This is a genomic window from Microbacterium sp. LMI13-1-1.1, from assembly GCF_040815625.1.
Classification (GTDB): Bacteria; Actinomycetota; Actinomycetes; order Actinomycetales; family Microbacteriaceae; genus Microbacterium; species Microbacterium forte.
This window is the reverse complement of sequence record NZ_JBFPNL010000001.1, coordinates 903,634-1,016,710: the sequence shown is the minus strand read 5'-3', so window position 1 is coordinate 1,016,710 and position 113,077 is coordinate 903,634. Positions and strand designations below refer to the sequence as shown.

General features: G+C 67.7%; 104 protein-coding genes and 4 tRNA genes (2 of these 108 running past the window's edge). 64 read left to right on the top strand and 44 right to left on the bottom strand.

Annotated elements, in window-relative coordinates; all coding sequences use genetic code 11:
• Both MRBLMI13_RS04895 and ppgK read right to left on the bottom strand, forming a co-directional pair.
• On the bottom strand, positions 1-922 hold the 5' portion of the coding sequence (locus MRBLMI13_RS04895; RefSeq protein ID WP_367820045.1) for an amino acid permease. 458 nt of this gene lie to the left of the window's left edge; only the first 922 of its 1,380 coding nucleotides appear in the window; the start codon lies at positions 920-922; its stop codon lies beyond the left edge, outside the window.
• 333 nt (positions 923-1,255) lie between these two features.
• Positions 1,256-2,002, bottom strand: a complete 747-nt coding sequence (ppgK, locus tag MRBLMI13_RS04890; protein ID WP_309688888.1) for a polyphosphate--glucose phosphotransferase — start codon at positions 2,000-2,002, stop codon at positions 1,256-1,258.
• Positions 2,003-2,072: 70 nt separating this feature from the next.
• On the opposite strand from ppgK, the gene MRBLMI13_RS04885 reads away from it, so the two are divergent.
• The 4 genes from MRBLMI13_RS04885 (at position 2,073) to MRBLMI13_RS04870 (ending at position 7,613) form a co-directional block, all read left to right on the top strand.
• On the top strand, positions 2,073-2,288 hold the full coding sequence (locus MRBLMI13_RS04885; protein ID WP_042541153.1) for a hypothetical protein: 216 nt from the start codon (positions 2,073-2,075) through the stop codon (positions 2,286-2,288).
• A 2-nt stretch (positions 2,289-2,290) separates the two neighbouring features.
• Entirely contained in the window at positions 2,291-3,628 is a 1,338-nt protein-coding gene (gene glnA, locus MRBLMI13_RS04880) for a type I glutamate--ammonia ligase (RefSeq protein WP_042541155.1), read from the top strand.
• Between the two features lie 9 nt (positions 3,629-3,637).
• Positions 3,638-6,613: a bifunctional [glutamine synthetase] adenylyltransferase/[glutamine synthetase]-adenylyl-L-tyrosine phosphorylase gene (locus MRBLMI13_RS04875; protein ID WP_042541157.1), complete on the top strand. Its 2,976-nt coding sequence runs from the start codon at positions 3,638-3,640 to the stop codon at positions 6,611-6,613.
• A 70-nt stretch (positions 6,614-6,683) separates the two neighbouring features.
• Complete coding sequence (locus MRBLMI13_RS04870; RefSeq protein WP_079112886.1) at positions 6,684-7,613, top strand: diacylglycerol/lipid kinase family protein; 930 nt, start codon at positions 6,684-6,686, stop codon at positions 7,611-7,613.
• On the opposite strand, the gene MRBLMI13_RS04865 is transcribed toward MRBLMI13_RS04870, so the two are convergent.
• Positions 7,600-8,754, bottom strand: a complete 1,155-nt coding sequence (locus tag MRBLMI13_RS04865; protein ID WP_367820049.1) for an AI-2E family transporter — start codon at positions 8,752-8,754, stop codon at positions 7,600-7,602. The two genes, MRBLMI13_RS04870 and MRBLMI13_RS04865, sit on opposite strands and share 14 nt — an antisense overlap.
• Before the next feature lie 133 nt (positions 8,755-8,887).
• Between MRBLMI13_RS04865 and MRBLMI13_RS04860 the strand changes: the two genes are divergently transcribed.
• A complete protein-coding gene (locus MRBLMI13_RS04860; RefSeq protein WP_367820051.1) occupies positions 8,888-9,388 on the top strand; it encodes a GNAT family N-acetyltransferase in 501 nt (166 codons plus the stop codon).
• Positions 9,389-9,395: 7 nt separating this feature from the next.
• Here MRBLMI13_RS04860 and MRBLMI13_RS04855 read toward each other — a convergent pair whose 3' ends face one another.
• Positions 9,396-9,632 (bottom strand): hypothetical protein, encoded by a 237-nt coding sequence (locus MRBLMI13_RS04855; protein WP_367820053.1) that lies wholly within the window; start codon positions 9,630-9,632, stop codon positions 9,396-9,398.
• 132 nt (positions 9,633-9,764) lie between these two features.
• A complete protein-coding gene (gene glnA / locus MRBLMI13_RS04850) occupies positions 9,765-11,189 on the bottom strand; it encodes a type I glutamate--ammonia ligase (RefSeq protein ID WP_079112884.1) in 1,425 nt (474 codons plus the stop codon).
• A 160-nt stretch (positions 11,190-11,349) separates the two neighbouring features.
• Here glnA (MRBLMI13_RS04850) and MRBLMI13_RS04845 point away from each other — a divergent pair, with 160 nt between their 5' ends.
• Entirely contained in the window at positions 11,350-11,736 is a 387-nt protein-coding gene (locus MRBLMI13_RS04845) for an RDD family protein (protein WP_153302300.1), read from the top strand.
• Positions 11,737-11,742: 6 nt separating this feature from the next.
• On the opposite strand, the gene MRBLMI13_RS04840 is transcribed toward MRBLMI13_RS04845, so the two are convergent.
• Positions 11,743-12,222: an ATP-dependent zinc protease gene (locus MRBLMI13_RS04840; protein ID WP_053096276.1), complete on the bottom strand. Its 480-nt coding sequence runs from the start codon at positions 12,220-12,222 to the stop codon at positions 11,743-11,745.
• 26 nt (positions 12,223-12,248) lie between these two features.
• Here MRBLMI13_RS04840 and MRBLMI13_RS04835 point away from each other — a divergent pair, with 26 nt between their 5' ends.
• On the top strand, positions 12,249-13,436 hold the full coding sequence (locus MRBLMI13_RS04835; protein ID WP_367820056.1) for a RimK family alpha-L-glutamate ligase: 1,188 nt from the start codon (positions 12,249-12,251) through the stop codon (positions 13,434-13,436).
• Between the two features lie 64 nt (positions 13,437-13,500).
• On the opposite strand, the gene MRBLMI13_RS04830 is transcribed toward MRBLMI13_RS04835, so the two are convergent.
• Positions 13,501-14,211 carry a DUF4191 family protein gene (locus MRBLMI13_RS04830; protein ID WP_042541187.1) on the bottom strand — a complete coding sequence of 237 codons (711 nt, stop codon included), beginning with the start codon at positions 14,209-14,211 and terminating at the stop codon, positions 13,501-13,503.
• A 161-nt stretch (positions 14,212-14,372) separates the two neighbouring features.
• Here MRBLMI13_RS04830 and MRBLMI13_RS04825 point away from each other — a divergent pair, with 161 nt between their 5' ends.
• On the top strand, positions 14,373-15,872 hold the full coding sequence (locus tag MRBLMI13_RS04825; RefSeq protein ID WP_367820058.1) for a hypothetical protein: 1,500 nt from the start codon (positions 14,373-14,375) through the stop codon (positions 15,870-15,872).
• 8 nt (positions 15,873-15,880) lie between these two features.
• Here the strand turns inward: MRBLMI13_RS04825 and sucB are convergent, their stop codons facing one another.
• The 3 genes from sucB to MRBLMI13_RS04810 all read right to left on the bottom strand — a co-directional run bounded on the left by sucB (position 15,881) and on the right by MRBLMI13_RS04810 (position 20,593).
• A complete protein-coding gene (gene sucB, locus MRBLMI13_RS04820) occupies positions 15,881-17,674 on the bottom strand; it encodes a 2-oxoglutarate dehydrogenase, E2 component, dihydrolipoamide succinyltransferase (protein WP_367820060.1) in 1,794 nt (597 codons plus the stop codon).
• A gap of 67 nt (positions 17,675-17,741) precedes the next feature.
• A complete protein-coding gene (lpdA, locus tag MRBLMI13_RS04815; RefSeq protein ID WP_367820062.1) occupies positions 17,742-19,115 on the bottom strand; it encodes a dihydrolipoyl dehydrogenase in 1,374 nt (457 codons plus the stop codon).
• Between the two features lie 2 nt (positions 19,116-19,117).
• Positions 19,118-20,593: a leucyl aminopeptidase gene (locus MRBLMI13_RS04810; RefSeq protein ID WP_367820064.1), complete on the bottom strand. Its 1,476-nt coding sequence runs from the start codon at positions 20,591-20,593 to the stop codon at positions 19,118-19,120.
• 103 nt (positions 20,594-20,696) lie between these two features.
• Between MRBLMI13_RS04810 and MRBLMI13_RS04805 the strand changes: the two genes are divergently transcribed.
• The 3 genes from MRBLMI13_RS04805 to MRBLMI13_RS04795 all read left to right on the top strand — a co-directional run bounded on the left by MRBLMI13_RS04805 (position 20,697) and on the right by MRBLMI13_RS04795 (position 23,730).
• Positions 20,697-21,638, top strand: coding sequence for a proteasome assembly chaperone family protein (locus MRBLMI13_RS04805; protein WP_042540192.1), 942 nt, complete (start codon positions 20,697-20,699; stop codon positions 21,636-21,638).
• Between the two features lie 167 nt (positions 21,639-21,805).
• The gene (locus MRBLMI13_RS04800) at positions 21,806-23,038 is read left to right on the top strand and encodes an RNA polymerase sigma factor (protein ID WP_042540194.1); all 1,233 of its coding nucleotides are present in this window, start codon (positions 21,806-21,808) and stop codon (positions 23,036-23,038) included.
• Positions 23,038-23,730 (top strand): coenzyme F420-0:L-glutamate ligase, encoded by a 693-nt coding sequence (locus MRBLMI13_RS04795; RefSeq protein ID WP_194285925.1) that lies wholly within the window; start codon positions 23,038-23,040, stop codon positions 23,728-23,730. Before MRBLMI13_RS04800 ends, MRBLMI13_RS04795 begins: the two co-directional genes overlap by 1 nt.
• Positions 23,731-23,805: 75 nt before the next feature.
• Here the strand turns inward: MRBLMI13_RS04795 and MRBLMI13_RS04790 are convergent, their stop codons facing one another.
• Positions 23,806-24,822, bottom strand: coding sequence for a sugar-transfer associated ATP-grasp domain-containing protein (locus tag MRBLMI13_RS04790; RefSeq protein ID WP_367820066.1), 1,017 nt, complete (start codon positions 24,820-24,822; stop codon positions 23,806-23,808).
• A 79-nt stretch (positions 24,823-24,901) separates the two neighbouring features.
• On the opposite strand from MRBLMI13_RS04790, the gene MRBLMI13_RS04785 reads away from it, so the two are divergent.
• The gene (locus MRBLMI13_RS04785; protein ID WP_367820068.1) at positions 24,902-25,609 is read left to right on the top strand and encodes an alanine racemase; all 708 of its coding nucleotides are present in this window, start codon (positions 24,902-24,904) and stop codon (positions 25,607-25,609) included.
• On the top strand, positions 25,606-26,646 hold the full coding sequence (locus MRBLMI13_RS04780; protein ID WP_367820070.1) for an alanine racemase: 1,041 nt from the start codon (positions 25,606-25,608) through the stop codon (positions 26,644-26,646). Before MRBLMI13_RS04785 ends, MRBLMI13_RS04780 begins: the two co-directional genes overlap by 4 nt.
• Before the next feature lie 54 nt (positions 26,647-26,700).
• Here the strand turns inward: MRBLMI13_RS04780 and MRBLMI13_RS04775 are convergent, their stop codons facing one another.
• Entirely contained in the window at positions 26,701-26,913 is a 213-nt protein-coding gene (locus MRBLMI13_RS04775; protein ID WP_042540282.1) for a DUF7455 domain-containing protein, read from the bottom strand.
• 182 nt (positions 26,914-27,095) lie between these two features.
• Between MRBLMI13_RS04775 and MRBLMI13_RS04770 the strand changes: the two genes are divergently transcribed.
• Entirely contained in the window at positions 27,096-29,198 is a 2,103-nt protein-coding gene (locus MRBLMI13_RS04770) for a DNA gyrase/topoisomerase IV subunit B (protein WP_082041087.1), read from the top strand.
• A gap of 3 nt (positions 29,199-29,201) precedes the next feature.
• Here the strand turns inward: MRBLMI13_RS04770 and MRBLMI13_RS04765 are convergent, their stop codons facing one another.
• Positions 29,202-30,419 carry a glycosyltransferase gene (locus MRBLMI13_RS04765; protein ID WP_367820072.1) on the bottom strand — a complete coding sequence of 406 codons (1,218 nt, stop codon included), beginning with the start codon at positions 30,417-30,419 and terminating at the stop codon, positions 29,202-29,204.
• 32 nt (positions 30,420-30,451) lie between these two features.
• On the opposite strand from MRBLMI13_RS04765, the gene MRBLMI13_RS04760 reads away from it, so the two are divergent.
• The 5 genes from MRBLMI13_RS04760 to MRBLMI13_RS04740 are packed head-to-tail and all read left to right on the top strand — an operon-like array spanning position 30,452 to position 35,392.
• Positions 30,452-31,441, top strand: coding sequence for an NAD-dependent epimerase/dehydratase family protein (locus MRBLMI13_RS04760; protein WP_367820074.1), 990 nt, complete (start codon positions 30,452-30,454; stop codon positions 31,439-31,441).
• Positions 31,438-32,235, top strand: coding sequence for an MBL fold metallo-hydrolase (locus MRBLMI13_RS04755; protein WP_367820076.1), 798 nt, complete (start codon positions 31,438-31,440; stop codon positions 32,233-32,235). The genes MRBLMI13_RS04760 and MRBLMI13_RS04755 overlap by 4 nt, the downstream gene beginning before the upstream one ends.
• Complete coding sequence (locus tag MRBLMI13_RS04750) at positions 32,235-33,527, top strand: F390 synthetase-related protein (protein WP_367820078.1); 1,293 nt, start codon at positions 32,235-32,237, stop codon at positions 33,525-33,527. The genes MRBLMI13_RS04755 and MRBLMI13_RS04750 overlap by 1 nt, the downstream gene beginning before the upstream one ends.
• Before the next feature lie 14 nt (positions 33,528-33,541).
• Complete coding sequence (locus MRBLMI13_RS04745) at positions 33,542-34,456, top strand: 3-oxoacyl-ACP synthase III family protein (protein WP_367820080.1); 915 nt, start codon at positions 33,542-33,544, stop codon at positions 34,454-34,456.
• A gap of 27 nt (positions 34,457-34,483) precedes the next feature.
• Positions 34,484-35,392, top strand: a complete 909-nt coding sequence (locus tag MRBLMI13_RS04740; protein WP_367820082.1) for an arginase family protein — start codon at positions 34,484-34,486, stop codon at positions 35,390-35,392.
• A gap of 16 nt (positions 35,393-35,408) precedes the next feature.
• Here MRBLMI13_RS04740 and MRBLMI13_RS04735 read toward each other — a convergent pair whose 3' ends face one another.
• Positions 35,409-37,850, bottom strand: a complete 2,442-nt coding sequence (locus tag MRBLMI13_RS04735; protein WP_079112872.1) for a DNA gyrase/topoisomerase IV subunit A — start codon at positions 37,848-37,850, stop codon at positions 35,409-35,411.
• Positions 37,851-37,910: 60 nt separating this feature from the next.
• On the opposite strand from MRBLMI13_RS04735, the gene MRBLMI13_RS04730 reads away from it, so the two are divergent.
• Positions 37,911-39,032 (top strand): alkaline phosphatase family protein, encoded by a 1,122-nt coding sequence (locus MRBLMI13_RS04730; protein ID WP_367820084.1) that lies wholly within the window; start codon positions 37,911-37,913, stop codon positions 39,030-39,032.
• 29 nt (positions 39,033-39,061) lie between these two features.
• Here MRBLMI13_RS04730 and sepH read toward each other — a convergent pair whose 3' ends face one another.
• Positions 39,062-40,096, bottom strand: a complete 1,035-nt coding sequence (gene sepH / locus MRBLMI13_RS04725) for a septation protein SepH (RefSeq protein ID WP_367820086.1) — start codon at positions 40,094-40,096, stop codon at positions 39,062-39,064.
• A 196-nt stretch (positions 40,097-40,292) separates the two neighbouring features.
• Here sepH and MRBLMI13_RS04720 point away from each other — a divergent pair, with 196 nt between their 5' ends.
• Positions 40,293-40,586 (top strand): DUF4193 domain-containing protein, encoded by a 294-nt coding sequence (locus MRBLMI13_RS04720; protein WP_042540214.1) that lies wholly within the window; start codon positions 40,293-40,295, stop codon positions 40,584-40,586.
• A 110-nt stretch (positions 40,587-40,696) separates the two neighbouring features.
• Here the strand turns inward: MRBLMI13_RS04720 and MRBLMI13_RS04715 are convergent, their stop codons facing one another.
• Positions 40,697-41,161, bottom strand: a complete 465-nt coding sequence (locus MRBLMI13_RS04715) for a DUF3093 family protein (protein WP_056377643.1) — start codon at positions 41,159-41,161, stop codon at positions 40,697-40,699.
• A 12-nt stretch (positions 41,162-41,173) separates the two neighbouring features.
• On the opposite strand from MRBLMI13_RS04715, the gene dut reads away from it, so the two are divergent.
• The 5 genes from dut to dxs all read left to right on the top strand — a co-directional run bounded on the left by dut (position 41,174) and on the right by dxs (position 48,059).
• Positions 41,174-41,647: a dUTP diphosphatase gene (dut, locus tag MRBLMI13_RS04710; RefSeq protein ID WP_042540218.1), complete on the top strand. Its 474-nt coding sequence runs from the start codon at positions 41,174-41,176 to the stop codon at positions 41,645-41,647.
• Positions 41,640-42,227 carry a DUF3710 domain-containing protein gene (locus tag MRBLMI13_RS04705; protein WP_042540219.1) on the top strand — a complete coding sequence of 196 codons (588 nt, stop codon included), beginning with the start codon at positions 41,640-41,642 and terminating at the stop codon, positions 42,225-42,227. Before dut ends, MRBLMI13_RS04705 begins: the two co-directional genes overlap by 8 nt.
• Positions 42,224-42,958, top strand: a complete 735-nt coding sequence (locus MRBLMI13_RS04700) for a DUF3159 domain-containing protein (RefSeq protein ID WP_367820089.1) — start codon at positions 42,224-42,226, stop codon at positions 42,956-42,958. The genes MRBLMI13_RS04705 and MRBLMI13_RS04700 overlap by 4 nt, the downstream gene beginning before the upstream one ends.
• Positions 42,959-43,111: 153 nt before the next feature.
• Positions 43,112-45,949: an aconitate hydratase gene (locus MRBLMI13_RS04695; protein ID WP_042540223.1), complete on the top strand. Its 2,838-nt coding sequence runs from the start codon at positions 43,112-43,114 to the stop codon at positions 45,947-45,949.
• Positions 45,950-46,118: 169 nt separating this feature from the next.
• On the top strand, positions 46,119-48,059 hold the full coding sequence (dxs, locus tag MRBLMI13_RS04690; protein ID WP_042540225.1) for a 1-deoxy-D-xylulose-5-phosphate synthase: 1,941 nt from the start codon (positions 46,119-46,121) through the stop codon (positions 48,057-48,059).
• 57 nt (positions 48,060-48,116) lie between these two features.
• Here the strand turns inward: dxs and MRBLMI13_RS04685 are convergent, their stop codons facing one another.
• From MRBLMI13_RS04685 to MRBLMI13_RS04675, 3 genes are all read right to left on the bottom strand, one after another.
• Complete coding sequence (locus MRBLMI13_RS04685) at positions 48,117-48,812, bottom strand: SPFH domain-containing protein (RefSeq protein ID WP_042540289.1); 696 nt, start codon at positions 48,810-48,812, stop codon at positions 48,117-48,119.
• A gap of 141 nt (positions 48,813-48,953) precedes the next feature.
• Positions 48,954-50,405, bottom strand: coding sequence for a glycerol-3-phosphate dehydrogenase/oxidase (locus MRBLMI13_RS04680; RefSeq protein ID WP_367820092.1), 1,452 nt, complete (start codon positions 50,403-50,405; stop codon positions 48,954-48,956).
• Positions 50,402-51,007 (bottom strand): TetR/AcrR family transcriptional regulator, encoded by a 606-nt coding sequence (locus tag MRBLMI13_RS04675; protein ID WP_367820094.1) that lies wholly within the window; start codon positions 51,005-51,007, stop codon positions 50,402-50,404. Before MRBLMI13_RS04675 ends, MRBLMI13_RS04680 begins: the two co-directional genes overlap by 4 nt.
• A 20-nt stretch (positions 51,008-51,027) precedes the next feature.
• Here MRBLMI13_RS04675 and MRBLMI13_RS04670 point away from each other — a divergent pair, with 20 nt between their 5' ends.
• From MRBLMI13_RS04670 to MRBLMI13_RS04660, 3 genes are read left to right on the top strand one after another with little or no spacing between them, the layout of a single operon-like run.
• The gene (locus MRBLMI13_RS04670; protein ID WP_367820096.1) at positions 51,028-52,650 is read left to right on the top strand and encodes an FAD-binding oxidoreductase; all 1,623 of its coding nucleotides are present in this window, start codon (positions 51,028-51,030) and stop codon (positions 52,648-52,650) included.
• A gap of 1 nt (position 52,651) precedes the next feature.
• The gene (locus tag MRBLMI13_RS04665) at positions 52,652-53,563 is read left to right on the top strand and encodes a YegS/Rv2252/BmrU family lipid kinase (protein ID WP_367820098.1); all 912 of its coding nucleotides are present in this window, start codon (positions 52,652-52,654) and stop codon (positions 53,561-53,563) included.
• Positions 53,560-55,212: a GMC oxidoreductase gene (locus MRBLMI13_RS04660; protein ID WP_367820100.1), complete on the top strand. Its 1,653-nt coding sequence runs from the start codon at positions 53,560-53,562 to the stop codon at positions 55,210-55,212. The genes MRBLMI13_RS04665 and MRBLMI13_RS04660 overlap by 4 nt, the downstream gene beginning before the upstream one ends.
• Positions 55,213-55,259: 47 nt before the next feature.
• On the opposite strand, the gene MRBLMI13_RS04655 is transcribed toward MRBLMI13_RS04660, so the two are convergent.
• The 4 genes from MRBLMI13_RS04655 to MRBLMI13_RS04640 form a co-directional block, all read right to left on the bottom strand.
• Entirely contained in the window at positions 55,260-57,419 is a 2,160-nt protein-coding gene (locus MRBLMI13_RS04655; RefSeq protein WP_367820102.1) for a 3-hydroxyacyl-CoA dehydrogenase NAD-binding domain-containing protein, read from the bottom strand.
• 5 nt (positions 57,420-57,424) lie between these two features.
• The gene (locus MRBLMI13_RS04650; protein ID WP_056377658.1) at positions 57,425-58,630 is read right to left on the bottom strand and encodes a thiolase family protein; all 1,206 of its coding nucleotides are present in this window, start codon (positions 58,628-58,630) and stop codon (positions 57,425-57,427) included.
• Positions 58,631-58,703: 73 nt separating this feature from the next.
• Entirely contained in the window at positions 58,704-59,897 is a 1,194-nt protein-coding gene (locus MRBLMI13_RS04645; protein WP_367820104.1) for a ribonuclease D, read from the bottom strand.
• Positions 59,890-60,471: a DUF3000 domain-containing protein gene (locus tag MRBLMI13_RS04640; protein ID WP_367820106.1), complete on the bottom strand. Its 582-nt coding sequence runs from the start codon at positions 60,469-60,471 to the stop codon at positions 59,890-59,892. Before MRBLMI13_RS04640 ends, MRBLMI13_RS04645 begins: the two co-directional genes overlap by 8 nt.
• A 25-nt stretch (positions 60,472-60,496) precedes the next feature.
• On the opposite strand from MRBLMI13_RS04640, the gene MRBLMI13_RS04635 reads away from it, so the two are divergent.
• The gene (locus MRBLMI13_RS04635; protein ID WP_367820108.1) at positions 60,497-61,651 is read left to right on the top strand and encodes an alpha/beta hydrolase family protein; all 1,155 of its coding nucleotides are present in this window, start codon (positions 60,497-60,499) and stop codon (positions 61,649-61,651) included.
• Here the strand turns inward: MRBLMI13_RS04635 and MRBLMI13_RS04630 are convergent.
• Positions 61,635-62,066, bottom strand: coding sequence for a SufE family protein (locus MRBLMI13_RS04630; protein WP_056377665.1), 432 nt, complete (start codon positions 62,064-62,066; stop codon positions 61,635-61,637). The genes MRBLMI13_RS04635 and MRBLMI13_RS04630 overlap by 17 nt on opposite strands.
• Positions 62,067-62,085: 19 nt before the next feature.
• Complete coding sequence (locus MRBLMI13_RS04625; protein WP_367820110.1) at positions 62,086-62,979, bottom strand: sulfurtransferase; 894 nt, start codon at positions 62,977-62,979, stop codon at positions 62,086-62,088.
• 144 nt (positions 62,980-63,123) lie between these two features.
• Between MRBLMI13_RS04625 and zapE the strand changes: the two genes are divergently transcribed.
• The 3 genes from zapE to MRBLMI13_RS04610 all read left to right on the top strand — a co-directional run bounded on the left by zapE (position 63,124) and on the right by MRBLMI13_RS04610 (position 66,126).
• Positions 63,124-64,173, top strand: a complete 1,050-nt coding sequence (zapE, locus tag MRBLMI13_RS04620) for a cell division protein ZapE (protein WP_079112861.1) — start codon at positions 63,124-63,126, stop codon at positions 64,171-64,173.
• A gap of 115 nt (positions 64,174-64,288) precedes the next feature.
• The gene (locus MRBLMI13_RS04615) at positions 64,289-65,527 is read left to right on the top strand and encodes an ammonium transporter (RefSeq protein ID WP_042540252.1); all 1,239 of its coding nucleotides are present in this window, start codon (positions 64,289-64,291) and stop codon (positions 65,525-65,527) included.
• A gap of 20 nt (positions 65,528-65,547) precedes the next feature.
• Positions 65,548-66,126 (top strand): type II toxin-antitoxin system PemK/MazF family toxin, encoded by a 579-nt coding sequence (locus MRBLMI13_RS04610; RefSeq protein WP_367820113.1) that lies wholly within the window; start codon positions 65,548-65,550, stop codon positions 66,124-66,126.
• Here the strand turns inward: MRBLMI13_RS04610 and MRBLMI13_RS04605 are convergent.
• Positions 66,072-66,770 (bottom strand): Pr6Pr family membrane protein, encoded by a 699-nt coding sequence (locus MRBLMI13_RS04605; RefSeq protein WP_367820115.1) that lies wholly within the window; start codon positions 66,768-66,770, stop codon positions 66,072-66,074. The two genes, MRBLMI13_RS04610 and MRBLMI13_RS04605, sit on opposite strands and share 55 nt — an antisense overlap.
• A 96-nt stretch (positions 66,771-66,866) precedes the next feature.
• Here MRBLMI13_RS04605 and MRBLMI13_RS04600 point away from each other — a divergent pair, with 96 nt between their 5' ends.
• A complete protein-coding gene (locus MRBLMI13_RS04600) occupies positions 66,867-67,250 on the top strand; it encodes an SPW repeat domain-containing protein (RefSeq protein WP_042540254.1) in 384 nt (127 codons plus the stop codon).
• A 50-nt stretch (positions 67,251-67,300) separates the two neighbouring features.
• Here MRBLMI13_RS04600 and MRBLMI13_RS04595 read toward each other — a convergent pair whose 3' ends face one another.
• From MRBLMI13_RS04595 to MRBLMI13_RS04555, 9 genes are all read right to left on the bottom strand, one after another.
• Entirely contained in the window at positions 67,301-67,663 is a 363-nt protein-coding gene (locus MRBLMI13_RS04595; RefSeq protein ID WP_367820117.1) for a GIY-YIG nuclease family protein, read from the bottom strand.
• Positions 67,664-67,752: 89 nt separating this feature from the next.
• Complete coding sequence (locus MRBLMI13_RS04590; RefSeq protein ID WP_367820119.1) at positions 67,753-68,205, bottom strand: hypothetical protein; 453 nt, start codon at positions 68,203-68,205, stop codon at positions 67,753-67,755.
• 34 nt (positions 68,206-68,239) lie between these two features.
• Positions 68,240-69,037, bottom strand: a complete 798-nt coding sequence (locus MRBLMI13_RS04585) for an ABC transporter ATP-binding protein (RefSeq protein WP_367820121.1) — start codon at positions 69,035-69,037, stop codon at positions 68,240-68,242.
• Positions 69,034-70,101: a FecCD family ABC transporter permease gene (locus tag MRBLMI13_RS04580; protein WP_367820123.1), complete on the bottom strand. Its 1,068-nt coding sequence runs from the start codon at positions 70,099-70,101 to the stop codon at positions 69,034-69,036. The genes MRBLMI13_RS04585 and MRBLMI13_RS04580 overlap by 4 nt, the downstream gene beginning before the upstream one ends.
• Positions 70,098-71,126 carry an iron chelate uptake ABC transporter family permease subunit gene (locus MRBLMI13_RS04575; RefSeq protein WP_367820125.1) on the bottom strand — a complete coding sequence of 343 codons (1,029 nt, stop codon included), beginning with the start codon at positions 71,124-71,126 and terminating at the stop codon, positions 70,098-70,100. Before MRBLMI13_RS04575 ends, MRBLMI13_RS04580 begins: the two co-directional genes overlap by 4 nt.
• A gap of 10 nt (positions 71,127-71,136) precedes the next feature.
• Positions 71,137-72,027 carry a siderophore-interacting protein gene (locus tag MRBLMI13_RS04570; RefSeq protein ID WP_367820127.1) on the bottom strand — a complete coding sequence of 297 codons (891 nt, stop codon included), beginning with the start codon at positions 72,025-72,027 and terminating at the stop codon, positions 71,137-71,139.
• A complete protein-coding gene (locus MRBLMI13_RS04565) occupies positions 72,024-72,989 on the bottom strand; it encodes an ABC transporter substrate-binding protein (RefSeq protein WP_367820129.1) in 966 nt (321 codons plus the stop codon). The genes MRBLMI13_RS04570 and MRBLMI13_RS04565 overlap by 4 nt, the downstream gene beginning before the upstream one ends.
• 107 nt (positions 72,990-73,096) lie before the next feature.
• Positions 73,097-73,885: a helix-turn-helix domain-containing protein gene (locus MRBLMI13_RS04560; RefSeq protein WP_367824962.1), complete on the bottom strand. Its 789-nt coding sequence runs from the start codon at positions 73,883-73,885 to the stop codon at positions 73,097-73,099.
• Positions 73,886-74,017: 132 nt separating this feature from the next.
• A tRNA-Val gene (locus MRBLMI13_RS04555) sits at positions 74,018-74,093 on the bottom strand.
• Positions 74,094-74,245: 152 nt separating this feature from the next.
• Between MRBLMI13_RS04555 and MRBLMI13_RS04550 the strand changes: the two genes are divergently transcribed.
• From MRBLMI13_RS04550 to MRBLMI13_RS04540, 3 genes are all read left to right on the top strand, one after another.
• Positions 74,246-74,318 (top strand) — tRNA-Gly (locus MRBLMI13_RS04550).
• A gap of 53 nt (positions 74,319-74,371) precedes the next feature.
• Positions 74,372-74,442 (top strand) — tRNA-Cys (locus MRBLMI13_RS04545).
• A gap of 23 nt (positions 74,443-74,465) precedes the next feature.
• Positions 74,466-74,537 (top strand) — tRNA-Val (locus MRBLMI13_RS04540).
• A 182-nt stretch (positions 74,538-74,719) separates the two neighbouring features.
• Here the strand turns inward: MRBLMI13_RS04540 and MRBLMI13_RS04535 are convergent.
• The 3 genes from MRBLMI13_RS04535 to MRBLMI13_RS04525 all read right to left on the bottom strand — a co-directional run bounded on the left by MRBLMI13_RS04535 (position 74,720) and on the right by MRBLMI13_RS04525 (position 77,556).
• Positions 74,720-76,066, bottom strand: a complete 1,347-nt coding sequence (locus tag MRBLMI13_RS04535) for a cryptochrome/photolyase family protein (RefSeq protein ID WP_367820131.1) — start codon at positions 76,064-76,066, stop codon at positions 74,720-74,722.
• A 56-nt stretch (positions 76,067-76,122) separates the two neighbouring features.
• Complete coding sequence (locus MRBLMI13_RS04530; protein WP_052492931.1) at positions 76,123-76,542, bottom strand: DoxX family protein; 420 nt, start codon at positions 76,540-76,542, stop codon at positions 76,123-76,125.
• 63 nt (positions 76,543-76,605) lie between these two features.
• Positions 76,606-77,556, bottom strand: coding sequence for an alpha/beta hydrolase (locus tag MRBLMI13_RS04525; RefSeq protein ID WP_367820134.1), 951 nt, complete (start codon positions 77,554-77,556; stop codon positions 76,606-76,608).
• Between the two features lie 177 nt (positions 77,557-77,733).
• Between MRBLMI13_RS04525 and MRBLMI13_RS04520 the strand changes: the two genes are divergently transcribed.
• The 5 genes from MRBLMI13_RS04520 to MRBLMI13_RS04500 all read left to right on the top strand — a co-directional run bounded on the left by MRBLMI13_RS04520 (position 77,734) and on the right by MRBLMI13_RS04500 (position 82,572).
• Complete coding sequence (locus MRBLMI13_RS04520) at positions 77,734-78,891, top strand: sensor histidine kinase (RefSeq protein WP_367820136.1); 1,158 nt, start codon at positions 77,734-77,736, stop codon at positions 78,889-78,891.
• Positions 78,888-79,577, top strand: coding sequence for a response regulator transcription factor (locus MRBLMI13_RS04515; RefSeq protein ID WP_367820138.1), 690 nt, complete (start codon positions 78,888-78,890; stop codon positions 79,575-79,577). Before MRBLMI13_RS04520 ends, MRBLMI13_RS04515 begins: the two co-directional genes overlap by 4 nt.
• A 43-nt stretch (positions 79,578-79,620) precedes the next feature.
• Positions 79,621-79,980, top strand: coding sequence for a YnfA family protein (locus MRBLMI13_RS04510; protein WP_042540263.1), 360 nt, complete (start codon positions 79,621-79,623; stop codon positions 79,978-79,980).
• A 121-nt stretch (positions 79,981-80,101) separates the two neighbouring features.
• Positions 80,102-82,027, top strand: a complete 1,926-nt coding sequence (gene thrS, locus MRBLMI13_RS04505; RefSeq protein WP_309694298.1) for a threonine--tRNA ligase — start codon at positions 80,102-80,104, stop codon at positions 82,025-82,027.
• On the top strand, positions 82,024-82,572 hold the full coding sequence (locus tag MRBLMI13_RS04500; RefSeq protein ID WP_056376973.1) for an HIT family protein: 549 nt from the start codon (positions 82,024-82,026) through the stop codon (positions 82,570-82,572). Before thrS ends, MRBLMI13_RS04500 begins: the two co-directional genes overlap by 4 nt.
• 6 nt (positions 82,573-82,578) lie before the next feature.
• Here the strand turns inward: MRBLMI13_RS04500 and pdxY are convergent, their stop codons facing one another.
• Complete coding sequence (gene pdxY / locus MRBLMI13_RS04495; protein WP_042540269.1) at positions 82,579-83,430, bottom strand: pyridoxal kinase PdxY; 852 nt, start codon at positions 83,428-83,430, stop codon at positions 82,579-82,581.
• 46 nt (positions 83,431-83,476) lie between these two features.
• The gene (locus MRBLMI13_RS04490) at positions 83,477-84,784 is read right to left on the bottom strand and encodes an aminotransferase class I/II-fold pyridoxal phosphate-dependent enzyme (protein WP_367820143.1); all 1,308 of its coding nucleotides are present in this window, start codon (positions 84,782-84,784) and stop codon (positions 83,477-83,479) included.
• 112 nt (positions 84,785-84,896) lie between these two features.
• On the opposite strand from MRBLMI13_RS04490, the gene pdxS reads away from it, so the two are divergent.
• The 6 genes from pdxS (at position 84,897) to MRBLMI13_RS04460 (ending at position 91,926) form a co-directional block, all read left to right on the top strand.
• Complete coding sequence (gene pdxS, locus MRBLMI13_RS04485) at positions 84,897-85,790, top strand: pyridoxal 5'-phosphate synthase lyase subunit PdxS (protein ID WP_367820145.1); 894 nt, start codon at positions 84,897-84,899, stop codon at positions 85,788-85,790.
• On the top strand, positions 85,780-86,382 hold the full coding sequence (gene pdxT / locus MRBLMI13_RS04480) for a pyridoxal 5'-phosphate synthase glutaminase subunit PdxT (RefSeq protein WP_367820147.1): 603 nt from the start codon (positions 85,780-85,782) through the stop codon (positions 86,380-86,382). The genes pdxS and pdxT overlap by 11 nt, the downstream gene beginning before the upstream one ends.
• 74 nt (positions 86,383-86,456) lie before the next feature.
• Positions 86,457-87,266 (top strand): DUF3375 family protein, encoded by an 810-nt coding sequence (locus MRBLMI13_RS04475; protein WP_367820149.1) that lies wholly within the window; start codon positions 86,457-86,459, stop codon positions 87,264-87,266.
• A complete protein-coding gene (locus MRBLMI13_RS04470; protein WP_367820151.1) occupies positions 87,184-87,918 on the top strand; it encodes a DUF3375 family protein in 735 nt (244 codons plus the stop codon). Before MRBLMI13_RS04475 ends, MRBLMI13_RS04470 begins: the two co-directional genes overlap by 83 nt.
• Entirely contained in the window at positions 87,911-88,570 is a 660-nt protein-coding gene (locus MRBLMI13_RS04465; protein WP_079113980.1) for a DUF4194 domain-containing protein, read from the top strand. Before MRBLMI13_RS04470 ends, MRBLMI13_RS04465 begins: the two co-directional genes overlap by 8 nt.
• A complete protein-coding gene (locus tag MRBLMI13_RS04460; protein WP_367821329.1) occupies positions 88,567-91,926 on the top strand; it encodes an ATP-binding protein in 3,360 nt (1,119 codons plus the stop codon). Before MRBLMI13_RS04465 ends, MRBLMI13_RS04460 begins: the two co-directional genes overlap by 4 nt.
• A 28-nt stretch (positions 91,927-91,954) precedes the next feature.
• Here MRBLMI13_RS04460 and MRBLMI13_RS04455 read toward each other — a convergent pair whose 3' ends face one another.
• Positions 91,955-93,214, bottom strand: a complete 1,260-nt coding sequence (locus tag MRBLMI13_RS04455) for a pyridoxal phosphate-dependent decarboxylase family protein (RefSeq protein WP_367824960.1) — start codon at positions 93,212-93,214, stop codon at positions 91,955-91,957.
• Between the two features lie 277 nt (positions 93,215-93,491).
• On the opposite strand from MRBLMI13_RS04455, the gene MRBLMI13_RS04450 reads away from it, so the two are divergent.
• The 8 genes from MRBLMI13_RS04450 to MRBLMI13_RS04415 all read left to right on the top strand — a co-directional run bounded on the left by MRBLMI13_RS04450 (position 93,492) and on the right by MRBLMI13_RS04415 (position 102,088).
• On the top strand, positions 93,492-94,253 hold the full coding sequence (locus MRBLMI13_RS04450; RefSeq protein ID WP_042540590.1) for a YebC/PmpR family DNA-binding transcriptional regulator: 762 nt from the start codon (positions 93,492-93,494) through the stop codon (positions 94,251-94,253).
• Positions 94,254-94,298: 45 nt separating this feature from the next.
• A complete protein-coding gene (gene ruvC / locus MRBLMI13_RS04445) occupies positions 94,299-94,883 on the top strand; it encodes a crossover junction endodeoxyribonuclease RuvC (RefSeq protein ID WP_367820155.1) in 585 nt (194 codons plus the stop codon).
• A 9-nt stretch (positions 94,884-94,892) separates the two neighbouring features.
• Complete coding sequence (gene ruvA, locus MRBLMI13_RS04440) at positions 94,893-95,498, top strand: Holliday junction branch migration protein RuvA (RefSeq protein WP_042540586.1); 606 nt, start codon at positions 94,893-94,895, stop codon at positions 95,496-95,498.
• A complete protein-coding gene (gene ruvB, locus MRBLMI13_RS04435) occupies positions 95,491-96,516 on the top strand; it encodes a Holliday junction branch migration DNA helicase RuvB (protein ID WP_042540584.1) in 1,026 nt (341 codons plus the stop codon). Before ruvA ends, ruvB begins: the two co-directional genes overlap by 8 nt.
• A gap of 80 nt (positions 96,517-96,596) precedes the next feature.
• Positions 96,597-96,998: a preprotein translocase subunit YajC gene (locus MRBLMI13_RS04430; protein ID WP_042540582.1), complete on the top strand. Its 402-nt coding sequence runs from the start codon at positions 96,597-96,599 to the stop codon at positions 96,996-96,998.
• A 52-nt stretch (positions 96,999-97,050) separates the two neighbouring features.
• Positions 97,051-98,781, top strand: coding sequence for a protein translocase subunit SecD (gene secD, locus MRBLMI13_RS04425; RefSeq protein ID WP_309688701.1), 1,731 nt, complete (start codon positions 97,051-97,053; stop codon positions 98,779-98,781).
• Complete coding sequence (gene secF / locus MRBLMI13_RS04420; RefSeq protein WP_042540578.1) at positions 98,781-99,770, top strand: protein translocase subunit SecF; 990 nt, start codon at positions 98,781-98,783, stop codon at positions 99,768-99,770. Before secD ends, secF begins: the two co-directional genes overlap by 1 nt.
• Before the next feature lie 68 nt (positions 99,771-99,838).
• Positions 99,839-102,088 (top strand): RelA/SpoT family protein, encoded by a 2,250-nt coding sequence (locus tag MRBLMI13_RS04415; RefSeq protein ID WP_042540575.1) that lies wholly within the window; start codon positions 99,839-99,841, stop codon positions 102,086-102,088.
• Here MRBLMI13_RS04415 and MRBLMI13_RS04410 read toward each other — a convergent pair.
• Positions 102,075-102,626 (bottom strand): hypothetical protein, encoded by a 552-nt coding sequence (locus MRBLMI13_RS04410; RefSeq protein WP_367820161.1) that lies wholly within the window; start codon positions 102,624-102,626, stop codon positions 102,075-102,077. The genes MRBLMI13_RS04415 and MRBLMI13_RS04410 overlap by 14 nt on opposite strands.
• A 61-nt stretch (positions 102,627-102,687) precedes the next feature.
• The gene (locus MRBLMI13_RS04405; RefSeq protein ID WP_079112825.1) at positions 102,688-104,046 is read right to left on the bottom strand and encodes a DUF349 domain-containing protein; all 1,359 of its coding nucleotides are present in this window, start codon (positions 104,044-104,046) and stop codon (positions 102,688-102,690) included.
• 215 nt (positions 104,047-104,261) lie between these two features.
• Here MRBLMI13_RS04405 and nirB point away from each other — a divergent pair, with 215 nt between their 5' ends.
• From nirB to MRBLMI13_RS04385, 4 genes are read left to right on the top strand one after another with little or no spacing between them, the layout of a single operon-like run.
• Positions 104,262-106,841, top strand: a complete 2,580-nt coding sequence (gene nirB, locus MRBLMI13_RS04400) for a nitrite reductase large subunit NirB (protein WP_367820164.1) — start codon at positions 104,262-104,264, stop codon at positions 106,839-106,841.
• Positions 106,838-107,206 carry a nitrite reductase small subunit NirD gene (nirD, locus tag MRBLMI13_RS04395; RefSeq protein WP_367820166.1) on the top strand — a complete coding sequence of 123 codons (369 nt, stop codon included), beginning with the start codon at positions 106,838-106,840 and terminating at the stop codon, positions 107,204-107,206. The genes nirB and nirD overlap by 4 nt, the downstream gene beginning before the upstream one ends.
• Positions 107,203-107,970, top strand: coding sequence for a uroporphyrinogen-III C-methyltransferase (cobA, locus tag MRBLMI13_RS04390; RefSeq protein ID WP_367820168.1), 768 nt, complete (start codon positions 107,203-107,205; stop codon positions 107,968-107,970). Before nirD ends, cobA begins: the two co-directional genes overlap by 4 nt.
• On the top strand, positions 107,967-109,094 hold the full coding sequence (locus tag MRBLMI13_RS04385; protein WP_367820170.1) for a uroporphyrinogen-III synthase: 1,128 nt from the start codon (positions 107,967-107,969) through the stop codon (positions 109,092-109,094). Before cobA ends, MRBLMI13_RS04385 begins: the two co-directional genes overlap by 4 nt.
• 83 nt (positions 109,095-109,177) lie before the next feature.
• Here MRBLMI13_RS04385 and MRBLMI13_RS04380 read toward each other — a convergent pair whose 3' ends face one another.
• Entirely contained in the window at positions 109,178-109,474 is a 297-nt protein-coding gene (locus MRBLMI13_RS04380; protein WP_309688681.1) for a hypothetical protein, read from the bottom strand.
• 111 nt (positions 109,475-109,585) lie between these two features.
• Here MRBLMI13_RS04380 and MRBLMI13_RS04375 point away from each other — a divergent pair, with 111 nt between their 5' ends.
• From MRBLMI13_RS04375 to alaS, 4 genes are all read left to right on the top strand, one after another.
• Positions 109,586-110,917 carry a replication-associated recombination protein A gene (locus MRBLMI13_RS04375; RefSeq protein ID WP_367820172.1) on the top strand — a complete coding sequence of 444 codons (1,332 nt, stop codon included), beginning with the start codon at positions 109,586-109,588 and terminating at the stop codon, positions 110,915-110,917.
• Between the two features lie 161 nt (positions 110,918-111,078).
• The gene (gene rpsD / locus MRBLMI13_RS04370; protein ID WP_052492801.1) at positions 111,079-111,708 is read left to right on the top strand and encodes a 30S ribosomal protein S4; all 630 of its coding nucleotides are present in this window, start codon (positions 111,079-111,081) and stop codon (positions 111,706-111,708) included.
• Between the two features lie 105 nt (positions 111,709-111,813).
• The gene (locus tag MRBLMI13_RS04365; protein ID WP_056376937.1) at positions 111,814-112,002 is read left to right on the top strand and encodes a hypothetical protein; all 189 of its coding nucleotides are present in this window, start codon (positions 111,814-111,816) and stop codon (positions 112,000-112,002) included.
• Positions 112,003-112,083: 81 nt separating this feature from the next.
• Positions 112,084-113,077, top strand: the 5' end (the start) of a protein-coding gene (gene alaS, locus MRBLMI13_RS04360; RefSeq protein ID WP_056376934.1) for an alanine--tRNA ligase. It continues 1,667 nt past the right edge of the window; only the first 994 of its 2,661 coding nucleotides appear in the window; its start codon is at positions 112,084-112,086; the stop codon falls past the right edge of the window.

Genomic DNA, 113,077 nt, shown 5'->3' with positions numbered 1-113,077 from the left:
CCACGATCTTCGGCGCGAAGCCCTGCTCGGCGAGGGCCGCGAACATGCGCGATGCCGAGTAGAGACCCGAGTTCAGCACCGAGATGACCGCGGTGAAGATCACGAGCTGCATGATGATGCTCGCGCCGGGAATGCCGAACTGCTCGAGAGCGTAGGTGAACGGCGCATTGGCCACATCGGTCGGAACCGGCAGCTCGTTCCAGGGAACGACGGTGACGATGATGAGCACGGAGCCGACGAAGAACAGCAGGATGCGCCAGATGATCGTGCTCGTCGCCTGACGGATGCCCTTGGCAGGGTCCTCCGACTCGGCGGAGGCCATCACGGCGATCTCCGTGCCGAAGTACGAGAAGATCACCAGCGCCACCCCTGTGAAGGCGACGCCGAAGCCGTTCGGCGCGAAGCCGCCGTGCTCCCACAGGTTCGAGATCGAGACCTCGGAGTTCGGCCACAGTCCGAAGGCGAACAGCAGACCGGCGCCGAGGAAGACGACGATCGCGAGCACCTTGACGCTGGCGAGCCAGAACTCGACCTCGCCGAAGGCGCGGACGGAGATGATGTTCGTGCCGACGAAGATGCCGATCAGGATCAGCGACCAGGCCCACGACGGGACCGCGGGGAACCAGCTCGCCATGGTCTCGCCGCCCAGCACCGCCTCGTAGGCGAGCACGCCGACCCAGAAGTACCAGTACAGCCATCCGACGAGATACGCGGCCCAGTTGCCGAGGCCCACTCGTGCGTACTCCATGAACGAGCCGATGGCCGGACGGGACGCCGCCATCTCGCCGAGCATGCGCATGGCGAGGAACACGAGCAGCCCGCCGATGAGGTACGACAGCACCGCGGCCGGCCCGACGGCGCGGATGACGTTGCCCGATCCGACGAACAGACTCGCCCCGATGATTCCGCCCAGGGTGATCATGGTGACATGGCGCGACCGCAGCTTCTTCGCCTGAGGTCTCTCGACCGGTACGAGACCGGCTGACGTCGCCGGCGAAACCGGCTTCCTCCAGGACGATTCTGAGGGTTCGTTCATCTCGAAGCTGCCTTTCTTCACGGCGCGGCCCTCACAGCCAGGCCGGCCATCCGGGTCGTCTCGCCGACCGAGAAGCACACGGAGAGGCTATGTTGTCACGGCTCTGCGACCCCGCGCAGTATTTTCTGCGGCGTGCATCCGGCGTTCGGCTGGACATGCAGAAAGGCCCCGCCGGATCGGCGAGGCCTTCTGCGCTCGGTACGTGTGTGTGTATGCGTGTCAGTCGCCGGCGAGGGATGCAGCGCCGATGATGCCCGAGTTGTTGCGGTGGATCGCCGGCACGATCGGGGTCTTGAGGTCGAGCAGCGGCAGGAAGTCTCCGGCGTTCTTCGACACCCCGCCGCCGACCACGAACAGGTCAGGGCTGAAGAGGAACTCGATGTGCGAGTAGAACTTCTGCAGACGCTCGGCCCACTCCGACCAGCTCAAGCCCTCGCGCTCGCGCGCGGACGTCGCCGCATAGGTCTCGACCGACTCGTACTCGCCGAAGTTCAGGTGTCCGAGCTCGGTGTTCGGCAGCAGCACGCCGTCGTAGAGGAACGCCGACCCGATTCCCGTGCCGAGGGTGGTGAGCAGCGTGAAGCCGCGCACGTCGCGGGCCGCACCGTGGCGCGCCTCTGCGACACCGGCGGCATCCGCGTCGTTCACGAAGACGATGTTGCGTCCGAGGCCGTCACGGAAGAAGCGCTCGGCGTCGAAGTCGACCCACTCCTTCGAGACGTTGGCGGCGGAAAGCGTCTTGCCGCGCTTGACGATGGCGGGGAAGGCCACGCCGAGGGGGAGGGTCGAGTCCTTCACGTCGAGGGTCTTCAGCACCGTCTGCACCGCCTCGAGGACATCCTGCGGAGATGCGCCCTTGGGAGTGGGCACGCGCACCCTGTCCGAGGCCATGATGCCGTGCTCCAGGTCGACGAGACCTGCCTTGATACCCGTGCCGCCGATGTCGACGCCGATCGCTTTTGCCATGGTCGATAGCTTAGCGACCGACGTCAGCGCCGATAGGATCGATGACACCACGTGAAGAAGGGGATCGGCCATGTCGAACGGCGATGAGAAGTACTGGTACAACCTGGAGACCGGTCAGGTGGAGTTCGGGATGATCTCCGCGTCGGCCGATCGCGTCGGGCCCTTCGACACCGAGGCCGAGGCGTCTCGGGCTCCCGAGAAGCTCAAAGAGCGCTCGCGCGCCTGGGCCGAGGAGGAAGCGGCCGAGAGCGGCTGGGACGCCGGCACCGGCAAGGGCGCTGAGTGACCGTGGACAAGCAGAGAGATTTCGTCCTCCGGACGATCGAAGAGCGCGGCGTCAAGTTCGTCCGCCTGTGGTTCACCGATGTCATCGGCACTCTCAAGTCCGTGGCGATCGCGCCGGCCGAGGTGGAGGGCGCGTTCGCCGAGGGGATCGGGTTCGACGGCTCTGCCATCGAGGGTCTGACCCGCAGCTACGAGTCCGACCTGCTCGCGCAGCCCGACCCCACCACGTTCCAGACCCTGCCGTGGCGTGGCGAGATCGATCCGACTGCGCGCATGTTCTGCGACATCACCACGCCCGACGGGCGTCCGGCTGTGTCCGACCCGCGCCACGTGCTCAAGCGCACCCTCGCGAAGGCCGCCGATGCCGGGTTCACCTTCTACACGCATCCCGAGATCGAGTTCTACCTGCTCAAGTCGTCGTCGTTCGGTCCTGAGGGTCCGGTGCCGGTGGACTCGGCAGGCTACTTCGACAACGTGCCCGGCGGCACCGCGCACGACTTCCGGCGCCGTTCGGTGCGGATGCTCGAAGACCTCGGCATCTCGGTGGAGTTCAGCCATCACGAGGGCGGGCCCGGACAGAACGAGATCGACCTCCGCTATGCGGATGCGCTCACCATGGCCGACAACGTGATGACTTTCCGCACGGTCATCAAGGAGGTCGCGATCGAACAGGGCGTCTACGCGACGTTCATGCCGAAGCCTCTCAGCGGTCACCCGGGAAGCGGCATGCACACGCACATGTCGCTGTTCGAAGGGGAGCGCAACGCGTTCTACGAAGAGGGCGCCAAGTACCAGCTGTCCAAGACCGGACGCCACTTCATCGCCGGGCTCCTGCGGCACGCGAACGAGATGGCCGCGGTGACCAACCAGTTCGTCAATTCGTACAAGCGGCTCTGGGGCGGCGACGAGGCTCCGAGCTTCGTCACGTGGGGTCACAACAATCGCTCCGCGCTCGTCCGGGTGCCGATGTACAAGCCCAACAAGGGCGGATCGTCGCGCGTCGAATACCGTGCGCTCGACTCCGCAGCGAACCCCTATCTCGCCTATGCGCTCATGCTCGCGGCGGGGCTCAAGGGCATCGAGGAGGAGTACGAGCTGCCGCCGGAGGCCGAGGACAACGTGTGGTCGCTCAGCGACGCCGAGCGTCGTGCGCTCGGCTACTCCGCGTTGCCCGCGAGCCTCGACCACGCGCTCGAGTACATGGAGAGCTCCGAGCTGGTCGCCGAGACCCTCGGCGAGTCGGTCTTCAACTACGTGCTTCTGAACAAGCGCAAGGAGTGGGAGGCCTACCGTGGCCAGGTCACACCGCTCGAGCTGAAGAACAACCTCGAGCTGCTCTGAGCGTCGTCCATGGCCCGTTCGGACGACTCTGTCTCGCTCTCCGCGCTGGCCAGGCTGGGGTTCGCCGAGCTCAGCGAGGCGGCGGCGAACCTCACCGAGCTCGCGACGCTGATCGGTGTCGACCGGTCGCTTCTGCTCGCTGAGGCGGATGCTGCTGATCCCGACGCGGCGGTCGAGGGGATGCTGCGCGTGGCGCGGCGCGATGCGGCACCGATCGCAGCTGTGTTCGCAGACCAGCGGGCGCGCAGACGCGCATGGCGGGTGTTCGGGTCGTCACAGGGCTTCGCCGACTTCTTCCTCAGGCATCCGACAGAAGTGTCGGTGCTGGCCGACCGATCGACGGGGCTGCCGTCGGCAGACGAGCTGCGCGAGCGCATGCTCGACGCGGTCGGCGCGCGCGACGGCTTCGCCGATTCGGGCGACGACAGTGCAGTGGTCACGCTGCGCGTGGCCTACCGGCGCAACCTCGCACTGATCGCCGCGATCGATCTGACGGCGTACAACCCGGTGCGGATCGTCGCCGATGTCGCAGCGGCGCTGGCCGATATCGCCGGCGCTGCGTTGGAGGCGTCGCTGGCCATCGCCCGTCGACGGCTCGTCGACACGATGAGTCGCGACCAGGTCGCTGCCACGCAGCTCGCCATCATCGGCATGGGCAAGGCGGGCGCACGCGAGCTGAACTACGTCAGCGACGTCGACGTGATCTTCGTCGGGGGAACCGCAGACGAGGATGTCGTCTCGGAATCGCGAGCGATCGACATCGCGACGCGCCTTGCGAGGGAGACGATGCGCGGTCTGAGCGGCATCGAGGTCGAACCGCCGCTCTGGGAGGTCGACGCGGCGCTCCGTCCAGAAGGCAAGCAGGGGGCGCTGGTGCGATCACTCGGCTCGCACCTGGCCTATTACGACCGTTGGGCCAAGAGCTGGGAGTTCCAGGCGCTGCTGAAGGCGCGGCCTCTCGCAGGCGATCCCGAGCTCGGCGCCGAGTACATCGCCGCGGTGCAGCCCAAGGTGTTCTCCAGCGCCGCGCGGGAGAACTTCGTCGACAGCGTCCAGCGCATGCGCGAGCGGGTCATGGAGCACATCGACCCCGAGGATGCGCCGTACCAGCTCAAACTGGGCTCCGGTGGACTGAGGGACATCGAGTTCACCGTGCAGCTCCTGCAGCTCGTGCATGGCCTCACCGACCCGAGCCTGCGCACCCGCGGCACGTTGGAGAGCCTCGACGCGCTGGTCGAAGGCGGCTACATCGGTCGGGCGGAGGCTGCGTCGTTCGCGGACGACTACTGCGTGCTGCGGCTGATGGAGCATAGGCTGCAGCTCAAAGAGCTCAGCCGCACCCACCTGATGCCTCGCACGCCGGCCGGCTTGCGCGTTCTGGCTCGCAGCACGGGGCTCGGAGAGTCCGGCGAGGCGATCTGGGCTCGTTGGGAGAGCGTCCGGCGTGAGGTGCGCGACATCCACACCCGGCTGTTCTACCGTCCTCTGCTGAGCGCCGTGGCCTCCCTGCCCGAAGAGGAGCGCACCCTCTCGACCGCCCAGGCGCACGATCGCCTCATGGCCATCGGCTTCCGCGACCCGGCGGGCGCTCTGCGACATATCGGCGCGCTCACGACGGGGTTGAGTCGTAAGGCGACCATCCAGCGGCATCTCATGCCGGTGATGGTCCGCTGGTTCGCCGACGGGAGTGACCCGGACTATGCGCTGATCGCGTTCCGCCGCATCAGCGAGCGTCTCGGCGACACCCCCTGGTTCCTCCGGATGCTGCGGGATTCGTCCGGCGCCGCTGAGAGCCTGACGAGGCTGCTGTCGTCGTCACGTTACGTCGGCGAGCTCATGGAATGGATCCCCGAGTCCGTGGCCTGGCTCGACAGCAGCGAGCTCCTGCGTCCGCGCAGCGGCGCGGCGCTCGACGAGGAGGCCAGGGCCATCCAGACGCGTCACAGGAACGTGGGTGACGCACTGCAGGCCGTTCGAGCGCTGCGACGTCGCGAACTGCTGCGCACGGCGATGGGCGGCGTCCTCGATGTGCTCTCGATCGAGCAGATCGCGACCTCGCTCACCGAGATCACCGACGCCACGATCCAGGCGGCGCTGCGCGCGGTCCGGCGTGAGATCGTCACCGCCGATGACGAGGCGTTCGATTTCGCGGTCATCGGCATGGGCCGATTCGGGGGAGCGGAGCTGGGGTTCGGCTCCGATGCCGACATCCTCTATGTGTACGACGCGAACGGCGTCGACCCTCAGCGGGCGCAGTCGCTCGCAACGCGGATCGTCGCAGGACTCCGGGAGCATCTGACCGATCATCGGGTGCCGCTCGATCTGGATGCGGACCTCCGGCCGGAGGGGCGCAACGGCCCGGTGGTGCGGTCGATCGAGGCGTATGCCGAGTACTACCGACGCTGGTCGCTGTCGTGGGAGGCCCAGGCTCTGCTCCGAGCACGAGGGGTCGCAGGCAGCGCCACTCTCATCGCGAAGTTCACTGCCCTCGCCGACAGCATCCGTTACCCCGCGGAGGTCGATCTGCAGGGCACCCGCGAGATCAAGCGGATCAAGGCTCGGGTCGAGGGAGAGCGGCTGCCCCAGGGGGTGGATCCGCGTCGTCATCTGAAACTCGGCCCAGGCACGCTCAGCGATGTCGAGTGGCTGGTGCAGCTTCTGCAGTTGCAGCACGCCCACGACGTGCCTGCACTGCAGACCACGTCGACCCTCACCGCCCTCGGGGCTGCCGTCGACGCGGGATTCGTCCCGGCCGATGCCGCCGATCTGCTCCGCGCCGCGTGGTTGCTGTCCAGTCGCCTGCGCTCGGCGATCACCCTGTACACGGGCAAGACGAGCGACGTGCTGCCGACGGATCCGCGCGACCTCGATGCGATCGGTCGACTGCTCGGTTATCCCGATCGTTCAGCGAGCGTGCTCGACGATGACTACCTGGGGGTGACCCGGCGTGCGCGCCGGGCGTTCGAGCAGCTCTTCTACGGGTAGGCGGTCTCGCGTCGCGTCAAGGGCTGGCGCGCCATTTGCCTTTTCTGCGCCGGTCGCACAGGCTGAGCGCATGACGATCTCGAAGCTCGGTGTGATCTGGAACCCCTCCAAGGTTGACGGGGATTCGCTGCGCGAATCCGTCGCCGCGACGTTCGTCTCCGACGGAGTCGAAACGCCCGTCGAGTGGTGGGAGACCAGCATCGAGGACCCGGGGCGCGGTATGGCCGCCGATGCGGTGGCCGCAGGCTGCGACGTGGTGATCGCCGTCGGCGGAGACGGGACGGTCCGGGCGGTCGCGGAATCGTTGGCGGGCACCGACTCCGCGCTCGGCATCGTGCCGCAGGGCACCGGCAACCTGCTCGCTCGCAACCTCGAGATCCCGTTGAACGACATCCCCGCCGCACTGGAGCGGGTCCGCGACGGCGAGCCGCAGCGGATCGACATGGGCTGGGTCGACCACGACGGCACCGAGCACGCGTTCGTGGTGATGGTCGGCTTCGGCATCGACGCTCAGATGCTGGTGGAGACCGACGAGGACCTGAAGAACCGTGCCGGATGGATCGCTTACGTGGAGGCGATGGGGCGTGCCCTGGCCGGCACCGAGATGACCGACATCACCCTCACGCTCGACGATCAGGAGCCGCAGTCCCTCCGCGGTCACACGATGCTGATCGGCAACTGCGGCATGGTGCAGGGCGGCATCCGTCTCCTGCCGGACGCCGTGCTCGATGACGGGCTGCTCGACATGCTGCTCGTGAGCGCCGATGGGCCGCTGCAGTGGCTCGACACCGTCCGCGCCTTCGTCTGGGAGAACGGCATCCGCCGCATGATGGGCAATGTCGATACTGCGGTGAGCACCGACTCGACGACCCACATCTCAGCCGAACGCATCCGGGTCGAGCTCGCATCACCGCAGACGTTCGAGATCGACGGCGAAGAGGTCGGAGCGGTCTCCGACTTCACTGTGCGGGTCCAGCCCGCGGCGCTCACCGTTCGCTGAGCGTTCCCGGCGGGACGACCTTGCTGTCCTGCGTCGGGAACACGACTTTCTGCACGATGATGATGATGCTGGCGGCGACCGGGATCGCGACGAGCGCACCCAGGATCCCGCCGAGCGCGCCGCCGGCGACGGCCGCGATCACGACGAGGGCGCCGGGAACCGCAACCGCCTTGTTCATGATCCGCGGAGACAGGACGTATGCCTCGATCTGCATGTAGACGAGGTAGTAGCCGATGGCGATCAGCGCTGTGACCGGACCATCGATGAGGCAGACGAGTGAGATGATGATCGACGCGCTGAGCGTTCCCACGAGCGGGATCATCGATCCGATGAATGCGATGAGGGCGAGCAGAGCGGGAACCGGCGCTCCGATGATCGTCAGCACGATCAGGCTCAGGATGCCGTTGATCACGGCGAGGCTCGCCTGGCCCATCACGTAGCGGCCCACGGCGCCCGATACGTCTTCGAGGAGTTCGCTGAACGTGTCGCGCTGATAGAAGGGGACGAACCGCGCGGCCACACGCTTGATGCTGCGCAGCGAGGCCATGAAGTACAGGGTGAGGATCAGGACGATGGTCACGCCCGTGAACCCGCCCGCTATGCCGGCGCCCACCGCGAAGACGCCGCCGCCGATGTCGGCGAGGTTGCCTGGATCCTGCAGGAAGGAGAGGACACCGTTCGCGGCATCCTCGAACGTAGAGCCGAACTGGTCGTTGAGATCCTGGAACCAGGCAGAAGCCATGATGTCCTTGACCATCTGCGGTCCGTCTTCGATGAGGTTCGAGATCTGCTCGACGAGGATCGGCACGATGGCGAGGATGATGCCTGCGAAGGCCAGGACCACGGCTGAGACGACGATCGCGACCGCCGCGGGGCGGGGCAGCTTGCGCTCGATGAAGGAGACGATCGGGTCGAGCCCGAGCGCCAGGAAGAGCGCCACGCCGATGTAGACCAGAACCGTCGCGAGCTGATCGACGATGCCGCCCAACATCAGAGCGACGAGCACTCCCAAGGCGCCGAGCAGGCCGAAGGTGAAGGGGTTGATCCGGGCGATCGCCGCCGCCGCGGTCTTGGGCTGAGCCGGGGGAGTCTCGGTCGTGTGGACCTTCTTCGACTGCAGCCTGTCGTTCTTGCGGCGCATGATGGCCCCTCGCTATTGTTCGTTCGGACCCCTCAGTTGACCAGTCGGTGCGGGGGAAAGCAAGCGCGACACGGCCACGCTCTTTGTGGTGTATGACGTGGTGGATGTCGGATGCCTGTGCGATCGTTCACGCATGGATGCCCTGACACTCAGACCCTGGTCCGCGGGTGATCTCGAGCTGCTGCGTGTGGCGAACACTCCGGAGATGACGGCCCATCTGAACGGCGTCGAGAGCGAGCAGCAGCTGCTCGACCGCAACGCCCGCTACCTCCGCCTGTGGGAGGCGGGAGAGGCCAGAATGTTCGTCATCGAGGACGAGGATCGTCGTTCGCTGGGTTCGATAGGGTTCTGGAACTCCGAGTGGCGTGACGAGCCGGCGTTCGAGACGGGGTGGTTCGTGATCCCTGACGCGCAGGGGAGAGGCGTGGCTTCCCGGGCTCTCGGTCTGCTGATCGATGACGCGAGAGCGCACCGTGGTGACCGCAGGTTCCTGACGGCATTCCCCTCGGTGGAGAACGCGGGGTCGAACGGCGTCTGCCGTCGCAGCGGGTTCGAGATGGTGGGCACCTTCACCGACACATTCCGCGGTGCAGAGCTGACGATGAACGAATGGGTGCTGGATCTCGTCGACTGAGCGCGCGCTACTCGGCCGTCTCGGGCTTGTCGCCCTTCTCGCCCTTCGGCGACGATTCGAACGCTGCGCCGAACGCGACGCCCAACGCCAGGCCGAACGCAACCCCGACGCCCACGTTGTCGAACAGCAGCATCCCTGCCCCCGCACCGATCGGAAGCCCGATCGCCATCCCGAGAGCGATGCCGACACCCGGCTTCTTCGTCGAGTTCTCGGTTGCTTCGGAGTTCTCGTCTGATTCGGTCATACGCAGCACGATACGTAGTCGGACGAGCACACACATCCCCCGCAAGACGGACACGGCGCGGTCTGCGGCGGGCAGGAAGACGAGAACGCCCCCGGGCCACAGCTCGGGGGCGTTCTCGGAGAATTCTGCGGATCAGACGCCGAAGTACAGCTCGTACTCGAACGGGTGCGGACGCTGAGCCATCGGCAGGATCTCGTTCTCGTGCTTGTACGAGATCCAGGTCTCGATGAGCTCCTCGGTGAACACGCCGCCCTCGAGGAGGAACTGGTGGTCCGCCTTCAGGGCGTCGAGCGAGTCCAGCAGGGAGTTCGGGACCTGGGGGATGTTCTTGGCCTCCTCGGGAGGAAGCTCGTAGAGGTCCTTGTCCACGGGCTCGTGCGGCTCGATGCGGTTCTTGATGCCGTCGAGACCTGCCATGAGCTGTGCAGCGAACGCCAGGTACGGGTTGCCCGAGGCGTCGGGAGCGCGGAACTCGATGCGCTTGGCCTTCGGGTTGGAGCCCGTGATCGGGATGCGGATGGCAGCCGAGCGGTTTCCCGCGGAGTAGACCAGGTTGACCGGCGCCTCGAAGCCCTTGACCAGACGGTGGTAGCTGTTCAGGGTCGGGTTCGTGAACGCGAGCACGGCCGGGGCGTGTGCCAGGAGTCCGCCGATGTACCAGCGGGCGACATCGCTGAGCTGGCCGTAGCCGGCCTCGTCGTAGAACAGCGGCTTGCCGTCGTTCCAGAGCGACTGGTGCGTGTGCATGCCCGAGCCGTTGTCGCCGTAGAGCGGCTTCGGCATGAAGGTGGCGACCTTGCCCCACTCCTCGGCGGTGTTCTTTACGATGTACTTGAACTTCAGGATGTCGTCCGCGGAGTGCACCATGGTGTCGAAGCGGTAGTTGATCTCCTGCTGGCCCGCGGTGCCGACCTCGTGGTGCGAGCGCTCGAGGATGAATCCGGCCTCGATCAGCTTCAGGGTGATGTCATCGCGCAGGTCAGCGGTCTTGTCGACCGGGCTGACGGGGAAGTAGCCGCCCTTGTACGGGGTCTTGTTGGCGAGGTTTCCGCCTTCTTCCTCGCGACCGGTGTTCCACGCGGCCTCTTCGGAGTCGACCTTGTAGAAGCTCTCGCCGGCGGTGACCGAGTAGCGCACGTCGTCGAAGATGTAGAACTCGGCCTCGGGGGCGAAGAACGCGGTGTCGGCGATGCCGGTCGATGCGAGGTACTTCTCGGCCTTCTTGGCGACCTGGCGCGGGTCCTTCGAGTAGATCTCTCCGGTGCGGGGGTTGTAGATGTCGAAGATCATCACGAGGGTGCTCGCCTCGCGGAAGGGGTCCATGTAAGCCGTGGTGACATCAGGGATGAGCTGCATGTCGGACTCGTGGATGCTGGCGAAGCCGCGGATCGAGGAGCCGTCGAACAGCTGCCCGTCCACGAAGAAGTCCTCGTCGACAGTGGCCGCAGGGATGTTGAAGTGCTGCTGCACACCCGGGAGATCAGTGAATCGGATGTCAAGGAACTTGACGTCGTTCTCCTTGATGAAGGTCAGCACCTCGGACGAATCTTTGAACATGTACGACTCCTGGATTGCGGATCGATGGCTTCACGGCCATTGTGCACAGTACGTGCGGGGCGTTACTCCACGGTATCCGCTTTGTTTCCAGCATGTTACGCGCCGGTAGGCTGAAGACGTGACGGATGCTGTGAACACGTACCCCGGAGAACGACTCGGAATGCCGCAGACGGGGACGGGCAGTATCGCCCGCCCTGGGCGGCGGATCGGGGCTCTCCTCATCGACTACATCGCCGCGACGATCATCGCCACCGGCTTCCTCGGATACGACCAGTTCGCACTGCCCGCAGAGGCGGGCCTGACGATGTTCGCGCCGATGGGCGTGTTCGCCCTGCTGCAGATCCTGTTCATCCCGACGGCGGGTGGCAGCCCCGGACACCGCATCCTCGGCATGCGCGTCGTACGCCTCGGCGGTGGCTGGGTGGGAGTGTGGCGGCCGATCGTGCGCACGCTGCTCATCGTCATCGTGATCCCGGCGGTCATCTGGGACGCCGACCAGCGAGGTGTCCACGACAAGGTGACGGGACTCGTTCTCATCCGCGCCTGACGCGGCTCACTCCTTGCCGCGGTTGCGGCGTCGTGCCTCGCGCGGTGCGCGACCTCCGAGGAACGAGCGCGCGGGGTCGACGATATAACCCTGTCGCAGCGCCTCGCGACCGATGAGCATGCGGAAACCCATCTCATCTCGGTTGCTCAATGTCACCTCGGCGAGCACCTCTCGGTCATGCAGACGAATGAGCATCTCGACGACGAGTCGCTCCTGCGCATGGCCGGAAGAGCTGCGCACCGCGCGGCGATCGTGCACCGGGGATTCGACGATCACAGCATCCTCCTGGCTGTCCTGCCAGGGCTTCACCCGGAACCGAACCCACGACACGCCGTCGCGCTCGAACTCCTGGATCTGGAATGCGTGCAGCGAAGAGGTGCGGGCGCCCGTGTCGATCTTGGCTTTGAGCCAGTCCACACCGAGATCGGGCAGGCTCACCCATTCTCGCCACCCGATAAGGGTGTTTGAATGGGATGACTTACTCACCCGACCATCCTGGCAGGAAATCCCCCGTGAAGATCGCAGTGCTCTCCCGCGCGCCGCAGGCGTACTCCACCCAACGGCTGCGCGCCGCCGCGCTCCAGCGAGGTCACAACGTCAAAGTGCTGAACACTCTGCGCTTCGCGATCGATCTCACGGCCGACGAACCCGACCTGCACTACCGCGGACGTCAGCTCAGCGACTACGACGCGATCCTGCCCCGAATCGGCAACTCGATCACCTACTTCGGCACAGCAGTGGTGCGCCAGTTCGAGCAGATGGACGTGTACACGCCGAACACGGCGAACGGGATCTCGAGTGCCCGCGACAAGCTCCGCGCGAACCAGATCCTCTCGCGCCACAACATCGCGATGCCGCCCACGGCGTTCGTGCGCAACCGCGCCGATGTGCGGCCCGCCATCGAGCGCGTCGGCGGCGCGCCTGTCGTCATCAAGCTCCTCGAGGGCACGCAGGGGATCGGCGTCATCCTCGCGCCGCAGGTGAAGGTCGCTGAGGCGATCATCGAGACGCTGCACTCGACCAAGCAGAACGTGCTCATCCAGAAGTTCATCTCCGAGAGCCGCGGTCGGGACATCCGCGCGCTCGTGGTGGGAGACCGGGTGGTTGCGGCGATGCGACGGTCCGCAGCCGGAGACGAGTTCCGCTCGAACGTGCATCGTGGAGGCTCCGTCGAAGCCGTCGAGCTCGACCCCGTATACGAACGCGCGGCTGTTCGCTCGGCCCAGATCATGGGCCTGCGCGTCGCCGGAGTCGACATGCTCGAAGGCGATGAGGGCCCGCTGGTCATGGAGGTCAACTCCTCGCCGGGGCTCCAGGGCATCGAGACGGCCACCAAGCTCGACGTCGCCGGGGCGATCATCGACTACATCGCTGGGCAGGTGGCGTTCCCTGAGATCGATGTGCGCCAGCGCCTGACGGTGTCGACCGGCTACGGCGTCGCCGAGCTGATGGTGCACGGCGCGGTCGATCTCGTCGGCAAGACGCTCGGCGAGGCCGGACTCTGGGAGCGCGACATCACGGTGCTCACGCTGCACCGCGGCGTCTCCGTCATCCCTAACCCGCGAAAGCACGTCGTCCTCGAGGCCGAGGATCGACTCTTCTGCTTCGGCAAGCTCGACGAGATGCGATCCATGGTGCCGGAGCGCCGGCGTCGCCGCGCCAAGGTCCGCCGCCTCCCGCGTCAGCCGCTCTCCGAGTGAAACGACGAAGCGCGGCCGCCTCTCGAAGGAGGACGGCCGCGCTTCGTCGTATGCAGGCGTCAGATCAACGAGGGCGCTGCGCTCGGACCTTCGTGGGGTCGATGCCCTTCGGGATCGGCAGCGAGGAGATCGACTGCGACACCGACTCGATGCGTCGTATGACGGCGCCCATGGTGGCCTTGTCGATGACCTTCGGAAGCTTCTTGATCGTCTTGGCGAGGTCGGCGATGGCGACGTCGTCATCGCCGTGGCCGACGTAGAGCACGGTGACAGGCACGCCGTGGGCGACACGGGCGGCCTTGCTGCGCTCGTCGTTCACGAGGCGGGTCAGGCGTCCGCGTGAGCCCTCTCCGACGACGACGACCCCGCCGCGTCCGACCGTGCGGTAGACGGCGTCCTGCGTCTTGGGGTTGATCCCCACCGGCGTCTCGGAGCCCTGCCAGTGGCGACCGAGGCTGGTGCTGAGCACGTGGCCCGTGGCACCGGGCATTCCGTCGATCTTCTGGTACATCGCCGAGGTGGACAGGCGCGTCATCAGGAACATCGCGCCGAGCAGACCGAGCATCAGGCCCGAGATGCCCCAGAGGATGAGGGTCCACACCTGGAACGGCGGGATCAGGTAACCGACGATGAGGCCGACGAGCACACCGAGGACCAGCAGCGCGATCTGAGCCCAGGGCAGCCAGGGGTAGATCTCTCTCGTGAACTTGAAGAGGGACTTGATCTGGGAGAAGAATCCCGGACGCTTCTCGGGCGCGGACGTGCGGTTTGCCATGTGCATAAGAATACCGACTCCGGGAGGCGCTCATGGCGTCGTTCGCGTCAGGCGGATTCCAGGTCGCCATCCTCCTCTGCACAGGTCGTCGATCCCCGCGGAAGCGTCCACATCGCGCCTCCTTCCCACACAGACTCCGTGCGATGCACTGACATGGGGTGATGGCAGATACAGAGGCGCGGTCACGAGGGGCGGTGCTCGTGCCGGGTGCGCATCGCGCGATCAGGAGGATCGACGCGGGCGAAGGACCGTACGCGGGATCGCTGGTCACCCGGGGCGGGTCGGTGGCCGTGCAGGTCGACTCGGAGTCGATCAGCGGGTGGGCGGGGTGGGAGCACGCCGGAGACGATCACGTCGCGGGTCCGCTCGACATCGTGCGTCGATCCGACGGGCATGACGTTCTTCTGCCGTGGTGCACGGAGCGGGTCTCCTCGTTCGTCGGACGCCGTGCCGCAGCCGATGCCTCGCTCGCCTCCGGAGAAATGACCACTCTCGTGGCGAGCATCCTGCGCGGTCTGGGCGAACTCGCGAGAGCCGAGGGGCACGATGAGACCGGCGAGTGGTGGCTCACGGACGACGGACGACCGACGTTCGTGATCGGTGCCGGCGAGACTGCTCGAGCCGCGGCGGCTGCCCTCGTGGCGCGGTTGCGGGAGGATTGTGCCGATCGCACGCTCGCTCGTCTGCTCGTCGTGATCGAGGAAGGGCTCGGCGCCCGGACCGCGAGACCGGGGATGGCGGCTCGTCAGCTCGAGAGGTGGGAGGCCGAGCTGTTCGACACGGCGGCTCCGAAACCGCTGAAGCGAGATGTGCATGCGCCAGCGCTGGCAAGGCATACCGATGCGGCGAGGCATGCGGTCGTGGCACGGCCCGTCGCGCGGCGCCATCTGAGAACCCGCGCGGCGATGCCGCGGGACCGCAGCAGAACCGGGGCAGTGTCGTCTCGCCTCGTCGGTGGGATCGTGCATAGCCTCGTCGGGTATCGAGACGCCCTCGCCCTCCCGCTCGGGCGCAGACCTGGGCGCGGCGTCGTCGAACCATCCGTCCGTCGAACCGAGTCGGCAGACGTGAGCACCGCAGATGGTGGACGTGCTCCCGTTAGACGCGGTCGACGAACCATCGTCGCCGCTGCGGCGGCGGCAGTGGTGCTCGCCGGCGGGCTGCTCTGGCCCGGCGGGGCGACGGGGGAGCCTGACGGGGAAGGCGCCCCCGCCGTGCCGAAGAGCACTCCCCTCGCGAAGGAGGTGCACCGCGTCTCCACCGATTCATCGCCGACGCCCGTGTCACCCGCACCGGATCCGCCGACGCCGGGGGAGGGATCGCCGAGCGACGGATCCGACCCGACGGACCCCGTGGAGGCGGCGCGGATGCTGATCAGTGCGATCGGCATCTGCGGCGAGAACGAGGACAAGGTCTGCGACGGTGCTGTCGCTCAAGGCTCTGTCGGTGTCGTCGATGAGTTGGGCGGCGACAAGGAGGGAGCGCTGCAGCTCCAATCGGTGGATGAGTACGGAGACGTCGCAGTGATCCGGGTGTCCCCGTCTCAGGGCGTCAGCCATGGTGCGGCGTCGGAAGGTGGGGAACGGATGGTCGTGCTCGTGCGGATCGCAGAGAAATGGCTGGTCCGCGACGTGTATGACGTCGCGGACCAGCCAGGGTGATGCTGTGGTCAGGCTCCGAGCTGAGCGGCGAACTGCGCCGACTCGAGGCGGGCCTTCACCGCGCCGAGGAAGCGGGCGGCGTCGGCTCCGTCGATGATGCGGTGGTCGTACGAGAGCGCGAGGTACACGTACGAGCGCACGGCGATCGCGTCCGCTCCACCGACCTTGACGAGACCGGGACGCTTGACGACCGTTCCGGTGCCGAGGATCGCGGACTGCGGCAGGAACACGACGGGGGTGTCGAACAGCGCGCCACGCGAACCGGTGTTGGTCAGCGTGAACGTTCCGCCGGCGAGCTCGTCGGGCTTCAGCTTGTTGTCACGCGTGCGCGCGGCGAGGTCGGCGATCTCGTGGGCGATCTCCGCGATGTTCTTCGACGCGGCATCGCGCAGGACCGGCGTGAGCAGACCGCGCTCGGTGTCGACGGCGATCGACACGTTCTCGGACTCCGGGTAGACGATGTTCTCTCCGTCGACCGTGGCGTTCACGATCGGGAAGGCGCGCAGTGCCTCGGCGGCAGCCAGAGCGAAGAACGGCAGGAACGACAGCTTGTCGCCGGTCTTCTCGAGGAACGATCCCTTGACGCTGTCGCGGTACTCCGCGAGAGCGGTCACATCGACCTCGACCACCGTGGTGAGCTGAGCCGTCTGCTGCATCGACTCGACGGCGCGCTTTGCGAGCACCTTGCGCAGACGCGACATCGGCTGCGTGGTGCCACGCAGCGGCGACACCTCGAGCGGAGCCGGTGCGGCAGGAGCGGCGGCTGCAGCGGGTGCAGACGAGGCGCTCTCCGCGGCCTTGAGGACGTCCTCCTTCCGGATCCGTCCTCCGACACCGGTGCCGGTGACGCTGGCGAGGTCGACGCCCTGCTGCGAGGCCAAGCGGCGCACGAGCGGGGTCACGTACAGGTTGTCGCTCTCGGTCGGGAGTGACAGCTTCTGCTCGGCCTGAGCCGGAGCCGCGGCGGCGCCGCCGGTCGCCTGCTCCGGAGCCGCCTGTGCGGGAGCCGCCACGGGCGCCTCGGCGGCAGGCCGCTCTGCGGGCTTGTCGACGGGGGCCTCCGAGACCGATTCCTTGGCCTCGGGCGCCTCGGCAGCAGACGGCTGCGCGGCAGGAGCCGGAGCTTCTGCGGCGGGCGCGGGTGCCTGTGCCGGTGCGGCCGCGGGGGCCGCTCCGGAGCCGACACGAGCGAGCACAGCGCCCACCTCGACGGTCTCGTCTTCGGCTGCGACGATCTCCTGCAGCACACCGGCGACGGGCGACGGGATCTCGGTGTCGACCTTGTCGGTGGAGATCTCGAGCAGAGCCTCGTCGACCTCGACCGTGTCGCCGATCTGCTTGAGCCAGCGCGTGACGGTGCCCTCGGTGACGCTCTCGCCGAGTTCCGGAAGGACGATGTCAGTGGCGTCGCCGGCGGGTGCGGCCGCGGGAGCCGCCTCGGCGGCAGCGGGCGCGGCGGCTTCGGGCTCTGCGGGAGCCTCGGCCTGCGGTGCGGCCGGCTCGGGGACCTCCTCAGCGGCGGGGGCAGCGGCCGCGGGGGCGTCATCTGCCGGAGCGGAGGCGCTGCCGTCGCCGATGCGCGCGAGCAGCGCGCCGACCTCGATGGTCTCGTCCTCGGCGACGAGGATCTCCTCGATCACACCGGTGACAGGAGAGGGGATCTCGGTGTCGACCTTGTCGGTCGAGATCTCGAGCAGGCCCTCATCCGCCTGAACGGTGTCTCCCACCTGCTTGAGCCAGCGGGTGACGGTGCCCTCTGTGACGCTCTCGCCGAGAGGGGGGAGGACGACGGATGTGCTCATGACTGAGTCTCCTTCAGGAAGTTAAATGACGCGTGTCTAGCTTAGTGAACTGTTCACCGGTTGGTGTTCAGAGGGCGTGCAGCGGCTTTCCCGCGAGGGCGAGGAAGGCTTCTCCGAGTGCCTCGCTCTGCGTGGGATGCGCGTGGATCAGGGGGGCGATGTCCTCGGGGTGGGCTTCCCACGCGACGGCCAGCTGGCCCTCGGTGATGAGCTCGCCCACACGGTCGCCGAGCAGGTGGACGCCGATGACCGGGCCGTCTTTGCGTCGGACGACCTTCACGAGCCCGCCGGTGCCGATGATCTCGCTCTTGCCGTTCCCGGCGAGGTTGTACTCGTACGCCACCACGGCATCCGCGCCGTGCTCGGCGACGGCCGCTTCTTCCGTGACGCCGACGGAGGCGACCTCGGGGCTCGAATAGGTGACCTTCGGGATCTGGATGTCGGGAACGTGTGCGGGGGAGAGCCCGGCGATGCGTTCTGCGACCGCGATGCCCTGCTGGAACCCGCGGTGCGCGAGCTGCAGCCCGGGTGTGATGTCCCCGACGGCCCACACTCCGGGGACACCGGTCCGGAGATCCTCGTCGACGGTGACGAAGCCGCGGTCGAGGGTCACCCCCGCCTCCTCGAAGCCGAGGTCGGCCGTGACGGGCCCGCGCCCCACAGCGACGAGCAGGTAGTCGGCGGTGAACTCCTTGCCGTCCTCGAGTGTGACGGTGACAGAGCTGTCGTCCTGAGTCGCATTCTGGAAGCGGACGCCGAGCGAATACTGGATTCCGCGGCGCCGGAAGGCCCGCTCGAGTCCCTTGCTCATCGCGATGTCCTCGTTAGGGACGAGGTGGGGCAGTGCCTCGATGATGGTGACCTCGGTGCCGAACGAGCGCCACACGCTGGCGAACTCGACGCCGATGACGCCTCCGCCGAGCACCAGCACCCGCTCGGGGATGACATCGAGCGACAGCGCCTGCTCGCTGGTGAGGATCCGGCCGCCGATCTCGAGCCCGGGAAGAGTCCGGCTGTAGGAGCCGGTGGCGAGGACCACGTCTGCGCCGACGTACACGTCATCGCCCACGCTCACCGAGCGGTCGGCGTTCAGGCGGCCGAAGCCCGCGACGGTCGTGATGCCCCGAGCCTTCACCAGACCCTCGAGACCCTTGTACTTCTTCGCGACGATTCCCTCGCGGTAGGCGCGGACACCTGCGGGATCGATTCCCTCCAGAGTCGCCGAAATGCCGACATGCGCGGCATCTCGCACATGCTCGGCGACCTCTGCCGCGTGCAGCAGCGCTTTCGTCGGGATGCAGCCGCGGTGCAGGCACGTGCCGCCGACCTTGTCCTTCTCGATGAGCGCGACGGACTTGCCGAGTTCGCTCGCACGCAAGGCGGCGGCGTATCCGCCGCTGCCTCCGCCCAGGACGACGATGTCGAAGGTGTGCGTGGTCATGGTCATGCCTCCTTGTGGGATGCTTCGGCGAACGCGATGATCGATCGGACCATCGCTCCTGTGGGGCCCTTGTCGGTGAACCCGTACGGCGCCCCGTTGTGCTCGCCGGAACCGGCGATGTCGAGGTGCACCCAGGGGATGCGGGGGGCGTCCTTCTCTTCCGAGACGCGGCCGACGAAGCGGCGCAGGAAGAGACCGGCATACGAGGCCCCGCCCATGCGATCGCTCATGTTCGCGTTCTGCATGTCGGCGATGGGGGAGTCGAGCGAGTCCTCCATGTACGCCGGGAGCGGCATGTGCCAGGCCAGTTCGTCGGCTGCGTCGGCGGCGGTGAGGAACTCGGCGACCGCGGCGTCGTCACCGAACACACCCGTGTGACGGTGTCCGAGTGCCATGACGATCGCGCCGGTGAGAGTAGCGACGTCGATGATGACGTCGGGGTTCTCGCGGCTGGCGGCCACGAGGCCGTCAGCCATGACCAGGCGGCCCTCGGCATCCGTGTTCGGGACCTCGACGGTCGTGCCGTCGAGGATGCGGATGACGTCGCCGGGACGCAGTGCGCGCCCGGAGGGCATGTTGTCGGTGATGCAGAGCCAGGCCGTGACGTGCACGGGCAGGCCGAGGGTCGCGATCGCGCGCAGCGCGGCGACACTCGTCGCTGCGCCCGCCATGTCGAACTTCATCCCGACCATCGAGGCTGCCGGCTTGAGCGAGAGTCCGCCGGTGTCGAATGTGATGCCCTTGCCGACGAGGGCGATGTGGCGTGTCGCCTTCGCGGGCGCATAGTCGAGGCGGACGAGGCGCGGAGGCCTGTCGGAGCCCTGACCGACGCCGAGGATGCCGCCGAATCCCTGCTCAGCGAGGGCGTCCTCGTCGAGGATCTCGACGGCGACGTCTGCCAGACCCGAGACACTGTCTGCCGCGCTCTGCGCGAGCTGTGTGGGGCTCTGCCACTCGGCGGGGACGAACACGAGGTCCTTGACCAGGGCCACTGCCTCGCCTACGGCGATCGACCGGGAGAGGGCGGCGTCGTCGAGTTCTGCGTGCAGCAGGACTGAGGAGGCGCGACTCTTGCCCGATTCCTTGCGGTACCCCTCGAACCGGTAGGCGCCGAGCACTGCACCGTCTGCGGCGGCTGCCGCGAACTCCTCGAGGCCCGGCGCCAATGCCACGGACACCGTCTCGAAGCCGGTCAGTGAACGGAGAGCGGCGCCCACCGCGTTGCGCACTGCCTGGGCGTCCGGCGCGCGCCCGACACCCACGACGGCGAACGGCAGAGTCGTCACCTCGGGGGCATAGGCACGGGTGAAGGCGGACGCCGAACCGGTGAAGCCGATGCCCTGCAGCGATTCGGTGAGTCCGGGATAGCCGTTCAGCGACTCCGTCGAGTCCGAGATCTCGGGGATGACCAGCACTGCGGCGTCTGCAGCGCTTCCGGGGAACTGATCTGAGGTGCGCGAGAGCGCGGGAAGCGTCATGACTCCATCCTAGGTCGGCCGCGCGTCCGGTCGCCGAGCGGGTGTTCGCTCTCAGCTTGAAGGTCACCGCCCGGCCGTCCGACGCTGCTCGTAGCATTGACTCATGCCCTTCTCCGGAGAGATACATGAACGTGTAGCGAACGCGCCGGTCGTGCCGCGCGGACTGCCCCTTGTCCTGCTCCTCACGGGTTTCACCGACGCAGGCAACGCCGTCTCGGGCCTCATCGAGCACCTTCGCGAGACGACCTCTCCCCAGCCGGTCGTGGTCTTCGACAACGACGTGCTCCTCGACTACCGCGCGCGTCGCCCGGTGATCTCGTTCGATCAGGACCATCTGACCGAGTTCCGCCCCGCACGCCTCGAACTGTCGCTCGCGACCGATGCTCTCGGCCAGAAGTTCCTCCTCCTCGCCGGGTACGAGCCTGATTTCGCGTGGAACGAGTTCGCACGCACGGTGCTCGAACTCGCCGACGAATTCGAGGTGTCAGGGCTCAACTGGGTGCACTCGATCGCCATGCCCGTGCCGCACACCCGCCCCATCGGCACGACTGTGAGCGGCAACAGGCGCGAGCTCACCGTGGCGCATTCCGTCTGGCGTCCGCGCACGCAGGTGCCGGCGACCGCGGGCCACCTCCTCGAGTTCCGCTTCGCCGAGCACGGCGATAGGGTCGTCGGCTTCGTGCTGCTGGTGCCCCACTACCTCGCCGAGACCGAGAACCCCGACGCCGTGATCGCGGCGGCCGAGAAGCTGATGGCCGCGACCGGCCTGGTGATCCTGCTCGACGAGGTGCAGGAACGCCGGGAGGACTACCGCACCCGCGTCGATGATCAGGTGATCGGCAACGACGAGCTGCAGCAGATGGTGCAGGGGCTCGAGCGCCGGTATGACGCCTATATGGCCGGCCGTGACCCCGAGGACGGGTCGTACGACGAGGGTGGTTTCAACGAGCGCGACCTGCCGAGCGCTGACGAACTGGCTGCAGAGCTCGAGCGCTATCTCGCCTCTCGCCCCAGCGGCGACGAGGACAAACCGGGTCGAGGCTGACGTCGAAGGCGTGAACTTCGGCCGATTGCACCTGCATGCCCACACGTGTGCGATACTAGGAGTCTGACCCGTTGTCAATCGATCTTTCCGGAGATCTGACTTGACAAGGGTCTTACTAGTGTCCGAAATGCTCCGGGGCCAGCGAGCGGCCCCGTGAAAGGCGAAACGTGACTCCTGCCACGACGAAGAAGACCCGGACGAAGAAGACCGCCGACGCTCCCGAGGTCGACGCTCCCGTCGAGGAGGCGGCTGAGAAGCCGGCCCCCAAGACGGCAGCGCAGCGGGCCGCCGCCAAGCGCGCGCCCGCGAAGAAGAAGAAGGCCGAAGACATCGTCGAAGACGACGAGACTCCTCCCGCCGCAGAGCCCGACGAGGACGACGAGGACTCGAAGCCGAAGTTCACTGAGCCTCTGCCGACAGGTGCCATCGTCATCTCGTCGAATGACGACGAAGACGTGCCCGTCTACTCGACGCAGATCACCGGTGCGACCGCCGACCCTGTCAAGGACTACCTGAAGCAGATCGGAAAGGTCGCCCTGCTGAACGCGGCCGAAGAGGTCGAGCTCGCGATGCGCATCGAGGCCGGGCTGTTCGCCGAGGAGAAGCTCTCCACGATGACTGCTGCCGAGAAGGCCAGTCAGCTCGGACTCGACCTGCAGTGGGTCGCCCGCGACGGCCAGCGCGCGAAGAGCCACCTGCTGGGTGCCAACCTGCGTCTCGTCGTCTCCCTCGCCAAGCGCTACACCGGTCGCGGCATGCAGTTCCTGGACCTGATCCAGGAGGGCAACCTCGGCCTGATCCGCGCGGTCGAGAAGTTCGACTACACCAAGGGCTTCAAGTTCTCGACGTACGCCACCTGGTGGATCCGTCAGGCGATCACGCGTGCCATGGCCGACCAGGCCCGCACGATCCGCATCCCGGTGCACATGGTCGAGGTCATCAACAAGCTGGCCCGCGTGCAGCGCCAGATGCTGCAGGACCTGGGTCGCGAACCCACGCCAGAAGAGCTCAGCCGCGAGCTGGACATGACGCCCGAGAAGGTCGTCGAGGTGCAGAAGTACGGCCGCGAGCCGATCTCGCTGCACACTCCGCTCGGTGAAGACGGCGACAGCGAGTTCGGCGACCTCATCGAGGACACCGAGGCCGTGGTCCCGGCCGACGCCGTGGGCTTCACGATGCTGCAGCGTCAGCTCGAGCAGCTGCTCGACTCGCTGTCCGAGCGCGAGGCCGGTGTCATCCGGATGCGCTTCGGGCTCGGTGACGGGCAGCCCAAGACGCTCGACCAGATCGGTGACACGTTCGGCGTGACGCGTGAGCGCATCCGTCAGATCGAGTCGAAGACGATGGCGAAGCTGCGCCACCCGAGCCGCTCGCAGTCGCTGCGGGACTACCTCGAGTGATGCAGGCGAACGAGGGCAAGGCGCTCGAGGCGAGCGTCGACGGCAAGAGCTACGCGCGCATCCCTCTGCGGACGCGCGTCGTCATGCCCGATGACGACCTCGAGTCGGTCGTCATGGAGTACGCGAAGGATGCGGTGCAGCCGGGCGACCTGCTGTTCGTGACCGAGAAGATCGTGGCGATCACGCAGGGTCGGTCGTACCGGCTCGACGAGATCTCGCCGCGACCACTCGCACGCTTCCTCTCGCGATACGTCGTCCGCACGTCCTACGGGATCGGTCTCGGAATGCCGGAGACCATGGAGATGGCACTGCGCGAGTGCGGCACCCTGCGGATCCTGTTCGCTGCCGGTGTCTCGGTCATCACCAAGGCCTTCGGGCGCCGAGGCGACTTCTACCGCATCGCCGGCGACAAGGCGCGTGCGATCGACGGCCCGACGAAGAACACGATCCCGCCGTACAACCAGGCAGTCGTGCTCGGCCCGAAGAACCCGCGCGAGGTCGCAGTGCGCCTGAAGAAGATGCTCGGTGGGAACCTCGAAGTGGCCGTCGTCGACATCAACGACATCGGCGGCAACATCCTCGGTTCGACGCTCGACAAGGCGGGCGAGCGTCGACTCGTTCAGATCCTGGGCGACAACCCGCTCGGACAGGCCACGCAGTCGACGCCCATGGGCATCGTCCGCGAGGTCTGAACTCCTCGAGTCGCACGTCGCAGCAAGAAGGCCCGGATGCTCAGCATCCGGGCCTTCTGCATGCCTGTCGTGCGGTCAGAATCCGATCGCGGCCTGATAGCGCGGCTTGTGTCCTGTGCGGATGCCGGTGACGCTCGGCTTGTTCTCGTACACGCCGGCACCCCAGTTGCCCTCGACCAGAACCGGACCGTCGGGGGTGACCACGACATCCCAGCCGACGTACTGGATCTGCGGCACGACACGAGCGACCTGATCCACGAACTCGCGGACCTCATCCATCAAGGGCAGCTGGAAGTCGGCGATGGGGAAGCCGGAGTCCGGGTGCGTGACGTGCACGTGACCGTGGGAGTCGTATCCGGAGCCCACGGAGTGACCGCTCTCGTCGAGCATCGTGTAGAAGCCGCCGAAGCTCATCTGGTCGCTCACCGCGCCGCGTCCGAACTTCTGAGCCATCGCGAGGATGTGCGTCTTCTCGCCATCGAAGAACGCGGTGATGCGCGTGGTGTTGACGGTTCCGGGGCAGACGGCCGCGAGATCGGCGTGCTGGCGGATGACCTCTTCGACGAGAACCTGCTTCTTCGACAGGAGCTCGGCATGGAACGCGTCCCAGTCGGTGACGTCGGCGGCGTGATAGCGGTGCACACCGGTGCCCGCCTGCCCGTGGGTCTCCTTGACGACGATCGTGCCCTGGCGCTCGGTGAAGTCACGCAGCTGGTCTGCGTTGCCCTCGGTGATGAGCATCCATTCGCGCTTGAGGAATGCGTCGAAGACGGCGTTGAACTCCGCCTTGTCGTGGAACAGGTGGCGGTAGTCCGGGTGGTCGTACTTCTGGGAGATCTCGTTCGACACCGGGTGGGTCATGAACGTGTCGCGCTCCGCCTTGGTGAGGATCGCGAAGTCGTAGTCGATGTAGTCCTGGAACCCGACGTTGTGTCGCCCGGCGGACCACAGCATGTCGACGACAACGAGCGGCACCGCCTTGCCGTGCTGAGATGACGCCTCTTTGGCCCTCTCGATGACCGAGGCGACGTCGATGCGGCGGGCGCGCGCCAGCAGGTAGCGGACGCGGGGCGCGAGGGAAAAGCGTGACATGGATCTCCAAGTTCGGGGTCCCCTCCAGTCTACGGTGGGTGCGCAGGGCATCCTGAGAAGGCGGAGCTAGGCTGGAAACGTGTGTGAGAAGACTTCGAGTTCTCGTCCGCGCGCGATGATCTCGCGGTCGGCGCTGGCGGCCGCATCGACCGCCGCTGTCGCCGCCGGGGGCCGCGTGGCCGACCTTCGCCGGGATGCCTGGGGGCACGGAGTGCTCGCTGTCGCTCACGCCGTCGTCGCGGCCGGAGCGGCCTCCGTGCGGGTCGACTACGCCACAGAGGCGGAGGCGCTGGCGCTCGAGGGCATCGACGCGGTGACGGACGGCGATGCCGATATCGACCCGTTCCTGCTCTACGGTTTGCCTGACCCTGACGGAACTCTGCGGACGAGGCCGGTGATGCGCCTGGTCGGCAGAGTGCTCTCCACCAAGCCGCTGGCCGCCGGAGACGCGGTCTCCTACGGCTACACGCATCGAGCGATGCGCAATACGACTGCCGCACTGGTCACCGGCGGATACGCGCAGGGAATCGTCCGTGCTCTCGGCAACGCCGCGCACGTCGAGATCGAGGGCGTGCAACGGCCGATCATCGGGCGCGTCGCGATGGACGTGTGCGTGATCGATCTGCAGGGCTCTGACGCCGTCGCCACCGGAGCCGATGCCACCTATTTCGGAGGGCGCGGACCTGCCGCTCCCTCCCTCGCGAGATGGGGCGCGGTGACAGGACTCACGATCGCCGAGCTCGTCGCCGTCGCAGGCTCCCACGCGGAGCGGGGGTGGGAGGCATGAGCCGTCCGGAACTGCGCGTGGACACAGAGAGATTCAGGTCGAACATCCGTGCCGTGCGCGATCGCATCGCTCCGTCGGCGCTGATGATCGTGATCAAGGACGACGCCTACGGTCACGGTCTGCGCTGGGCTGTGGAGGCCGCGAGAGGAATGGGCGTCGACTGGTACGGGGCGTACGACGTCCGCAGTGGAGTCGAGGCCAGGCGCGTGCTGGGTGACACGGGGCGGATCTTCGCCTGGGCCACCTCGACCGATGACGAGGTCGACGAGGCGTTGCGCGCACGCATCGACCTGGGAGTCGGATCAGCGGAGTACCTGTCGCGCATCACGGCGCTGGCTGCGCGACGGGGAGTGCGGGCGCGGATCCATCTGAAGATCGACACCGGTCTGCATCGCAACGGGCTGCTTCCGGCCGAGTGGGAACGCACCATCGCCGAGGTGCGCGCCGGTGAGGCCGCAGGGCACCTGGAGCTCGTGGGAATCTGGAGCCATCTGGCCGAGGCGAGCGATGACGAGGACGACGAGGCTCAGACCCTTTTCCTCGACGCCGTGCGCGTGGCGGAGCAGTCGGGCGCGACACCCGAGGCGCTGCACCTGACGGCATCCGCCGCGTCCTGGTGGCGCCCCGAGCTTCGCGGCTCGGTGTCGCGGATCGGAGCGTTCTGCTACGGCGTCCGTTCGGCGGATGGCCCCGATCTTGCCGGGGTGGCACCGGTCGCGGAGCTCACTGCGACGGTCATCGACATCGTCGACGGTGACGCCGTGGTGGGCATCGGCGCATTCGACGGCATCCCGTCGACGCTGGCAGGGGCCCGAGTCGGCACCCTCGCGGGGGCTCGCGAGCTTCTGCGCATCGACGCGGCGACCTCGGTGGTCGAGGGGTGGCCGGGAATGCGGATCGGCGACTCGGTCTGGATGTTCGGCGCAGGAGATCATGGCGAGTCGAGCGCGACGACCCTCGCCGAGCGCATCGACACCGTCGGTGAGGAGATCCTCACCCGACTCACCGCTCGCATCCGAAGGGTGAGCACCCCTTAACGAATGCGGAGCCCGTCAGATGACGGGCTCCGAGGCGGATGTGACCGCAGCTGATCAGTCGATCAGGCGAGCGGTCTCGTCGTGCCAGCTCGTTGCGATGCTGCGGAGCTTCTCTTCGTACTTGCGTCCGTGGTGTGCGCAGAAGAGGAGTTCGGAGCCGTTGACCTCGGCGGCGATGTAGGCCTGAGCGCCACATGAATCACAGCGATCCATGGCGGTCAGGCGGAACTCGACGGCGGAGGTCTCACGTTCGGTCGTTGCGTTCATCATGGTGCCTCCTTGAGTGTCGGGTTCGCTGGTTGGGCGTGTTCAATACAACCACGCTGACGGTGTACACATGCCCGGTTTGCGGCGTGTTTCGCTCAGCGCGTACGCGCGGGACGCCTCGTAGGGGTTCGCGGGGAGTGTCTGCGGCTGCAGCAGGGGCATCGCGAATAGACTCGGAGATTGTGACCGCCGAGTATTCCGCCCATCATCTCCAGGTGCTCGAAGGGCTCGAGGCCGTCCGCAAGCGTCCCGGTATGTACATCGGTTCGAACGGATCCCCGGGCCTGATGCACTGCCTCTGGGAGATCATCGACAACGCCGTCGACGAGGCCGTCGCGGGCAACGGCTCGAAGATCGACATCATCCTGCACGATGACGGCAGCGTCGAGGTGCACGACCGTGGCCGGGGCATCCCCGTCGACGTCGAGCCGCGCACGGGCTTGACCGGCGTCGAGGTCGTCTTCACGAAGCTGCACGCCGGCGGCAAGTTCGGCGGCGGATCCTACGCGGCTTCCGGCGGTCTGCACGGCGTCGGAGCTTCCGTCGTCAATGCCCTCTCCGAGCGCCTCGACGTCGAGGTCGACCGCGGCGGCAAGACCTACGCGATGTCGTTCCACCGTGGCGAGCCCGGACTCTTCGCCGACAGCGGCGAGAAGCGACCGGACGCGAAGTTCACGCCGTTCCAGGACAAGAGCGAGCTCCGGGTCGTCGGCAAGGCGCCGCGCGGCACAAGCGGCACGCGCATCCGCTACTGGGCGGATCACCAGATCTTCACGAAGGATGCTGCGTTCCAGCTCAACGACCTGGTGACCCGCGCGCGTCAGACGGCCTTCCTCGTTCCGGGGCTGGAGCTCGTGATCCGCGATGAGCGCGCGGCCAACGGCTCGGAGGTCGAGGGGCAGCCGATCGAGACGTCGTACCGGTACGACGGCGGCATCTCGGAGTTCGTCGAGTACCTCGCGAACGACGCGCCTGTCACCGACACCTGGCGCATTCAGGGCGAAGGCACGTTCAAGGAGACCGTTCCGGTTCTGCAGGCCGACGGCCACATGATCGCCACCGAGGTCGAGCGCGTCTGCGCCGTCGACATCGCGATGCGCTGGGGCACCGGCTACGACACGACCACGCGGTCCTTCGTCAACATCATCGCCACGCCCAAGGGCGGCACGCACCAGCAGGGCTTCGAGCAGGAGCTGCTCAAGGTGCTGCGTTCGCAGGTCGATCAGAACGCACGCCGACTGAAGGTCGGCAGCAACGACAAGCTCGAGAAGGACGACGTCCTCGCCGGGCTCACCGCTGTGCTGACGGTGAACGTCCCCGAACCGCAGTTCGAGGGGCAGACGAAGGAGATCCTCGGCACGCCGGCCGTGCGCCAGATCGTCGCTCAGGTGCTTCGCAAGGATCTCGCGGCGCGGTTCAGCTCGACCAAGCGCGACGACAAGAGTCAGGCGACGCAGCTGCTCGACAAGGTCGTCGCCGAGATGAAGGCTCGCGTCTCTGCGCGGGCCCACAAAGAGACCCAGCGGCGCAAGAACGCCCTCGAGTCGTCGACGCTGCCGACCAAGCTGGTCGACTGCCGCACCAACGAGGTCGAGCGCAGCGAGCTGTTCATCGTCGAGGGCGACTCCGCTCTCGGCACCGCGAAGAACGCCCGCAACAGCGAGTTCCAGGCGCTGCTGCCCATTCGCGGCAAGATCCTCAACGTGCAGAAGGCGTCGGTGGGCGACATGCTCTCCAACGCCGAGTGCGCCTCGATCATCCAGGTGATCGGCGCGGGTTCGGGCCGCAGCTTCGACATCGACGCCGCACGGTACGGCAAGGTGATCCTGATGAGCGATGCCGACGTCGACGGCGCTCACATCCGCACGCTGCTGCTCACGCTCTTCTACCGGTACATGCGTCCTCTCATCGAGCACGGTCGCGTGTTCGCCGCAGTGCCTCCGCTGCACCGTGTGATCGTGATGAACCCGGGTTCCAAGCCAAACGAGACGATCTACACCTACAGCGAGCAGGAGATGCACGCGCTGCTTGCAAAGCTCCGCAAGTCGGGCAAACGTTGGCATGAGCCGATCCAGCGGTACAAGGGTCTCGGCGAGATGGACGCGGAGCAGCTCGCCACGACCACCATGGATCGTGGCGGACGCCTGTTGCGCCGCGTGCGCATGGAGGATGCCGAAGCGGCCGGCCGAGTCTTCGAACTGCTGATGGGCAACGAGGTCGCTCCTCGTCGCGAGTTCATCATCGAGTCGTCCGACCGGCTCTCGCGTGAATCGATCGATGCCTGAGCATCAGCGTTTCAGAGCCATGGCCGCCCGGTAGACGTCCAGCAGCGCGTCTCGGTGGGTGTCCTGAGAGACTCGCTCTCGGTGAGCGATCGCAGCGGCGCTCATCCGAGTGAGCCGCGCGGGATCGTCGCGCAGCTCTCGGATCGCAGCCGCCAGGCCCTCGGCATCCGGTGTCCGAGTGACGAGCCCACCGCCGTCGGGCAGCATCTCGAGGAGATCGGGATCCGTGACGATCACCGGCAGACCGGAGGCGATCCCCTCGAGGATCACCATCGGCTGATTGTCGAAATCGAGAGAACTCGACACCAGGACGTGCGCATCGCGCATCGCCTCGAGCACGCGCGATTGGGCGACCCCGCCGTGCACCGTGAGCGTGCCGGCAGTCATGCCGGCTGATGCCGCGGCGACGCGATGTCTCGCCACACCGTCGCCGAACATCTCGGCTCGGATGCCCGAGAGCTGACTCACGGCGTCGACGAAGACCTCAGGACGCTTCTCGGGCGAGAGCCTTCCGCACCACACCACTCGAAGCGGCTCTGCGGGGTCGAGGATGCGCGGCGGGGGAGCGCCGACCTCGTGGAGCACCGTCGCCTCCAGGCCGTTCGAGAGCACGGTGAGCGGCGTCCGCACGCCCTGATTCGAGAGCTTCGCGGCGAAATGGGCGGAGGGCACGATGACCTGGTCAGCATGATTCGCCTGGCTGACCATGAGCCGCCACATGAGCCGCGCCGCACGTGTCTGCGCATATGGCGCGCTGCTGTCGATCACCGTGCTGTCGTGGCTCATGCGGCGCCGGTGCATGGTCGCGAGCAGCGCCGTCGTGATCGAGGGCAGCGGCAGCACAGAGCGCGTGTAGACGTCGATGCGTCCGTGCATGGTCTGCACGACCGGTAGTCCGAGAGTCTTCGCCGCCTCGAAACCGCCCAGCGCCGCGAACATCTCGGTGTGCACGTGGACGATGTCGACTCGGCGGGAGCGCAGGCCCTCGGTGAGCGACGCCGCGACGGCCGAGGGGGTCCAGGCGAACGGGTATCCGTCCGGTGCGAAGCGTCGGGCGGTCGGCAGGCGCACGACATGCGGGTCGTCGCCGGGCTCGGACAGGGGCGCTAACACGAAGACCTCGTGCCCGGCCTGCTGGAGAGCCTCTCTGTGCGCCTTGATGACCGTCTGCACGCCGCCGAGCGTGGGCAGGTAGTAGTCGGTGACCATGGCGATGCGCACTCGACCACAATAGGACGACTATCGTGATGAGCATGTCCGGAGCCCGTGTGCTGGTGACGGGGGCGAGCGGGTTCCTCGGCGGTCACGTCGTGCCCGAGCTGCGGAGACACGGATACGAGGTCTTCGCCGCGGGCCGCAACGAGGACGCGCTCGAGCTGGTCGCCGACGACGGTCACCGAGTTCTCGGCGATCTGGCCTCTCTCCGCACGCAGGACCTCGCCGTGGACGCCGTGATCCATTGCGCGGCGCTGTCGGCTCCGTGGGGGCGCTGGAGGGACTTCCGCGAGGCGAACGTCGACGGCACCGATCATGTCGTCGAGTTCGCCCGTCGCAACCGTGTGCGCCGGGTGGTGCATGTGTCGTCTCCCAGCGTGTATGCCGCACCTCGGGACCGCATCGGCATCCGCGAACCCGACGTCGATCGCTCCAACCGACTGAACGGATACATCCGCTCGAAGATCGCCGCCGAGGATCTGCTGCTCGACGCCGTGGACAGCGGGAAGATCGCAGAGCTCGTGATCGTGCGCCCCCGCGGCCTGATCGGCGTGGGCGACCCGAGCCTCGTGCCCCGCCTTCTCGACGTCCACGCACGCATCGGCGTGCCGGTCTTCGACGGCGGCGACAATCTCATCGACGTCACGGCGGTCGAGAACGTGGCCTCGGCGCTGCGCCTCGCTCTGACCCGCGGAGACGCCGCGGGCGGGGTGTACAACATCACCAACGACGACCCGCGGCGGTTCCGCGAACTGCTGACGATCCTCCTCGAGCGGATGGGGGAGACCCCGCGGTTTCGCCCGATGCACCGAAGAGCGGCCTGGGTCCTGGCATCCGCGTCGGAGGGCGTCTGCTCGATGCTGCCGTGGCGGCCGGAGCCGCCGCTCACTCGCTACACGCTCAGCACGATCGCGTACTCTCAGACGCTCGACATCACGCGCGCGAAGGCGGAGCTCGGATACCGCCCCGAGGTGTCGCTCGATGACGCTCTCGCCGGCGTGGCCGCACACCTGAGGGAGAATGCGTGACCGGCCGCCTCCGCCACTACGTCTGCGGCAGCACCTCACATGACGTCGGCACGATGTTCCGCGGCGCACCGCACGGTGTCCGCGAGTTCCCCTCCGGCGTGTTCCTGTACGACACCGCGGACGGCCGGCGCGTGCTGTTCGACACCGGTTATGCGACGGGACGGTGGCACACCGGCTGGCGCGGTGCCGTCTACCGTCGTCTGCTTCCTCCGATCGTCGGGGACGCGGATGATGTGGCCGCCCGGCTCCGCGCGGACGGCGTCGACCCCGCGTCCGTGACGCACGTCGTGCTGTCTCATCTGCATCCGGACCACGTCGGGGGAGTCCGTCGGTTCCCGCATGCCACTTTCGTGCTGAGCGCGGGGCACGAGCGGACGCTGTCGGCTCCGCGACTGCGCGCGGGGGTGCTCACCGGCCTGCTTCCGAGCTGGTTCTCGGATGCCGAGCGGATCGTGGTCGATGAGGGAGCCTTCGCCACCGTCGAGGTCGGCGGCACCGCACTGCGAACTCACGACCTTCTGGGCGACGGTTCGTACCTCGTCGTCGATCTGCCCGGCCATGCCGACGGACACCTCGGCGCGCTGATCGAGCGCCGCGTCCTGCTCGCCGGGGATGCGGCATGGGGGAGCGATCTGATCGACGCCTCCGACACGCTGAAGGCCCTGCCCCGAGCCGTCCAGCACGATGCCGATCGATACGCCGCCACGGCGCGGATTCTCGGCGAGCTCGCAGCGGCCGGCATCCGCGTGGTCTGCAGCCATGATCCGCTCGACGCGAAGGAGCTGTTGAGCTGATGTCGAAGCTCAGGATCCTGCGCGAGTTCGCCGCGGCACGCTGGCTCCGCCCATTGCGCACTCGGGCTGCGGTCGAACGGCGTCAGAGGCGCCTGCTGCGCTCGCACCTGAGATTCCTGCGACGGCGGTCGCCCTACTTCCGCGACCTTCTCGCGACGCGCTCGTTCTCGGAACTGCCGCTCATGGACAAGAGCGTCATGATGAGCCGCTTCGACGAGATCAACACCGTCGGCGTGGGCAAGGACGAGGCCCTCGCACTGGCGATCGCGAACGAGCGCGCCCGTGACTTCGACGCGGATCTGGGCTCGAACTCGGTGGGCCTGTCGAGCGGCACCAGCGGCCACCGTGGCCTCTTCGTGGTCAGCAGCGCCGAACGCGATGCCTGGGTGGGAACCGTGCTCGCCCGCACCCTGCCTCGGGGCAGGCTCCTCGGGCATCGGATCGCGCTGTTCCTCCGGGCGGACAACAGCCTGTACGAGTCGGTCGGCTCGCGGGCGGTCTCGTTCCGCTACTTTGACGTCTACACCGACATGGACGACAACATCGCCCGGCTGAGCGAGTACCGACCGACCATCCTCGTGGCTCCGCCGTCGGTGCTGAGGCTGATCGCACGTGCGGCCGACGCCGGTGGATTCGACGTCGTGCCGCAGCGGGTGTACTCGGTGGCGGAGGTGCTCGAGCTCTCTGACGAGCGGCGCATCACCATCTCCCTCGGACAGCCCGTCCTGCACCAGCTCTACCAGTGCACCGAGGGATTCCTCGCGCACACCTGCGAGCACGGGGTGATCCATCTGAACGAGGACAACATCCTGGTCGAACGCGAGGCGCTGGATGCCGAGCGGTTCACGCCGATCGTGACGGACCTGCGCCGTCGTGCGCAGCCGATCGTGCGGTATCGGCTCGGCGACGTGCTCCGCGAGCGCATCCGACCGTGCCCCTGCGGGAGCGCGCTCACCGCGATCGAGCGCATCGAGGGACGAGAGGGCGACACCCTGGTGTTCCGTTCCCTCGACGGCCGCGATCTGCCAGTCTTCGCAGACGTGATCGCGCGCGCATTGCTCTATGCCGAAGGGTTCGACGAATACCGCATCACCCAGATCGGCGAGTCGCGGCTGCAGATCGCGCTCGACACCCTCGACGATCGATCTCGGCGTCTCGTCGAAGACGAGGTGCATGCGCTGGCCGACCGGCTGGGGTGCGAGCGGCCGGACATCACGTTCGTCGACTACGTGAACGACGGGGCCGTGAAGCTGCGGCGCGTGGTGCAGGAATGGGGGGACCGGAGATGGTGAGGAACTGCGAGATCGTGGGCTGGGGGACTTCTCTGCCTTCGCGTGTCGTCCGATTCGGGGAGGAGACGCGGTACCGCATCGACGACGACGTGTCTCATCTCGACATGCTGGCTGAGGCGTGCGAGCGGGCACTGGCGCACGCGGACATCACGGCGGACGACGTCGACCTCGTTCTCGGTGCGTCTGCCGCGGGGATCCAGCCGATCCCGTGCACGGCCGCGCTCGTGCTGGAGAGACTCACGCTCACCGGGCATGCGGCGGCCTTCGACGTGAACTCGACCTGCACGAGTTTCATCACGGCGCTCGACATCGCCTCGCGGTATCTCGATGCCGGGGATCATGAGACGATCCTCGTGTTCGCAGGAGATGTGGGGACGCGGTTCCTGAATCCGGAGCAGCGCGAGAGCTACGAGCTCTTCAGCGACGCCGGTGCGGCCGTCGTGCTGCGCCGCTCCGCTGACGGCGACCGAGGAGTGATCGCCAGCGCTCAGCGCACCTGGCCCGCGTATGCGCACGACACGGAGATCAGAGGCGGGCTGTCGGGATCGCCCGCGCAGGCCTATGCGGCGGGAGACTCCGCTGACTACCTGTTCGACATGAATGGGCGCCGGGCGCTGTTGGGGATGATGCGCGTGCTTCCCGAGTTCTTCGAGGCGTTCCACCGAGGATCGGGGATCGCGCACGACGATGTCGCCCTCTGGGTTCCCCACCAGGCGTCTGCCGCGCTCGGACCGATGCTCGACCGCCTCGGAATCCCGGCCGACCGTCGGATCGATGAGGTGCAGGACTTCGGCAACATGGTCTCGTCGTCAGTGCCGTTCATGCTCGCCCGCTCGCTCGAGAGCGGTCGCGTCGGGGCAGGCGACACCGTGATTCTCTGCGGCACGGCCGCCGGGCTCACCGCCAACATCCTCGCTCTCCGACTCTGAAGCCCTTCGGGCTGAGAGGATGGGGCGATGATCGCACTCGCGTCGGCTCCGTCGAACCTCGGTCTGCGGCCCCCCGTGCTCGGAGCGGTTCCGGGGACGTCGAAGGCACCCGAGGCGCTGCGCGAGGCAGGTCTGTACGCGGCGCTGGCCGCACAGGGGGCGCTGGATGCAGGGGTGGTGCTGCCCGGCCGCTACGTCGATGACCCCGAGCCCGGAGCGCAGACGCTGCGCAACCAGGACGCGATCGTCGACCATGCGCGTCGCCTGGCCGCGCGCCTCGTCGAGCTGCGAAGCCGAGGTCATGCACCGCTCGTGCTCGGTGGTGATTGCAGTCTCGTCATCGCTGCGGGTCTCGCGTCGCGTGTCAGTGGAGCAGGCGGGCTGGTCCACGTCGACGGCCACACGGACTTCCGGCACCCGGGCAACAGCACGTCATTCGGATCCCTCGCCGGCGAGGATCTCGCGGCGGCGATCGGCGAGCACCTTCCCGAGATCGCCGACATCGATGGACTCGGACCCTACTTCGACGCGGCCTCGACGGCGCATATCGGGTGCCGGCGGGATGACGAGGCACTCGTCGAGGTCTCCGAACGGATCGCCGTGACGATCCCGGCCGACCAGATCATCCTGCACGGCGCCGCATATGCGGCATCCCGGGTGCTCGCCGAGCCGGGGCTCACGAGCGGATTCTGGCTTCAGGTCGACGTGGACGTGCTCGACCCCGAGTACATGCCGGCAGTCGACAGCCCCGACAGCGGTGGCATCGAGCCTGATGATCTGGTGCGGCTGCTCCAACGGCTGGCACCCAAGGCGTGGGGCGCGTCCGTGACGGTGTTCGATCCGGACCTGGACCCCACCGGTGCTCACGCACTGCTGCTGGCTCGGATCCTGTCGGAGGGTTTCACTCGTCTCGGGGAGGATGCAGAGCGGGGTTGACGCCGTGCCCTGGCCCTCAGACCAGAGTGCGACCGATGCTCCCGATCACGCCGTCGATCGGCTGGCCCGACGCATCGCGTCGGGCGCCGGGCTCGGGGAGCTTGCGCACCGCACCTGTCGGGTCGACGGCCTGCGCGGGGCTCGGCCCGACCCAGGCGACCGTGAGGTGGTCCTCGCCCTTCAGGAACGAATGCGCGCGCACTCCGCCGGTCGCCCGACCCTTCGACGGGTACTCGGCGAAGGGCGTCACCTTGGCGCGTCCTGGCTCGGTGCCCGGAAGACTGCTGTCGGAACCCGAGACGGTGGCGACCACGGCATCGGCATCCGGCGAGACCGCTCCGAAGAACAGCACCGATGAACCGGCGCCGAGCTTGATGCCGGCCATGCCGCCTGCGGGCGCGCCCTGCGGGCGGACGGCCGAGGCGGAGAACCGCAGCAGTTGGGCGTCGGTCGTCACGAACACGAGGTCGGCGTCGTCCTGCGCTTCGACCGCCCCGACGACCGTGTCACCGGGCTTCATGCCGATGACCTCGAGATCCGGACGCACGGGAAGCGTCGACGGGACGATGCGCTTGACCGTCCCCTGTGCCGTGCCCATGGCGATCGGGACGTCGCTGTCGAAGCGCACGAAACCGAGGATCCGCTCTCCGCGGATGGTGATGCCGAGATAATCGCGCAGCGGAGCTCCCGCCGCGAGCTGCACGGAGGACGACGGCACGGACGGCAGATCGACGGGGGAGAAACGCAGCACGCGCCCCTCAGAGGTCAGCGCGCCTATCTCTGCGCGCACCGTCGTCTCGACAGTCGTCAGGATCGCGTCGTGCTTGCTTCGCCGTGCCGGAAGCGTCAGCTCCTGGCCCTCGGCGAGGTCCACCCGCACGGCACGCCCTGTCGTCGAGAGCACGAGCACGGTCGGAGCGTCGGCGATCTGCAGGTCGACCGCGCCCTTCGTGGCGCGCGGCTTCGGGGGCGCGGCGTTCATCAGCAGCGTGCGGCGAGGAGTCCCGTATGCGTCAGCCGCTGCGTCGAGCTCCTCGGCGACCACTGCTCGCAGGAGCACGTCGCTCCCGAGCAGGTCCCGCAGCCTGGCGATCTCGGCGAGCAGGGCGTCGCGCTCGGTCTCGAGCTCGATGCGCGAGAACTTCGTCAGGCGCCGCAGGCGCAGTTCGAGGATGTACTCGGCTTGAAGCTCGCTGAGGTCGAACACCGAGCGCAGTCGCGCCCGCGCCTGCTCGGAGTCGTCCGACGAACGGATGACCTGGATGACCTCGTCGATGTCGAGGATCGCGATGAGCAGGCCCTCGACGAGGTGCAGGCGCTCCTCTCGGCGGGCGAGACGGTATCGACTGCGGCGGGTGATGACCTCCAGCCGGTGAGCGACATAGACGCGCAGCATCTCCTTGAGCCCGAGCGTGCGCGGCTGTCCGTCGACCAGGGCGACGTTGTTGATGCTGAAGGAGTCCTCGAGCGGGGTGAGCCGGTAGAGCTGCTCGAGCACGGCATTGGGGTCGAAGCCGGTCTTGATGCCGATCGCGACGCGCAACCCGTGGTTGCGATCGGTGAGATCGGTCACGTCGCTGATGCCCTGCAGCTTCTTCGACTGCACCGCGTCACGGATCTTCTCGATCAGACGCTCGGGGCCGACCATGTATGGGAGTTCGGACACGATGATGCCGGTGCGCCGCGGCCCGAGCGGTTCGACCGAGACCTTGCCGCGCACCTTCAGGGCGCCGCGGCCGGTGGCGTATGCGTCTCTGACACCGTCGAGCCCCATCAGGATGCCACCCGAGGGGAAGTCGGGGCCGGGCACGAACTCCATGAGCTCTTCGGTCGTGGCGTCGGGGTTCTCGAGCAGATGGGTGGCGGCGGCGACGACCTCGATCAGGTTGTGCGGTGCCATGTTGGTCGCCATGCCGACGGCGATGCCGCTCGCGCCGTTGACCAGGAGGTTCGGGAACGCAGCAGGGAGCACGGAGGGCTGCTGGAACTGACCGTCGTAGTTCGGGATGAAGTCGACGACGTCCTCGTCGAGGTTCTCGGTGAGAGCCATCGCAGGGGAGGCCAGGCGTGCCTCGGTGTAGCGGGCCGCTGCGGGCCCGTCATCGAGCGAGCCGAAGTTGCCGTGGCCGTCGATCAGCGGCACACGCAGAGCCCATTCCTGGGCGAGTCTCACGAGGGCGTCGTAGATCGCCGAGTCGCCGTGCGGGTGCAGCTTTCCCATGACCTCGCCCACGACGCGGGCGCTCTTGACGTGACCGCGGTCCGGGCGAAGCCCCATCTCGGCCATCTGATAGAGGATGCGACGCTGCACGGGCTTCAATCCGTCGCGAGCGTCAGGCAGAGCCCGCGAGTAGATCACCGAATAGGCGTATTCGAGGAATGAACCCTGCATCTCTGTTTCGAGATCGATGTCCTGGATTCGCTCGGGGGCGAGCTCGGCAGGCGGGGTCTTCGGCATGGGCATCCTGAAATGGTGCGAGGCTGAGGGCGTACGGGAGCCTGTGTCAGACTGGCTCGGATGTCCCTCATTCTACCGTCCGAGTCGCTCGCCGCCCGCAGCGTCGTCGGGGTGGCGGACGACGTGTTCGCCGCTCTCCGCGGCGAATCGGCGAGCCTGCCGCGGGCCGAATCCGTCGTCCTCGCCATCATCGACGGGCTCGGCGCGATCAGCCTGCGCGCCCACGCCGGCCATGCCAGGGCGCTCACGTCCGGGATGGCGAAGAAGGACGTCGCCCACTCGGTCTTCCCCTCGACCACCGCGGCGGCGCTGACCAGCATCCTCACCGGGGTGTGGCCGGGGCAGCACGGCCTGGTCGGTTATCGCGTTCTCGACCCTGCTCGGGGCATCCTGGTCAATCAGCTGACCGGCTGGGAGTCGGAAGGGCTGGATCCGGCGACCTGGCAGGCGGCTCCGACGGTCTTCGAGCGCGCTCGTGCGGAGGGGCGCCCGACCTTTGCGGTCGGCGTCGCCGCCTACGCGGCGAGCGGGTTCACCCGGGCCACGCTGCGCGGGGCCGAGTTCGTCGCCGCCCAGACACCCGCAGAGCGCGTCGAGGTCGCATACGACCTCGCCGAGCGTCACCCGGGCTCGCTGATCTACTGCTACCTGCCCGAGGCCGACAAGGCCGGGCACCGGTACGGCCTCGACTCGGTGCAATGGGTGTCGGCGCTCGAGGAGATCGATGCCGCCCTGTCTCGACGCGTGCCTCCGGGCGTCGGCGTCCTCGTGACCTCGGACCACGGCATGGTCGACGTGCCGGTGCACCGGCAGGTCGTGCTCGAGGCCGAGCACCTCGACGGGGTCCGGCACATCGGAGGTGAACCGAGGATGCTGCACGTCTATGTCGAACCGGACGCCGATGCGGCGGTCGTCGCCGAGCGGTGGCGTCGCGATCTCGAAGGCCTCGCCGACGTCGGCACCGGGCAGGAGGCGATCGCATCCGGGTTCTTCGGCCCCGAGGTGACATCGGCCGCCGCGTCGAGGATCGGCGATGTGCTCGTCGTGGCGAGAGGCAACGGGGCGGTGTACGACGGCACGGCCGCGGATCAACGCAGCAGGGGGATGATCGGGCAGCATGGTGGTCTGACCCCGGAGGAGCGTCAGGTCCCACTGCTCAGGTTCGGCGCGTTCGCTCGCTGAGCGTCGGCATCCACCCGCCTGAGGGCGCCCTATTCGTCGGTGCGTGCTCCGAACACGATCTCGTCCCATGACGGCATCGCGTTGCGGCGCTTGCGGCGTCCGTTGCCCTCGTTCGACGGCTCGGGGGCGACCTCCGGCTCGTCTTCGCCGGGCTCGTTGCTCTCGAAGGCGTCGAACAGTGCGATCGGATTCTGGTCCGTGTCGCTGTCGTCCGAGTGGTCGAGGATCGGCGCGGTCTCGCGCTGGCCGCGTCGGCGTCGCAGAGCCTCGAGCAGGTCGGCCGTCTCGGGGCTCGTCGTCGCCGACTCGGGTGCGCGCTTGATGGCGGCATCCTGCACCGCGGCAGTCGAGCGCTCGGGCGCGATGCTGTCATCGACATCAGCCTCGGGCGCGGGGAGCAGACGGGGTCCGAACGCGCCGGAGTCGAAGCGGCTGTCGTCCTTGTAAGGCGATGCCTGCCGTTCAGCCTCGACGGCGCGCAGACGGGGGATGAGGCCGTCGGGCAGCGAGCCCTGGCGGGACAGCTGTGTGGCATCGGCATTGAGGGGTGCCAGCGCACTGCGTCGGGGGTCGAAGCTCCAGCGTGCATCGTGCTCGACCTCGTTGGCGGTGAACTCGAGCTTGATGATCCAGCCGGTGTCGTCCTTCCAGCTCGCCCAGCGCTCGGCCGAGGCCTCGACCTCGGACAGTTTGGCGCGGATCGCGGTGCCGAAGGTGGGCTGAGCGTCGGGCTCGACATCGCTGCCGATCAGCACGGGAACGGCGAGCGCCTGACCGATGACGTGCTCACGCTCGGCGAGAACGGGTCCTTCGAAGCGGATGACGTCGTCGACGCTGATGCCGAGGAGTGCGGCGACCTCCGGTGCCGTGAGGCCGGCGCGGATCTGCGCCTGGATGTCGCGCGGACTCGCGGCGAGCCGCTGAGCAGTCGGCTCGCTCTGTCGCGTCGCGCGCCGGATCTCGCGGTGCAGGACGTCGTCGATGGGCAGCGCGAAGCGCTCGCCCGACTCGGTCGCGAGTACGAGCACTCCTGCTTCTGTGCCGACGATGGTGACGTTTTCCATGCGAATGCCCCTCTGATGGGTGTGCGTTCATGGTGTCACGCGGGGCCGCCCAGAACCGGGAATACTCTGGGCGTGCCGTGAGTTTGGTCTGTCGCAGCCGCGGGCATTTGCTTATTCCTCCGCGGTCATGCAAACTATGGCCGCCGATTACCCCGACGGCGCACCACCCACTCGCATGAAAGTGGAGATTCACCACATGGCAACCGACTACGACGCTCCCCGCAAGAGTGAAGACGACTCCGAGTCGATCGAAGCCCTCAAGGAGCGTGTGCCGGACAAGCTCTCCGGCTCGTCAGGAGACGAGGACGCGGACAACCCGTCCAGCTTCGATCTTCCTGGAGCCGATCTTTCCGACCTCGAACTTGATGTCGTCGTGCTGCCCGCGCAGCAGGACGAGTTCACCTGCATGAACTGCTTCCTTGTGAAGCACCGTTCGCAGCTCGACCACGAGGGGGCTTCCGGCCCCATCTGCAAGGAGTGCGCTGCCTGAGCGCACCAGAGAACAAGATCCCACGCGCCCCCGACCTCACGGTCAGGGGCGCGTCGTCTTGTGGTCAGGTCAGCGCTCGTCGCGGTCGGGCAGCGCTGGTTCTGGTCAGGTCAGCGCTGGGCGGCGATAATCGCCGCGGCGAGCCGATCGGGAGTTCGGGTCGAGATGGTCCAGGTGTCCACCGGGTCGTCAGGGTCATCGTTCGGAACGACGACCACCCCGTCGACACCCCCGCGGATGAGATGCCAGCCCCGTGCCGGCAGGCCTGGGCCCCGCGCCTGGCGCGCCTCTTCGGCGCTCAGCGCTCGGGGCGTGCCGAGGTGCTGGACCTCGATGTGCGCTCGACCGGCACGAAGCACGTCGCCGTCGACCGACACGACCGGCGCGAGCGCGATGAACGCGACCACCAGCACAGCCGAGACGGCGGCGCCGACGATCAGGGCGACGGTCGAGCCGATGGGAACGAAGATGAGCGCCACCATGGGGCCGGCGAGAGCGACCGTCACCAGCAGCCACAGGCTGGGGGACAGTCTCTCGCGGTAGCGGGTCCGCGCGTCGGGAGCGATGTTCTGCATTAGCCTCGTGGGGTGACTGAATCCGTTGATGTCCCCATTATCGCCTCTGTCGTGCCCGGCTACGCCCACCCCGGCGATGCCGGAGCCGATCTGGTGGCGGCCGAGGCCGTTCATCTGGCCCCGGGGGAGCGGGCGCTCGTCGCGACCGGCGTGCGCATCGCGTTGCCGGAGGGGTACGCGGCATTCGTCGTGCCCCGCAGCGGTCTCGCGGCCAAGCACGGCATCTCGATCGTGAACTCGCCGGGAACCGTGGATGCCGGATACCGCGGTGAGATCAAGGTGAGTCTGATCAACACCGACATCCACACGGCGTACGATGTGGCCGTCGGCGATCGCATCGCGCAGCTGATCGTGATGCCCGTGACTCGTGCCACCTTCATCCCGGTCGAGGAGCTGCCAGGCAGCGTCCGCGGCGAGGGTGGCTTCGGCTCGACCGGCTACCAGGCAGGACTCCATTCATCTTCGGCAGGACAGATCAATGACTGACAACAACGCGACTCCTTCGAAGTCGGCACCGGACGACCGGGCGACACAGGGGCCCTTCGACGACTCCGAGGCGAACCCGGTTCGTCCGTACATCGACCTCGGTGGAATCAAGATCCTCCCGCGTGAGGGGCTGAACCTCCGACTCGAGGTCGAGGAGCAGTCCAAGCGCATCGTCGCCGTCGGACTCGACTACGCGGACTCCTCCCTCCAGGTGCAGCCGTTCGCCGCGCCCCGATCCGGTGGGCTGTGGGACGAGACCCGCGTGCAGCTGCGCGATCAGGTCCGCACCCAGGGCGGGCGGGTCGAGGAGCGCGAGGGGCCGCTGGGCAAGGAGCTTCTCGCAGAGGTCCCTGCCGCGGCCAATGAGGGCTCCGAGCTGCGGCTCGCTCGGTTCATCGGCATCGACGGCCCTCGATGGTTCCTCCGCGGCGTCATCGGCGGCGCTGCGGCGTCTGACCTCGAGGCCGCCGCCAAGGTCGAGGATCTCTTCCGGTCGATCGTCGTCGTCCGCGGGGGAGCTCCGATGCCTCCGCGCGACCTGATCCCGCTGAAGATGCCCGCGACTCCCGGCTCCGCGTGACCACCCCCGCTCCCGAGCCCGAGCGCGAGCAGCGCGCATCCGACATCGTCGGGGCCGCGCTCGGCGGCGCTGCCCGCCGCGCCGGTCTCGATCCGACCGAGAGCGACGCGACACACAAGGTGGTGTGGTCCGCGATGGGCGGATGGCGCGGCATCCTCGAATCGGTGCTTCCCAGCCTCGCGTTCGTCATCCTCTTCACGATCCGGCCCGAACCCCTGATCCTGCCTCTGGGCGTGTCGGTCGGACTCGCGGCGGTCTTCACGATCGTCAGACTGCTCCAGAAGTCCCCGCCCTCGGCCGCCATCGGTGGCCTCGTGGCCGCGGCGGCTGCCGCCGCGTTGGCGCTGTGGACGGGGCGAGGCGAAGACAATTTCGTTCCCGGGCTCATCACCAACGCCGTCTACGGCACGGGGATGCTCGTCTCGGCCCTGGTCGGCTGGTCGCTGATCGGTCTCGCCGTCGGCTTCCTGATGGGAGAGGGCACCGCGTGGAGGCGCGATCGTCGAAAGCGTCGTGCGTTCCTGTGGCTCGGCATCGCCTGGGCTGCGCTGTTCTTCGCACGTCTCGCGGTGCAGCTGCCGCTGTACCTGGCGGGGGACGTCACGGCTCTCGGCACACTGAAGCTCATCATGGGCCTGCCGCTGTTCGCGCCGTTGATCGCGGTCACCTGGCTCGTCGTGCGCGCCCTGTATCCGCGAACCCCGGATGCCGGAACACCGCAACGGTCGTGATAGATTTATCTTGACATCAAGATAAATTGCAGGCTTTCGCCCGGAGGTCGAGCAGAGCAGACTGGTTAGGACTGCCTTGCTAGCCGCAGGGGCTCGCTGGCGAGCAAGATGGAGGCGCCTGTCGCTCCCATCCGAATAGAAGGAGACGGAATCGTGTCCACGGTGAACAGCTTCGGTGCCAAGAGCACCCTGACGGTCGGCAGCACCGACTACGAGATCTTCCGCATCGACACGGTGCCCGGTTTCGACAAGCTCCCTTTCAGTCTCAAGGTCCTCCTCGAGAACCTGCTTCGCACCGAGGACGGCGCGAACGTGACGAAGGCGCAGATCGAAGCCCTGGGCTCCTGGGATGCCGCGGCTGAGCCGAGCACCGAGATCCAGTTCACGCCGGCCCGTGTGGTCATGCAGGACTTCACCGGTGTTCCCTGCATCGTCGACCTCGCCACCATGCGCGAGGCCGTCACCGCACTGGGTGGCGACGCGAACAAGATCAACCCGCTCTCGCCCGCCGAGATGGTCATCGACCACTCGGTGATCGCCGACCTCTTCGGCTCGGAGAACGCTCTCGAGCGCAACGTCGAGATCGAGTACGAGCGCAACGGCGAGCGCTACCAGTTCCTGCGCTGGGGCCAGACGGCCTTCAGCGACTTCAAGGTCGTTCCCCCGGGGACCGGCATCGTGCACCAGGTGAACATCGAGCACCTGGCCAAGGTCATCTACGACCGCGACGTCGACGGCGTGCTGCGCGCATACCCCGACACCTGCGTCGGCACCGACTCGCACACCACCATGGTCAACGGTCTGGGCGTGCTCGGCTGGGGCGTCGGCGGCATCGAGGCCGAGGCCGCGATGCTCGGCCAGCCCGTGTCGATGCTCATCCCGCGCGTGGTCGGCTTCAAGCTCTCGGGCGAGATCCCGGCCGGTGTCACGGCGACCGACGTCGTCCTCACGATCACCGACCTGCTGCGCAAGCACGGCGTCGTCGGCAAGTTCGTCGAGTTCTACGGCGAGGGCGTCGCCTCGGTGCCGCTCGCGAACCGCGCCACCATCGGCAACATGTCGCCCGAGTTCGGTTCGACCGCGGCGATCTTCCCGATCGACGACGTCACCCTCGACTACCTGCGCCTGACGGGTCGCAGCGAAGAGGCCGTCGCGCTGGTCGAGGCCTACGCCAAGGAGCAGAAGCTCTGGCATGACGCCTCGCAGGAGCCCGTCTTCAGCGAGTACCTCGAGCTCGACCTCGGCACCGTGGTGCCGTCGATCGCCGGCCCGAAGCGCCCGCAGGACCGCATCCTCCTCTCCGACGCCAAGTCGCAGTTCGAGCAGGACATCCTCGCGTACGCCTCGGCGTCGACGTCGGACTCCGTCGTCGATCTCGAGTCGAAGCACTCCTTCCCGGCATCCGACCCCGGTTCGGTCCCCGGCGAGGAGGAGCCCACCACGACTCGCCCCGTGCACATCAACAGCGGGGCTCCGGCGCACGCGTCGAAGCCCGTGCCGGTCACGACTCCGTCCGGTGAGAAGTACATCCTCGACAACGGCGCGGTCACCCTCGCGGCGATCACCTCGTGCACCAACACCTCGAACCCCTCGGTGATGATCGCCGCGGGTCTGGTCGCCCGCAAGGCGCTCGAGAAGGGGCTCAAGCAGAAGCCGTGGGTCAAGACCACACTCGGCCCCGGATCCAAGGTCGTCACCGACTACTACGAGAAGTCCGGTCTCGACAAGGACCTCGAGGGCCTCGGCTTCTACACCGTCGGCTACGGCTGCACGATCTGCATCGGCAACTCGGGCCCGCTGATCGAGGAGGTCTCCGCGGCCATCAACGATCACGATCTCGCCGTGACCGCCGTGCTCTCCGGAAACCGCAACTTCGAGGGACGCATCAGCCCCGACGTGAAGATGAACTACCTCGCCAGCCCGCCGCTGGTCATCGCCTATGCGCTGGCAGGCTCGATGCACTTCGACTTCGAGAACGATGCGCTCGGCAAGGGAACCGACGGCGAAGACGTCTTCCTCAGGGACATCTGGCCCAGCCCGGCCGAGGTCCAGGAGCTCGTCGACTCGTCGATCTCGCGTGAGCAGTTCATCAAGCAGTACTCCACCGTCTTCGACGGCGACGAGCGCTGGCGCAGCCTGCCCACCCCGGACGACGACATCTTCCAGTGGGACGAGAACTCGACCTACGTGCGCAAGGCGCCGTACTTCGACGGCATGACGATGGAGCTCACCCCGGTGCGCGACATCGAGGGCGCGCGAGTCATGGCGACGCTGGGTGACTCGGTCACGACCGACCACATCTCGCCTGCCGGCAACATCAAGCCCGGCACCCCTGCGGCTCAGTACCTCACCGAGCACGGCGTCGACCGCAAGGACTTCAACTCCTTCGGATCGCGCCGCGGCAACCACGAGGTCATGATCCGCGGAACGTTCGCGAACATCCGCCTGAAGAACGTCATGGTCTCGGCCGTCAACGACGGCCAGGTCGTCGAGGGTGGCTTCACCCGTGACTTCACGAAGCCCGGTGGACCGCAGTCGTACATCTACGACGCGAGCATGAACTACCAGGAGCAGGGCACGCCCCTTGTCATCTTCGGCGGCAAGGAGTACGGCTCCGGCTCGTCGCGAGACTGGGCGGCCAAGGGCACGAGCCTGCTGGGCGTCAAGGCCGTCATCACCGAGAGCTTCGAGCGCATCCACCGCTCGAACCTCATCGGAATGGGCGTCGTCCCGCTGCAGTTCCCCGCAGGCGAGAGCTGGGAGTCGCTGGGTCTCGACGGCACCGAGGTCGTCTCGATCACGGGTCTCGAGGAGCTCAACAACGGCACCACTCCGAAGACGGTCCGTGTGACCGCCACCCCGACCGAAGACTCGCCCGAGGGCAAGCAGGTCGTGGAGTTCGACGCGGTCGTCCGCATCGACACCCCCGGTGAGGCGGACTACTACCGCAACGGCGGAATCCTGCAGTACGTGCTGCGTTCGCTGGTCTGATCACAGCGACGACGAGGGCCCGGTTCTTCTGAACCGGGCCCTTTCGCGTGTGCGGGTCCGTGTCAAGGGGCGAGGCGTTCTCCGAGCTTTCACGGATGGCCGCGGTAGGATCGATCAGGCTTTCGAACCGGAATCGGATGCCGCCAACGGTGCCTAAGAGGAGGTGCAGATGCCCATTCTTCCGAGCATCTCAGGACCCCGTGATCTCGACTCCCTCTCGACGGAGCAGCTCATCGAACTCGCCGGCGAGGTGCGCGAGTTCCTCGTCGAGAACGTGTCCCGTACCGGCGGCCATCTGGGCCCCAACCTCGGAGTGGTGGAGCTGACGATCGCTCTGCACCGGACCTTCTCGTCGCCCGACGATCCGTTCATCTTCGACACCGGCCACCAGTCCTACGTGCACAAGCTGCTCACGGGACGCCAGGACTTCTCGTCCCTCCGCGTCCGCGGTGGACTCGCGGGCTACCCCCAGCGCGGCGAGAGCCTGCACGACGTGGTCGAGTCCTCCCACGCGTCGAGCTCTCTCAGCTGGGCCGACGGAGTCTCCCGTGCGCTGACCGCGACCGGTCGCGGCGATCGTCACGTGGTCGCGGTGGTCGGCGACGGTGCGCTCACGGGTGGCATGACGTGGGAAGCCCTCAACAACATCTCCGACGACAACGACCGTAATCTCGTGATCGTCGTCAACGACAACGGGCGCTCGTACGCTCCGACGATCGGCGGGATGTCGCGGTACCTCAACCGCGTGCGCACCGCCGCGGCCTACAAGGACCTGCACCACAAGTCGGACCGGCTCTTCCGGGCGTTCGGGCCCGTCGGTCGCGCGGTCTTCCGCGGCGTGCGTGGTGGCACCCACGGCTTCCTGTCGCGTTTCACCAACAACGAGGCGCTGTACTCCAACCTCGACATCAAATACCTCGGTCCCGTCGACGGGCACGACCTCCCGGCACTCCTCGAGACCCTCGAGCTCGCGAAGTCCTATGGTGCACCGGTCATCGTGCACGCCATCACGGAGAAGGGCCGCGGATACCAGCCCGCCCGAGACGACGAGGCCGACCAGTTCCACGCTGTCGGGCGCATCGATCCGACCACGGGCGAGACGCTCTCGTCGGGCGGCACCGGCTGGACCGACGTGTTCTCCGACGCCCTGGTCTCGGTCGGCGAGCGTCGCGACGACGTCATCGCCATGACGGCAGCCATGCTGCGCCCGACGGGGCTCGCTCCGTTCGCCGAGCGCTTCCCCGACCGCGTGTACGACGTGGGCATCGCCGAGCAGCATGCGGTGGCCTCCGCCGCGGGCCTCGCGTTCGGCGGACTGCATCCCGTCGTGGCCCTCTATGCGACCTTCATGGGACGCGCGTTCGACCAGGTGCTCATGGACGTCGCGCTGCACCGCGCGGGCGTCACCTTCGTTCTCGATCGTGCGGGTGTCACCGGACCCGACGGGCCCAGTCACCACGGCATGTGGGACCTCGCGATGCTGCAGATCGTCCCGCACATCCGCATCGCGGCACCACGAGACGCCGCGCGGCTGACGGAGGCTCTCGACGAGGCCGTCCTCGTGGACGACGCCCCGACGGTGATCCGCTTCCCCAAGGGCGACGTCGCGCCCGAGCTGCCGGCGATCGAGCGCCTGCACGACGGCGTGGACGTGCTGGCCAGGGGTGAGTCGGAGGATGTCCTGCTGGTGGCCATCGGCCCGTTCGCAGCTCTCGCGATGGATGTCGCCGAGCGGCTTCGTGCCCAGGGCATCGGCGCGACGGTCATCGACCCCCGGTGGGCGATTCCCGTGCAGCCCTCGATCGTGAGCATGGCCGCGCGGCATCGCCTCGTGATCACCATCGAAGACGGCATCCGCGTCGGCGGCATCGGCACTCGCGTTCGTCAGGTCCTTCGCGAAGCCGGCATCGACACGGCCGTCGACGAGCTGGGGCTGCCGGACGAGTTCATCGATCATGCATCGAGGGACCAGATCCTCGCGGATGCAGGCCTCACCGCGTCGAAGATCGCGCAGGACGTCGTCTCCCAGGTGCTCGGAACGCGAATCCCCGTTGCACGGGATGCCGGCGCGAACGGATCGATCGACCTGCCGCTGCACGAGCGGAGCTGATCGACGTCGCATTCCGGTCCCGGCCGAGGAAGGCCGAGGAGTCAGCGAACCCGACGATCAGTTCAATGCGTGGAGGGCGGCGACCGCCTGGGCCCCGCGATCGGAGTCACGGAGAGCGGTCGAGAGCAGGTAGCCGTCGGTCAGGGCATCGCCGGTGACCATGACGCGCACGAGCTCGACTCCGCACGCCCGGCGCACCTCTTCGGCGCTGGCAGCGATCACGCGGGTGTTGATCTCGTCGTTGTGCGGCAGCTCGGCGCCGTCGAGTCCTCGGATGACGTCTCGCAGCGCCGCCCCGACGATGTTCGAGGCGCGTTCCTTGACGTTGACGACATCGAGTTCGAAGACCCGGAGATCTCGCCCGGTCGGGATCGGACGCCACTCGAACGAGGCATGCACGCGGTGCTGATGTCCGTTCGCCCCGGTCATCTCTCGCGCGGGCAGATCGGTGGCACGGCACCGCACGTCGATGAGGCGGTACCAATAGAAGAGCGGGAATGCGCCGTGGGATCCCGGGTCGAGCACGACGACCTCTCCGACCGCTCCGCCTCGGGATGACGGTCGACGCTGCGGTCGGTTGCGGATGATCGGCTTGCCGTTCCGCGTGCGGATCGCAGCCCACCCCTCATCGACCGTGACGATGAAGATCTTCAACAGCGCCGGCACGACCAGCAGGATCGTGAGGATCGCAGTGCCGGTCTTGAAGAGGCCCGACATTCCCTTGCCGCCCAGCATCGAGAGGAGCATGTCCATGCCACCACTGTGCCCCCTCGGGCGCGGGCGGATCGCCATCTTCGAGGCGCACGCGAAGGTGTTCATGCGCTGTTCCGCGCTCGTTACCCGGCCTGCCGCGAGGCGGATAGGGGGCGGGTCGGTCCCGGTGGTGCGGCCCTGTCAGGAGAGAGTGGCGAGTATTTCGGCGACGGTGGATTCGACGGCTGTACGCTGCCGCTCGCGGTCCGCGTCCACGAGGCCGACGCGCGTGCGCCGGTCGAGCACATCACCTGCGGTCATCGCGCCCTCGGCGCGGACGGCGAACTCGATGGTGGCGCGCGACACAGGTCCGCGGCCCACGCTGTCGCCGGCGGGAACGGCGACGGCGGTGTCGGTGAGCCGCAGGGTCGCCGTGCTGCTGGGGCCCGCTCCGAGTCCTGCCGTCTCCACGGCCAGGTCGACCGCGTCCTCAGCCATCCGTCGGTAGGTGGTCAGCTTGCCGCCGAGCACGTTGACGAAGCCCTTCTCCGAGACCGCGACGAGATGACGACGGGAGATATCCGCCGTCGAGGTCGCGCCGGTGTCGACGAGTGGGCGCAGCCCGGCGAATGATCCGCGCACCTGGTCCCGAGTGATCGGCACGGACAGCACTCGGTTGAGGTTCGTGAGCAGGAACGCGATGTCGCCCTCGGTCGCCACAGGAACGCGCGGCACCGGCCCCGGAGCGTCCTCGTCGGTGAGTCCGACGATCACGCTTCCGTGCTGCTGCGGCAGAGCGAACACGTAGCGGCTGATCGAACCCTCGTGCGGAATCGTCAGCGCGGCCGACGGGTCGCCGAGATCGGCCGCGTCGAGCACGATATGCGTCCCGCGACTGGGCCGCACCGTGATCGACTCATCGAGACTCCCGGCCCAGACACCGGTGGCGTTGACGACCGCTCGCGCCCGGATATCCAGGCGCTCGTCCGTCAGCACGTCCTGAGCGATGGCGCCGTCGCCGCGCAGCTCGAGCGCCCGCACCCGTGTGAGGATGCGAGCGCCGTGACTCGCCGCAGTCCTGGCGACCGTGACGACCAGGCGCGCATCGTCGACGAGCTGACCGTCGTACGAGAGCATCCCTCCTCGCAAGCCCGCTCGGGAGAGCGAAGGGACGAGGCGCTGAGCCGTTCGAGCCGAGACGAGGCGCGGCGGTGGCAGGAACCGGCTCGGCGTGCGGGCTCGTATGCGCAGCAGGTCTCCCATCGCCATCCCGACAGTCCCGGCCGCACGCTGGCGCGCGGTCACCCCGGTCGTGAAGGGCAGGAGCTGGCCGAGCGGACGGATGAGGTGCGGTGCGATCCGCGTCATCAGGAGGTGTCGCTCGACAGCGCTCTCCTTGGCGGTGGCCACATCGCCGGTGGCGAGATAGCGAAGTCCGCCATGCACGAGTTTCGAGCTGAAACGGCTGGTGCCGAACGCGAGGTCCTCGGCCTCGAGAAGAGTGACGCTCAGACCCCGTGCTGCGGCATCGAGCGCGACGCCGACACCCGTGATGCCCCCGCCGATCACGAGGACATCGACCGTCTCGTCGCCCGTCCGGCGGAGTTCTGCGGCCCGACGCGCGACGTTGAGGTCGGGGGAGTGAGAGGTCATGGCCGGAGCAGCCCGTCGAGTGCTGCGCGCAACTCGCGCTCCCACGAGTCCTCGGAGAGGAGCTCTGAGACCGTTCCGTGGGAGAGCACCGCAGACTGGGCGATGAGCAGCAGCATGACGGCGATCTCATTCGGATCACCCCAGCGGACTGATCCGCCCCGCTGCGCCGATCCGATGGCCGTGGCCAGCCAGCCCAGGATCAGTCGCTGGCTCGATCCCACCCGCTGCAGCGTGTACCGGGTGAATGCTTCGGGCTCTTCAGCGAGAAGCCGCCCGTACACGGCGTCTGCCCGGAAGAGCGCGGTGAAGCGCAGGACGTCGTCGACCAGCTCGCTTCGGGTGGCTGCATGTGCCGGGAACCGGTCGAGGATCACCGCGACTCTGCGCAGCAGCGCTGCGCGGACGACATCGTCGGCATCGCTCCAACTGCGATAGACGGTGGGCCGGCTGTGACCGGCACGGCGAGCGAGCTCTGCGATCGTCAGGCCGTGCACTCCTCGGCGAACGATCAGCTCATCTGCGGCGTCGAGGATGCGCGATTGCGTGGCATCCCATTCGGGCGCTGAGGTGCCGACGTCGACCAGTACTTGACGTTCTTCCATGATGTGTCACACTGTAACGCATGAGCGGAGAGAACGGCAGGGTCGCCGTGCGGTCGGAGATGCGCTGGAACGGCTGGGGCGATCCCGCTCGGGCATCAGATCTGCCGCGTGCCGTGCGCATGCTTCTGCCCTTGCTGCTCGGACGCCCGCAGAAGCCCGCGACGGCTGTGAACCTCGCCGAGGTGCGGGTCGAGCCGTCCGCTCTGCTCGACGGCGATCTGCAGGCTCTGACGGCGGTGGTCGGGGCAGAGCACATCGACACGGCGGATGAGTCGCGGATCCGCCATGCAGGGGGCCGCTCGACACCGGATCTGCTCAGACGGCGGCAGCGGGAACAGGCGTCTCCGGATGCCGTCGTGCTGCCAGGAAGCCACGATGAGGTCGCGGCGCTGCTCCGCGTGTGCGCCGACCGGGGGATCGCCGTGATTCCGTTCGGGGGCGGAACGAGCGTGGTCGGCGCTCTCGACCCCGATCGAGGCGCGCACCGCGCGGTCATCAGTCTGGACCTGCGGCGGCTCTCGGGCCTCATCCGTCTCGATGAGGTGAGCGGCGAGGCCTGTCTCGCCGCGGGGACCACCGGTCCGGAAGCTGAGGCGCTGCTCGCTGCTCAGGGCTTCGAACTCGGCCACTATCCGCAGAGCTTCCGCTACGCCACGATCGGCGGGTTCGCCGCTGCGCGCTCGTCGGGGCAGAACTCGGCGGGGCATGGGCGATTCGACTCCATGGTCACCGGCCTCAGAGTCGCGACCCCGACCGGCGACATCGATCTCGGTCGATCACCGGGCTCCGCTGCCGGTCCTGATCTCATCCGAGTCTTCCTGGGGTCGGAGGGCATCTTCGGGGTGATCACCGAGGTGCGTGTTCGAGTCCATCCTGTGCCCCGAGAGCGCGTCCTCGAGTCGTGGAGCTTCGCGGACTTCTCGCATGGTGTCGACGGGCTGCGACAGGTGGCCCACAACGGAGGCGGCCCCACGGTCATTCGTCTCTCCGATGAGGCCGAGACCGCCGTCAGCCTCGCCCAGGTGGGCCGGATCGGGAAGGCGCTCGCGAAGGGCGCGAGCATCGTCACCGTGTACGAGGGCGACGGCATCGCCGAGCGTCGGGCGCGGACCTCCGAGATCCTGACGGCGGCAGGTGGCGTGTCATCCGGAGCGAGCGGCGCGGAGGGATGGCTCGACGGCCGATTCGACGGCCCCTATCTGCGTGATTCCCTGCTGGATGCGGGGGTGTTCTGCGAGACGCTGGAGACGGCGACCACGTGGTCGAACCTGCACCACCTCCGAGCGGAGATCACGGCCGCTCTTCGCGGCGGCTTCGCGGCGGCCGGTGCCAAGTCCTATGTGATGTGCCATATCTCACACGTCTATCCGACCGGAGCCTCCCTGTACTTCACGGTGCTCGCGAACCTTCGGTCCGACCCCCTGGAGGCGTGGGCGGAGATCAAGCGACGGGTGAACGACTCGATCATCGCGGCGGGTGGCACGATCAGCCATCACCACGCCGTCGGTCGCGATCATGCCCCATGGCTCGAGAAGGAGATCGGCGAGACGGGCGTGCGGATCCTCGCGGCCATCAAGCGCGAGCTCGACCCGACGTGGATCCTCAACCCGGGGGCGGTCATCATGTCGGATCGGTCGGCCTGACATGGCTGAGCACATCGCCGTGCTGTCGAACCCGTTCGCCGGCAAGGGGCGCGGAGCGCATCAGGCCGAAGCCGCGCTCGCCCACCTCCGCGCCCGAGATCTGGACGTGCGCGTCTACACGGGAGAGTCGGCCGCGTCCAGCCGGATCCTGGTGGCACAGGCGCTCCGTGAGAGTCCTCGCGTGCTCGTCGTCGTCGGAGGAGACGGCACGCTCTCCGCCATCCTCGACGCGGTGTGCGCAGCCGGGGTGCCGGTCGTCCTGGTGCCGGCCGGCACCGGCAACGACCTCGCTCGAGCTCTGGGTCTGCCCCGCCGCGACCCGGTCGCCGCGGCGGAGCTCGTGCTGACCGGCGTTCCCCGAGCGATCGACATCGGTGAGATACGCGCGGCGGGGCGTGTCGATCCATTTCTGACGATCGCCGCGCTCGGGTTCGATGCGAAGGTCAGTGATCGCACCAACCGGCTGCGCTGGCCGCACGGTGTGCTGCGCTACTACCTCGCCCTGATCGTGGAGCTCGTGCGCCTCCGGCCGATGGAGTTCACGGTCTCCGTCGACGGCGCCGCGCCCATCCACGCGCCCGGCACGCTCGTCGCGGTGGGCAACACCGAGAGCTACGGCGGGGGCATGCCGTTGTGCGTCGGCGCCGCCGCCGACGACGGGCTGCTCGACATCGTGCAGGTCGCGCCGCTGACTCGGCTTCGGCTGCTGCACCTGTTCCCGCTGCTGTTGCGCGGAGCGCATCTGACCAGACCCGAGGTGACCCGTCGCCAGGCTCGTTCCGTGACGGTGAGCGCCCCGGGGCTCGTCGTCTACGCCGACGGAGAGCGCATCGCCGAGAGCGAGTGCACCATCGGAATCCGCCGGTCGGCTCTGACGATCCTGGTGCCCACGACTGCGCAGGAGCAGCGATGAACGATACCTCGCGCGATGCGCAGGACAGCGGGGCCTTCGACGACGAGGTCGTCGTCATCGGCTCGGGGTTCGGCGGCTCGGTGGCCGCATTGCGGCTGGTGGAGAAGGGCTATCGCGTGCGCGTGTACGAGGCGGGTCGTCGCTTCGAGGACGAGGACTTCCCGAAGACCAACTGGAACGTCCGCCGCTATCTGTGGGCGCCGAAGCTCGGATGCTTCGGCATCCAACGCATCCATCGTCTGCCTCATGTGATGATCCTCGCGGGAGCAGGGGTGGGCGGGGGCTCCCTCAACTACGCCAACACGCTGTATCAGCCCGGCGGCGCGTTCTTCGACGACCCGCAATGGAGTGCTCTCGCGGATTGGGAGACCGACCTCGCGCCGCACTATGCGACAGCGAAGCGGATGCTCGGAGTGGTGGAACGCTATCCGCACACGGGCCCGGTCGAGCGCATCATGGCGGGCGCGGCCGACGACCTCGGAGTGGGCAGCACATTCCGCAACGCACCTGTCGGGGTCTGGTTCGGCAAGCCCGGCGAGCGCACAGCGGACCCCTTCTTCGGAGGGGAGGGTCCGGACCGCACAGGCTGCACGCTCTGCGGCAACTGCATGGTCGGATGCCGCGTCGGCGCCAAGAACACACTGATGAAGAACTATCTCGCCCTCGCCGAGAAGCGCGGTGTCGTCATCGAGGCGTTGCGCACCGTCACCGAGGTGCGCGAACTCCCCGGCGGCGGCTTCTCGGTGACGACGGAGCGAAGCGGGGCATGGTTCCGGAGCGAGCGCCGCACCGTCCGCGCACGCCAGGTGGTGCTGGCAGCGGGGACCTGGGGCACGCAGCAGTTGCTGCATCGGATGAAACGCGCCGGAGCCCTTCCACGGGTGTCCGACGCCGTCGGCCGCCTCACCAGGACCAACTCGGAGGCTCTCGACGGCGCCGTCGCCGTTGCTGTCCCGGCCTCCCTCGAGCTCGCGCGCGGCGTCGCGATCACGACCTCGTTCCACATCGATGCGAGTACGCACGTCGAGAATGTGCGGTACGGGCCGGGATCGAACCTCATGGGGGCGCTCGCGTCGATCATGGTGCCCGGTGATCGCGGTCTCGGACGACGACTGGCGAGTCTGATCGCTCAATTCGTGCGTGCGCCGATCCGTCAGCTGCGTCTGGGCTCACTTCGACGCTGGAGTGAACGCGGCATCATCGCGCTCGTGATGCAGACGGTCGACAACTCCCTCTCGCTGTCACTCCGGCGACGGTTCGGGCGGCTGGTCATGACCAGTGCGCAGGGACACGGCGAACCGAACCCCAGTCATCTGCCGCAGGCGCACCGCGCGGCCGCGGCGATCGCAGCGCGGGTCGAGGAGGAGGGCGGCGTTCCGGCTGCGGCCCGAGGCTCGTGGCCCGAGGTCTTCGGCATCCCGCTGACTGCTCACTTCCTCGGAGGCGCCGTGATCTCGTCCACCCCCGAGACCGGCGTGGTCGATCTCTACCATCGGGTATGGGGTCACCCGGGGTTGCACGTCGTAGATGGCGCCGCCGTGCCGGCGAACCCCGGGGTAAACCCGTCGCTGACGATCACCGCGCTCGCCGAGCGCGCTCTGTCGCACTGGCCCCGCCGCTGCGAGGCCGATCAGCGCCCGCCGCTGTAGACACGACGGAGGGGGCCGCCTGATGGCGACCCCCTCCGATGTTCAGATCAGCGGTTCTCGATGCCGCGGACCTGCGGCGTGTGGAACTCGCCGCCGAACGCCCGCTGCGAGGCGCCCTCACGGTCGAGGTACGGCGATGCGCCGCCGTCGATGAACGGCCAGCCGGCTCCGAGGATGAGGCACAGATCGATGTCCTCGACCTCGGGCACGACGCCCTCGTCGAGCATCAGCTTGATCTCGCTCGCAAGGCCGTCCTGCACGCGCTGCAGAATCGTCTCTGCTGACGCCGGCGTCTTGCCGACGGCGGGCTTCAGCAGCTTCTCTGCCTGCTTCGTCCAGCCGGTGACGCGACCACCCTTGTCCTTCTCGACGACCGCATCGAGCTCCGCGAGCGCATGGAAGTTCTCGTTCGCATAGAAGCGGTCGGGGAACGCGTGCGCCATCGTGTCCTGCACGTGAGCGGCGACCTTCCAGCCGACCAGGTCGATCAGCTGGAACGGACCCATCGGAAGGCCGAGCGGCGCGAAGGCCTTCTCGACGTCCGTGATCGGGGTGCCCTCGTAGACCGCGCGAGCTGCTTCGCCCATGACCTCCGCCAGCAGCCGGTTCACCACGAAGCCCGGGGCGTCGGCGGTGAGCACCGCGTTCTTGCCCAGGTTCTTGGCGACGACGAACGCCGTCGACAGCGCGGCCTCGGAGGTGCCCGGTGTCTTCACGATCTCGATCAGCGGCATCACCGCGACCGGGTTGAAGAAGTGGAACCCGACGAGGCGCTCGGGGTGAGCGAGCTTCGCGCCGATCTCTTCCACAGACAGCGACGAGGTGTTCGTCGCGAGGATGGCGTCTTCGGCGATGACCTTCTCGATCTCGCCGAACACCTGCTGCTTGACGCCGACCTCTTCGAAGACGGCCTCGATGACGAAGTCGCAGTCGGCGTAGAGGCTCTTGTCGGTGGTGCCGGTCACGAGCGCCCGGAGCTTGTTGGCGGAGTCCGCGTCGAGGCGACCCTTCGCCTCGAGCTTGCCGATCTCCTCGTGGATGTAGGCGACTCCCTTGTCGACGCGCGCCTGGTCGAGGTCGGTGATCAGCACGGGCACCTGCAGCTTGCGCACGAACAGCAGCGCGAACTGGCTGGCCATCAGGCCGGCGCCGATGATGCCGACCTTGCTCACCTTCTTGGCCAGCGCCTTGTCGGGAGCGCCGACCGGGCGCTTCGCGCGCTTCTGCACCAGATCGAAGGCATACATCGAGGCGGCGAACTGGTCACCCGTCACGAGATCGGCGAGGGCCTCGTCTTCTCGGGCGAAGCCCTCGGCCTTCGTTCCGCTCTTCGCCTTGTCGAGCAGGTCGAGTGCGGCATACGGAGACTTCGGAACGGTGCCGATCTTCGACTCGAGCATGCCTCGGGCCATCTTGATCGCGATCGGCCACTTGGTGAGTCGTTCGATCTTGCCCGGCTCGTTCTTGCGCTCGACCTTCTTGCCCCCGAGGACCGCATCCGCCCAGGCGAGAGAGTTCTCGAGGTAGTTGGCCGCGGGGAAGATCGCATCGACGATGCCGAGATCGAAGGCCTGCTGCGGCTTCAGCATCCGGTTCTGCTTGAGCGGGTTCGAGATGACGACCTCGAGAGCGTTCTCGATTCCGATCAGGTTGGGCAGAAGGTATGCCCCACCCCACCCGGGGATGATCCCGAGGAAGACCTCGGGGAGCGCGATCGCCGCTGCGGAGGCGTCGACTGTGCGGTAGCTGGAGTTCAGCGCGATCTCCAGACCGCCGCCCAGCGCGAGGCCGTTCACGAACGCGAACGACGGCACTCCGAGCTCGCCGAGCTTGCCCAACACCTTGTGACCGAGCTGCGCGATCAGGCGGGCGTTGTCACGCGAGCCGACCTTGCTGATGTCGGAGAGGTCGGCGCCGGCGGCGAGGATGTACTGCTTGCCGGTGATGCCGACCGCCTGGATCTCTCCGGCAGCGGCGCGGGCGGCGAGCCCGTCGAGGGTCTCGCCGAGCGCGGTGAGCGTGGCGGGTCCCAGAGTGTTCGGGCGGTTGTGGTCGCGTCCGTTGTCGAGGGTGATCAGCGCGAGGACCTTGCCCGACGCGAGGCGGATGTCACGCACGGGAGAGTGCGTGATCACCTCGCCGTCGGTGAGAGCCTGGATGGGGGAGAAGTCGACATTCGCGTACTGCTCGGAAATCGAGTTGGCCATCGGGCTTACTTCCTCTTCTTGCCGTCGTAGTGCGGGTTCTCCCAGATGACGGAGCCGCCCTGCCCGAGACCGACGCACATGGCCGTCAGGCCGTAACGCACGTCGGGGCGCTCGGCGAACTGCGCCGCGAGCTGGATCATCAGACGCACACCGGATGCCGCGAGGGGGTGACCGAGTGCGATGGCGCCGCCCCACTGGTTGACACGGGGGTCGTCGTCGGCGATGCCGAAGTGATCGAGCAGCGAGATGACCTGAATCGCGAAGGCCTCATTGAGCTCGAACAGGCCGATGTCGGCGATCGTCAGTCCGGCCTTCTTCAGGGCCTTCTCCGTCGAGGGGATCGGTCCGATTCCCATGATCTCGGGCTGAACGCCGGCGAAGGCGAACGAGACCATGCGCATCTTCGGCGCGAGGCCGAACTCCTTCACGGCTCCGCCGCCGGCGAGCAGCGACATCGTCGCGCCGTCGGTGAGCGGCGACGAGGTTCCCGCCGTCACCCGACCGTGCGGGCGGAAGGGCGTCTTCAGGGCGGCGAGGTCGTCCATCGTGGTCTGCGGACGACGACCCTCGTCCTCGGTGGCGAGACCCCAGGCGCCGTCGGCGCCCTTGGTCGCGACCGACACGAGATCGGGCTGGATCTTTCCGGCGTCGTAGGCCGCCTGCACCTTGTGCTGGCTGAGCATGCCGAACCGGTCGGAGCGCTCCTTCGTCAGGTGCGGGAAGCGGTCGAAGATGCGCTCGGCCGTGACGCCCATGTTCAGGGCACCGGGGTCGACCATGCGCTCGGCGACGAATCGCGGGTTGGGGTCGGCGTTGCCGCCGATCGGGTGGTGGCCCATGTGCTCGACACCGCCGGCGAGAGCGAAGTCGTACATGCCGACGCCGATCGACGCGCCCATGGTCGTGACGCTGGTCATCGCGCCGGCGCACATGCGCTCGACGGCAAGTCCTGGCACAGTCTGCGGAAGCCCCGCGAGAATCGCCACGGAACGGCCGAGGGTCAGGCCCTGGTCTCCGGTCTGACTGGTCGCGGCGATGGCGACATCGTCGATGCGGTCGGCCGGGACGGCTGCGTTCCGCTCCATGAGGCCGATGGTCGCCTTGACAGCGAGGTCATCAGCGCGGGTGTTCCAGTACATGCCTTTTTCGCCGGCGCGCCCGAAGGGGGTGCGCACTCCATCGACGAAGAAGACGTCCGATATTTCGGCCACTCTGCCTCCAAGTTTGTGCGGTGGCCTCAGTCTATGGAGGGCCGGAAACGGGGAGGAATCGGTTGGATCGAACCTACGAAGCGTCCGACGGGGGCTCGTCGGGTGTTTGCGCGGCTTCTACAAAGGCGTCGGCGATCTTCTGTGCAGTCTGTGCAATCTGCCAGGGGCGGGCACCGAGCTCCGCGAGCGCGACGCCGATGGCTTCCGGCGTCGTTCCCGGCACGTCCCAGGCCACCCGGCGGAGGTGATCGGGGGTGAGCAGGTTCTCCGTCGGCATTCCGAGCTCCTCAGCCGTGGCCTCGACGACGGGGCGCGCGGCCTTGAGGCGCGCATCGGCCTCCGGATTGCGGTCCGACCATGCCCGAGGTGGCGGCAGCGTGTCGCTCGGAACCCGCTCACGGGGCAGCTCCTCCGTGGCGCGTCCATCGACCATCGCCTGCCACCAGCGATCGAGTTGCGTACGGCTCGCTCGACCTTGGAAGTCCTTGATTCCTGCCAGCGCCTGCTTGCTCTGCGGGTTCGCGAGCACCGCAGCGATCAGTGAGCGATCCGGCACCAGACGTCCCGGAGAGACATCCTGATCCTGCGCGAAGGCCTCGCGAGCCTGCCACAGCGAGCGCGCGACGGCCAGGTTGCGCGCACCGCGCACCTGGTGGAGCCCGCTCAGGCGACGCCAGGGGTCTTCGCGCGGAGGCTTCGGAAGCCGGGTGAGCGTGGCGGCGAACTCCTCGGCGGCATACGCGGTCTTGCCCTGCTCTTCGAGCTCCGCCTTCAGCGCCTCATAGACGTCGATCAGGTACAGCACATCGAGCGCCGCGTACTCGAGCCAGGCCGCGGGGAGCGGTCTGGTCGACCAGTCCGCCGCGGAGTGCTCCTTCTTGAGGGTGATGCCGAGCGTGTTCTCCACGACGGCAGCGAGACCGACTCGTTCGTGACCCAGCAGGCGCGATGCGAGCTCGGTGTCGAAGATCTCCTGCGGCAGCAGATCGAGTTCGCGAAGCGAAGGGAGGTCCTGGCTGGCTGCATGGAAGACCCAGAGCACATCACCGATCGCCTCCTGCAGCGGGCTGAAGTCGCCGAGCGCCGGGGGGTCGAAGAGGAAGACCCCCGCGTCTCGGCGGAAGACCTGCACGAGGTACGCCCGCTGGGAATAGCGGAATCCGGATGCCCTCTCGACGTCGACGGCGACAGGGCCCGTGCCTGCGGCCAGTGCAGCGCACGCCGCACGGAACTCCGAGACGTCGGAGATCACGGAGTATTCAGTCACGTGCTGCCTTTCGCGCGCCGATAACGGCGATGCCCTCGGAACCCGGCGGAAGACCCGCCAGCATCCCGACCAGTTCGACCCAGGCCTCGACATGGGGTGCGAAGGGGCCCTCGGGTGTCCAGGACGCCCTCAACTCTATCTGTGCGCCGTCTCCTTCGACGGCGAGGCCACCGAAGCCCTTCGAGAGGGTCTTGGTCGACGTGCCGGACTCGGAGTGATAGCCGGCGCCTCTGGAGTCGAGCGCGTCGACGAGCCACGACCAGGTGACATCGGCGAGCAGGGGATCGGTGCCGATCTCCGTCTCCAGAGGAGCCTGGGCGAAGATCACGATTCGCCAGTCGCCGTCCCACGCTGCCGGGTTGTCGGGATCATGCAGCAGCACGAAGCGTCCGGTGCCGTAGGTGGACTCCCCGCTGTCGTCCGGGCGGACGTCTGCGGCGAGCGCGAGGGCGTGCGGAGCCAGGCCCTGTGGTGTGGGTATCTCGCGGATGGTGATGTCTGCGCGGAAGGCGATATCGCGCAGTTCGGCCACGGCGGCGTCGAAGATCGTCCCGGCATCGGGGTGAGCGGTCACGGCAACAGGCTAGAGTCAGGAAGCGATGAAGAGTCTCAGGCACGCCGTTGCGCTCCTTGTCCCTGCACTGCTCGCTCTCGGGACGGCACTGGCCCTGCTCGTCTTCAGCGTGGCCCGCCGGGTCGTGATTCCGAAGAAACGACCGGCCGACGTCGAGATCCTCGCGGTCGACACCGGCGCGCAGACGATCGAGCTCACTCGAACACGAGACACCGAGCTGCCGGGGCGTTACGGTCTCTTCACCTCGGGCACGTACGGGTACGTCAAGCTCGGCGCGGTGCTCAGCGCCGACGCGACGACCGTGCGGCGCAAGCTGCTCACGCAGATCGAGCCCGGCGCCCGCGTCGACAGGAGCGCGGGATTCAGCGGCTGGTACTACTCGACGCCCAGCGAGCTGCACCTGCCATGGCAGAACGTGCTCATCGGGTCACCGGCGGGTCCGTGCCCCGCGTGGCTCTTCCCCGGCGAGTCGTCGACGTGGGTGGTCCAGGTGCACGGCCGCGGAGTCACCCGTGCCGAGTGCCTTCGCGCAGTCCCCGTGCTGCACGCGGCGGGCTTCCCGAACCTCGTCGTGTCGTACCGGAACGACGGCGAGGCTCCACGCAGCCGAAGCGGCTCCTACGCGCTGGGGGCTGCCGAGTGGCGCGATGTGGACGCCGCGGTCTCGTACGCGCTGCGCCACGGCGCTGAGCGCGTGATCCTGATGGGATGGTCGATGGGGGGTGCGGTCTCTCTGCAGACCGCACTGAACTCGGGCAACCGCGACCGCATCGCCGGACTGATCCTCGAGTCGCCCGTGATCGACTGGCGCAGCGTGCTGCGCTTCCAGGCGCGAGCGGCGGGAATGCGCGCGCCGCTGCCGGATCTGGCGATGAGCGCGCTGTCCGTTCCGCTGACCGCGCGGCTCAGCGGCGCTGAGAACGCGATCTCGTTCGACAGCCTTGACATAGTGGCGCGCGCGGATGAGTTGACAGTGCCCATTCTCATCCTGCACAGCGATGACGACGGATTCGTGCCGGCCGACGCGTCGCACGCGCTGCAGCAGACCCGCCCGGATCTCGTCACCATGCCGGCATTCTCGGGCGCTCGGCACACCAAGATCTGGAACTACGACCAGATCGGGTGGAGCGACGCCATCACAGGATGGCTCGCCACCCAGGACTTCAGCGCTTCTGCCTGACCTGCTTCTTCGCGCGCATGAGCATTCCCGTCATGCCGCCGATGCGCAGGGGCGACACGGCTCTGGTGAGCCCGATCGACTGCGGGTAGTCGTCGGGGATCGCCAGGACCTCGTCGGCAGTGAGGCCGGTGATGCCCTGCACGAGGATGCTCGCGAACCCGCGCGTGGTCGGTGCCTCGGGCGGAGCCGTCGCGTGCATCGTGACCACGCCGTCATTCACCTCGACGTAGATGTAGACGGGGGATTGGCACTCCGCGACGCGCTCGCACATCTCCGGGTGGTTCGCGACCTCCTCGGAGACCTCGGGCAGCTCGTCCGAATACTCCAGCAGGAGCAGCAGACGATCCGCTTCGGGGGTCTCGAGGAATCCGTCGCGGATCTCGGCGAGGGTGTCAGGAAGTTCGCTCTTGCTCATCCCTGCCATCCTCCCACGGTCAGAGGGATCCGGGCTCCGATCCGGTGACGATCGGGACGCGCACCGCGCTGCCCCACTCGGTCCACGAGCCGTCGTAGTTGCGGACGTTCTCGAAGCCGAGCAGGTGCCTGAGCACGAACCAGGTGTGGCTGGAGCGCTCACCGATGCGGCAGTACGCGACGACGTCGTCGCCGTCCGCGAGTCCGGCGCCCCCGCGGTAGATCGCATCGAGTTCGGCACGCGACTTGAAGCCGCCGTCCTCTGCCACCGCCTTGGCCCACGGCACGCTCTGAGCAGTCGGGATGTGGCCTGCGCGCAGAGCGCCCTCGTCGGGGTACGCCGGTGCGGTGGTGCGCTCACCGCTGTACTCCTCGGGGGAGCGGACGTCGATCAGGGGGCTGCCGATGTGTGCGAGAACGTCTTCCTTGTAGGCGCGGATCACAGAGTCATCGCGCTCGACGACGGGGTACTCCGTCGGCGTGATCTGCGGTGCGTCGCGGGTGATCTCTCGACCCTCCGCGATCCAGCGATCGCGACCGCCATCGAGCAGTCGCACGTCCTCGTGGCCGAAGAGCGAGAAGACCCAGAGCGCGTAGGCGGCCCACCAGTTGTTCTTGTCGCCGTAGATCACGACCGTGTCGTCGCGGGATATGCCCTTGCTGCTGAGCAGCTTCGCGAACCCCTCGCCATCGACGTAGTCGCGGACGACCGGGTCGTTGAGCTCGGTGTGCCAGTCGACCTTCACGGCGCCCGGGATGTGACCGGTCTCGTAGAGGAGCACATCCTCGTCGGATTCGACGACGACCAGGCCGGGCGTGCCGAGGCGCTCGGCCAGCCACTCGGTGGTCACGAGCCGGCCGGGCTCGGCATACTCGGCGAACTTGGACGAAGTGGTGTCGAACTCGATGGCCACAGGGATCTCCTCAGACGGTGAGCGGCGATGATGCAGGGGTGACGGCGTAATGTGGAGCCGATACTTCGACGATAGATCCACGCCGCGCGCCCTGCACCGGATTCGTAAGACTTCGACACAGGTGCGCCCCGATACAGGACCGTGATGACCGACACGCCCACCCGCACGGGCATCGTGCACCTGACAGATCGACAGCCGACCGTCACCGGTCCCGAGATGCTGGCCAGCCTCGTGCCGCCGCCGCAGTTCGACGGCGCCACGTTCGAGAGCTATCGCGCCGACGAGGCGTACCCGTCTCAGGAAGAGGCGAAGGAGACACTGATCCGCTTCGCCGGACGAGGCGCTCCTGTGAAGCGCGGTGGATTCTTCGGCCGAGCCAAGAAGGAGCCCGAGACGAAGCCGGGCGTCTATCTCGACGGCGGCTTCGGCGTCGGAAAGACCCACCTGCTGGCCTCGATCTATCACGCGATGCCCGCGCGTAGGAAGTACTTCGGCTCGTTCATCGAGTACACGGCTCTGGTCGGCGCGCTGGGATACAAGAACACCGTCGACCTGCTCAAGGGCGCCGATCTGCTGTGCATCGACGAGTTCGAGCTCGACGACCCGGGCGACACCATGGTGATGACGCGCCTGATCGGCGAACTCGTGCCGACAGGCACCAAGCTCGCCGCAACCTCGAACACGCCGCCGAACGCGCTGGGAGAGGGACGCTTCGCCGCGCAGGACTTCCTGCGTGAGATCCACGCGATGTCGGACAGCTTCCAGACGATCCGCATCGACGGCGTGGACTTCCGCCAGCGCGCTCTCGACGGGCACGCCGTCGTCAGCGATGACGATGCGTACGACCGCGCGATCGAGGATGGGGCCGGCCGGGGCATCGCATCAGACGACTCGTTCGCCGATGTGATCCGTCACCTGGCTCGCGTGCACCCCTCGCGCTACCTCCGGATCATCGCAGGACTCGACCTCGTGGGCCTGAAGGACGTGCGAGTTCTGACGGACCAGTCCGAGGCTCTGCGCTTCGTCGCGTTCGTCGACCGTGTGTACGACGCGCAGATCCCGATCGTCGCCACCGGTGTGAGCCTCGATCAGGTGTTCGCGGAGGAGATGCTGAGCGGCGGATACCGCAAGAAATACCTGCGTGCTATCTCCAGACTCAATGCACTTACACACGCGGATCGCAGTGTCGCGTAACGCGATGTTCACACACGCGGCGTCTCTGTAACGCCGCCGCAACAAACCTCACGCATTCCGGAAATCGGGCGGCCTCACACTGAAGCTCTCAGTTTCCCGAATGTGAGGTTTGACTATGGATGCTCCAGGCAACATCTCCTGGGCGATCACCGCGACCGCCCTCGTACTGCTCATGACGCCCGGCGTCGCCTTCTTCTACGGCGGTCTCGTCAAGGCCAAGAGCGTCGTCAGCATGATGATGATGAGCTTCGGCTCGATCGGCCTCGTCGCCGTTCTGTGGATCCTCTTCGGGTTCTCGATGAGCGCCGTCGACAGCCCCACCGCCTTCGCAGGCAACCCCTTCGCCGACATCGGCCTCTCCAGCCTCGCGGCCGGTGAGGGGTCGAACGTCGCACTTCTCGGAGTCGCATACGGTGCGACCTTCGCGATCATCACCGTCGCACTCATCTCGGGTGCCATCGCCGACCGTGCGAAGTTCGGCAGCTGGCTGATCTTCGCCGGCGTCTTCGCCACGGTCGGATACTTCCCCGTCGCCGCATGGGTCTGGGGCGGCGGTTGGATCATGAACCTCGGCACCACGCTCTTCGGTGAGGACAGCGGCATCGGCGTGATCGACTACGCCGGCGGTACCGCTGTGCACATCAACGCGGGTGCTGCCGCGCTCGCGCTCGCAATCGTCCTCGGCAAGCGCATCGGCTTCCAGAAGGGCATCCTCAAGCCGCACAACGTTCCGCTCACCCTCCTCGGTGCTGCTCTGCTGTGGTTCGGCTGGTTCGGCTTCAACGCCGGTGCCGAGTGGCTCGCAGAGGACATGGGCGGCGTCGGACTCATCGGTCTGAACACCCTCGGCGCTACGGCGGCCGCGATCCTCGGCTGGATCCTCATCGAGAAGATCAAGGACGGAAAGCCCACGTCGGTGGGTGCAGCGTCGGGTGCCGTCGCCGGTCTGGTCGCCATCACCCCCGCCTGCGCCAACCTGACCCCCGGGTGGTCGCTGCTGCTCGGTGCCGTCGCCGGCATCGTGTGCGCACTCGCGGTGGAGATGAAGTTCCGCCTCGGTTTCGATGACTCGCTCGACGTCGTCGGCATCCACCTCGTCGGTGGCCTGATCGGAACGCTCTACCTCGGCTTCTTCGCCTCCGGAACCGGTCTCTTCGTCGGTGGCGACGCACGCCAGCTCGCCGTCCAGGCGATCGCAGCTCTCGGTGTGCTGGTCTACTCCTTCGTCGTCGCCTTCATCATCGGCTTCGCGATCGAGAAGACGATCGGCTTCCGCGTCACCAGCGAAGACGAGATCGCCGGTGTCGACCAGGTCGTGCACGGCGAGGAGGGATACGCACTGGCCGACGCCTGAACTCCCGTTAGGGTGACCGTGTGAGCAACTCGAACGGCATCCTGGCAAGACTCGCGGAGATCCTCTTCACAGCACTGGGATCCGACCGGGCGTCTCGGACGAACACTCGTCCGGGACGCCCGGTCTCGCGTGTACGGACCTCCGAGGAGGTGCGCTCCGCAGCATCCGCCACGAGAAGTGCGGCGCGGGGAAAGGAGACGGTGCGCGTCGACCCCGACCGGATCGAGCAGCTCCGCATCGGCTACGCGCCCGACCGCGACGGCGCACCGGACGCGGGAGAGATCATCTGGACCTGGGTGCCGTACGAGGAGAACGACGGCAGGGGCAAGGACCGTCCGGTGCTCGTGATCGGGCGCGAATCCGCGGATCGGGTCTACGCGGTGCGAATGACGAGCAAGGCCCACGACGGCGACCGCGACTATCTGTCGATCGGTTCCGGAGACTGGGACTCGCAAGGACGCGAGTCATGGGTCGATATCGAGCAGCTCTACAGCGTGCACGAGAGCGGTCTGCGCCGCGAGGCGGCCGTGCTCGACCGTTCTCGCTACGGTCGGGTGGCATCGGCGCTGGCACGTCGGTACGGCTGGGCGAGCGCGTGAGCATCTGACTCTTTCGAGCGTCTGGGGGTCTCGAAGCCGCGCACTCTGCTCAGCGTCCACACCAGCGAGCCGGATGCGACGAGAGCCGCCACGAGTCCCGCGACGTGCAGTGTCAGAGACATGCCGCCCCGCTCGGGCAGCAGGAATCCGTAGGGCACCCAGCCGTCCGTGATGCCCCTGAGCAAGACGACGCCCAGCCATGCGACCGGGTACGGGAGCACGAGCCAGAGGCGTCGCCACGGCATCGGAGCACGATCGCCGATGAGCACCCAGTCGAATACCAGCAGCACGGGGAACAGGGTGTGGAGTGCGAGGCTCACCCAGGCCGGCGCGCTTCCGGTTCCCGGTACCAGCACGTTGTACACGACGCCCACGACGATCATGCACGCAACGGCCACGGCACGAGCGCTGGTGAGCGGTACAGGTATCGAGCGACGGCGAATCGTCAGCAGCCCCGTCGCTATCAGGACACCAGAGGTCAGCAGACTCGTCAGATTCGTGAAGTAGCCGAAGTAGTCGACCAGACTCGCTCCCTGACGGGGAATTCCGATCACATAGGTGAACGCCAGGATCCCGACCACCACTCCGCCCACGAGCACACGGAGGATTCCGATCCCAGGAGAGGCAGGCGGCGATGACGTCATCCGTTCAGGGTACGAGCGGGACTGCTGCAATCCGTTCGGCGAAGCGCTGCGAACCATCTGTGAGTCGCAGCACGCGACGACATCACAGGAGGCATCATGCGTTTCATCCCCACCAAGGTCCATGGCATCCTCGACTACGTCGTCGGAGTGGCGCTGATCGCTGCTCCGTGGCTGTTCGGCTTCGCAAACGTCGGCGGTCCCGCCGTGATCATCCCGATCGTGCTCGGCGTCGGCCTCATCGTCTACAGCCTGTTCACGAAGTATGAATGGGGCCCCTTCGGCTTCATCCCTATGCCCGTCCACCTCGTCTTCGACATCGTCGCGAGCCTGTTCCTGGCGCTCTCGCCCTGGATCTTCGGCTTCTCGACCGAGGCGCCCAACGTGTGGCTCCCGCATGTGGTCGTCGGTGTCGCCGTGATCCTGGTCGTCCTGTTCTCACAGCCCCAGCCTGCGAGCGTCAAGGCCACAGCACGCGCCTGATCCATCTGCACTCTGAAGCCCCGCACGGAACGTCGGCCCCGTGCGGGGCCTCAGTTCTGCAACGCCGAGCTCACCCAGCGTGCGTACTGCTGCCAGGGTTCGCCCTCAGTGCGCAGCCCCGCAATGTGCGCCGACAGGATCGGGGTGAGCGTGAACCACTCGCCCCCCTCGCGGGCTTCCGCGAACTCCCGATGTCTCGCCTGTTCGACTTCCCGACCGCCACGCTCGAAGGCCAGGAGCTCTTCGTGCCGGATGCTGGCGAGGCGCTGCCGAGGGCGACGGCTGGTTCCGATCTTCACTCGGCGCTCATAGCGGATGTAGTAGACCACCTCGATCACCGGCCTGGGCAGACCGGGATCCGGCGAGTCCCCGTATCGCCATCCGCACCAGGCGCACATCAGCGCCGCTGCCACGCGCACTGCCTCCGCGTGGCCGCACAGCGAGCAGGGGCTGGGTAGCTGGATGGCCGACACGGTCGGCACGCTACCGGCAGCCACCGACGTCAGACCTCGCCTCGACGCCGCTTGAGGCCGCGGGGCACCCAGTTCCACCAGGTGAAGTGGTGGTCGCCCTGCTCGATGTCGAACTCCTGTCCGCACACGGTGCACTCGCAGAGGTACGTCATCGACCAGCCGGGTTCGCTCGTCGAGAGGATCCTGATGTGGCCCTGGGTCTCCTCTTTGCGTGGATCGTGCGTGAGCAGGCCGGGGTAGACGGCGCACCAGCACTTCCCGTCTCGGTATTGTTCGAGTTTGCTGAGGGCGTGCGTGAAGTGGTCGTTGTTCGAATAGATCGCGCCGCCCAGGTCGAGCTGCGCCGCAGCGAGCCGGAGTCTCGGCAGCGCTGCGAGGAGCGGGTCGAGCGTCTCGGGATCCCGGGAGTGGATGGTCTCCCACACCGCCGGCATCACGCGGCTGCGGTCACCCGAGAGGAAGTCGTCGAGCAGCGTGGTCATCCGGCCAGGCTAACAAGTTCGCATCCCTGCCTCCTCAGCGGGGGACGACGAGGGGAGTGCCCGTGTGCGGGTCGGAGATGATGGTGCAGTCCAGCCCGAAGACCTCCGCGACGCGCTCCGAGGTCACGATCGACGACGGATCGCCGGACGCCACGATCCGGCCGTCGCGCATCATGATCATGTGATCGGCGAACCGCGCGGCTTGATTGAGATCGTGCAGCACGGCGACGATCGTCCGACCTTCGGTGTGCAGCTCGTGGAACAGCCGCAGCAGCTCGTACTGGTGTGCGATGTCGAGGAAGGTCGTCGGCTCGTCGAGGAGCATGGTGGGCGACTCCTGTGCGAGCAGCATCGCGACCCACACGCGCTGCCGCTGTCCACCGGACAGTTCGTCGACGAGACGCCCGGCGAGCTCGGTCGTCCCGGTCGCGGCGAGAGCTGCCGCGACAGCCGCCTGATCTCGATGAGACCACTGGCGCAGGATCGTCTGGTGCGGGTGTCTTCCTCGTGCGACGAGGTCGGAGACCCGGATGCCGTCGGGGGCTATGGACGTCTGTGGCAGCAAACCCAGACGACGTGCGATCTCCTTGGTGGGGAGATCGGTGATCGCCCGTCCGTCGAGCAGCACCTGCCCGGTCCGGGGCTTCAGCAACCGGGCGAAGGCGCGCAGCAGTGTGGACTTGCCGCACGCGTTCGGCCCGACGATGACCGTGAATGACCCGGTGGGGATGTCTACACCGAGGTGCTCTGAGACGATGCGGCCGTCGTACCCGATCGTGAGATCCTCTGCACGCAGCCGCGCAGTGTCGGTTTCGGTGATGGTGAGGGTCATCTTCTTCTCGCTTCCTGGATGAGCAGCCAGATCAGATAGACACCGCCGAGGCACACCGTGACGATGCCGACGGGGATCTGGGTCGGCGCGAACAGCCGTTGCGCCAGGACGTCACTGGAGATCAGCAGAAGCGCCCCGACGGCTGCGGATGCCGAGAGAGTCACGCTCGCGGAGCCGGTCAGACGTCGCGCGACCTGCGGTGCCGCCAGCGAGATGAAGGCGATCGGACCCGCCATCGCCGTGACTGCCGCGGTGAGGCAGACGCCCAGGATGATGAGCATCAGACGGGTGCGGCCGGTGCGGACGCCGAGTGCGGATGCCGCGTCGTCGCCCAGTTCGAGCAGGTGCATCCGATCCGCGAACAGCGAGACGGCGACACCGATGGGAACGATCACGCACGCCGCGATCGCGACCTGCTCGGCGGTGATGACGTTGAGGGAACCGGCACCCCACGCGCTGGCCAGCATCGCGATCCGGAGATCCGCGTTGAGGATGATCCAGGTGTTCACGGATGCCAGCATCGAGGCCACCCCGATGCCGACGATGATGAGCCGGAAGCCGGTGAATCCTCTCCGGAACGCGAGAAGGTACACGAGCACAGCGGTCGTCGCGCCACCGGCCAGTGCCGCGGCAGCCGTCGAGGCGACGCTGATGCCCATCGACGTGATCACGAGCAGCGCACCGGTGTAGGCGCCGGCGTCGAATCCGATGACATCGGGGCTGCCCAGCGGGTTCCGGGTGAGCGACTGGAAGATCGCGCCGCCCACGCCCAGGGCGATGCCGAACGCCAGCGCTGCGACGACACGGGGCAGTCGCCATTCGACGATCACGAGTTCGGCCCGAGGCTCGCCCATGCCGAGCAGCGTGACCAGAACCTCGCCCGGGGAGAAGGTGACATCGCCGAGAGTCAGGGCGAAGACGCCGACGGCTGCCGCGGCCAGGAGAGCGGATACGGTGACGATCGTCGCGCGAACACCGATCCGCTGGGAGAACACGGGGGTGCGAGGGGTGAACACGCGTCGACCGGCGTCGACCGCGACGGACGACGTCAGAAGACCGGTCACAGTCCGCTCACCTTTCGCCGGCGCACGAGCGCGATGAGGACAGGTGCACCGATCAGCGCCGTCATCACCGAGACCGGAAGCTCTCCGGTGCGGAGCACCGATCGTCCGACCACGTCAGCCGTGAGCAGCAGCAGCGGAGCCGCGAACAGGGTCCCGAGGAGGATCCACCCCTGATGCGGACCGACGAACCAGCGCACGGCGTGCGGAACCATCAGACCGATGAAGGCGATCGGCCCGGCCGCGGCGGTGGCCGCACCGCACAGCAACGTCACGGCGACGATCGAGAGCACCCGGGTGAGCACGACGCGCGAGCCGAGGGCGGTCGCCAGGTCGTCGCCGAGCGCGAGTGCGTTGAGCGAGGGCGCGAGGCAGAAGGCGAGCACGAGGCCGATCAGCAGAAACGGGATCACGGTGTAGACATCCGGCGTCAGAGCGGTCAGCGATCCGGCGTTCCAGGTGCGGATCGCATCGAAGGCCCGGGGGTTCAGCAGGCCGATCGCCGCCACGACACCGCCCATCACAGCGCCGAGGGCCACGCCGGCGAGGGTCATCCGAATCGGATCCGGTGCGGTGCGGCCCGCGGATCCGATCAGGTGGACGAGGACGGTCGCGACGATGGCTCCCGCGAACGAGAACCAGATGTAGCCGCTTGCCGCGCTGAGTCCGAAGAATGCGACCCCGATCGTGACGCCGAGACTGGCGCCGGCGTTCACGCCGAGGATGCCGGGGTCGGCCAGCGGGTTGCGCGTGAAACCCTGGATCAGCGCACCGGCGATGCCGAGTGCGGCGCCCACGGCCAGTCCGATGACGGTGCGCGGGATGCGCATGCCCCGGACGATGGCGCCGGAGTCGCCCTCGCCCGTGGTGAGCCCGCTCCAGACCTCGTCGACGCCGATGCGCTGCGAACCGAAGAAGATGCTGGCGATGCAGACGATCGCCAATGCGATGGCGAGGAGAACGACCACCAGGCCCCGGCGCGTGGCCGAGACCTGGTGCGTCTGCTCCTCTGAGAGAACGTCTGTCATGAGTCGGCGGTCACAGGCCCAGCTTCTCGAGCTCGGCCTCGTACGCTTCCTCGATGTCCTCTGCGGGGCGCGTGTCGTCGTCCCACATCGCCATGAGGCGCGCGTGGGTGCCTTCATCGAGCGATTCATAGCGCTCGCGCCACGCCTCGGCGTTCTCCGTCCAATACCCGATCACCTTGTAGGCAGCTGCCGGCAGCTTGAGTTCGTGGCGCAGATGCTTGCGGACCCCGCGGGTCGCCTTCGTCTCGCCGGCGACCCACACGTAGCCGGGGCCGCTCGGAAGCTCGGACGCCCGGAGGATCTCCTCGATGCGCGTCGGAGCGTGGCCGTTGCCGCCGTGCACCCAGTGCAGCTCGACGCCCTCGGCCGGACTGATGTCGAGCTCATCCTCGGGGGACGACACCTCGAGGACGACCCGGGTTCGGATGCCCGCCGGAGCGTTCTCGGCGAGGCGCGCGGCCGCGGGAAGACCGGTGGCATCGGCGATCAGCAGCTGCCACTCGATCTCGGCCGGCGGATCGTAGAGCCCCTTCGGGGTGTTCACTCCCACGACGTCACCCGGTCGGGCGTTCAGCGCCCACGCGGCCGCGACGCCGCCGTCGTGCACGACGAAGTCGATCGTCAGCTCGGCTGCTTCGGCATCCCATCGCCGCACCGTGTAGGTGCGCATCGGAGCGGGTTCGACTCCGTCGGCGAAGTCCCAGTAGCCGTCCGCCGTCGGGAAGGGCAGGTTCGGCTCGCGCTGTCCTTCAGCAGGGAAGAAGACGCGGAAGTACTCGTCTCCGATCCCGGTCGAGACGAATCCGTCGAGCCCATCGCCGCCGAACACGATGCGGACCATGCCGGGGCTGAGCCGCCGGACACGCTGGACGACGATCCGGTGGATCAGGTTGACGGTCATCCGAGAAGCGCCTTCTCGACCACGGTGAGGAACGCGTCCATGCCGCTGGGGGAGCCGTAGATCATTTCGTAGTTGTATGGGTGATAGGCGCCGCCTTCGACGAACGGCAGGTTCTGCCAGAGCTGGTTCTGCTGCAGCGCTGAGTCGTCCTCGATCCACACGGTCCCGTCTTCGTTCGCCCCCGTGAAGACGACGTCCACGCCGTCCAGCTGACCGACCTGCTCGGGGCTGAGCTTCGCATAGTCATCGCTCGCGGGAAGACCCTCATCGGTGGCGTTCATGAGCTCGTGCATCTCGAGGCCGAGATCGGCGAACACCAGGCAGGGCACGCCATAGCAGGATGTCGTGACATGGCCCTCGAAGTAGCCGACGTCGGCGACGACGGGGTGGATGTCCGCAGCGTCGAGACGGGCTCTGATATCGGCGACGCGCTCTTCGTACTGGTCGACCCAGGCCTGCCACTGCTCTTCGCGTCCGAGGTCGGAGGCAGCCTGACCCACCACATCGCGCCAGTCGCCGCCGTCGAATGCGTTGTACGTGTAGGTGGGCGCGATCTTCTGCAGCTTGACGTCGAGGTCCTCCTCATATCCGAGCCCGTTGAGGATGAAGTCCGGCTCCGCCTCGAGCACGGCCTCGAGGTTGAACTCGGGGAAGTTGCCGAACGTCTCGAGTCCCTCGACCTCCTCCTGCGGGAAGAAGTCAGGGAACGACGTGAAGTCGTCGCGGATCGGCTGGGTATCGGCGAGCTCGAATCCGAGGGTGATGAGGATGTCGAGGTCGGTCGTGTAGAAACCGAGTGCCGACTGAGGCTCGGCGGGGATCTCGATCTCGACGCCTACGGGCGTGGTCAGCTCGACGGTCTCGCCGTCTTGTGCGGCGCCGGCCGCGGTCGAGCCGGCGCAGGAGGTCAACAGGAGTCCGGTCGCGGCGAGCGCGACGAGAGAGAGGGGCGTGGAGCGCATGGATCGTCTTCCAATGTGGATTCGGGAGGCGCCAAGAAGTTAGCTAAGGCTTGGCTTACCAAGTATGGATCGACTCGGTGTCGCCCAGGTGCCAGCCCGTGTCGCGCTCAGGCCGACTTCTTCGCCGCGTCGCCTCTGATCGACGCGAACTCCCCGGGAGTGCGTCCGAGCTCGCGTCGAAAGGCCTGGACGAACGCGCTCGGTGTCGCATAGCCCGATCGTCGGCTGACGTACGCGACGGTGTGGTCGGCAGCGAGCCATTCGATGGCACGCCTCATGCGGGCGCGGGTGCGCCACGTGGAGAAGCTCATGCCGGTCTCGGCAACGAAGAGGCGAGACAGGTTGCGGGCGCTGGCGCCCACGTGGCGGCCCCAGTCCTCGAGCGATCGATCGTCCGAAGGGTCGGAGAGCAGCGCCTCGGCGACGAGTCGCGTCCTCGTGTCGCGGGGGAGAGGGATGTCGATCGTCGACACCTCGACGGGTTCGAGGAGGCTCAGGGCCAGCTCCTCGGCGTGGATGCGCGGCGCGGCGGAGAGGTAGGGGGGTGCTTCGAGCCGATCCAGCACAGCACGCACCACCTCGGGCATCGCGACCGCCGTCGTCCTGGTCGCAATGGGAGGGATGTCGGCGGCGATGAACGTGCACCGGAAGGCTGTTCCCGCGGCGGCGACCACGCGATGGGTGACCCCGGCGGGGATCCACAGGCCGAGCGATCCGGGGACGGCGAAGTACCCGTCATCCGTCTCGGCAGTCAGGCCTCCTCGTGCACCCCAGAGCAGCTCATGCCTGTCTTCGTGAGAGTGCGCACTCCACTCGATGTGGTCCGACAATGCGAACGAATTCGTGTCGATGCGCCAGATGACGGACTCTGTGGGGCTTTGTCCGGTCTGCGACATCGTCTCCCCGTCTGTCATCCCGCGGCGTGGTTAGGAGACCCTAACTTAGCACGCGGGCTTGCTCGGTCTGTGTCGGGCGGCGACAGGCTACGGGTGCGAAAAAACCCCGCGACACTTGAGTGTGCGGGGTTGTGGTGGGCGATACCGGACTCGAACCGATGACCTCTTCCGTGTGAAGGAAGCGCGCTACCAACTGCGCCAATCGCCCATACCTGTGGGGTACGTCAACCGATACTACCCGACGGTCGGAGGCGAAGTTGACCATGCTGGGAGACACGCGCGAGATTCGGTTTCAGTTTTGACAGTCGCCGATCATCGGCTAATGTTTCATAAGTGCCCGGGACAACAACCGGGAACAACGCGGATGTAGCGCAGTTGGTAGCGCACAACCTTGCCAAGGTTGGGGTCGCGAGTTCGAGTCTCGTCATCCGCTCAAGTGCAGGGGCCTTCTTCGGAAGGCCTTCCGCACGTGGGGTCAATCCACACGGTGGCGTGGCCGAGCGGCTAGGCACCGGCCTGCAAAGCCGTTTACACGGGTTCGAATCCCGTCGCCACCTCAGTAACTGAATAGCCCGAACGGGCGCGATTGGCGCAGCGGTAGCGCGCTTCCCTGACACGGAAGAGGTCACTGGTTCGATCCCAGTATCGCGCACAGAGAAACCCCCGGTTTTCCGGGGGTTTTTTGTTTGTCGGGGTGATCTTTCGCCGAATGAGCCGACGAAGAGATCGTTCACTCGGCGGTGATGAGCGTCGGAGCAGGGTCCTCCAGCCCGCTTCGTAGCTCGACCCGCGTCCACGCGACGGGAGCGGGACAACTGCCCGCTCACACTGCGATCAGGTCGGCTGTGACGACCGCTTGACCACGTCGTAGGCAGCGAGCGCAGCCTTGCGTGTCGCAGCGAGATCGACGATCGGCTCCGACGGAGCATCCGATGCCCATTGCGAGATGTAGAGACCGTTCGGGTCGAACTTCTTCGCCTGCAGTTCGGGGTTGAAGACACGGAAGTACGGTGCGGCGTCAGCGCCGGACCCTGCCACCCACTGCCAGTTGAACGGGTTGCTCGCGCCGTCAGCATCGACCAGCGTGTCCCAGAACCACTCCTCGCCGCGACGCCAGTCGATCAGCAGGTTCTTCACGAGGAACGATGCCGTGACCATGCGCACCCGATTGTGCATGAAGCCGGTGTGCCAGAGTTCCCGCATGCCCGCATCCACCAGCGGGATGCCGGTGTCGCCATGCTGCCACGCCTCGAGCTGCGCCGGATCGAGCGGCGGCCACGGGAACGCGTCGTACTGACGGCGCAGATTGACGGTCGCCAGATCGGGGGAGTGGAACGTCGTGTGCCAGGCGAACTCGCGCCAGCCGAGCTCCGAGAGAAAACCTGCGGCGCCGTTGGCGTCGACCGCCTCCTGCCAGACGGTGAACGGGCTGAGCTCGCCCCAGCGGAGACGAGGCGAAAGCAGAGAGGTGGCACCGGCCGACGGCTCGTCACGGGCGCGGTCATATGACCCGATGTCCTCGTGCAGAAAGGAGCGCAGCCGGGCGCGCGCGGCGGGCTCGCCGGGCTCCCAGGTCTCGCGCAGTCCGCCGGCCCAGTCAGGGCGGGTGGGCAGCAGGTTCCAGTCGTCGAGGTCGTCTGAGGCCGGCGCGCTGGCGACTCCGTCGAGGCTTCGCGGTGCGGGGAGCGGCGCTCGGGGCGTGGGAAGCGCGAGGCAGGCGCGCCAGAAAGGGGTGAACACCGAGAAGTGGGTGCCGCTGCCGGTCTTCACCGTCCACGGCTCGTGCAGCAGCGATGCCTGGAAGGACGTCACCTCGAGTCCGTCGTCGCGCAATGACGTCTTCAGGGTCGTGTCGATGTCACGTTCGGCACCGCCGTAGCGCCGGTTCCAGAACACGGCTGTGGCTCCGGTGTCGGTGACCGTCTCGCGCACGACGCGCTCGGCCGGACCACGCCGGAGGATGAGCGATGCGCCGAGGTCCTGCACCCGTTCGCTCAGCGACGCGAGGGAATGGTGCAGCCACCAGCGAGCAGCACCGCCCAGCGGTCGTATGCCGGGGGACTCCTCGTCGAGGACGTACAGCATGACCAGGGGTTCGCCGCGATCGATCGCCGCCCTCAGTGCCGGATTGTCGGCGAGCCGAAGGTCGTCGCGGAGCCAGACGAGTGAGGGAGAGGCCATGGCACCATTCTCACCCGAGCGTCCGAACTGGTGGGCGGGGTTGCGCGCCCGGGACCTCAGCGGCTACGGCGCGCCGGTCGCCTGCGTGCGGGAGCGGGCTCGGCGGTCGACCACACAGCCCACAGCACCAGGAGCGGCTGGAGGAAGAGGCGTCCGAAACGACGAGCCTCGGTGTCGAGACCTGGCGTCGACCGTCGGGTTCGCCACTGGTGCACGTTCCCGGGGAAGACGGCGACGAAGAACGCTGCAGTCGCGAAGCCCATGCGGCGTCTCTCCTTCGGGAGGGCGAGCAGCCCGACGGCGAGAGCGACCTCAGCGGCTCCCGAGGCGATCACGATCGCGTCCTTGTCGAGGCGCGTGGCCTTCGTGGCCCAGTCCGGCACGACGACCCGGAAGCCCCGGGTGCTCACGAAATGGACGATGCCTATCGCCCCGAGTGCGAGTGCGAGGATCCAACGCGCCAGTGCTCTGATCATCTGCTCACGCTACCCCGACGGCTCCGGACGGCATGCGGTTCGTCTGAGCGCCGCCACGCCCGGTCATCCGGAACCGAGCATTCGGGCGCCCTCCCATTCGCGAAACCCGTCGGCGATCTCGGGTGCGTGCGTGTGATGCAGATAGTGCTCGCCGTCGACGGGGATGACGGTTCCGTCGTCCACGGCCGCGGCCTGGCGCTCGTGCAGGTCGAGCCAGTTCGGAGTGACCGCGTTGTCGGCGACCACGAACAGCAGGAGCGGGAGTCGGTCGGGAAAGCCGGTGCCCGCGGCATCCGCGAAGTTGGTCCTGATGTGCGTCATCTCATCGAGATAGGTGGGGGAGAGCGAGTTCCGATTGCTGAGGAGCGCCATCTGTTCGCGCGCGTCGTCGTCGTAGTCGAGGCCGCCCAGGTCATCGCCCGTCAGGCTCGTGATGATTCGGACCAGGCCCAGACTCTTCGCCGCGCCCAACAGCCCGACGGGGAACTCCGTGTCCATGTTCGGCTGCCCCGGCACGCTCGTGTCGATGCCGACGAAGGCCGTCACCTCATCCGGGTATCGCTCGGCGTACTCGATCGCATAGATCCCGGCGATCGAGTGCCCCATGAGCACGTACTCGTCGACCTGCAGCACCCGGAGTGCCTCGTGGATCTCGCCGACGATGTTCTCGGTCGTCCGCTCGGTGTCGGTGCCGTCGCTCAGACCATAGCCGAACGGTTCGACGACGATCACCCGGTGATCTTCCGCCAGATCGGACACCAGCGGCGCGAAGTCGAGCACAGGCGAGGCCGTGCCGAAGCCAGGGAGAAGCACGATGTCGGTCGCGCCCTCTCCTGCGACGAGGACGTTCATCTCGCGGCCGTCCACCACCACCGTCTGACCGTAGGGTTCGACACGGTCGCGCTCGGTGGCTGTGGCTACCGCATTCACGATCGTCGTGGTCGTGAGACCGACCGCGAGAACGCCGCCGATCGCGGTCAGGACGACGAGGGTTCTCTTGATGGATCTGCGCACGGTGGCCTTCCCGGCGCACGCGGAGATCGGGAGGAGCGCGCGCCTGCTCTCCAGCCTGACGAACGCGGGACGCCCGCGCGTCAGCCCTCGACGGACATCCGCATACCGCGTTCGCGGTATGCGGATGTCATCCGGCGGGAGGATCCGGGCGTCGCGGAGACACGAAATACTGGATGCATGCCGACGACCCGTGAACCCCGTGTCGGGATTCGACTGAACGATGTCGTCGTCGTCGCACTGATCGTGATCTTCGCGCTGCTGCCGTTCCCCGACGACACCTTCCGCGCGCGAGGACTCCTCTTTGTGCCGGCGGTCGTCGCCGCTGCGGTCATGCCCTTCCGTCGTCGTTGGCCGCTCGTGGTGCTGGCGATCAGTCTGCTGTGCGCCGTCGCGTCTGCCGCCGCAGGCACCATCTCACCGAGCGCGCTCCTCGCCGCAGCGATCGGCTGCTACTCCGCCATGGATCGACGCGGACGCGGCATCGGACTGATCGCGGTCGCAGTCTCGGCCGTGGTGGTCTTCCTCTCGAACGGCTGGGCCCTTGCGGGGGATCTTCTCGACTCGACCGCGCTGCAGTTCGTCCTGCTCGTCGTCCTCGGCGGTGCACTCGGAGACGCGGCCAGATCTCGGCGGGAATTCGCCGCCGCGATGATCGAGCGCGCGGAGCGCGCCGAGCGGAACCGCGATGACGAGGCGCGCAGACGCGTCGCTGAGGAGCGGGTGCGCATCGCCCGAGACCTCCACGATGTCGTCGCGCATCAGATCGCGGTGATCAGCCTGAACGCCGGTGTCGCCTCGTCGGCGCTCGACAGCAGGCCGGAGCGCGCCAGGGAGGCTCTCACCACGGTGCGCAGTGCATCTCGCACTGTGCTCAGCGACATCGGCGGCCTCATGTCGCTGCTTCGCTCCGATGTTCTCGACGACCCCGAAGACCGCCGGCCGCAGAGCGGGCTGGCCCAGCTGGACACCCTGACAGACGGTTTTCGACGAGGTGGGCTCCGAGTCGATCTGCGGCGCCAGGACGACGGGTTCGTGCTCTCGCCCGCGAGTGACCACGCGGCGTATCTCGTGCTGCAGGAGGCACTCACGAACGCCCACAAGCACGGCCTCGGAGGCACAGCCACCGTGGCGCTGCGCATCGAGAGCGCGGCCCTGCACCTGACGATCGTGAACCCGACCAGAGACGTCGCACCTGCGTCGCTGGCCCCCGGTAACGGACTCCGTGGCATCCAGGAGCGGCTCGCAGCGGTGCGTGGAGCGGCACACTTCGGCAGCGATCGAGGTGTCTTCTCGCTGGAGGCGTGGATCCCGGTCGAGGGCGTCGATACGCCATGACCGTCTCGGTGCTCGTGGTCGACGACCAGCCTCTCGTGCGACATGCCGTGCGGGACATCCTCATCGACGGTGGCCTCGTGGTCGCGGGGGAGGCATCGAACGGACACGACGCCGTGCGTCTGGCGAAGACGGCCGCACCGGACGTCGTGCTGATGGACATCAGGATGCCGGAGCTCGACGGAATCGCCGCCACCGCGCTCATCTGCGCTCAGAACGACTCAGCCGTCCAGAACGACTCGGCGGCTCAGCCGCGAGTGCTGATCCTGACGACGTTCGAAGAGGACGAGAACGTCGTCGCCGCACTTCGCGCGGGGGCGAGCGGCTTCATCGGCAAAGGCGCGGAACCCGACGAGATCGTCCGGGCTGTGCGCACCGTCCACGACGGGGAAGCCCTGCTGTCGTCGATGGCCACGCGTGCACTGATCGAGCGCTCCATCCGACGCGGCGGATCAGACACCGCCGCACGATGGACCACCGCCCTCGCTCTCCTGACTCCGCGCGAGCGCGAGGTGCTCGTGCTCGTCGCCGAAGGCCTCGCGAATGACGACATCGCCGCGGGGCTCACGATCTCGCCGCACACCGCGAAGACCCACGTGAACCGGATCATGTCGAAGGCGGGAGCACGCGACAGGGCGCAGCTCGTCATCCTCGCCTACGAGACCGGGCTCGTCGTGGCCGGCGCCTGATCCGCATCGTCCGGCGTGACAAGCCCTGCGCCACACTGGGATCATGACCGTCCTGCGCATCAGCATCCTGTTCGTGCTCGCCGCCGTCGCCGAGATCGGGGGCGCCTGGCTGATCTGGCAGGCTGTGAAGGAGAACAGAGGCTGGGTGTTCGCGGTTCTCGGGGTCATGGCCCTCGGCGCATACGGGTTCATCGCGGCGCTCCAGCCCGACGCGAACTTCGGGCGTGTGCTGGCGTCGTACGGCGGCGTGTTCATCGCCGGATCCCTGGCGTGGGGGATCATCGTCGACGGCTTCAAGCCGACGCTCTGGGACTGGGTCGGATCCGCGATCGCGCTGGTCGGCGCGGCGATCATCATCCTCGCGCCGACGGCGGCGGACACCTCGTCGGAGACGGGACTGTAGCGGTCAATCGGCCCCGGGCATGCGAGTAGCCTAGATCCAGACCCAGATGGAGTGTGCAGTGCCTGAAAATGCTCAGCCGAAAGACGGCTTCGCCCTGTTCTCTGACCGTTCAGTCGTCGCGATGCGCGTCAACGGAACCCTCAAGGACCTCGCCGCGACAGTGACGGATGCCGACGAGGTCGAGCCGGTCACGATCGACAGCCCTGACGGACTCAACATCCTCCGACACTCGGCGGCGCATGTTCTCGCGCAGGCGGTGCAGCGGATCAACCCGCAGGCCAACCTCGGCATCGGTCCGCCCATCACCGACGGCTTCTACTACGACTTCGGCGTCGAGACGCCGTTCACGCCCGAGGACATCAAGGCGATCACGAAAGAGATGCAGCGCATCGTGCGTGAGGGCCAGCGTTTCGTGCGCCGTGTCGTCACCGACGACGAGGCGCGAGCCGAGCTCGCCGACGAGCCCTTCAAGCTGGAGCTCATCGGTCTCAAGGGCGGCAAGGAGGCGGCAGAGGGCGCGTCCGTCGAAGTCGGCGAGGGCGAACTCACGATCTACGACAACACGACCCGCGACGGCGAGGTCGTCTGGAAGGACCTGTGCCGCGGGCCGCACCTGCCCAACACCCGCATGATCGGGAACGGCTGGGACCTCACCCGCATCGCCGCCGCCTACTGGCGCGGCAGTGAGAAGAACCCGCAGCTGCAGCGCATCTACGGCACGGCGTGGCCGTCGAAGGACGAGCTGCGCGAGTACCAGCACCGTCTCGAGGAGGCCGCGAAGCGCGACCACCGTCGACTGGGCAAGGAGCTCGACCTGTTCTCGTTCCCCGAGGAGATCGGCTCGGGCCTCTCGGTCTGGCACCCTCGCGGTGGCATCGTCCGCGGCGAGATGGAGCAGCACGCGCGCAGGCGGCACATCGAGGGCGGCTACACGTACGTGTACACCCCGCACATCTCGAAGGAAGACCTCTTCCTCACCTCGAACCACCTCGTCACGTACAAGGAGGGGATGTACCCGCCGATCGTGATGGACGAGGAGCGCGACGATGAGGGCAACATCACCAAGCAGGGCCAGGACTACTACCTGAAGCCCATGAACTGCCCGATGCACATCCTCATCTACAAGGAGCGGGCACGCAGCTACCGCGATCTGCCGCTGCGCTTCGCCGAGAACGGCACCGTGTACCGCAACGAGCTGTCCGGTGCACTGCACGGCCTCACTCGCGTGCGCGGCTTCACCCAGGACGATTCGCACCTCTTCGTGACGCCGGACCAGCTCGAGGGCGAGGTCTCCAAGGTCCTCGAGTTCATCCTGTCGATGCTCCGCGACTTCGGCCTGACCGACTTCGAGCTCGAGCTGTCGATGAAGGACGACGAGAAGTCCAAGTGGATCGGTTCGGACGAGTTCTGGGAGTCGTCGACCGATGCTCTGCGTCGCGTCGCTGTGGCATCCGGTCTGAAGCTCACCGAGGTTCCGGGCGAGGCCGCCTTCTACGGCCCCAAGATCGACCTCAAGACCCGCGATGCGATCGGCCGCACCTGGCAGCTGTCGACCGTGCAGGTCGACCCCAACCTGCCCGAGCGCTTCGAGCTCGAGTACATGGACAAGGACGGCCAGAAGAAGCGGCCGATCATGATCCACCGTGCGCTGTTCGGGTCGATCGAGCGGTTCTTCGCGATCCTTCTCGAGCACTACGCCGGTGACTTCCCGGTGTGGCTGTCGCCGGTGCAGGTCGTCGGCATCCCCGTCGCAGACGAGTTCGCCGACTACCTCGGCGAGGTCGTCGACACCCTCCGGACGCAGGGAGTGCGGGCTGAGCTCGACACCTCCGACGACCGGATGCAGAAGAAGATCCGCACGCACACGACCGGCAAGGTTCCGCTGCTGCTGATCGCGGGGGAGAAGGACCGCGAGGCGGGCACCGTCTCGTTCCGCTATCGCGACGGCACGCAGGAGAACGGTGTGCCGATCGCCGACGCCGTCTCTCGCATCCGTGCCGCGATCGACGCGCACGCTCTCGTGCAGACAGCAGGGGACCTGGCGTGACGACGCCCTCCGAGCCGTGGGAGGACGCCGGCGAATTCGCCGGCGTCCCCGACGAGTTCCAGCGGCTGTGGACCCCGCACCGGATGGCGTACATCCAGGCGGGCCCGGAGCCGCTGCGCGAGGAGTGCCCGTTCTGCGAGGCTCCGAAGTTCCCGGATGCCGAGCGGCTCATCGTGGCACGGGGCGAGACGGCCTACGTGCTGCTCAACCTGTTCCCCTACAACTCGGGGCACCTTCTGGTCTGCCCGTATCGCCACATCGCGACCTACGACCAGGCGACGCCCGAAGAGGTCGCCGAGATCGGTGCGCTGACCCAGATGGGCATGCGCGTACTCCGAGAGGTGTCTCGCTGCGACGGCTTCAACCTCGGGATGAACCAGGGCGCCGTCGCGGGCGCCGGCGTCGACGGACACCTGCACCAGCACATCGTGCCGCGGTGGACGTCGGACGCCAACTTCTTCCCGATCATCGCGAAGACCAAGGCGCTGCCACAGCTGCTCGGCGAGGTACGCGAGGCCGTGGCAGACGCCTGGCCGAAGGCCTAGTGCGGGTCAGCGCACCTGTCGCGCGGTGAACTGCATGCGCGGGTTCGCGTAGAACTCCTGCGCCTCGACGAGCTGCAGTTCGCGCGCACCGGACTCGAGGGTCGCCGCGAGCAGGTCGAACACGCTGGATGCCGTGCGCTCGAGCGCCGTCTTGGCGTCGCCCGTCGCGACGTAGTGCGCCGTGAACAGGGCCGCGGTCACGTCACCCGAGCCGTTGGCCTTCATCGGCAGGCGTGGCGTCTGCACGATCCAGGCGCCGGTCGGGTCGGCGACGAGCATCTCGATGGTGCCCTCTTCGCGGTCGGGGCGCTCGACGCTCGTGACGAGCACCGTGCGCGGTCCCATCGCCATCGCCAGGTCGACCGACGTCAGAGTGGACTCCAGCGTGTCGGGCTCGGTGTCAGTGAGGAAGCCGAGCTCGAACTGGTTCGGCGTGATGATGTCGGCAGCCGGCACGACCTTCTCGCGCAGGAGGATCGGGATGGCCGGTGCGACGAAGCATCCGGACTTCGCGTTGCCCATGACCGGGTCGCACGCGTACACGGCGTCGGGGTTGGCGGCCTTGACCCGCGCGACGGCGTCGATGATCACGTCTCCGATGCCCTCGCCGCCCTGATACCCGCTGAGCACCGCATCGATCTCGCCGAAGACGCCGCGTTCCTCGATGCCTGTGATGACCTCACGCACGTCGTTCGGATCGATCAGCGGGCCGCGCCAGGCGCCGTAGCCGGTGTGGTTCGAGAAGTTCACCGTGTAGACCGGGAGCACCTCGACGCCGATCCGCTGCAGAGGGAAGACGGCGGCGGAGTTTCCGACATGGCCGTACGCGACGGCGGACTGGATGGAGAGGATCTTCATTCTCCGATCCTTTCAGTGAGGGCGGGAAGGGTCCCGCGGCGGGTGTTCATCGCACGGCTGCGACGAGGTCGGCGACGAGCGTCTCCGCGTCGTCTTCTGACAGGTCATGAACGGTGAGGCGCAGGTGGTGTGAGGGCTCGGCCCGCTCGTCGAGGGCGAAGTCGTCTCCCGTGCGCGCCAGCCAGCCACGTCGCATCAGTCGCTCGGCGACGACCCTCGCCGGTTTCGGCAGCCGCACCCACAGGCTCAGTCCGTCGGTGGCGGGGGAGTCGAGTCCCTGTTCCCGCAGACGATCTGCGAAGGCCGCGTTCCTCGCGGCGTAATGCTCTCGGGCCTCGGCGATGCGTGAGACGACAGCATCATCGGTGAGCTGGGTCAGAGTGAGACGCTGCAGCAGGTGGCTGACCCACGTGGTTCCCGGGCTGAGCCGCATGGCGAGGCGTTCGGCCGTCGTCGCGTCCGTCGCGGCGATCGCGAGGCACATGTCGGGTCCGAGGAATTTCGAGACCGAGCGCACGAGGGCGAACCGGCGGTGGTCGGGTCCGATGAGGGACTCGTACGGCCGATGGGACAGCATCGAGAAATGGTCGTCTTCGATGATCAGCACATACGGGTGGTCAGCGAGCACGGCGCGCAACTCGGCGGCCCGGGCGGCAGTGAGGCTCGCACCGGTCGGGTTCTGTGCACGAGGAGTGCAGATCACTGCGCGGACGCCGGCATCCAGCGCCTCACGCAGCCCCTGGACCGTCATGCCCTGGTCATCGACGGGCACGGGGATCGCACGGTACCCCCCGAGGCGCACCGTGTGGATGCTGGCGAGGAAGCAGGGGTCCTCGAGCGCGACGGCGTCGTCGCGCATCAGCGCTTGAGCGAGAAGGCGCTCCACGGCATCGACAGCCCCGCTGGTCACGGTGATGCCGAAGTCGAGGTGGCCGATGTCGCCGGCGATCCACTCGCGCGCCCATTCGTCGAGACCGCGGTCGATGACGGGTTCTCCGTAGAGCACGGGTCGCCCGGCGACCGTGGCGAGCGCCTGCGACGGATCGGGGATCAGCCGGGGATCGGGGTTGCCGGTGCCGACGTCGCGCAGCACCGTGTCGGACGCGTATCCCTCCTGGGCGACGGCCTCGAGACCCGTGATGACCGTGCCGGCGCGACCGCGCGAGATGACGATCCCCGCCTGGGCGAGCTGTCGGTAGGCGGCGACGGCGGTGTTGCGGTTGACGCCGAGAGTCGCCGCCAGCTCGCGGACAGGCGGAAGAGGGCTGCCTGCACGCAGGACTCCGCGGTCGCGCAGCCCGCGCACGCTGTCGGCGATGTCCGCTGCGGTGGTTCCCGTGATCTGGTCGCTCATGTGTCCTCACCTCCGATTCTAGGTCGTTCCGGACAGTGCTACTGTTTGGCCTAGATCAAACGAGACATCGTTCGACGCCCATGCACATCGTGCTTCCCCGACAGGAGCTCTCATGACCGAACAGACCACCACCGGATCCTCGCGCGTCAAGCGCGGTCTCGCCGAGATGCTCAAGGGCGGGGTGATCATGGACGTCGTCACCGCAGATCAGGCGAAGATCGCCGAGGACGCCGGCGCCGTCGCCGTGATGGCCCTCGAACGGGTTCCCGCCGACATCCGCGCCCAGGGCGGAGTGTCGCGGATGAGCGACCCCGACATGATCGACAGCATCATCGCCTCGGTCTCGATCCCCGTGATGGCCAAGGCCCGCATCGGTCACTTCGTCGAGGCGCAGGTGCTGCAGGAGCTCGGCGTCGACTACATCGACGAGTCCGAGGTGCTGTCGCCTGCCGACTACGTGAACCACATCGACAAGCACGGCTTCGACGTGCCGTTCGTCTGCGGTGCCACGAACCTCGGTGAGGCACTCCGCCGGATCAACGAGGGTGCGGCCATGATCCGTTCCAAGGGCGAGGCCGGCACCGGCGATGTCTCCGAGGCGATGAAGCACATCCGCAGGATCCGCGGCGAGATCGCCGCGCTCACCGCGCTGCCCAAGGACGAGCTGTTCGTCGCCGCCAAGGAGCTGCAGGCGCCGTACGAGCTCGTCGCCGAGATCGCCGAGACGGGCAAGCTCCCCGTCGTGCTCTTCGTCGCCGGCGGCGTGGCCACGCCTGCGGATGCCGCCATGATGATGCAGCTGGGCGCCGACGGTGTGTTCGTCGGCTCCGGGATCTTCAAGTCGGGCAACCCCGTCGAGCGCGCGAAGGCGATCGTCAAGGCGACCACGTTCTTCGATGACGCGAAGGTCATCGCGGAGGTCTCGCGCGGCCTCGGCGAGGCGATGGTCGGCATCAACGTCTCCGACCTCCCCGCACCGCACCGCCTGGCCGAGCGTGGCTGGTAGACCCACAGTCGGCGTGCTGGCCCTGCAGGGCGACGTGCGTGAGCACGCCGCCCTGCTGGCCGGGCTCGGTGCCGACGTCGTCCTCGTGCGGCGCCCCGAAGAGCTCGCCGCGGTGAGCGGCCTCGTGATCCCCGGTGGCGAGTCCAGCGTGATCGACAAGCTCTCGCGCACCTTCGGGATGCAGGAGCCGATCCATGCCGCGATCAGCGCCGGGCTTCCCGCGTATGGAACGTGTGCGGGGCTGATCCTCCTCGCAGACGAGGTCCTCGACGGCATCGACGGGCAGCAGTCGTTCGGCGGTATGGACATCGCCGTCCGCCGCAATGCCTTCGGGCGTCAGACGGAGTCGTTCGAGATGTCGCTCGATGTTCCGGTGCTCGGCGAGCCCCCTGTGCACGCGACCTTCATCCGCGCTCCGATCGTGGAGCGGGTCGGTCCTGATGTGGAAGTGCTCGCCACGCTGCCCGACGGCGGGATCGTCGCGGTGCAGCATGGGTCGCTGCTCGGCACCAGTTTTCATCCCGAGGTCGACGGTGAGACGCGCTTCCACGAGATGTTCCTCGAGCGGGTCCGAGATCGCAGCGGTCGATGACATCGATCCATGGCGACCCGCCATGCACCAGAGCATGACAGGCCGTGGTCCCAGGTCGGACTAGTCTCTTTCGAGTGACTGGATCCAGGGCTGAGACCGCGTACGCGCGTGCCATCACCGCATTCAGCACACCGACACTCGATCTTCTCCACGGCCGATTCGCTCCGTTCGTCGTCGCGTCGCTCACCCTTCTGTTCAACGCCGACCGGGCATCGGTCGCGGTGGCGGATGCGCATGCCGAGCTGGCCGAGGTGCTGGATGAGCTCCGCGCGGCGGGCTACGACGAGGACGACAGAAGACTGCCGTCCGGCAGCGGACGCGACGTATGCCGCAACTGGGTGCGCCTCGGCTGGCTGATCCAGCAGATCGACGACGACATCGAGGTCTATCGCCTGTCGGCGCACGCCGTCGCCGCGCTCGAGATATCCGGCCGCACCGGCGGCGGGCGAACGCGAGTGTCGAACTCCCGTGTGCGCACCCTGCTCGATGCCGTGGAGCATCTCTCGGTGAGCGCCGAGGTCGACCCGGTTCGTCGCCTCTCCCGGCTGCAGGCGGAGCGCGACGTCATCGATGCGGAGATCGCTCGCATCCAGGACTCCGGACGCGCGGAGCCTGCGGATGACGAGGAACTCCTCGAGGAGGCGGAGAACGTCCTTCATCTGGCGCGCGAGCTCCCCGCCGACTTCACGAGGGTCGCCGAGTCGCTCAGAGCGATGCAGCGCGACGTCGTCGCCCACCTCCGGAGGGACGAGCGGCCGACGAGCGAGGTGCTGCGCGAGTATCTCCAGCGCCCAGGACGTGATGCAGTCGACCCCGGAGGGGCGTGCCTTCGCAGGTGCCCTGCGTCTGATCGGCGACCCCGAGCGCATCGACGCCCTCACTGAGCAGCTCCGCGGACTCCTCGACCAGCCGTTCGCGCGCATGCTCGACGGTACGCAGCGTGCCGAGCTCGATGCGATCGCGCGACGCGTGGAGCTGGGGGTGGAGGAGGTGCTGGCCGCACAGCGCCGCGCCTCACATGTCATCACCGGGCAGGTGAAGACCCACGACCCGTTGCGTGACCGTCAGATCGACGACCTCCTCCGCGACGTCATCGCAGGACTCCACGGGTGGTCGGGTCCGGCCGCGGTGGTCGATCCTGTGCGCAGCATGCCGCTCGCCGACCTCGGGCATCTCCGTCAGACGACCAGCGACATCCGCCCGCCGCGAGCTCCGGCCCCGCTCACGGATGCCGACGACGTCGACTTCCTCGATCACGACACGCGTGCCTGGGGTGGTCCGAGGTATGCCGAGCTCGAGGAGTACGTCGCCGGTCTCGGGGCGCAGTTCGATCTCGCCGAGGCGTTCCGGGCGGTGCCCGACGCGACTCGACGCCCGGTCGACCTCCTCGGCCTGCTCGAGATCGCCCACCGCAACGGCCTCGCTGACGGCGACGGGATCTCGACGGTGGAAGCGCTGAGGCCTGACGGGACGACTCGCCGTTTCGCCTTCGGCGCCGTGATCGCCCGCAGCACGAAAGAGGATGCAGATGAGTGACGACGACCTCACCACGGCGGTCGCCGACGAGGGGTTCATAGCCCCCACGGCGATGGAGGACGACCTCGAGGCGCACTTCCCGGGTGACCGCGGCACGCTCGACCCCGAGATCAGACGTGTGCTCGTGCACCTTCTGCAGCGCCGCTTCATCTCGATGGAGCGCAACCGGCGCGAGTGGACGCTGCTGATCGAGCACCAGCACGTCATCGAGTCGCGGCTCAACGACATCTACCTGCGGCTGATCATCGATCACGCACGCGGATTCGCCTACAAGCAGCAGCTGCGCTCCGATGAGGTCGAGATGCCGGTCCTGCTGAAGGATTCGCCGTACTCGCGGGCCGAGACGCTGGTGCTGGTGCACCTGCGAACCGTCTACCAGCGCGAGTCGGCGTCCGGCGAGGGATCCGTGCGGATCGACATCGAAGACGTCGAGCAGACCGTCCTCAGCTACTTCGCCGACACCGACGGCGGAACCGCGAAGCAGCAGAGGGCGATCCGCAGCGCACTGGACCGGCTGGACCGAGAGGGCATCGTGCAGGAGGAGACCAGCGGGCGGTATCGGATCACCGCGCTCGTCGAGGTGGTGCTCAGCGCCGAGACGCTCAAGGAGCTGCGGGAGTGGCTGCGAGCCCAGGCGGTGGTGGCGCGATGACGATGATGGACACGCTCTTCGGGATGATCCCCGCGAGCTCCCGCGGCCAGCAGTGGGTGGCCGAGGAGCTGCAGCTCATCAACTGGGGCGGATACGACGGGGGGCCGCACCGGGTGCGGTTCTCGCCGGATGCGACCCTGCTGTGCGGTGGGTCGGGGTCTGGAAAATCCACGCTCATGGACGGCTACATCGCCCTGATGATGCCGCACACGACGCCGTTCAACGGCGCCTCGAACGGCGGTGTCACGGGGCGTCCGCGGGGCGATGAGCAGCGCAACATCCTGTCGTACGGGCGCGGCAAGATCGACGAGTCCCGAACGGACGAGGGCACGAAGCTCCGGGTGCTGCGCGGTGACGGCGAGGACACCTGGAGCGCCGTCTCGATGACCTGGTTGGATCACGACGGCTCGCGCTTCACGGCGGTCCGCGCGTGGTACATCCCTGCGGACGCGCGAACGCTCGAAGACACCACGAGAGTGCGAGCCACGGTCGACGGCGCATTCGACCTCGCGCAGCTGGAACGCGCCGCGACTCACCGCCTCACCGACACGTCGGTGCGAGCCGTCGGACTCGACCCCGTCGCGACCGACCGCGAGTTCTCGGCCCGGCTGCACGCCGTGCTCGGCATCGGCGCGGCCGGCTCCGGGGCGAAGGCGATCAGTCTTCTCGCCCGCATCCAGGCGGGGCAGCAGATCACCACGGTGGACGATCTGTACAAGAAGCTCGTGCTCGAGGAACCCGAGACGATGGCGACCGCGGACGCGGTGGTCGCTCACTTCGACGAGCTGGAGAGCACACGCACGCGGATGCTGGTCGCCAAGCAGCAGGTGGCGGCTCTCGAGCCGATCCGCGGGATATCCCGGCGCATCGAGGAGGCATCGGAGCGGATGCGGGTCGTGGACGAGGTCGGGGTCTTCTCCGAGTCGACCTCGCTCGCGGCTCTCTGGAGCGCAGAGCGTCGTCTCGACCTGCTGCGCGAAGTGGAGGCGGATCTCCGCGACAGAACCCACGCCCTCCAGCTGGCCGTGCGCGAGAAGAACGCCCTCATCGCCGCCGCGGACAGCGAGCGCGAGGGTCTTCTGGACGTCCTGCGGCAATCCGGAGGCGATCGCCTCGAGACCGCCCAGCGCGAACTGCGCGGCGTCGAGCGCCGTCTCGAAGATGTCCGGCGTGAGCGGTCCCGATTCGACGCCGTCGCCGGCGAGCTCGGCATCGAGGTGCACGACGCGGCCGCGTTCGAGAGCCTGCTGACCCGTATCGGACGGGAGCTCCCGCAGGCAGGGATCCGAGGCGCACGCGCGGCATTCGCCGACGCCGAGTCCGCTCGCAGAGCCGTGGAGACCGAACTCGCGCAGGTGCGTGCCGAGCGGGACCGCTCCCGAGACCTGCGGGGTAGCATCCCCGCACATCTGCATGAATCGAGAGTCCTGCTCGCTCAGGCCGCCGGGCTCGCCCCGACGGATCTGCCGTTCGTCGGCGAGCTGATCGAAGTGCGCACCGAGTTCGAGCCCTGGCGGGAAGCATTCAACCTGGCGCTCGGCGGGTTCGCACGGACACTGCTCATCGACGTCTCGAACCTCGGACGATTCCGCGCGGCCATCGACTCGGTGCGCACCACGGAGCGGATCAGCTACGAGGGAGTGCACACCGGTCTCGCCGAGTCGCGGCCGGCCGACCCGAGAACGCTTCCGGGTCGACTCGAGCATCGGTCGACACCTTTCACCGGGTGGCTCCAGCAGCGACTCCGCGAGCGGTTCGAGTACGTCTGCGTCGATTCCTCGGCCGAGCTCGCCGAGCATCCTCGCGCGTTGACGATCACGGGACAGGTGTCGCAGGGCGACCGGGGGTCCCACGGCGGGCATGGCCGCACGAACCTGCTCGGATTCTCGAACGCACGCCGTCTGCGTGAACTCGACGAGCAGGTCACCGAGCTCGAGATCCGACGAGATGCCGCGTCCTCGGCGGCTGCCGAAGCGGAGGCGGACCTGGACCGGATCGAGGCCACGGCGAAGGCGCACGCGAAGATCGAGGATCTCACCTGGGAGCAGATCGACGTCGAGGCCGTCGCGGCGGAGCGTGCGCGCTGGCTCGCGGTCGAGGCGGAGGTCACCGTCGAGAACCCGAAGATCGCCGAGTTGCGTTCCCAGGCTGAGGAACTCAGGAAGCGGGCGGGTCGTCTGCGTGACGAGAGCGCCCGTCTCGGGGGCGACCTGACGCTCGCTCAGGACCGTTGGGTCGAAGTGACGGACCAGGTCGACGCCTCTCAGCGGATCGTCGATGCGGCGGAGGCGGCGGAGATCGCGCTCGAGGAGCGGCACCGTTCCTTCCTCGACGCGCGCTTCCTCGGTGCGGAGGCTTCCGTCAGCGTCACGGCGTCAGAGCGACTCGCCCATCTCGACTCCGCGTTGCGCACCGCCGCGACCAGGCTGCTCGAGGACCGCACGTCGGCGGCCACGGCGCACGCCGAGCAGCGCGAGCAGATGCGACGCCTGATGACCGGGTTCCTCGAGCGCTGGGACACCCTCACGATCCTGCCCGACCCCGACGAGTCGGTCGCGGAGTTCGAGGGGATCCTCGATGCGCTGGAGACCAACGGCCTGCACGAGCTGGAGTCCGAGTGGCGGGACAGCCTTCTCAAGCTCTCCGGAAACGATCTGACGAGTCTGGACTCGACGCTCGGGCGCGCGCTGCGTGAGATCAAGAATCGCATCGACCCGATCAACCGGATCATGGAGGAGCTGCCGTTCTACGACGACGAGCACCGCCTCCAGATCACGCCGCGCGAGAATCAGTCGGAAGCGCGCAGACGATTCCGCAAGGAGCTGCGCGAGGTGCGCGGCCTCATCGACACGGCGGGGACGGACGCCGATCGTGAGAGCGTCTACCGGAGGATGAGTCGTCTCATCGCTCGGATGCGGCGGACGGCACCGGACTTCGCCGAGCTCATCGACGTGCGCAACCACGTGCGGGTGAGTGCGGAGCGGATCCATGCCACGACCCGGGAGCACGTCGCGCTCTACGACCACATCGGTGAGAAGTCAGGTGGAGAGTCGCAGGAGCTCGTCGCGTTCATCGTGGGCGCCGCGCTGCGATACCAACTCGGCGACGCGGGAGCCGAGCGTCCCCGGTACGCGCCGGTGTTCATGGACGAGGCCCTGATCAAGGCGGATGCGCACTTCACGAAACGTGCGATCGGCGCGTGGCGGGGTCTCGGCTTCCAGCTCGTGATCGGAGCGCCGAACGACAAGTACAGCGCGATCGAACCGCACGTCGACGTGGAGTACGACATCCTGAAGGACACCCGCGGTCGCTCCTGGGCTCGTCCGAAGGTAGGCCTGCCGGCCGGGGGCGAGTGATCGGGGCGAGTGATCGAGGCGAGTCGGATCAGCCCGCCACGAGTGTTCGGATCGCGCCGACTGTGCGATCGATGTCGTCTCGGGTCGTCGCCCAGGACGACATCGAGCATCGCAGCGCCGCGCGACCGCGCCACGCGGCGCCTGTCAGGGCAGCTGTGCCCTCGGCGAGCACGGCCTCGCCGAGGGCTCGCGTCGCCTCGTCGGAGTCGAGTCGGAACATCACCTGGGTGTAGTCGACGTCGTTGAGGATGCGGATGCCGTCGACCGAGGCGAGTCCGGATGCCATCGCGATGGCGTTCTCATGCAGTGCGTCGATGAGACGCGCGATTCCCTGGCGCCCGAGGCTGCGCATCGCCGCCCAGGCGGGCACGCCTCTGGCCCGCCTGGAGAGCTCCGGAGTGACATCCCAGGGATCGAGGCTCGTGAAGACGAGATAGTCACCGCCGGTGCGGAACGCGGCGATCGAGTCTGCAGGATCGCGGACGATCGCCATTCCGCAGTCGTACGGAGCATTGAGGGTCTTGTGCGCATCCGTCGCCCAGGAATCAGCCAGACCCATCCCCTCGGTCAGGCGGCGAAGCGAGGGCGACGCCGCGGCCCACAGCCCGAACGCGCCGTCGACATGCACCCACGCACCGTGCTCGTGCGCGATCGGGATGAGCGCGGCGAAGTCGTCGAACGCGCCGGTGTGCACCTCGCCCGCCTGAAGGCAGACGATGAGCGGCCCCGTGGCCTGATCGAGGCCGTGCTCCAGGGCCTCGGGTCTCATGCGCCCCTGGTCATCCGATTCGATCACGACCAGCTCGTCGGTTCCTATCCCGAGGAACCGAGCCGCCCGATCGATCGAGCCATGGCGATCGGCGCCGACGACGAATCTCACGGCGGGTGCGAGCCGAAGCCCCCTCTCGGAGAGATTCCAGCCGCTTCGTGCGAGAACGGCGTTGCGCGCTGTCGCCAAGCACGTGAAGTTCGCCATCTGGCCGCCCGTGACGAAACCGACGCTCGCGCTCTCAGGCAGTCCGAACAGGTCGAGCATCCACTGTCCGGCGATGCGCTCCATCGCGACCGTCGTCGGGGTGAGGGTCGCCGACCCCGAGTTCTGGTCCCAGGTCGACACCAGCCAGTCTGCGGCGAGAGCGGCGGGGTGGGTGCCGCCGATCACGAACCCGAAGAAGCGGCCTCCCGGAATCGCGACGAGGCCCGGATCACCCCGTCGTGCCATCTCCTCGATCACGCTCGCGGCATCCGTGCCCTCCTCGGGCAACGGACCACCGAACGCCGACATCATCTCGTCAAGGGTCGCCCTCGGCCACACGGGTCTCTCGTCGAGCGACCCGAGAAAGTCGATTGCTGCGCGGTGTGCGGCTTCGAGGCCGCGGGTTCTGTCATCGACGGCTCTTTCGTCCATGAGTCAGGACTACACCTGCGCTTCCCGTGATGCCAGAGGGTGTGGACCGCCCTCCCTGCGAAACGGGTGGGACGTCCGCCACAGCTCACGGGCGTGGTTCGATAGAATGGACGACGCCCTGGGCAGTGCCCACGGCGGATACGACGAGCGGAGAATAATGTCCGGGCATTCCAAGTGGGCCACCACGAAGCACAAGAAGGCCATCATCGACTCCAGGCGCGCGAAGTCCTGGGCCAAGCTCATCAAGAACATCGAGGTCGCCGCAAAGCTGGGCGGAGCTGACCTGCAGGGCAACCCGACCCTTTTCGACGCCGTGCAGAAGGCGAAGAAGACCTCGGTCCCGAAGGACAACATCGACCGCGCGGTGAAGCGCGGAGCGGGCATCGGTGGCGAGGCTGTCGAATACACCTCGATCATGTACGAGGGCTACGGCCCCAACGGCGTCGCCATGATGATCGAGTGTCTGACCGACAACAAGAACCGCGCGGCGGCCGAGGTGCGCACCGCGCTCAGCCGCAACGGCGGAACGCTCGCGGACCCCGGCAGCGTCGCCTACAACTTCAGCCGCAAGGGCGTCATCGTGGTCGGATCCGAGGGGACCACCGAAGATGACGTGATGATGGCCGCTCTCGAGGCCGGCGCCGAAGAGATCGAGCCGCACGCCGAAGGCTTCGAGATCATCACCGAGGCCACCGATCTCGTCACCGTGCGCAGCGCCCTTCAGGAGGCGGGAATCGACTACGAGTCCGCCGACGTCGAGTTCGTTCCGAACCTCAAGGTGGAGATCGACGCAGACACCGCCCGTAAGATCTTCCGCCTCATCGACGCGCTCGAAGACAGCGAGGACGTGCAGAACGTCTTCACGAACTTCGACCTCACGCCCGAGGTGCAGGCCGAGCTCGAGAACGACGACGCGTAGGCGCGGCGTCGCCCCGGGATCCGGGGCGACGCATAGCCTGGGGGAGTGACCTCCTCCTCGCTTCGCGTGCTCGGCATCGACCCCGGTCTCACCCGGTGCGGTGTCGGTGTGGTCGACGTTGATCGGGCTCGTCGGGGCACACTCGTGCACGTCGGGGTCATCCGCTCCGAGCCCGATCTGCCGATCGGTGAGAGGCTCGCGCTGGTCGCGGCCGGCATCCGCGAGGTGATCGAGACCCATCGGCCCGACGCCGTCGCCGTCGAGCGGGTCTTCGCACAGCAGAACACCCACACAGTGATGGGCACGGCGCAGGCGAGCGGCGTGGCGCTGCTGCTCGCGGCCGAGGCCGGTCTTCCCGCAGCGATGCACACTCCGAGCGAGGTGAAGGCGGCGGTGACCGGCTATGGTTCGGCCGACAAGCGCCAGGTGCAGGCGATGATCGCGCGCATCCTCCGCCTGGATGCTCCTCCGCAACCGCCGGATGCCGCCGACGCGCTGGCGATCGCCCTCTGCCACGCATGGCGACGCGGCGCCGCCGGCGCACCAGGGCAGGAGTCGCTGACACCGGCGCAGAAGGCGTGGGCTGATGCGGAGCGTGTCGCTCGAACATATCTACGATCCGGTGCGTAGGCTGGTCGGATGATCTCCTCGCTGCACGGCGCTGTTCTCCACTCGACCGCCGATCAGGTCATCATCGACGTCGGTGGCGTCGGATTCTCGGTCGCCGTTCCCGCCGATGTCGCGCACACCGCGACGGTCGGCGAGAAGCTGCTGCTGCACACGAGCCTGATCGTCCGCGAGGACTCCCTGTCTCTGTTCGGATTCGCCGATCGCAGCGAGCTGGAGATCTTCGGACTGCTCATCAGCGTCACGGGCGTCGGACCGAAGTCGGCGCTCGGGGTGCTCTCGCACCTCACCGTCGACCAGATCGCCGAGGCCGTGACCGGCGAGGACGACGCGCCGTTCCGGCGTGTCTCCGGTATCGGACCGAAGACGGCCAAACTCATCGTCCTCCAGCTCGCAGGCAAGGTGCACCCCGTCGGCGCCGGGTCGAAGCCGGTGAAGACCGGCCCAGTCGATGTCGTCGATCAGGTCACCGCCGCGCTGGTCGGCCTCGGGTGGTCCGAGAAGGTCGCCGCCGAGGCCGCCGCGCAGACGGCCGCCGAGGCGTCCGAGGCAGAGCGCGCGTCTGTCGCGCCGCTCCTGCGCCGCACTCTGGCTCTCCTGGGGCCGGCGCGTGTCTGACGTCCGCGACGCCGCCGAGCCGGCGGACGACACCGAGCTCGCCATCGAGGGCGCTCTGCGCCCCACGAGCCTGGGCGAGTTCGTCGGTCAGCAGAAGGTGCGCGGGCAGCTCCAGCTCCTGCTCGATGCGGCGCGGATCCAGAACCGTCCGCCCGATCACATCCTGCTCGCGGGTCCTCCCGGACTCGGCAAGACCACGCTGGCGATGATCGTCGCGCATGAGAGCGAGCGCCCGCTGCGACTCTCGAGCGGACCGGCGATCCAGCACGCCGGCGACCTCGCCGCCCTGCTCTCGAGTCTCGTGCCCGGCGAGGTGCTGTTCATCGACGAGATCCATCGAATGGCACGCTCTGCAGAGGAGATGCTGTACCTCGCGATGGAGGACTTCCGCATCGACATCATGGTCGGCAAAGGCGCGGGAGCGACCAGCATCCCGCTCGACCTCGCCCCGTTCACGCTCGTCGGCGCCACCACTCGCTCGGGTCTGCTCCCGAACCCGCTGCGCGACCGCTTCGGATTCACCGGCCACCTCGAGTTCTACGACGAACCGGAACTCGAGCGCGTCATCGATCGCTCCGCTCTCATGCTGCGCGTCGATCTGCCGCGGGATTCGCTCTCTGAGATCGCCCGCCGTTCGCGGGGTACACCGCGAATCGCGAACCGCCTGCTCCGACGGGTGCGCGACTATGCGCTCGTCCACGGCGGCGGGGAGGCCTCGCTGCACGGGGTCCGGGCCGCGCTCGAGCTCTACGACGTCGACCCGATCGGCCTGGACCGTCTCGACCGCGCCGTGCTCGAGGCTCTCGTGCGTCGCTTCCGCGGCGGGCCGGTCGGCCTCAGCACGCTCGCGGTGGCTGTCGGCGAGGAGGCGGAGACCGTCGAGAGCGTGGTCGAGCCGTACCTCGTGCGCATCGGATTCCTCGGCCGGACACCGCGTGGTCGAGTGGCCATGCCGGAGGCCTACGCCCACCTGGGGATCGCGCACCCCGATGGGGCGCTTCGACTTGATGACCTATAATCACTGAAGACTTCCCCCGATAGAACTGCGCGCCCGTCTGTGGCGCGCGCACCTGAGAAAGGCCCTTCGCCACCATGCCCATGGAAATCCTCCTCTTCGGCCTTCTCGCCGTGCTCGTCGTGTTCATGTTCGTCAACGGACGCAAGCGCCAGAAGCAGATGAAGGCGGAGCAGGAGGAGAAGGCCACCAAGACGGTTCCCGGTGTCAAGGTGCTTCTGCAGGGCGGTCTCTACGGCACGATCGTGGCGTACGACCACGATGACCTCGACTCGCCCGCGCTCGTCGAGATCGCGCCCGGCACGGTCATCGAGGTGCACAGCCAGGCGATCCTCCGCATCGTCGAGCCCAAGGACGCCGTCGTCGAGGATGCTGACGACTCGGTCGTCGTCGTCGATGAGGCGCCCATCGTCGATGACGCTCCTGCGATCGAGACCACCGAAGAGACCCGTCGTCGTCTCGAGCGCGACGCCGACGACAAGTAGTCTTCGCGCTGCACGACTTCGGCACTCCGGCATCTTAGAAAGCTGATCACACGTGGCCACTTCTTCCCCGGTCCGTCATGCCTGGCGGGTCCTCATGGGCCTGCTCCTGGTGACGGGCGTCCTCTTCGGCATCAACGCCCTCGGCGTCCACGTGTTCGAGAAGAGCTCCTGGTCTCCTGAGCTCGCGCTCGACCTCCAGGGCGGCACGCAGATCGTGCTGAGCGCGGAGACCGAAGACGGAGCTGCGCCCTCGCCGGAGCAGCTCGATCAGGCGGCGGCGATCATCCGACAGCGCGTCGACGCGTCTGGCGTGGCCGAGGCAGACATCACCACGGAGGGCGGCCGCAACATCGTGGTCCAGATCCCGGGTGTCGCCGACGAGCAGACGCGTGCCCGAATCCAGTCCAGCGCGCAGCTCGAGTTCCGCCCGGTGCTCGCCACGACCGCAGGCACCAACCAGTACGTGGGTGAAGACGGCAACGAGACGGCCTATCCGACTCCGGACGACTCGCTGAACGCGACGCCGACGGCCGAGCCGACGGATGCGAGCGACCTCGCATGGGTGACAGACCGGCTGGCCGCAGAGTTCCAGGCCTACGACTGCGCCAACCCCGACAACGACCCCTCGAACGCGCCCAAGGATCAGCCGCTCATCGCGTGCGATCCCTCCGGGCAGGCGAAGTACCTGCTGGGACCGACCGAGCTCACGGGCGATGCGATCACGGACGCCTCGGCAGGCCGTGACCCGAGGACGGGCGCGTGGCTCGTCCAGCTCACCATGAACGGAGACGGCGCCGAGGCATTCGGCGAGGTCAGCACCCGCCTCAACCAGAACCGCCTGGCTGAGCTCTCGCCGCGTGACCAGTTCGCCTTCGTCCTCGACGGGTCCGTCATCAGCGCACCGCGCATGAACGGGCAGATCCTCGACGGCCGCCCCAGCATCTCGGGCGACTTCACCCAGGAATCCGCGACCGCCCTGGCTGACCAGCTCAAGTTCGGCGCGCTGCCGCTCAGCTTCGAGGTGCAGAGCTCCGACACGATCTCGGCGACCCTGGGCACACAGCAGCTCCAGATCGGCCTCATCGCCGGACTCATCGGTCTCGCTCTCGTGGCGATCTACTCGCTGATCGTGTATCGCGCGCTCGGAACCGTGATCATCGCCTCGATCGCCGTGATGGCGGTGCTCACCTACGTCATCATCTGCATCCTCGCGTGGCGACTCGGGTTCCGCCTGTCGCTCGCCGGCGTCGCGGGTCTCATCGTCTCGATCGGCTTCACCGCCGACTCCTTCATCGTCTACTTCGAGAGGATCCGAGACGAGCTGCGCGACGGCAAGTCGATCACTTCGGCGGTCGAAGACGGCTGGGGCAGAGCCAAGCGGACCATCTACATCTCGAAGTCGATCAACATCCTCGCGGCCGTCGTGCTGTACATCCTCGCTGACTCCACAGTGAAGGGCTTCGCCTTCACACTGGGTCTGACGACCCTCATCGACGTGTTCATCTTCGTGATCTTCACCCACCCGGTGATGCAGCTGCTCGCTCGCACGAAGTTCTTCGGCGGCGGACACAAGCTCTCGGGCCTCGACCCCGAATCGCTGGGCGCGGTGTACCGCAGCCGGTCGCAGTTCCGTCAGGTGCCGACCGCCACGGCGGGGCGCGGTGCGAAGAACGCCAGGGCCAAGGGTGAGGCCGAGCGCCGTCAGACCATCGCAGAGCGCAAGCGCGCCGAAGCACTAGCCGGTGACAGATCCAGCCGCACCGGAAGCGAGGGGGATGCCTGATGGCTTCCATGAATGAGTTCGGCAACAACCTGTACTCGGGAAAGACCTCTTTCCCGTTCGTCGCCAAGCGCCGCCTGTGGTTCATCATCGCGATCGCGCTGGTCGTCGGTTCGGCGCTGGTGCCCCTCCTGCGCCCGATCCAGTTCTCGATCGAGTTCACCGGCGGGTCGCAGTTCACGGTGCAGGCGCCCGACAGCACCGACCAGCGGACCGCGACCGACGCAGTGCAGTCCGTCGTGCCGGGTGCAGCGACCAAGGTCGTCGTCATCAACGGCAGTGACATCCGCGTGCAGACCGATCAGATGGGCGCGGATGAGACCCAGCAGGTCTCCAACGCTCTGGCCGATGCCTTCGGAGTGGAACCCGACAGCGTGACGTCGTCGTTCATCGGCCCAGCATGGGGCGAGAACGTCACCAGGCAGTCGTTGTGGGGACTTGCGATCTTCCTCGCACTGACCTTCCTCATCCTCGCCATCTACTTCCGCACCTGGAAGATGTCCGCGGCTGCGATCGTCGGCCTTCTGGATGTGCTCGTGATCACCGTCGGCGTCTACGCCCTCGCCGGTTTCGAGATCTCGCCCCCGGCGGTGATCGGTTTCCTCACGATCCTCGCCTATTCGCTGTACGACACGACGGTGGTGTTCGACAAGATCAGGGAGAACACGACGGAGGACGGCGAGAACTCGTCTCGGACGTTCGGCGAGTCGGTCAACCTCGCGGTGAACCAGACGCTGGTCCGATCGATCAACACCTCGGTCGTGGCCGCCCTGCCCGTGGGAGCGGTGCTCTTCATCGGCGCCTTCTGGCTCGGTGCCGAGTCGCTCACGGACATCTCGCTCTCGATCTTCGTCGGCATCCTGGTCGCGACCTACTCGACGCTGTTCGTGGCTGCTCCGCTCTACTCGCTGTTCCGCGAGAACGAGCCGCAGATCGCGGCGCGCGACGCGAAGATCCGCGAGGCGCGAAGCCTCGCAGCCGCAGAAGCCTGATCGTCCCCGCTCCTCGGGGCCGCACCCCGCAGGGCACGCGTAAACTGTTGTGATTCGGAGGTGAGCGGATGGCGGAACCGCAGACGGCGTCGCAGGGCTCCAGCCTGAGACGACTGGTTCCCCGCATCTTCTCCCGCGCGCCCAGGATCAACGACCTCGACAATCTGATCCGCACGGTGCGTGCGAATCACCCCAAGGGCGATCTGGCCGTCATCGAACGCGCCTACGCCGTGGCGAAGGAGAAGCACGCAGGGCAGCAGCGGCAGAGCGGTGAGCCGTACATCACGCACCCGCTCGCTGTCGCACAGATCCTCGCCGAGATGGGCCTCGGCCCTCGAGCGATCGCCGCAGCCCTGCTGCACGACACCGTCGAGGACACCGGCTATGCCCTCACCGACCTCACGGCGGAGTTCGGCGACGAGGTCGCGATGCTCGTCGACGGCGTCACCAAGCTCGACAAGGTCAAGTACGGCGAGAGCGCGCAGGCCGAGACCGTCCGCAAGATGATCGTCGCGATGTCGAAGGACATCCGCGTGCTGCTGATCAAGCTCGCCGACCGGCTGCACAACGCCCGCACCTGGGGTTTCGTCCCTCCTGAGAAGGCCGCGAAGAAGGCGAAGGAGACGCTCGAGATCTACGCGCCTCTCGCCAACCGCCTCGGCATCCAGGCGATCAAGTCGGAGCTCGAAGACCTCTCGTTCGCCGTGCTGCATCCGAAGATCTACAACGAGATCCACAACCTCATCGCGCAGCGCACGCCGCAGCGCGAGAAGTATCTCGCTCAGGTCGTCGAGGAGATCGACGAGGATCTGCGCGATCTGCGCATCCGCGGCAAGGTCGTCGGTCGTCCGAAGCAGCTGTACTCCGTCTACCAGAAGATGGTGGTGCGAGGTCGCGAGTTCGACGACATCTACGACCTCATCGGCATCCGGGTGCTCGTCGCCTCCGTTCGCGACTGCTACGCCGTGCTCGGGGCGATCCACGCGCGGTGGACCCCGCTTCCCGGGCGCTTCAAGGACTACATCGCGACCCCGAAGTTCAACCTGTACCAGTCGCTGCACACCACGGTGATCGGTCCGTCCGGACGCACGGTCGAGATCCAGATCCGCACGCATGAGATGCACCAGCAGGCGGAGTACGGTGTCGCCGCACACTGGATGTACAAGGAGCGGATGAACGGCGGGAAGGCCGAGGTCCGCGCGTCGGACAGCGACATGGCCTGGCTCGCCCACATCTCCGACTGGCAGGCCGAGACGGCCGACCCGGGGGAGTTCCTCGACTCCCTGCGGTTCGAGATCGGCGCCAAAGAGGTCTACGTCTTCACTCCCAAGGGTCGCGTGGTCGGTCTCCCGGCCGGCGCGACACCCGTCGACTTCGCCTATGCCGTGCACACCGAGATCGGTCACCGCACGATGGGCTCGAAGGTCAACGGCCGTCTCGTGCCGCTGGAGTCGGAGCTCAAGAGCGGCGATGTGGTCGAGGTCTTCACCTCGAAGAACCCCGACGCCGGTCCGAGCCAGGATTGGCTCGGCTTCGTCAAGAGCACTCGCGCGCGCAACAAGATCCGCGGATGGTTCACGAAGGAACGTCGTGAAGAGGCCATCGAGCAGGGCAAGGAGGCCATCGCTCGCGCGATGCGCCGCCAGAACATGCCGCTGCAGCGGTTGATGAGCCAGGACTCGTTCGCCGAGGTGGCCCACCAACTCCGCTACGAGGACGTCTCGGCCCTGTATGCCGCTGTGGGCGAGGGGCATGTCTCGACGCAGTCGGTGCTCGAGAAGGTCACCGCGCTGGTCGCGGCGACCGACCCCGCCACAGGTCCGATCGACCTCCCCGGCAGCATGCCCTCGCGCGAGCCCCGCTCCGGCGATTCCGGAGTGCTCGTGCGTGGTGCATCCGACATCCTGGTCAAGGTCGCGAAGTGCTGCACCCCGGTGCCCGGCGATGCGATCGTCGGGTTCGTCACCCGTGGCAGTGGCGTGTCGGTGCACCGCACGGATTGCCCGAACGTCAAGGCGCTCGAGAGCGACGAGGACCGATTCGTCGAGGTGTCCTGGGCGCCGACGACCAAGAGCGTGTTCCGCGTGCAGATCCAGGTCGAGGCTCTCGACCGTTCGGGTCTTCTCTCGGATGTGACCCGTGTGCTCAGTGAGCACCACGTCAACATCCTGTCGGCGACGGTCAGCACCACGGACGAGCGCCTCGCGATCAGCCGCTTCGTGTTCGAGATGGGCGATGCCGTGCACCTCGACCGCGTGCTGAACGCCGTGCGACGCATCGATGCGGTGTACGACGTCTACCGCGTCACCTCGTCCTGACGAGGAGCCTTTCGAGTGCACCGCGACCGGCCCGTTTTCCCGGCACGCGGATCATGGTGTCGATCTCGCTGAGTGCGACCGAGACGAGGGCCGGCTCGGTGTCGGCCAGCAGCAGCATCCATCGCCGCAGCGACTCGTCGCGGTGCAGGCCCAGGGCGAGATCGACCATCGTGCGCTGGGGCGTCATGACGGGCACCCCGCCGATCAGCTCGATGTGCGTGCGAGACAGCGCGGTGTCGTGCAGGATCACCCGAGGGGGCAGCGCTGCGCGGATGCGGTGGCCGACCGCACGTCTGACATGGTGGCGAGCGGGCGGAGCATCACCGGCCCCGTGAATCCATGCGGCGGATGGACCGGAGGCAGCTGTGTCGGCGGGGACGAGACCCGCGATCGCAGCCGCCCTCGCGCTCGGGCTCTCGATGAGATCGGCGGGAATGTAGCCCTCGCCGAGGTCGACCAGGTGCCCGTCGATCCTCGCCGCGCTGAGCTCGGGGATCGTGAGCCGTTCACCGGGCAGGTACAGGAACGCGGGGTGCATCACGCCAGTCTGGCGCGGTGCACCCCGCGTTCCGTGTCGATCGGAGGATCTGTGGAGAATTTCAGCCGCCGAGCGCGTTCAGCCAGGCGCGGCGCGCTTCGAGCGCATCCGCTGCGGCCTTGGCGGCCTTCTTGTCTCCCGACTTCTCTGCGGCGGCGAGCTCGGCCTCGAGCTTCTCGATCGCCTCGAGGAGCTGCGAGCTCATGTCGTTGGCGCGCGCCTTGGTCTCGGGGTTGTTCTTCTTCCAGTCGACTTCTTCACGAGCCTTGAGAGCCTGCTCGATCACGCGGAGGCGATCGTCGAGCGCCCGCTCCTTGTCTCGGGGGAAGATGCGACCGATCTCGTCCCACTGGCGCTGGATGCCGGTGAGCAGCGCGCGGGCGCGCTTGATGTTGGGCTCGTCGGCCACGGCCTTCGCCTCTTCGAGCAGAGCCTGGCGAGCCTCGATCTTCGGAGCGGAGTCTGCCTCTTCCGCAGCCGACTGCTCGGCCCGCGCCGAGTACAGCGCGTCTCCCGCCGCCTTGAACCGTGCCCACAGCGCGTCGTCTGCCTTGCGTCCGGCGCGGCCGGCGGCCTTCCATTCGTCGAGCAGGGTGCGGTACGCAGGGATGCCGTCGACGCCGCGCGGTGCGAGTGCCTCTGCGCGCTCGACCAGACGGGTCTTCGCGTCGCGGGCGGTCTTGTGCGTGTCGTCGAGCTCGGAGTAGAACGCGCGGCGTGCCTTGTCGACCGTGCCGCGTGCATCGCGGAACCGCTTCCAGAGCTGCTGCGAGACGCCCTTCGACAGGCGCGGACCGTTCTGCTGCTGTGCCTGCCAGGCGTCGAAGAGCTCGCCGAGCTCAGCGGTGACCTGCTTCCACTGCACCTTCGACAGGTCGCGGGCGGCGATCTCCTCGGCACGCTCGACGAGGGCCGTGCGATCGGCGATGGCCTTGTCGACCAGTTCCTTCGCCTGCTGGGCCTCCTGAGCCGTCGCCTCGGAGAGCGAGGAGGTCAGGGCGTTCAGTCGCTCGCGGAGTCCGGCGAGGTCGCCGACGGCGGCCGCATCCGTCGCCTCGGCGAGAAGATGGCCCGCCTGCTTGACGAGGTCGGCGGCGGAGGCGCCCCCGGCCTGGTGGCGCTGCTCGAGCGTGTGCACTTTGAAAGCGATGTCCTCGTACTTGCGCACGAAGTAGGCGAGCGCCTCGTCGGGGGTGCCGTCAGGGTACTGTCCGACGACGCGCCAGTCCTCGCCCTCGCGGACCTCGACGGTGCCGTCGTCTGTGACGCGGCCCCACTTCGCGGCGTCGGAGGACGACGCGGCGCTGGCGGCAGCAGCTGCCGGCGCGACGGCAGCCGGCGTCGGCACCTTTCGCGGCAGGGGCGCAGCCGGGGGAGCGGGAACGGGGGGAGTCGGCTTCGACGGCTCTGTGGCAGACACGGTGATTCTCCTTGCGCGGTAGGGCCCGCGGGAGGCGGAAAGGACGAGCTTCAGCCTAGTACGAGAGCGAGGTTGCAATGTGGTGGTCGGATCTCACAATGGCCGTTACCGATCTGTGAGCGAATCGTTCGACGCACGAAACACCGGGCGTCACATGCGGGAAACACCAGGCTCCTATCGTCGCCTTCACGACGTCCCCCGGCGATTGGAGCAGTATGAACGAGGTCTTCCTCACCCCCAAGGAGATCGTCGTCGTGGGTGCCGGTATGGTCGCCCACCGGTTCGTCGAGAGCCTGATCAGCCGGGCTGACACGCCGATGCATGTGACGGTCATCGGCGACGAGGCGCGCCGGCCCTATGACCGGGTCGGTCTCACCGGATTCTTCTCTGGGGCGACGCCGGAGGATCTCGAGCTCGATCCCTCGGTCTTCGACGACTTCCGCGTGCGGTTCATGGCCGATGACAGGGTGCTGCGGATCGACCGTTCGGCTCGCACCATCACGACCAGATCGCGCAGGAGCATCCCGTACGACACGCTCGTGCTCGCCACAGGCTCCTACGCCGCCAAGGTCGCCGTCGACGGGGCCGACCTGCCAGGATGCTTCGTCTACCGCACCCTCGAAGATGTGCACTCGCTCAAGGAGTTCGTCTCGGCGCGGAGCCGGATGCTCGGCCGTCCGCTGCGCGGCGCCGTCATCGGCGGAGGTCTCCTCGGTCTCGAGGCCGCCGGCGCACTGCAGGGGATGGACGTGGAGGCGACGGTCGTGCAGTACTCCGATCGCCTGATGTCGGCGCAGCTGGACTCCGCAGGGGGAGGAATGCTCAAGCGACTGCTCGAGGCGCGAGGGATCTCGGTGCGCACTCAGTCGCGCACGACGCGTCTCGACCCTGACGAGTCGGGTGCGGTCACCGCACTCGAGTTCCAGGACGGTTCGGTCGAGAGAGCCGACGTCGTCGTCTTCACGGTGGGTGTCCGCCCGCGCGACGAGCTCGCACGCAACGCGGAGATGCTCGTGGATCCGCGGGGTGGCATCATCATCGACGACCGGTGCTCGACCTCCGACCCGCACATCCTGGCGATCGGCGAGGTCGCCAGCTTCGAGGGTCGCTGTGTCGGTCTCGTGGCACCCGGATATGCGATGGCGGAGGTCGCAGCCACCCGACTCCTCGGCGGTGACGCGGCGTTCCCCGGATACGACGACTCCTCGAAGCTCAAGCTCTCGGGAGTCGACGTCGCGAGCTTCGGCGACGCGATGGCGACCACTCCGAACGCTCTCGACGTCGTCTATGCCGATCCGGTGGCCGGGGTCTACAAGAAGCTCGTGCTGTCGGACGACGCGCAGACGCTGCTCGGTGGGATCCTCGTCGGAGACGCGGCAGCCTACGGCGCCCTGCGCCCCCTGGTGGGCGCGAAGCTCGGGGCGGACCCTGCCGCGTACCTGCTGCCGGAAGGTGGCAATGAGGCGCCCGGCGGCGAGCTGCCGGACGAGGCCGTCGTCTGCTCGTGCTCCAACGTGACGGCTGGACGCATCCGCCAGGCGGTGCACGAGGAGGGCTGCACCGATGCCGCCGCGGTGAAGGGGTGCACGAAGGCAGGCGCCACCTGTGGGTCCTGCGTCCTGATGGTCAAGAAGGTCGTCGGTCAGGAGCTGACGAAGCTCGGTCAGACCGTGTCGCACGCGCTGTGCGAGCACTTCGATCTCTCGCGCCGCCAGCTGTTCGACGCGGTGCGGGTCGCGCAGCTCACGACGTTCAGTGCGATCGTCGACCGGTTCGGGCGCGGGCGCGGGTGCGACATCTGCAAGCCGGCGATCGCCAGCATCCTGTCCGTCCTCGTCGGAGCCCATGTGCTCGACGGAGAGAACGCCACGCTGCAGGACACCAACGACCATGTGATGGCCAACATGCAGAAGGACGGCACCTACTCCGTCGTGCCGAGGATGGCCGGCGGAGAGGTCACTCCGGAGGGACTGATCGCGATCGGGCAGATCGCCAAGGACTTCGCGCTGTACACGAAGATCACCGGCGGTCAGCGCATCGACATGTTCGGGGCGCGGCTGGAGCAGCTGCCGCTGATCTGGCAACGTCTGGTCGACGCCGGCTTCGAATCGGGCCAGGCGTACGGCAAGTCGCTGCGCACGGTGAAGTCGTGCGTCGGCTCGACGTGGTGTCGATACGGAGTGCTCGACGCCGTCGGCATGGCGGTCAAGCTCGAGCTCCGCTATCGAGGGCTTCGTGCGCCGCACAAACTCAAGCTCGGCGTGTCCGGGTGCGCTCGCGAGTGCGCCGAGGCGCGGGGCAAAGACGTCGGCGTGATCGCCACCGAGACCGGATGGAACATGTACGTGGGCGGGAACGGCGGATTCACTCCGCGGCACGCCCAGCTGCTGGCCTCCGATCTCGACGACGAGGGGCTGATCACGGCCATCGATCGGTTCTTCATGTACTACATCCGCACGGCCGATCGTCTGCAGCGGACGGCTCCGTGGTGCGAGGATCTCGAAGGGGGTCTCGACGGCCTCCGAAGCGTGATCTTCGACGACAGCCTCGGTATCTGCGCCGATCTCGACGAGGCGATGGCGCAGCACGTCGATCGCTACGAGGACGAGTGGGCGGCGACCCTCGCCGACCCCCTCAAGCTCGAGAGGTTCCGGTCATTCGTGAATGCCGCCGACACACCTGATCCTTCGCTCGCCTATGTCTCGGAGCGCGGCCAGATCCGTCCGGCCACCGCGGAAGAGCGCCGCACCGGCGGGGTCCTCATCGCCGGGACCGCGCTGGAGGTGCGTCGATGAGCCTCGCGATCGACGCCGCGACGCACGTGCGGGTCTGCACGATCGGCGACCTCGAGGTCGAGAGGGGCCGCGCGGCTCTCATCGACGGACAGCAGGTGGCGCTGTTCCTCCTTCCCGACGGGACGGTGCTCGGCGTCGACAATCTCGACCCCTTCTCGGGTGCGCACGTCATCTCACGCGGGATCGTGGGCAGCCGGGGGAACACACCCACCGTCGCCTCTCCACTGCACAAGCAGGTCTTCGATCTGCGCACAGGCGAGTGCCTCGAGACCCACGGCAAGCCGCCTGCGGCGCTGCGGGTGTGGCCGGTCGCGATCGACGACGGCACCGTGTACGTCGGGCCACCGGAGAGCACGGGCCCATGAGACGCGCACGAGTGGGCAGGGTCGACCTGATCGGCGGAGGGCCGGGTCCGGCCGATCTCATGACGGTGCGCGCGTACCGACTGCTCATGGCGGCGGATGTCGTGATCGCCGATCGCCTCGGTCCGTTCGAGGAGCTCAGACACGAGCTGCCACCGCATGTCGAGATCATCGACGTCGGCAAACGCCCGGGACATCATCCGGTGCCGCAGCACGAGATCGACGCTCTCCTGGTGGACCGCGCTCTCGCAGGGCATCGGGTGGTTCGCCTCAAGGGCGGGGACCCGTTCGTTCTCGGGCGCGGGGGAGAAGAGGTGCTCGCGTGCGAGGCCGCCGGCGTGCCGGTCAGTGTCACACCGGGCGTCAGCAGTGCGATCTCCGTGCCTCAGTCCGCGGGCATCCCCGTGACCCACCGCGGCGTCGCGTCGGCCGTGCACATCCTCAACGGCCACGGCGACCTCACCGCGAGCGCGATCGCGTCCATGTCCGATCCGTCCGTCACCACCGTGATCCTGATGGGGGTGGCGTCGATGCCTCGCCTGGCCGCTTCAGCCGTCTCGCACGGCGTGCCGGGGGACATCCCCGTGGCGATCGTCGAGAACGGACACACCGAGAGGCAGCGGACGATCCGCAGCACCCTCGCGCAGGCGGCCGCGGATGCGGACTCGGCCCAGGTGGTGAATCCGGCCGTGATCGTGATCGGCGAAGTCGCCCGGGCAGGGCTGCTGCTGCCGACACCGGCGATGATCGCGGAGAGCATGACATGACCACTGCGCGCGCACTCGACTCCGCGCTGGCCGGGTGCACGATCATCGTCGCCGCCGACCGTCGCTCGGTCGATCTGGCGACCGCTCTCGAGCGGCGGGGCGCGGTCGTCCATCGAGCACCCGCGCTGAGCATCGTCACCAACTCCGACGACGCCGAACTGCTCGCTCGCACCGAGCGAGTGATCGCTTCTCCACCGGACATCGTGATCGTCACCACCGGGGTCGGGTTCCGCGGATGGATGGATGCCGCGCACGAGCACGGCCTCGACGGGCAGCTCGACCGAGCCCTGCAGGGTGCGCACTTCGTCGCTCGGGGCCCGAAGGCGCACGGTGCGATCCAGCAGGCGGGCTTCACGGCCGACTGGGTCGCCGAGTCCGAGACATCGGCCGAGGTCGGCGAGTACCTCCTCGCCTCCGGAGTGGCGGGGAAGCGGATCCTCGTGCAGCATCACGGCGCCGGCGCGGACGGACTCGACGAGTTGCTGACGGATGCCGGCGCAGAGGTGCTGAGCATCACCGTCTACCGCTGGGGCCCTCCTCCGGACCCGGACGTGGTGCGACGCTCGGCGCTTCAGGCGGCCGGCGGGGAGGCAGACGCCGTGCTGTTCACGTCGGCCCCGGGAGCGGCATCGTGGATCGCGTTCGCCGAGGAATCCGGCGCGCTGGAGAGCGTCAGAAGGCGCGCCGAATCGGGGCGCCTCCTGCTCGCCTGCGTGGGGCCGATCACCGCCGCGCCTCTGCACACCGCGAACCTTCGCACCACGATCGCCGACCGGGGGCGTCTCGGATCGCTCGCCCGGACCGTCATCGCGCACTTCGGAGGGGGGAAGGCGCCGTCTCTGCCGACCGATGCCGGACTCGTCGAGGTGCGGAGCGGCGGAGTCCTCGTGGACGGTGCGTTCATCCCGCTCTCCCGGTCGGCGGCAGCGCTGATCGAGGCACTGGCCTCGGCAGGGGGCCGCGTGCTCTCGCGAGCCGAACTCGGCGGGGTGCTTCCGGGGGCGGAGCGCAACGGACACGCGGTCGAGGTCGCCGTCGCACGGCTGCGGGAGGCGCTCGGCGGTAACGAGCTCGTGCACACCGTGGTGAAGCGGGGCTATCGTCTCGCGGTCACCGAGTACTGAGCGGCGTCGCAGCGGCGACCGGAGCAGCACGAGCCCCAGATCGCACGACGCGCGGGAGGGTGGCCGGGTGGTCGCTCAGCGGGTCACTCGGCAGGGGCGTCCGTGGGCGCGGGCTCAGGGGTCGCCTGATCCGACGGCAGCGGAGCGTCGGTCGGTTCGACGGTCGGCGTAGGGGAGGGCGCTGGCGGGTTCACCTGAGCGTGCACGACCTGACTCACGATGGCGCCGGCGACGATCAGCACGCCGACGACCACGGCGATCGCGTTGTCGCGGGTGCGGCGGCGGATCTGCCCCTCGTGCCACGTCTTGCGGGCTGTGTGCAGGCGCGCGCGCTCCGCTTCGGTGCGCGACTGCTGCGTGCTCTTCCCGCGTCCGGCCATTGCGTGCTCCCTTACTCGACGTGAATGTGCAACGTCGCCTGAGAGCCTACCGTCGAGATCGCGCCGTCCTGTTCTGCCCGAAGTGTCGGTGCCCCGCGTTAGCCTGGACGGATGACCTCCGCAGCTGCACTGCTCTCCGGGCAGACGCCCCTCGCCGTGCGCATGCGCCCCGTGTCGCTCGATGAGGTGGCGGGCCAGAAGCACCTGCTGCGCGCCGGTTCTCCCATCGTCGCCCTGGCCGATCCCGCTGCCACCTCGCCGGGTGCCGTCTCGATCATCCTGTGGGGGCCGCCCGGCACCGGCAAGACCACCCTCGCTCAGGCGATCGCGCGCTCATCCGGGCGCAGGTTCGTCGAGCTCTCGGCGATCACCGCCGGCGTCAAAGACGTGCGCGAGGTCATGCAGGAGGCGATCACCCAGCGGGACGTCTACGGCCAGACCACGATCCTGTTCCTCGACGAGATCCATCGATTCACCAAGGCGCAGCAGGACGCGCTGCTGCCCGGCGTCGAGAACGGGTGGGTCCTGCTGATCGCCGCGACCACCGAGAACCCCTCGTTCTCGGTGATCTCGCCGCTGATGTCGCGGTCGCTGCTCCTGACCCTGCAGCCGCTGACAGACGACGACGTCGGACTGCTCGTCGATCGGGCGGTGACCGATGCGCGCGGACTCAACGGCGCGGTCACTCTCGCCGATGACGCGCGTGCTGCCCTCATCCGACTGGCGTCCGGCGATGCTCGACGCGCGCTCACGGGGCTTGAGGCGGCTGCAGCCGTCGCTCTGTCGAAGGGCAAGGAAGGCGCGGTGCCGGCCGCGACCGCCGACGATGTCGCCCAGGCCGTCGACAAGGCCCTGCTGCGGTACGACCGCCAGGGTGACGAGCATTACGACGTCATCAGCGCGTTCATCAAGTCGATCCGCGGCTCCGACCCCGACGCCGCACTTCACTACCTCGCCAGGATGATCGAGGCGGGGGAGGACCCCCGTTTCATCGCGCGGCGTCTGGTGATCTCGGCGTCCGAAGACGTGGGTCTCGCCGATCCTCAGGCGCTCTCGATCGCGGTCGCCGCCGCCGATGCGGTCGCCTTCATCGGCATGCCCGAGGGGCGGATCCCGCTCGCCGAGGCGACCGTCTACCTCGCCACGACCGCCAAGTCGAACGCGGCGTACGTGGGAATCGACGCGGCGATCGCCGACATCCGCTCCGGCGGGTTCGGTCGGGTGCCGCTGCACCTGCGCGACGCCCACTATCCCGGTGCCAAGCGGCTCGGCCACGGACGCGGCTACGTCTACCCGCACGACGGCGAGTTCGGCATCCTTCCGCAGCAGTATCTGCCCGACGAGCTGCGCGGAAAGCGGTACTACGAGCCCAAGAACCTGGGCGCTGAGCGAGACATCTCGGCCCGCCTGGAGCGCATCCGTCGCATCCTCGACGGCCGGTGACACGAATCTGTTAGACTGGATCGGCTCGAAACCAAGTTTTCGGGCATCTCCTCGTTCACACCCCACCTTGCTGGCGCCCCGGCGTGCGCTCCAAGGCAGAACGCGGACGATACGTCCGTGAGTCGTGAAAGACGCGACCACGTCATCGGAAGGATAACTTCGTGACCACGAAGTCCCAGGACCGCCGCAAGGTGCGTCTGAGCCGTGCACTCGGCATCCCGCTCACCCCGAAGGCCGCCCGCTACCTCGAGAAGCGTCCCTACGCTCCGGGCGAGCACGGCCGCACCAAGCGCAAGGCTGACAGCGACTACGCCGTCCGTCTTCGTGAGAAGCAGCGTCTGCGCGAGCAGTACGGCATCCGCGAGAAGCAGATGCGCAACACGTTCAACGAGGCTCGCCGTCAGGAAGGCCTGACCGGTGAGAACCTGGTCGAGCTGCTCGAGATGCGTCTCGACGCCCTCGTCGTGCGTTCGGGCTTCGCCCGCACCACCGCGCAGGCTCGTCAGCTCGTCGTGCACCGTCACATCCTCGTCGACGGCCAGCTCGTCGACCGCCCGTCCTTCCGCGTGAAGCCGGGTCAGCTCATCCACGTCAAGGCCAAGAGCGAGGGCACCGAGCCCTTCCAGGTCGCAGCAGCCGGCGGTCACGCCGAGGTCCTGCCTCCCGTTCCCGGCTACCTCGAGGTCGAGCTCGACAAGCTCCAGGCTCGCCTGGTTCGTCGCCCGAAGCGCGCCGAGGTCCCCGTGACCTGTGAAGTGCAGCTCGTCGTCGAGTACTACGCAGCTCGCTGAGTTCAGCTTTTCCGCAGAAGGCGTCGGGGTCACCCGACGCCTTCTGTCGTTTCCGCATACGATGGAGGCACCGCGCCCACGCGGGCCAAAGGCAAGGATGGCGACATGAAGAACGTGCAGTGGTTCCTGATCGGTGTGATCGGCGGCTTCGTCGCGGCGCATCTCATGAACAACGACCCGCGCGGTCATGAGATCCTCGCCGAGGTCGACGCCCGCTTCAACGAGTTCACGGGGATCGTCGGCGATGCCTTCCGCGCGGAGCAGGCTCGTCTCACCGACCCCTCTGACGACTGACCGTCGCGGCCCCCTCGCCGCGACATCACGTCAGCCGTCACGCCCTTCCACACCCTGTACGCAAGGACACCTGGCACCCCTATGAAAACTGCGGAGATCGCGGAGCGGTATCTCGACTTCTTCGAGAAGAACGACCACCTCATCGTCCCCTCGGCCTCGCTGGTCAGCGACGACCCGTCGCTCCTGTTCACCGTCGCCGGAATGGTGCCGATGATCCCGTACCTCACCGGGGTCGTGCCCGCACCGCATCCGCGCATCGCCGATCTGCAGAAGTGCATCCGCACCAACGACATCGAAGAGGTCGGCAAGACCGCGCGTCACGGCACCTTCTTCCAGATGATGGGCAACTGGTCGTTCGGCGACTACTTCAAAGAGGGTGCGATCCGCTACGCGTGGGAACTCCTGACGAGCTCCGAGGCCGACGGCGGCCTCGGCTTCGACGAGAAGGACCTCTGGGTCACCGTCTATGAGACGGATGACGAGGCCGAGGCCATCTGGCGTGACATCATCGGCCTCAAGCCCGAGCGCATCCAGCGTCTGGGGCGCGCCGACAACTACTGGAACACCGGCCAGCCCGGCCCCGGTGGACCGGACTCCGAGATCTTCTTCGATCGCGGCCCCGCATATGGCAAGGATGGCGGCCCGGCCGCCGACGACTCGAGGTTCCTCGAGATCTGGAACCTCGTGTTCATGCAGGACTTCATCGAGAACATCCGGGGCAAGACCGAGTTCGACATCGTGGGGGAGCTGCCCCAGAAGAACATCGACACCGGCATGGGACTCGAGCGCGTCGCCTTCCTCAAGCAGGGCGTCGAGAACATGTACGAGACCGATCAGGTGCGCCCGGTGCTCGACCGTGCTGTCGAGCTCTCGGGTCGACGCTACGGAGCCGTGCACGAAGACGACGTCCGCTTCCGGGTGGTCGCCGACCACGTGCGCTCGTCGCTCATGCTGCTGTCGGACGGCGTTCGCCCGTCCAACGAGGGCCGCGGCTACATCCTCCGACGCCTGATGCGTCGCACTGTGCGCTCGATGCGTCTGCTCGGTGTCGACGAGCCGGTGTTCCCCGAGCTCT

Excerpts from the sequence above, each read along its gene's own strand:
- pdxY (WP_042540269.1), bottom strand. The coding sequence starts at position 83,430 with ATGAAGATCCTCTCCATCCAGTCCGCCGTCGCGTACGGCCATGTCGGA.
- MRBLMI13_RS04685 (WP_042540289.1), bottom strand. The coding sequence starts at position 48,812 with ATGGACATGCTCCTCTCGATGCTGGGCGGCAAGGGAATGTCGGGCCTC.
- MRBLMI13_RS04655 (WP_367820102.1), bottom strand. The coding sequence starts at position 57,419 with ATGGCCAACTCGATTTCCGAGCAGTACGCGAATGTCGACTTCTCCCCC.
- MRBLMI13_RS04670 (WP_367820096.1), top strand. The coding sequence starts at position 51,028 with ATGAGCGGAGAGAACGGCAGGGTCGCCGTGCGGTCGGAGATGCGCTGG.
- MRBLMI13_RS04855 (WP_367820053.1), bottom strand. The coding sequence starts at position 9,632 with ATGACCGAATCAGACGAGAACTCCGAAGCAACCGAGAACTCGACGAAG.
- MRBLMI13_RS04415 (WP_042540575.1), top strand. The coding sequence starts at position 99,839 with ATGGCGGAACCGCAGACGGCGTCGCAGGGCTCCAGCCTGAGACGACTG.
- MRBLMI13_RS04520 (WP_367820136.1), top strand. The coding sequence starts at position 77,734 with ATGCCGACGACCCGTGAACCCCGTGTCGGGATTCGACTGAACGATGTC.
- MRBLMI13_RS04830 (WP_042541187.1), bottom strand. The coding sequence starts at position 14,211 with ATGGCAAACCGCACGTCCGCGCCCGAGAAGCGTCCGGGATTCTTCTCC.
- MRBLMI13_RS04740 (WP_367820082.1), top strand. The coding sequence starts at position 34,484 with ATGATCGCACTCGCGTCGGCTCCGTCGAACCTCGGTCTGCGGCCCCCC.
- sucB (WP_367820060.1), bottom strand. The coding sequence starts at position 17,674 with ATGAGCACATCCGTCGTCCTCCCCCCTCTCGGCGAGAGCGTCACAGAG.
- nirB (WP_367820164.1), top strand. The coding sequence starts at position 104,262 with ATGAACGAGGTCTTCCTCACCCCCAAGGAGATCGTCGTCGTGGGTGCC.
- MRBLMI13_RS04870 (WP_079112886.1), top strand. The coding sequence starts at position 6,684 with ATGACGATCTCGAAGCTCGGTGTGATCTGGAACCCCTCCAAGGTTGAC.
- MRBLMI13_RS04665 (WP_367820098.1), top strand. The coding sequence starts at position 52,652 with ATGGCTGAGCACATCGCCGTGCTGTCGAACCCGTTCGCCGGCAAGGGG.
- MRBLMI13_RS04510 (WP_042540263.1), top strand. The coding sequence starts at position 79,621 with ATGACCGTCCTGCGCATCAGCATCCTGTTCGTGCTCGCCGCCGTCGCC.
- MRBLMI13_RS04385 (WP_367820170.1), top strand. The coding sequence starts at position 107,967 with ATGACCACTGCGCGCGCACTCGACTCCGCGCTGGCCGGGTGCACGATC.
- MRBLMI13_RS04410 (WP_367820161.1), bottom strand. The coding sequence starts at position 102,626 with ATGCACCCCGCGTTCCTGTACCTGCCCGGTGAACGGCTCACGATCCCC.
- MRBLMI13_RS04460 (WP_367821329.1), top strand. The coding sequence starts at position 88,567 with ATGACGATGATGGACACGCTCTTCGGGATGATCCCCGCGAGCTCCCGC.
- MRBLMI13_RS04455 (WP_367824960.1), bottom strand. The coding sequence starts at position 93,214 with ATGATGTCGGCGTTCGGTGGTCCGTTGCCCGAGGAGGGCACGGATGCC.
- MRBLMI13_RS04715 (WP_056377643.1), bottom strand. The coding sequence starts at position 41,161 with ATGCAGAACATCGCTCCCGACGCGCGGACCCGCTACCGCGAGAGACTG.
- dxs (WP_042540225.1), top strand. The coding sequence starts at position 46,119 with ATGCCCATTCTTCCGAGCATCTCAGGACCCCGTGATCTCGACTCCCTC.
- glnA (WP_079112884.1), bottom strand. The coding sequence starts at position 11,189 with ATGTTCAAAGATTCGTCCGAGGTGCTGACCTTCATCAAGGAGAACGAC.
- cobA (WP_367820168.1), top strand. The coding sequence starts at position 107,203 with ATGAGACGCGCACGAGTGGGCAGGGTCGACCTGATCGGCGGAGGGCCG.
- MRBLMI13_RS04380 (WP_309688681.1), bottom strand. The coding sequence starts at position 109,474 with ATGGCCGGACGCGGGAAGAGCACGCAGCAGTCGCGCACCGAAGCGGAG.
- MRBLMI13_RS04605 (WP_367820115.1), bottom strand. The coding sequence starts at position 66,770 with ATGACGTCATCGCCGCCTGCCTCTCCTGGGATCGGAATCCTCCGTGTG.
- MRBLMI13_RS04515 (WP_367820138.1), top strand. The coding sequence starts at position 78,888 with ATGACCGTCTCGGTGCTCGTGGTCGACGACCAGCCTCTCGTGCGACAT.
- MRBLMI13_RS04660 (WP_367820100.1), top strand. The coding sequence starts at position 53,560 with ATGAACGATACCTCGCGCGATGCGCAGGACAGCGGGGCCTTCGACGAC.
- pdxS (WP_367820145.1), top strand. The coding sequence starts at position 84,897 with ATGACCGAACAGACCACCACCGGATCCTCGCGCGTCAAGCGCGGTCTC.
- MRBLMI13_RS04885 (WP_042541153.1), top strand. The coding sequence starts at position 2,073 with ATGTCGAACGGCGATGAGAAGTACTGGTACAACCTGGAGACCGGTCAG.
- MRBLMI13_RS04635 (WP_367820108.1), top strand. The coding sequence starts at position 60,497 with ATGAAGAGTCTCAGGCACGCCGTTGCGCTCCTTGTCCCTGCACTGCTC.
- lpdA (WP_367820062.1), bottom strand. The coding sequence starts at position 19,115 with ATGACCACGCACACCTTCGACATCGTCGTCCTGGGCGGAGGCAGCGGC.
- MRBLMI13_RS04825 (WP_367820058.1), top strand. The coding sequence starts at position 14,373 with ATGGCAGATACAGAGGCGCGGTCACGAGGGGCGGTGCTCGTGCCGGGT.
- thrS (WP_309694298.1), top strand. The coding sequence starts at position 80,102 with ATGCGCGTCAACGGAACCCTCAAGGACCTCGCCGCGACAGTGACGGAT.
- MRBLMI13_RS04590 (WP_367820119.1), bottom strand. The coding sequence starts at position 68,205 with ATGACCACGCTGCTCGACGACTTCCTCTCGGGTGACCGCAGCCGCGTG.
- MRBLMI13_RS04600 (WP_042540254.1), top strand. The coding sequence starts at position 66,867 with ATGCGTTTCATCCCCACCAAGGTCCATGGCATCCTCGACTACGTCGTC.
- MRBLMI13_RS04535 (WP_367820131.1), bottom strand. The coding sequence starts at position 76,066 with ATGGCCTCTCCCTCACTCGTCTGGCTCCGCGACGACCTTCGGCTCGCC.
- MRBLMI13_RS04760 (WP_367820074.1), top strand. The coding sequence starts at position 30,452 with ATGTCCGGAGCCCGTGTGCTGGTGACGGGGGCGAGCGGGTTCCTCGGC.
- MRBLMI13_RS04795 (WP_194285925.1), top strand. The coding sequence starts at position 23,038 with ATGCAGGCGAACGAGGGCAAGGCGCTCGAGGCGAGCGTCGACGGCAAG.
- MRBLMI13_RS04565 (WP_367820129.1), bottom strand. The coding sequence starts at position 72,989 with ATGCGCTCCACGCCCCTCTCTCTCGTCGCGCTCGCCGCGACCGGACTC.
- MRBLMI13_RS04615 (WP_042540252.1), top strand. The coding sequence starts at position 64,289 with ATGGATGCTCCAGGCAACATCTCCTGGGCGATCACCGCGACCGCCCTC.
- MRBLMI13_RS04865 (WP_367820049.1), bottom strand. The coding sequence starts at position 8,754 with ATGCGCCGCAAGAACGACAGGCTGCAGTCGAAGAAGGTCCACACGACC.
- MRBLMI13_RS04530 (WP_052492931.1), bottom strand. The coding sequence starts at position 76,542 with ATGATCAGAGCACTGGCGCGTTGGATCCTCGCACTCGCACTCGGGGCG.
- MRBLMI13_RS04720 (WP_042540214.1), top strand. The coding sequence starts at position 40,293 with ATGGCAACCGACTACGACGCTCCCCGCAAGAGTGAAGACGACTCCGAG.
- zapE (WP_079112861.1), top strand. The coding sequence starts at position 63,124 with ATGACCGACACGCCCACCCGCACGGGCATCGTGCACCTGACAGATCGA.
- MRBLMI13_RS04570 (WP_367820127.1), bottom strand. The coding sequence starts at position 72,027 with ATGACCGTCAACCTGATCCACCGGATCGTCGTCCAGCGTGTCCGGCGG.
- MRBLMI13_RS04375 (WP_367820172.1), top strand. The coding sequence starts at position 109,586 with ATGACCTCCGCAGCTGCACTGCTCTCCGGGCAGACGCCCCTCGCCGTG.
- MRBLMI13_RS04750 (WP_367820078.1), top strand. The coding sequence starts at position 32,235 with ATGTCGAAGCTCAGGATCCTGCGCGAGTTCGCCGCGGCACGCTGGCTC.
- MRBLMI13_RS04630 (WP_056377665.1), bottom strand. The coding sequence starts at position 62,066 with ATGAGCAAGAGCGAACTTCCTGACACCCTCGCCGAGATCCGCGACGGA.
- nirD (WP_367820166.1), top strand. The coding sequence starts at position 106,838 with ATGAGCCTCGCGATCGACGCCGCGACGCACGTGCGGGTCTGCACGATC.
- MRBLMI13_RS04585 (WP_367820121.1), bottom strand. The coding sequence starts at position 69,037 with ATGACCCTCACCATCACCGAAACCGACACTGCGCGGCTGCGTGCAGAG.
- MRBLMI13_RS04875 (WP_042541157.1), top strand. The coding sequence starts at position 3,638 with ATGGCCCGTTCGGACGACTCTGTCTCGCTCTCCGCGCTGGCCAGGCTG.
- MRBLMI13_RS04845 (WP_153302300.1), top strand. The coding sequence starts at position 11,350 with ATGCCGCAGACGGGGACGGGCAGTATCGCCCGCCCTGGGCGGCGGATC.
- MRBLMI13_RS04805 (WP_042540192.1), top strand. The coding sequence starts at position 20,697 with ATGCCCTTCTCCGGAGAGATACATGAACGTGTAGCGAACGCGCCGGTC.
- ppgK (WP_309688888.1), bottom strand. The coding sequence starts at position 2,002 with ATGGCAAAAGCGATCGGCGTCGACATCGGCGGCACGGGTATCAAGGCA.
- MRBLMI13_RS04465 (WP_079113980.1), top strand. The coding sequence starts at position 87,911 with ATGAGTGACGACGACCTCACCACGGCGGTCGCCGACGAGGGGTTCATA.
- ruvA (WP_042540586.1), top strand. The coding sequence starts at position 94,893 with ATGATCTCCTCGCTGCACGGCGCTGTTCTCCACTCGACCGCCGATCAG.
- MRBLMI13_RS04860 (WP_367820051.1), top strand. The coding sequence starts at position 8,888 with ATGGATGCCCTGACACTCAGACCCTGGTCCGCGGGTGATCTCGAGCTG.
- MRBLMI13_RS04365 (WP_056376937.1), top strand. The coding sequence starts at position 111,814 with ATGAAGAACGTGCAGTGGTTCCTGATCGGTGTGATCGGCGGCTTCGTC.
- MRBLMI13_RS04675 (WP_367820094.1), bottom strand. The coding sequence starts at position 51,007 with ATGGAAGAACGTCAAGTACTGGTCGACGTCGGCACCTCAGCGCCCGAA.
- MRBLMI13_RS04560 (WP_367824962.1), bottom strand. The coding sequence starts at position 73,885 with ATGTCGCAGACCGGACAAAGCCCCACAGAGTCCGTCATCTGGCGCATC.
- MRBLMI13_RS04735 (WP_079112872.1), bottom strand. The coding sequence starts at position 37,850 with ATGCCGAAGACCCCGCCTGCCGAGCTCGCCCCCGAGCGAATCCAGGAC.
- MRBLMI13_RS04810 (WP_367820064.1), bottom strand. The coding sequence starts at position 20,593 with ATGACGCTTCCCGCGCTCTCGCGCACCTCAGATCAGTTCCCCGGAAGC.
- MRBLMI13_RS04430 (WP_042540582.1), top strand. The coding sequence starts at position 96,597 with ATGGAAATCCTCCTCTTCGGCCTTCTCGCCGTGCTCGTCGTGTTCATG.
- MRBLMI13_RS04790 (WP_367820066.1), bottom strand. The coding sequence starts at position 24,822 with ATGTCACGCTTTTCCCTCGCGCCCCGCGTCCGCTACCTGCTGGCGCGC.
- MRBLMI13_RS04490 (WP_367820143.1), bottom strand. The coding sequence starts at position 84,784 with ATGAGCGACCAGATCACGGGAACCACCGCAGCGGACATCGCCGACAGC.
- MRBLMI13_RS04575 (WP_367820125.1), bottom strand. The coding sequence starts at position 71,126 with ATGACAGACGTTCTCTCAGAGGAGCAGACGCACCAGGTCTCGGCCACG.
- MRBLMI13_RS04780 (WP_367820070.1), top strand. The coding sequence starts at position 25,606 with ATGAGCCGTCCGGAACTGCGCGTGGACACAGAGAGATTCAGGTCGAAC.
- MRBLMI13_RS04775 (WP_042540282.1), bottom strand. The coding sequence starts at position 26,913 with ATGAACGCAACGACCGAACGTGAGACCTCCGCCGTCGAGTTCCGCCTG.
- MRBLMI13_RS04730 (WP_367820084.1), top strand. The coding sequence starts at position 37,911 with ATGTCCCTCATTCTACCGTCCGAGTCGCTCGCCGCCCGCAGCGTCGTC.
- MRBLMI13_RS04470 (WP_367820151.1), top strand. The coding sequence starts at position 87,184 with ATGCAGTCGACCCCGGAGGGGCGTGCCTTCGCAGGTGCCCTGCGTCTG.
- MRBLMI13_RS04680 (WP_367820092.1), bottom strand. The coding sequence starts at position 50,405 with ATGACCTCTCACTCCCCCGACCTCAACGTCGCGCGTCGGGCCGCAGAA.
- MRBLMI13_RS04450 (WP_042540590.1), top strand. The coding sequence starts at position 93,492 with ATGTCCGGGCATTCCAAGTGGGCCACCACGAAGCACAAGAAGGCCATC.
- secF (WP_042540578.1), top strand. The coding sequence starts at position 98,781 with ATGGCTTCCATGAATGAGTTCGGCAACAACCTGTACTCGGGAAAGACC.
- sepH (WP_367820086.1), bottom strand. The coding sequence starts at position 40,096 with ATGGAAAACGTCACCATCGTCGGCACAGAAGCAGGAGTGCTCGTACTC.
- MRBLMI13_RS04705 (WP_042540219.1), top strand. The coding sequence starts at position 41,640 with ATGACTGACAACAACGCGACTCCTTCGAAGTCGGCACCGGACGACCGG.